The following is a 109,092-nucleotide window of genomic DNA, read 5'->3' as shown; positions in this document are numbered from 1 at the left end:
TCCACGGTCGAGTACCCACACCTTCTCGAACGGCCGAATCATCACACCGGTTACGGCCCACCAGGACGTTTCAGCAAGATCGTGTTATGAGCTCTTAGTGTCAGATGCTTAATCAAATGCTGAACAACAGGGAACTCGCGGCGCACTGGCCGAATGGGCAAGGCGGCTACACGTCGCGGACCTGTGGAAATGAAATAGTAGGGATGGGTGGAAAGTGACTCACAATAGGGTTCAGGTGTACTACTGTGCACAGCATGCGGATGAACCGTTGATAGTTCGAACCCCTGAGGATATCGATGCACTGATCGACGCCCTTACTGCGGGCTCTGAGTTCGAGAATTCGGCTGTTCTGCATAGTTCGGAGCGTGAGCTTCTACCGTCAGGATTTCCAGATCACGAGTTCAGGGTTGGCGTCGACGGGAAACGAAAGGTGGGGGTTCTGAGCTTCATGGACGAGAAGAACTTCGTCTCGCTCGACTCTTCGGGAAATACTGGAGGGGAGGTTGCCTACTTTGTCGCAGAGAATCCGACCGAGTTTCCCGCCACGGCAGAAATCCCCCTTGCTCTGGTGCGTCAGGCTGCAAAGGAATTCCTTTCTTCCGGAGGGCAGCGTCCGACGTGCACCCAGTGGCAGGAGCCGGAAATCTGGTAATCGCTCACTTGCCCTTCTATCGGGTGAAGCGGGAGTGCATCATGAGCTGATGCAACTTGCTGTACGTCGATCATGAGGTTGCGGTCGCCGCGGTCGGCCTGGTCGCCGGGAACGTGGTGACCGGGCGGCAGGTCGAACTCCTCCTCGTGTTCTGAGTCTGGAATTCTGTTCAGATAGCCGGCGAGGCGTTTAAGGATTTCGTCGGCGGTCTTCATCCAAACGTAGGGCTTCGGGTCGGTGTTCCAGGCGGCGATTGTCCGGCGGGCCGGTGGCGCGGCAGCCAGAGCGCCATCAGCAGCAGTCCGGCCAGCAGCACCGCGCCGGCCGTCCGGAACGCCAGCGCGTACCCGGCGGTGAGTTCCTGGAGCCCGGTGCCGCCCGCGGTGCGTGCGGCGGCGACGGTGGAGAGCACGGCGAGACCGAGTGCACCGCCCATCGTGCGGGAGGTGTTGACGAGACCGGAGACGAGACCGGCCTCGCCGGGGGCCGCGCCGGTGACGGCGAGGGAGGCCAGCGGTGTGGAGGCCAGCCCCGCACCCGCCATCATCAGGACGCCGGGCAGACAGACCGAGGTGAGGTACGAGCCGTCGACGCCCATCGTGGACTGCCAGCCGAAGCCCGCGGCAGCGACGGCCGTACCGATGAGTGCCAGGTTCTTCGCGCCGACCCGGGCCATGGCCCGGGGTGCGCACTTCGAGCCGAGGACGACAGCCAACGACGTGGGCAGCAGGGCGAGTCCGGCCTCCAGCGGGGTGTACCCCAGCACTGTCTGGGCGTACACGGTCATGAAGTACCACATGGAGAACGTCGCGGATCCGATCACGAACATGGCCGCGTTCGCCGATGTCACCGCCCGCGCCCCGAGCACCCTGAGCGGCATCAGCGGCTCCGCGGTCCGGGACTCCACCACCACGAAGGCGCTCAGCAGAGCCACCCCGCCGAGCAGCGGCACCAGGGTCGCGGCAGCGGTCCAGCCCGACGCCTCGGTCTGTACGACACCGTACGAGACCGAGGCGAGGCCCGACGTGACGAGAACCGCGCCCAGGAAGTCGATCCGCCGCCGCTCGCCCGCCCGGCCCTCGGCGAGCCAGACCGCGGCACCGGCCAGGACGACTACACCGACCGGCACATTGATCAGGAGGACCCAGCGCCAGGAGAGCAGATCGGTGAGCACCCCGCCGACCAGCCCACCGGCCGCGCCACCGCCCGCGCCGACGGCCATCCAGGTGCCGATCGCCTTCGTCCTGGCCGGGCCCTCGGGGACGGTGGTGGTGAGCAGGGTGAGGGTGGCGGGGGCGAGCACGGCGGCACCGATCCCCTGTGCGGCGCGGGCGGCCAGCAGTTGCCAGCCCTCCTGCGCGAGGCCGGCGGCCAGGGAGGCCGCGGTGAACACACCGAGACCGATGAGGAACATCCGCTTGCGTCCGTAGATGTCGGCGGCGCGCCCGCCGAGCAGCATGAATCCGGCGAAGGCGATCGCGTAGGCGTTGAGCACCCATTGCAGCCCGGCGGCGCTCATCCCGAGGTCGGAACGCATGGACGGCAGGGCGACGTTGACGACGGACACGTCGAGCACGACGAGGAACTGACCGACACAGGCGGCGAGCACCGCAGCCCAGGTGCGGATCCTGGGCTTCTGTCGCAGAGATGCGGGTGCCGTGACGTCAACCATGTCGGCCATACTCGCAGTCCCCCTGCGCCCGGTACATCGGTATTCGGGCCGATCCCTGCTCGGTCCAAGGCCGTAGGAACCGTCGCCGAGGTGTCACGCCCGCATCAGAAGTGAGGCAGGGGTGATGGCTGCGTCGCGGGGCAGCACCGTTCTGTCGCACCGGGTGGCGTTCCCGCTCCGCCGCTCGGGGTGGTTGAGGCACGTTCGGTCGGTCGCTCGATGCCGGATCGTCGACCCGCCCCCCGCTGAACGGGAAGCTGGTTAGGATCCTGCGGTGATGTCCGACGCGTCCGGCCCGTCCCAGGACTCCACGGTGATCCGGTACGGGCGACGGAAAATGTTCTCCATGCTCATGGTGATGACAGCCATGCTGGTCACCGCCGGAACCCTGTTCTCGGTTGTCGTCATCACACCCGAAGGACCCCGGTGGTTCCTGGTCCTCACCGGAGCGCTGTTGCTCGTCTGCGCGCCGATGGTGTTCGCCTCGTCGTGGCGCAAGCGCCGCTTCGGCGCCGCCTTCGACGCCACCGGCTTCTGGCTGCTGCGTGACGACGAGGTGGCGGTGGTGCCGTGGGGGTCGCTGGCGGGCGTCGGTGTCTACTGGTCGGAGAGCAGCGAGGGCGGACGCACCAGCACCATCGAACTCTGCCCGTCGGACGAGATCGTCCCGGGCAGCCCCGTCCTCGGGCGGCTGGTCCGGGACCACGATCCGCTCCGGCCCGGTGCGCCCCGGCTGCGCTACCGCTTCGAGATCGTCGGCAACGTCGCCCTGTACGAGCAGGCGGTGCTGCGCTGGGCACCGGGGCTGTGGTGCGGCCACGAGAAGCAACCGGACGGCTATGCGCACAAGCCACCGCCCGACCACGTGGCCGAGCTGGTCACGTTCCTGCCGGTGGACGCCCCGGACCGGGTCGTCGCGTTCCGGGGACGGCGGCACTTCGTGCCCGGTCTGGGCATTCTGTGCGGCTTGGGGCCGGCCGCAGCAGGGATCGCGTACGTGCTGCTGCCCGACGAGGTGAGCGGAGTGCAGGACGCGGTGCGGACGGCGACCGCGGCACTCGTCGCGACAGCCGCCGTCACAGCCATCGGGCGTCTGTTCCCGAGGGTGTGGCGCAAGCGCAGGCGCGTGGTGTCCGTCGAGCGGGCCGGGGTCCGGTTCGCCGATGGCCTGCGCTCGGACAGCGCCCTGGTGCCCTGGTCATCGCTCGCCGGCGTGGGGCTGTACCACTACCCGCCCGGCTGGACCCTCGAACTCACGCCCCGCGAACCCGTCGACCGGGACGCGTGGATGCTCTGGCCGTACGTCCGGGAGGTGGCACCGCCGGAGTCGGCGGAGTCGGCGGAGTCGGCGGAGTCGGCGGAACCCGGGCAGCCGGTGGATTCGGCGCTGTCCCGCCTGGTGTACCGCGTCGACCTGGCGCCGGGCTCCGGGCAGCATCTCGTGGCGGCGGCCTGCGGGAAGTGGGCGCCCGAACTGTGGCTGGGCGGCACGGAGCGGAAGGGCGACAGCGGCCGTCCCGACTACAAGGGGCACAGGCGGCGGGCGCGCTCGGACGAACATGAGCCCCGTGACTGATCCGCTTACGAACGGGGCCCTCACGGCTGCGTCGTAAGCCGACGGACTACTCGGTCCGGCCCCGTCGACCCGGCCCCGTGGACCAGGCAGAACGCCGAAGTGTCAACGCCGCAGCAGGGTCACCACCGCCGCCCCGCCGAGCCCGATGTTGTGCGCCAGGCCGACCCGGGCGCCCTCCACCTGCCTGCCCCGCGCCTCTCCCCGGAGCTGCCAGGTGAGTTCGGCGGCCTGGGCGATTCCGGTGGCACCGAGGGGGTGTCCCTTGGAGATCAGCCCGCCGGACGGGTTGACCACCCACCTGCCGCCGTACGTGGTCGCCCCGGACTCGACGAGCTTCCCGGACTCTCCCTCGCCGCACAGCCCGAGCGCCTCGTAGGTGAGGAGTTCGTTGATGGAGAAGCAGTCGTGCAGTTCGATGACGTCGAGGTCGGCGGCCGAGAGTCCCGAGGCCGCGTACACCTGGTGTGCGGCGGCCCGCGACATCGGCTGTCCCACGGCGTCGATACAGGTCCCGGAGGCGAAGGAGTCCTCGGTGTCGGTGGTCATGGCCTGGGCGACGATCTCGACCGCCCGGTCGCCCAGACCGTGACGCTCGACGAAGCGTTCCGACGCGACGACGGCGGCGGCCGAGCCGTCGGAGGTGGGTGAGCACTGGAGCTTGGTCAGCGGGCGGTGGATGGTCTTCGCGGCCAGGATCTCCTCGACCGTGTACGGGTCCTGGAACTGGGCGTACGGGTTGTTCACCGAGTGCCGGTGGTTCTTGGCGCCGACCGCGGCGAGTTGTGCCTCGGTCGTCCCGTACCGCTCCATGTGTTCACGGGCCGCGTTGCCGAAGATCTGGGCGGTGGGCGGGCTCATCTCGAAGCCGTGGGCGGCGGCCATGATTCCGTAGTGCCGGGCGACGGGCGAGGTCGCGAAGTCCGCCGCGCCGCCGTCCCCGCCCGTGCCACCGAGCGCGCCGCGCGTCATCTTCTCGAAGCCGAGCGCGAGGACGCAGTCGCTGCCGCCGCCCTCGACGAACTGCCGGGCCATCATCAGCGCGGTGGAGCCGGTGGCGCAGTTGTTGTTGACGTTGTAGACCGGTACGCCGGTCAGGCCGAGTCCGTAGACGGCGCGCTGACCCGCGGTGGACGCCTGGAAGCAGTAGCCGACGGCAGCCTGCTGGATCTGCTCGTACGTGACGGAGGCATCGGTGAGCGCCGCTGTCCCGGCCTCCTTCGCCATGTCCCAGTACTGCCAGTCGCGTGTCTCGGGTTTCTCGAACTTCGTCATTCCGACACCGACGATGTACGCCCTCATGAGCTTCAACGGCTTCATGGGCTTCATGGATGTCAGGGACGTCATCGGCCTCGTGGGCCTCATCGACTGCGGAGGCTGCGGGGGCTGCGTGGGTTTCGCGGGCTGCGTGGGTTTCGCGGGCTTCATGAAGAGTCCCTTCAGTCGCGCGGGAGGCCGAGGATGCGCTCGGCGACGACATTGAGCTGAACCTGGGTGGTGCCGCCCGCGATGGTCAGGCAGCGGGACATCAGGAATCCGTGCACGGCCCGCTCTCCCGCCCCTTCGGCGACCGCGCCGGCCGGGCCGAGGAGTTCGAGGGCCAGTTCGGCGACCTTCTGCTGGTGGGCGGTCTGGACGAGTTTGCGGACGGAGGCGCCCGCGCCCGGTTCGAGTCCGGACACCTGCCGCAGGGTGGTCCGCAGCCCGATGCAGGCGAGTGCGTGGGCCTCGGCGGCGAGTGCCCCGATGCGGGCCCGGTACGTGGCGTCGAGTGCGCCGGCGCGGGCGATCAGGGCCTCCAGACCGGTGTCGAAGGTCATCTGGTCGGCCATGTGGACGCGTTCGTTGCCCAGCGTGTGGCGGGCGACCCGCCAGCCGTCTTCGGCCTTCCCGACGAGGGCGTCGGCGGGCAGCAGGACGTCGTCGAAGTACACCTCGTTGAAGAGGGAGTCGCCGGTGATCTCCTTCAGCGGGCGGATGTCGATGCCCTCGGTGTGCTTCATGTCGACGAGGAAGTAGCCGATCCCCTGGTGCTTGGGGGCGTCGGGATCGGTCCTGGCCAGCAGGATCCCGTGGTCGGCCGTCCGGGCGGCGCTCGTCCACACCTTCTGCCCGTTGATCCGCCAGCCCTCGCCGGTCCGCTCCGCCCTCGTCCGCAGCGAGGCGAGGTCGGAGCCCGCTCCGGGTTCGGAGAACAGCTGGCACCAGAGGAGGTCACCGCGCAGCGTCGGCAGCAGGTAGCGGTCCTGCTGCTCGGCCGTCCCGTGGGCGAGGAGCGAGGGGATCACCCAGGTGGCGATCCCCAGGTCGCTCAGCTTCACCCCCTGGTCCTTCAACTCCTGCTGTACAGCCAGCTGTTGGACGGGCCCCGCGCCGAGTCCGTAGGGGGCGGGGAGGTGCGGAGCGGCGTAGCCGGTCGGTGCGAGGGCGCGGCGGGCGGCCTTCGGGCCGAGGTCTCGTGCGGCGGCCGCGGCCGTGCGCGCCTCGGCGCGGTGGGCGGCGGCCTCGGCGGGGAGTTCGAGGACGAGTTCGCGACGCGCGCCGCCGCCGGCCAGCCGGACGGCCCGCAGCCGGTGGGCGTCACCGGCCCCCATCAACTGCCGTGCCACCAGGGCCCGGCGCAGGTACAGGTGCGCGTCGTGCTCCCAGGTGAAGCCGATGCCGCCGAGGATCTGGACGCAGTCCTTGGCGCAGTCGTACGCGGCGTCGAGGGCGGTGGACGCGGCGAGTGCGGCGGCCAGGGACCGTACGTCCGGGTCCTGCTCCTCGTCGGCGGCACGGGCCGCGTCCCACACCAGCGCGCGGGCCCGCTCGACCCGTACGAGCATGTCGGCGCAGAGGTGCTTGATGGCCTGGAACTGTCCGATGGGGCGGCCGAACTGCTCGCGGACCTTGGCGTGCCGGGCGGCGATCTCCAGGGTCCGGGCCGCGGTTCCGCATGCCTCGGCGGAGAAGAGGACGGCGGCGAGGTCGCGGACGTGTGTGCTGTCGGTCCGCAGTACGCGTTCCGCCGGGACGTGTACGCCCTCGGCGCGGATCCCGGCCGTGGGGCGCGTCGGGTCGACGCTGCGGTGCGGGCGGACGGTCAGCCCCTCGGCGGCGGCGTCGACGGCGAACCAGAGGGTGCCGGCGGCCGATTCGGCGGGGAGCAGAAAGAGGTCGGCAACGGCGCCGGAGAGGACGGGCGGGGCCGTGCCGTCGAGCAGATGGCCGTCCCCGTGTTCCACGGCGGTGAGGGTGCCGGGGCCGAGGGCGACGGCGCCGATGCGCGTGCCGGCCGCGAGGTCGCGTACCGCTTCGCCGGCCCCGGACGCATGCAGGACGGCGGAGGCGAGAGCGCTCGCGAGATACGGGCCGGGGAACGCGGCCCGTCCCGCCTCCTCCAGGACCACGGCCAGATCGAGGAGCCGGCCGCCCCCGCCTCCGTACTCCTCGGGCAGATGGAGGGAGAGGAGACCTTGGTGCGCGAGCCCGTCCCAGTAGCCGGGGCGCACGCCGGGGGCACCAAGGGCTTCCCCGTCGAGCAGTTTGCGCACTTCCTCCGGCGGCACGGCGCGCGCCAGACTGCCCCGTACAGCCTGCGCCAACTCCCTCTGTTCTTCGGTGATTCCGATGCCCATGCGGATCCTCGCCGGTCGCAGCCACTGGAACGGCGCAAGAGTAGAACACGTTTCATTCTGATGGAAGGTCGGTTGACGGTCGGATGACGGCACATTCCCGGCACCGGCGTACGGCCGCGTCCTGTTCGCACCGCGTTCACCGGAATACCCCGGGCATGCGGAAGGTTCACCCTGCACACACTTGGCGGTCGGTGCTGCCCGCACCAGGAACCGCACGCCTCTTCAGACCCTCGATCACGCCGCCCGGAGGCCGCACGTATGCCACAGACGACGAACGAACAGCACGCCGGCGAACTCCCCGATCTCCCCGATCCGCACCCGCGCAAGGCGGCCGGCGGGGTCGTCCCCGTACTCGCCTTCGCGGGCATCACCGTCGCGGTGATGCAGACCCTGCTCGTCCCCGTCATCAAGGATCTGCCCGCCCTTCTCCACACCGATCCGTCCAACGCGACCTGGGTGATGACCTCGACCCTGCTCGCGGGTGCCGTGGCCACCCCGATCATGGGGCGCCTCGGCGATCTCTACGGCAAGCGGAAGATGCTGCTCGCCAGCCTCGCCGTGATGGTGGTCGGTTCCCTGATATGCGCCTTCACCGACGCTCTCGTCGTCATGATCGCGGGGCGTGCGCTCCAGGGCTTCGCCATGGGCGCCATTCCGCTGGGCATCGGCATCATGCGCGACGAGCTGCCGCGCGAGCGGCTCGGCTCGGCGATGGCGCTGATGAGTTCGTCGATCGGAGTGGGCGGCGGGCTCGCGCTGCCCGCCTCCGCGCTGATCGCCCAGCACTCCGACTGGCACACCCTGTTCTTCGGGGCGGCCGGTCTCGGTGTGCTGTCGATGGCACTCACCGTCCGCGTCGTACCGGAGACCACGCTGCGCGCCCCCGGACGGTTCGACCTCATCGGCGCGCTCGGACTCTCGCTCGGACTGGTCTGCCTGCTGCTGCCCATCACCAAGGGCAGTGACTGGGGCTGGACCTCGGGCACCACGCTCGGTCTGATCGCCGCGGCCCTGGCGATTCTCGTCCTCTGGGGCCTCTTCGAGCTGCGCAGTGCCGCACCGCTGGTCGATCTGCGGACCACGGCCCGGCGCGAGGTGCTGCTCACCAACCTCACCTCGATCATGGTCGGGGTCGCCTTCTACGCCGTCTCCCTGGTCCTGCCGCAGCTGCTCCAGCTGCCGGCGTCCACGGGATACGGCCTCGGGCAGTCGATGGTGGTCGCCGGACTGTGCGTGGCGCCGCTCGGCCTGACGATGATGTTCGTCGCCCCGCTGTACGCCCGGCTGTCCGCCCGCCGCGGCCCCAAGGTGTCGCTGATGCTCGGCATGCTGATCATCGCGGTCGGATACGGGGCCGGGCTCGGGCTGATGAGCGCCGCCTGGCAGACGATCGTGATCGCGGTGGTGCTCGGGGCCGGTATCGGGCTCGCGTACTCCTCGCTGCCCGCACTGATCATCGGGGCCGTCGACCCGTCCGAGACGGGCGCGGCCAACGGTCTGAACACCCTGATGCGGTCGATCGGCACCTCGGTGTCGAGTGCCGTGATCGGCATGGTGCTGGCGAACACCGCGGTGCGGACGGGCGGGGTGGCCGTGCCCTCGATGGAAGGGTTCCGCACCTCGTTCCTGATCGCGACGGGCGCGGTGGTGGTCGGGCTGGTGCTGGCCGCGTTCCTGCCGTCGCAGCGCGCCGCGATGCGTCCGACGCTGCTGGCGAGCAGCGACGGCGTGGCGCCCCCCGCGCTCTCCGCGTCCCGGCCCGTCACCGGCTCGGGCGGCTTCCGCGGCCGGGTGCTGGACGCGGACGGTACGCCGGTGGCCCGCGCCAACGTCACACTGATCGACCGCCGGGGCCGGCAGGCCGGTCTCACCGTCGCGGACGAGGACGGCCGCTACATGCTGGCCGCCCCGTCCGGCGGCACCTACGTGCTGGCCGGATCGGCCGCCGGGTACGCGCCGCGCGCCTACCCGGCGGCCTACCCGGGAGGCGGGCTGCCGGTCGAAACCGATCTGGTCCTGACGGTCAGCGCACCGGAGCGTCGAACCGCGGTGCCGTCGTGAGCAGATGAGAGACGTCCGACCCCGCCGGCAGTTCCTGCGGCAGCGCGCCGCGGGTGAACAGCCGTGCGGGGCGGGCGCCCCGCACCCGGGCCTGGCGCCCCTTGACCCGCAGCCACGAACCCTCGCGCAGGCCGAGCACCGGCACGTCGTTCTCCTCCAGGAATTCGGTGAGCCGCTCCTCGCGGGTCTCGCCCTTGTGCGTGCTCTGCGGGTCCGGGTCCAGATAGTGCGGGTTGATCTGGAACGGGACGAGGCCGAGCGTCTCGAAGGACGGCGGCTGCACGATGGGCATGTCGTTGGTGGTCCGGAGGGTGGGCGCCGCCATGTTCGTCCCGGCGCTGGCCCCCATGTACGGCAGCCCGCCGCGTACCGCCTCGGTCACGGCGTCCCGCAGACCGGTCCGGTACAGGGCGCTCAGCAGCCGGAAGGAGTTGCCGCCGCCGATGAACACGGCGTCGGAGGCGCCGAGTTCGGCGACCGGGTCGGCGTTCTCATGGACTCCGCGGACGTCGATGCCGCACGGCGCGAGGGCGTCGCGGACGCGTGCGGTGTACCCGGTGTAGTCGGCGAGCGCGTAGGGGACGAAGGCCAGCCGGGCGCCGGAGGGCAGGAAGCCGGTGACGGTGTCGAGCGCGTGTTCCAGATAACCGCGGCCGTACTGGGTGGAGTTGGAGAGCAGCAGCAGATTCACAGGTTCCTCTTGGTTCTCTTCCGGGTCATCGGTGTTCCCCTTCCGGGGCATCGGTGTTCTCTTCCGGAACGCTCTTGGCCGGACCGTTCTCTTCCGGATCACTCATTGCCGGTCGGTTCTCTTCACGATCACTGGTCGGTACGGGGCCGACGGGCGCGGGGTTTCGGGCGCTGCGGAGGCTGGGTGAGCCGCCGCTCCAGCAGTTGGGCCGCGTGGCGCAGGGCGTCGAGCCGGTCCTCGGGCGCCCCGCGGAACAGTTCCTCGGCGCCGCCGAGGCTGAGGCTCCCGTACGGTTCGCGCCCGAGGAAGACCGGTACGGCGACGGTCGCGACACCGGTGTCGTACTCGCCGACCGTCCAGGCGTACCCCTGGGCGCGGACCTTCAGGAACTCCTCCTCCAGACGGTCCGGGTCGGTGACGGTCCGGTCGGTGAACCGGGCCATCGGGCGGCCCCGGAAGAGCCGGTGGCGCTGCTCGTCGGGCAGATACGCGTAGTACGACTTGCTGGTCGCCCCGGCATGCGCCGGGTACAGCTCGCCGACCAGCGGGTAGTACCGCAGCGGCCCGGCCACCCCTTCCTCCGCGGCGACACACCGCATGTGGAAGCTGTCCGGCAGACAGAACAGGACGGTGTCGCCGGTGACCCGGCGCAACTCCTCCAGGACCGGCCCGGCCAGCAGCTCCAGCGATCCGGAACGCTCCCAGAGCCTGCCCAGGCGCAGCACGGCGGGGCCGATGCGGTAGCGGCGGGTGGCCGGGTCGGAGACCAGGAAGCCCCGGCCGGCGAGGGTGGCGAGCAGTCGTTGGGCCACCGAGGTGTCCCAGCCGAACTCCTCGGCGACTTCGGTGACACCCCAGTCGGGCCGGGTCCGCTCGAAGGCGAGCAGCACGAGGAGTGCCCGGTCGACGGTTTGCAGCGCCCCGGCGGGCGTGCGCCGGTCCAGATCGAAGTCCGCCATCGTCATCTCACCATTCAGACCTGAATTGCAAATAACGGGAAACAGTTGCGCTCAACGCTATCCGATCCCGAATGTTGCCTCACCACCCCGCCCCGCGCTTCCCCTGGTCGAGCGCCGGCCCGGGTGGCCGGATGAGCGAGAAAGGCCCCCCATGTTGAAGTACGTACTGGATGTCGTCGATCTTCTGGACGATCCCCAGGTCAATGGCAAGACGGTCGCCGAGTACCTCGACTCCGTGAGCGGGGCCGAGGGTGCGTCGGCGCAGGTCACCACGGTCGCCGGCGAGCGGGGCTCGACGGACTTCGTGATGGTCCGCATCCCGGGTGCGCAAGGGCGTACGTCCGGGGGCGCCGCGCGCACGCTGGGCGTGGTGGGCCGGCTCGGCGGCATCGGTGCCCGGCCGGAGGTCACCGGCATGGTCTCCGACGCCGACGGGGCGGTCGCCGCGATCGCCACCGCGGCCAAGCTGCTCGACATGCGCCGCCGCGGCGACGTGCTGCCCGGCGATGTGATCGTCGCCACCCACATCTGCCCGAACGCGCCGACCGAGCCGCACGACCCGGTGCCGTTCATGGGCTCCCCCGTGGACATCGCCACCATGAACCGCCACGAGGTGACGGGTGAGATGGAGGCCGTGCTCTCCATCGACACCACCAAGGGCAACCGGATCATCAACCACAAGGGCCTCGCCCTTTCGCCCACCGTCAAGGAGGGCTGGGTGCTCCGGGTCGCCGAGCAGCTCGGCGAGCTGCTGGCCGTGGTGACCGGTGAGCCGTTGGTCACGTACCCGGTGACCACGCAGGACATCACGCCGTACGGTAACGGTGCACATCACATCAATTCGATCCTGCAGCCCTCCACCGCCACGGCCGCCCCGGTCGTCGGCCTGGCCATCACCTCGGCCGCCGCGGTGCCGGGCTGCGGTACGGGCGCGAGTCACGAGAGCGACATCGCGTCCGCCGCCCGCTACGCCGTGGAGGTCGCCAAGGCCTACGGCAGCGGCCACCTGGACTTCCACGACGCGGTGGAGTTCGACAACCTCGTCAACCGCTACGGGTCGCTGGCTCACCTGCAGACCTTCGGCCGTACACCCCAGGAGTCCTGATGGCAGCCACCCCGCAGGCCGAAGCCGTGGCCCCCGAGGCGAAGAGCATCGGCAGCGACGACTACGCGCTCTCCCGTGTCCCGCGCGACAAGCGGTTCGGCTTCTGGTCGATGCTGCTCCAGTGGCTGGCCCAGTCCGGCTCGATCTCGCAGTTCACCCTCGGCGCCACCATCGGTGTCGGCATGACCTTCGGGAATGCCTTTCTCGCCTTCACGCTCGGCGCGGTGATCCTGGAGATCGTGATCTTCGCGATCGGCCTGGCCGGGATGCGCGAGGGTCTGGCGACGCCGATGCTGACCCGCTGGGTCGGCTTCGGCCGCAACGGATCGGCACTCGTCAGCTTCGTCATCGCGGTCAGCCTGGTCGGCTGGTTCGGTGTCCAGAACACGATCTTCGGCAACAGCGTCTCGGCGCTGGTCGGCGGCCCGTCCTGGATGTGGTGCGTGCTGGCGGGCATCGCCATCACCGCCCTGGTGATCTTCGGCTTCAGGTACATGGCCGTCTTCGCCAAGATCGTCACGCCGCTCTTCTTCGCGATGGTCGCCTGGTCGGTCGTCTCCACGCTGAAGGACCACTCGCTCAGCGAGCTGATCCACTCGCCGCCTCCCGGTCAGACGATCCCGCTCGCCGTCGCCGCCACCGCCATCGCGGGCGGCTACATGACCGGCGCGATCGTGTCCCCGGAGATGACCCGGTACAACCGGAAGGGCTCGCACGTCTTCCTGCAGAGCGCCTCGTCGATGATCCTCTCCGAGTACATCGTCGGCCTGACCGGTGTACTGCTCGGCCACCTGGTGAAGAGCAGCGAGGTGTCGCACATCGTGCTCTCCACCTCCGGCGCCTTCGGCGTGATCGTGGTCCTGATGTCCACCGCGAAGATCAACGACTGGAACCTGTACGGCTCCTCGCTCGGCGTCGTCAACTTCTTCCAGGTCGTCTTCGGCAAGCGGCTGCACCGCGGCGCGGTCACGATCGCCCTCGGCATCGCGGGCACGGTCCTGTCGGCGGTCGGGATCATGACCCACTTCACCGAGTTCCTCTCCATCCTGGGCGTCGCGATCCCGCCGATCGGCGGCATCATCGTGGCCGAGTACTGGGTCGTGAAGCGGATGCGCAAGCCGCTGGACGAGACCCGGGAGTCCGAGAGCCTGCCGACGTCCTCGCCCACCTGGGTGCCGATGTCCATAGCCATCTGGATCGCGGCGTTCTGTGTCGGCAAGTTCTTCGACGGGGGCATTCCGGCCCTGAACTCGCTGGGCACCGCCTTCGTCCTGTACTGCGTCCTCGGCCTGCTGGGCTGGGTGAAGCCGTACGGCACCTCCACCCTGGACGACGAGGACACCGCCGCCCCCGCCGCCCGCGCGACAACCCCTGTGGGAGCAGCATGACGACCCCCGACCCCACCGCCCCGCTCGCCCCGGCCTCCGACCTGGCCCAGGACGAGGTCATCGAGCTCTGCGCCGAACTCATCAGGTTCGACACCTCCAACCCCACCAGTGACGAGCGCGCGTGCGCCGACTGGGTGGTGGGCCGCCTCGCCGAGGTGGGCATCGGCTCCGAACTGGTCGAGTCCGCCCCGGGCCGCGCCAATGTCATCGCCCGCATCGCGGGCAGCGACCCCGGACGCGGGGCCCTCCTGGTCCACGGCCATCTGGACGTGGTGCCCGCCGACGCCTCCGAGTGGCAGGTCCCGCCGTTCTCCGGCGAGATCCGCGACGGCTATCTGTGGGGCCGCGGCGCGATCGACATGAAGGACACGGTGGCCGTCATGCTGGCCACCGCCCGCCACTACGCCCGCACCGGCACCAAGCCGTCGCGCGACCTGGTCCTCGCCTTCCTCGCCGACGAGGAGGCGGGCGGGAAGTTCGGCGCCCACTGGCTGGTCGAGCACCGGCCGGAGCTCTTCGCCGGGGTCACCGAGGCGATCGGCGAGGGGGGCGGCTTCTCCTTCGCGCTGGACGACACCCGCCGCCTGTACCCGATCGAGAACGCCCAGCGCGGCATGGCCTGGATGGAGCTCACCGCCACCGGCCGGGCCGGCCACGGCTCGTCCCCCAACGACGAGAACGCCGTCACCGACCTCGCCGAGTCGCTGACCCGGATCGGCCGCGAGACCTTCCCGATCCGTCTGATCGAACCGGTGCGCGCCCTGCTCGAAGAGGCCGCCCGCCTCTACGGTGTCGAGTTCGACGAGAACGACATCGAGGGCAGCCTCGCCCGGCTGGGCCCGGTCTCCGACTTCATGCAGGTGGTGCTCCGCAACTCGGCGAACCCCACCATGTTCAGCGCCGGCTACCAGACCAACGTCATCCCGGGGAAGGCGACCGCCCGGGTGGACGGCCGCTTCCTGCCCGGCCACGAGCAGGAGCTGATCGACACCATCGACCGGCTTCTCCTCCCCTCGGTCACCCGCGAGTGGGTCAACCACGACATCGCGCTGGAGACGACGTTCGACGGCCCGCTGGTCGACGCCATGTGCGCGGCCGTACGCGCCGAGGACCCGGACGGCCACCCCGTCCCGTACTGCAACCCCGGCGGCACCGACGCCAAGGCGTTCACCCACCTCGGCATCCGCTGCTTCGGCTTCAAGGGCCTCAAGCTCCCGCACGACCTGGACTACGGCCGCCTCTTCCACGGCGTGGACGAACGCGTCCCGCTGGAGGGCCTGCGCTTCGGCGTCCGCGTCATGACCCGCCTCTGGCAGAGCTGCTGACCTCCCCCTCACAGCCCCACCCGAAAGCCCGACCCGGGCACGCCCCTCGTACGCCCCCGCCGACGCCCTCGGCCGGGGCGTACGGCCTTTCGGTGCACCACCCGCGGCGCGTACGGACCGGGCCGCCGAAGTGACGAAGGTCCCCGCCCACTCCTGGCAGGGACCTTCGTTCAAGAGTCCTCAGGCAGCCGCGTCGCCGGCCTTGACCTCATCAACGAACGCGAGCCAGGCGGCGGCAGGGAAGACACAGACGCCCTGCTCCGGATCCTTGGAGTCCCGGACAGCCATCCGGCGCCCGCCGAGCCGGGCACCCTCGACACAGTTGCCGCCCTGGTCATTGCTGTAGCTCGACTTGAACCAGTCGGCTCCACGTGGGGTCTCAGCCGTGATGCTCATGGATGTTCATAGCTCCTTGATTGCCGTCTGGATCATACTCAAGGACTCCTGTGGTCCAGGAGCAAGTGCGGATAGGTCGGTGAACGCCTCGTCGTAGCGCTCAACGCTGTCCTCGCGCCTTGTGACCCACGCGTCTGCCAAGTTCTCCAAGTAGACGATCGGCTTGAGGACCGCTCGGTCCGGGAAGTGCAGGACGACGAATGGCCCGTTCATCCCGGAGTGCGCACCCAGCTTGAAGGGAATGACCTGCACTCGTACGTTCGGCATCGAGTCCGCCAACTCGGCGATATGGCGGAGCTGATCGCGCATGACGGTCCGTGAACCCACCTGCCTGCGCAGGACGGCCTCGTTGACGATGGCCGAGAATTTGAGCGGGGCCACGTCCCGGCGCAGCACCTCCTGCCGCGTCACGCGCACCGCGACGAGCTTGTCCACCTCATCCGCGCCAAGACCTTGATGAGCCCGCTGGTGGATGACTCGGACGTATGCCTCGGTCTGGAGCAGTCCGGGCACGAACTCCGACTCGTACGTCTGAAGCACGCTCGCTGTCGCTTCCAGACCGAGGAACGCCTTGAACTGGGGCCCGATGACTGGTCGATACTCCGGCGACTGCCACCAGTCCTGCTTGGTCTTGGTGACTGCCGCATACCCCACGAGCAATGCGCGCTTCTCCCGGTCGGCGCCGTAGATCTCGCACAGAGCCATCACGTCACTCGTCTCGACGGAGGCGTTCTCTCCTGACTCCAGCCGGGTGAGTTTGGACGGACTCCAGATGAGTTGCTTGACCACCTGAGTGGATTTCAAGCCGGTGGTGAGGCGTAACTGACGGAGTTCGCTGCCCAGTTGAAGGCGGCAGAGAGCTGGCGTTGCCGACTCTATGTCCAGCGTCATGCGACGTCCTTTCACTGCACGTAACCCAGTGTGACGGAGAAAGTCCCGACTCGGCAAGAAACGTTCTGCGCCACAGCAGAAGGGGCGGATTCCCGCGCAAACTCGCATGCCGGTCGTGGAAGTTCACGCGAAAACTTGTCAGCAGAATTCTGCTGTATCGGTTCCAACCGTAGCCGTTTCGATGCAACTCTTACTGTCAGTTGCCAGATGAGCGCACCAGGCGACCGATCGGCCTGAGAACGCCACGCGTGTGCGCCCCGAGCCCCACACCCCCACAGGGTCAGGAGTCCTCCATGACAGACCCCACGCCGATTCGGCCGTCGGAACCGACCAAAACGGCCGACGTCCCCCACGTCGCCGACCTCCCCTTGGACATCGAAACTGCGGGTCAAGCCGCTGATGACGCCCTCCGAATCCGACTCGGCACCGTCACACGTCGGGAGATCGATGCGTGGACGGCCGAACTACGAGGACGCGTCAGCCTCTTCGCCGAAGAGGTCATTAACCTCGTACAGACCCCAGCAACACGCGCCGCTCAATGGGAGGTTGACCAACTCCTCGCCTCCGCACCGGGGGACGACACCCTCGTTTTCAACGCCTACCAGCACCTGCGCGACCTCGCCCGGATGCTGCGCTGGCTGGTCACGGAGCACCACAAACGGACGGAGACAGCCGATAGCGACGAACAGGGCAGGGCCCGTCCGTCCCTCGTCGGCTCCGCAGCGGAACCCAAGGCGATGCCCACCGATGACGGGATGGGGACGTGACCGAACTCCCCCGACAGCTCGCGTACATCATCTGCCTCACCGTCCTCGACGGCTCGCTGGTCGCGGCGGTGTCGCGGTGACACATCAACCAGTGCCCGAAGTTCACGACCTGGTAGGCGCACTAACCACCGCCCCCGGACATGAGCCCGGCAAGGGCCGCCGGCCGGCACCGGCCGAGAGGAAGGGCCGCAGGCACATGGAAGAGCCCCGCACGGACGCGCGGCAGTGGGAATACACAACGTTCGCTCCCCCAGGAGAAACGTGCCCTGCGTGCCTGAAACCGATCGCGACGCTTGAGCGTTGCCACCGCGGTGAAATCGAGCGGGCGTCCAGAGGCCCAACCACGATTTACCGGCACATCGACTGTGAGAGCCCGTAGGGGTTCAAGAGGCGGACGAGGCGATGACTGCCATGAACTTTCCTCGCCTCAACGCTTGGTGGATCGAAACCGCCCGGGTCCGTACGCGCCTTGCTCACCTGGCAGCTCTCCGGCCCACCGAGCGGAACTCCTGCTCGTAAGCGTGTGCCCCAGCGATGGAGTTTCAGGCATAGCGGTCAAAAAGAGCCTGGATGTATCCCTCCAGCCTCTGGGTCAGCACACCGGCTGTCAGATCGACGCGGCCCAGATCGCGCCAGGGGACAGCGACCTTCTCCGCATCCGGGGCGAATCCCAACGCGTCCAGCAGTCGCCAATGGAGATGGGCGGCGCGAACGTCGGCCAAGGTCCCTCCCGCGGCGACGTAGCGGTCGGCGAACCGCATGCCTGCGGGAACACCGTGCAGGAGGGCGAGGGCCGTCGAGCAGTGGGCCACGTCCAGGTCGGCGGGCCCCCAGGAGGTCTCCACCCAGTCGACGACACCGCTGATCCGAAGAGCATCTCCGGTGCCTTCGTAGAGGACGTTTCCGGGATGGAAGTCCCGGTGCAGGAAGCAGCCTTGGTAGTCCGGAGGCTTGCGGCGAATCACATCAACAGCCCGATCCCAGAGTGCGCGCCGCTCGGTGTCTTCGGGCGGAGTCACGCGCTCGGGAGAAGCCCACGCCTGATACGTACGAGGCCGTTGTTCTGCGGTCACCGGCAGCTGATGGATGTACACCAGCTGCCGGGCCAGCAGTTCGGCACGGTCGTCAGCCCCCTGATCGCTCAGGCACACGGCCCCTGGCAGCAGGGACATCAGCAAGGACGGGTGGTCGCAGTACTGGGCCGTCGCGTCCACTGCCGCCAACGTGGGCGCGGGCACATCCGTGTCACCGAGCATGCGCAGGATGGTCGCCTCACGTTTCAGCAGGCCGTCCGCATGCCGAACGAAGAACGGCTTGACGAAGGACCGCAGGACGAGCGAGCGCCGGCCGCCCGGACCGCAGATGTCCAGCCGAAGCATCTCCGACGTCCAGCCGCCACGCAGCCGCACAACCTTGTCGACGTGCTCCGCCTCGGACAGCCGCTTCTCCACCCAGGAGCGCGTGGCTCCCCAGCCCTGACCTTCATGATCCGCGCCGATGCCGTCACCCACCCCGCTTGTAACCATGGAGGCAGGCTATTGCCGGCGAACGCATCCCGTGGACCGCATTCGCCAACGGTGTGTGGAGGCGCCGCTGTCACAGGGCCGGTGAATCACTCCTGCCCCGCCGACGCCCTCGGCCGGGGCGTACGGCACGATGGGGCGCCGTCGAACGCGTACCCCGTAAATACCGCCCCCACCAGGAGGAACCCGTGCCCGCCGAGCCCAAGCCCGAGATTCTCGCCGCCTTCCAGGCCGCCAAGGGCTTCATGCCGGTGGTCGAAGGGCTCGCGCTGTACCGGGCCGCGGTCGAGGCCGCCTCGCTGGGGCTGCCGCTCCTTGAGGTCGGGACGTACTGCGGGCGCTCCACCCTCCTGCTCGCCGAGGTCGCCCGGACGGCCGGGGTGACGGCTCTGACCGTCGACCACCACCGCGGCAGCGAGGAGCAGCAGCCCGGCTGGGAGTACCACGACCCGACCGTGGTGGATCCGGAGGTCGGCCGGATGGACACGCTGCCGACGTTCCGCAGGACCCTGCACGCGGCGGGTCTCGAAGACCACGTCGTGGCACTGGTCGGACGGTCTCCGCAGGTCGCGGCCGTGTGGGGCGGGAAGCTCGGCTTCGTCTTCATCGACGGCGGACACACCGACGAGCACGCGAACGGTGACTACGAGGGGTGGGCGCCGCATGTGGCCGAGGGCGGCCTGCTGGTGATCCACGATGTGTTCCCGGACCCCGCGCACGGCGGCCAGGCCCCGTACCGCGTCTACCTGCGGGCACTGGCCTCGGGCGCGTTCACCGAGGTCTCGGTGACGGATTCGCTCAGAGTGCTGCGGCGCACGGGGACGGGGATCTGAGCGGGCGCCGGGTGCGGAGGAAGCCGGTCCGCGGCGGGTACGGGCGTTCGGGCCGGGTGGTCCGAGCGCCCCGATAGCATCGCGGGGTGCCGTACGACGAGAGCGTTCCCCCCACCCCGCGCCGCCGGCTCCTGCTCGCCACCGCCGCGCTCGCAGCCGTGTGTCTGAGTGCCGCGGGCTGCGGCGCGGACGACGGCGGCGGGCCGCTGGCTGTGCCCCGGCAGGGCGGCGACGCCACCTCCGCCGCGCCGCCCCCGGCCTCGCCGTCGACGAGCGCCGCGGCACCGGAGAAGACGTCCGCGTCCCCCACCGCGCCCGCGAGGCCCACGGAGTCCGCGAGCGGCCGGGGCTCGGGGCCTCTGTCCGGGAAGACCGTCGTCATCGATCCCGGCCACAACCCGAACAACCGTCTGCACACCCGCGAGATCAACCGCCAGGTGGACATCGGCACCGCGCACAAGGAGTGCGACACCACCGGCACCTCGACCAACTCCGGTTACGCGGAAGCCCGGTTCACCCTGGACGTGTCGCACCGGCTGCGAGAACTCCTGAAGGCGCAGGGCGCGAAGGTCGTGCTGACGTACGACAACGACCGCGCGTACGGGCCGTGCGTGGACGAGCGGGCCCGGATCGGCAACGAGGCCAAGGCCGATGCGGTGGTCTCGGTGCACGCGGACGGTTCCGCCGTCGGCAACCGCGGCTTCCATGTGATCCTGCCCGCGCTGGTGAAGGGAGGAGCGGCGGACACCTCGAAGATCGTCGAACCGTCGCGCGATCTCGGCACCCGGATCGCCGGTCTCTTCGTCCGCAATACCGGAAGTGCTCCTTCCAATTATGTAGGCGGCAACTCCGGATTGGACATCCGCAAGGATCTGGGCGGACTGAATTTGTCGACCGTGCCCAAAGTGTTCATCGAATGCGGCAATATGCGTGATCCGAAGGACGCTGCCCTGCTCACCAGCGCCAACTGGCGCCAGAAGGCGGCACAGGGCATTGCCGACGGCATCAGCAGCTACCTCAAGGGGTAGCAAGAGGTGGTTCTGAGGCGAAATTGGGGGGAAGTACGTCCAGAACCCGGGCGGGGACACGCGTAGTCCGGGCAGACGATAGATTCATCCTTACGATGGGGAGCCGCCCCCGAGCTTCACGCCGTGCCCGCCCTACCGGTGGCAGCGACGACCGCCCCGACGAAACGATCGACGAAGGACTTTCACGTGAATATCCGCTCCCTCACTCGAGGCGACGGCGTGGTGATCGGAGCAGCGGTGGTGCTGTTCATCGCCTCTTTCCTCGACCTCTCCGGCTTCGACTGCCCTGCGGGTCTCAACTGCTCCAGCTACAACGCCCCGAACGCCTGGGACGCGCTCGGGATCCTCATGAGCGTGTTCCTGGCCGGCATCATCGGCGCGGCGCTGGTCGTTGTGGGCCGCGCCATGCCGAGCCGCAAGGTCCTGGGCCTCGACCTCGGCCAGTTCGGGGCCGCCTTCTGCGTCTTCGCCCTGTGGACGGCCTTCTGGACGACCATCGACGCCAGCGACGCGGGCGCCGGAATGATCCTCGGCATGCTCGCCACCATCGTGCTCGCGGGTGGCGCGGTCGCCACTCCGCTGGTTCCCGCGCTCAAGGCCCCGCTGGCGGGCGCCCCGCGTCCGCAGGCCGTGCAGTCGCCGTACGGCGGCCAGCAGCAGCCGGGCCAGGGTTACGGCTACCCCGGCGCCCAGCAGCAGCCGTACGGCGCACAGCCGGGTCAGCCGCAGCCGTACGGTGCGCAGCCCCAGCCCGGTCAGCCCCAGCCCGGTCAGCCGCAGCCCGGTCAGCCGGATCCGCAGACGGCCCAGGCGGCGGCCGGTGCGCCGTCCGGTGACTTCACACCGTTCTGGTTCGCGGTGCCGGTGGCCCGCCCGCTGTACGGGGAGGACGGTTCGCCGTCGCCGATCGCCGAGCTGGCGCCCGGCACCTGGTACCTCGCGGTGGAGCAGCGCGGTCAGGGCCTCATCGCCCAGACGCAGGACGGCCGTCGCGGTGTGCTCCAGGACACCACGGGCATCCAGCGCGGCTGAGCCCACGCTTCCGCAGCACGAACAGCGGCCCCCCGCCCCTTCCGGGCGGGGGGCCGCTGCCGTACTCTCCGTCCGTGCGCCAATGATCTGACGTTTCGTCAGAATGCTGGGGAGGCAACGGAATGCGGCTCGGACTCGCACTCGGTTACTGGGGCCGCGGCCCGAACCCCGCCCATCTGGAGCTGGCCCGGGAGGCGGAGCGTCTCGGGTACGCATCGGTGTGGACGGCGGAGGCCTGGGGCTCCGACGCGTTCACCCCGCTGACCTGGATCGCCGCGCACACCTCTCGTATCCGGCTGGGCACCGGCATCGCGCAGATGGCGGCGCGCACCCCGACGGCGACCGCCATGCACGCCCTGACCCTGGACCATCTCTCCGGCGGCCGGATGATGCTCGGCCTGGGGCTGTCGGGCCCGCAGGTGGTGGAGGGCTGGTACGGGCGGCCGTTCCCGGGCAGTCCGCTGACCGCGACCCGCGAGTACGTCGACGTCATCCGTCAGGTGCTCCGCCGCGAGTCCCCCGTCGAGCTGGACGGGCGCTTCCACTCCCACCCGTACCGCGGTCCGGACGCCACCGGCCTGGGCAAACCGCTGAAGCCGATCACCCATCCGCTGCGCTCCCGGCTGCCCGTGCTGCTCGGGGCGGAGGGGCCGAAGAACATCGCGCAGACGACGAGGATCGCCGACGGCTGGCTGCCGCTGTACTGGTCACCCCTGCGCACGGATGTGTACGAGGCGTCGCTCACGGACCTGCCGGACGGTTTCATGATCGCGCCGATGGCCCGTGCGCGGATCTGTGACGATGTCGCCGAGGGGCTGCTGCCGGTGAAGGCGATGCTCGGCTTCTACATCGGGGGAATGGGGCACGCGGCCCGTAACTTCCATGCCGATCTGATGGCGCGGATGGGGTTCGAGGAGGAGGCGCGGCGGATCCAGCGGCTGTTCCTCGAAGGGCGCAAGGAGGAGGCGGTGATGGCCGTTCCGGACGCGTTCGCCGATGAGATCTCGCTCGTCGGCCCGCGGCAACGGGTCGCGGAACGGCTGGAGTTGTGGCGCAAGGGACCGGTGACCGACCTGCTGGTGACAGCACCGGACCCGCACACCCTGCGGGTGCTCGCGGAGCTCAACCAGTGCCGGTAGGGGCGCTACTGGCCGTCCCGCATCCACGGCCCGGCGCGACCGCAGCAGGATCCGCCGGACAGCACACCTGGTGTCGCGGCCGGTCCGGGTCCGTCGGCCAGGCGCCGGTGCCGACCGGTGCGGGCCGTACGCGCCGTCGTGACGCGGTGCGTTCCCAGGGCTGGAGGTCGGGGTACGTCAGGAGTTCCAGGGTGCTGCCCCACGGGGTACGCAAGTACGCGAACCGGTTGCGCTCCCCCGCTTCGGGGCCCGGCAGCGGCTGTGCCTCGGCGAGCAGGGAGGCCCCGGCGGCCACACAGTCCCGCACCGCTGCGTCCAGGTCGTCGGCGTAGAGCGCCAGGTGCTGCCAGCCGAAGTCGCAGGGCAGCACCGGGGGTTCGCGGCGCGGGCCCTCGAACTCGAACAGCTCGATGCCCGGACCGTCGCAGGGAAGGGCCAGCATCCTGATCGCCAACTGCTGGGTGCCCGCCGGGACGCCGAGGCGTCGTTCGACGTCCGGTCCGCCGTGCGGGCCTTCCTGGCGTCGCAGGGCGTCGTACAGCACCTCCGCACCGAACGCCCGGACGAGGAAGAGAGTGGCGGTCTCCAGGTCGGGGACCGTGACCCCGATGTGGTCGATGCCTCGCACGCTTGTGGCCGTCATGGGTTCACCGCTCCTGTCCCGGGGCCGCACAGACCGCCCCGTCCGCCCCGGAGCGGGCCCGCTCCGGGGTCGTGCCCCCGCGCGACCAGGCCAGCAGGGCGTCGGCCGGCCACGTGGTGATGACGCGTTCCGCCGGGACGCGGCACTCCTCGGCGCGGGCGCAGCCCAGGATCTGCCAGTCCAGCTGCCCTGGCGCGTGCGCGTCGGTGTCGATGGAGAACAGGGCGCCCGCGTCGACGGCGCGCCGCAGCAGCCGGCGGGGCGGGTCGAGCCGTTCGGGCCGGCTGTTGATCTCCACCGCCGTGCCCGCCCGCGCGCACGCGGCGAAGACCTCGTCCGCGTCGAACCGGGACTCCGGACGGCCCCGGCCGCTGATCAGCCGCCCGGTGCAGTGCCCGAGGACGTTCGCCCGGGGATGCCGGACAGCCGCGAGCAGGCGCCTCGTCATCGGGGCCGCGTCCATGCGGAGGCTGGAGTGCACGGAGACCACGACGACGTCCAGCCGTTCCAGCAGCTCCTCCTCCTGGTCGAGGGAGCCGTCGGGCAGGATGTCGCACTCGATGCCGGTGAGCAGCCGGAACGGCGCCCACCGCGTGTTCAGCTCGGCGATCACGTCCAGTTGCCGGCGCAGCCGGTCCGGGGAGAGGCCGTTCGCGACGGTGAGCCGGGGCGAGTGGTCGGTGAGAACCGCCCACTCATGGCCCAGCTCCGCCGCTGTGCGGCCCATCTCCTCGATCGGGCTGCCGCCGTCCGACCAGTCGGAGTGCAGGTGGCAGTCGCCGCGCTGGAGGGCGCGCAACTGCGCGCCGCTCTCGGGGAGCGGCACCGCGGCGGCCTCCTCCTCCAGCCGCTCCAGGTAGCCGGGCACCTTCCCGGCCACCGCCTCGCGGATCACCTGTGCGGTCTTCGGCCCGATGCCCCCGACCGACTCCAGCGAGCCCTCCGCCACCCGCTGTGCGGCCTCGCCGTCCGGCATCGCCGCCAGCGCGTCGGCGGCCGTGCGGAAGGCTCGCACGCGGTAGGTGTCGGCCCTGCCGCGTTCCAGGAGAAAGGCGATCCGTTGCAGGGCGCGTACCGGCTCCATCGGCACCTCCACGGGGCACCCGGACCCATCGGCACCTCCATGGGGCCGCCGGGCCCGACGGGCTGTCCCCTCCAGCTTCGCGCAGCACCGCCGGGCCCGCACCGCGGACGGCGACCGCACAGGACGCACGGGGCCGTGCCCACGCGCGGACGGCGGCCGGGGCTCAGCCGAACGCCGCGCGCTCCAGCCAGAAGTCCAGCAGCTCCCGCTCGCCCAGCACCTCGACGCGGTCGCTGCCGGCCGCCAGACGCCGGTTGAAGACGAGCATGACGTCGGTGAGCGGGCCCCGCAGCGCCACGGTCGCCCTCTCGTGGACGCGCCGCCAGGTGAAGCCGTCCTCATCGAACGCGATCAGCCACTCGGCACCCGGCACGTCCGTGGCGTGCAGATGGATCGAGCGCCCGCCGCCGCGCAGTCCGGCGGCCTCCTTGTCGCCCGCGGCCTGGGCGAAGGCGACGATCTCCAGCCACTCCTCGATGGTGTCGGCGGCCAGCTCCGGAGCCACCCGGTAATCGGTCTTCGCGGTGAGCGCGGCGTCGGCCTGGTGGACGATCGTCTCGTGCGCCATGCGGCGCGCCCAGAAGCCCGTGTGCTGTCTCCCCTCCCCCATCCAGGACCAGACCCGCTGGTCCGGACCGGCCGCTCGCAGGGCCTCGGCGGTCTTCGCCGCGCCGTCCGCCAGCCAGGCGTCGAGCACGGCGGGATCGTCGCTCCCGGGCCTGAACTCGGGCACCTGGTCGTCCGCGACCTCCGCGACGGCCCGGGTACGGACGATCTCGCCCACCCAGCGGTGTGCGCCGCCGAGATGGACGGCGAGGTCGCGCAGGGTCCAGTCGGGACAGGTCGGGACGGTCGCGTCGAGGTCGGCACCCTTGATCGCCGCTCTCAACGCGTCGGTGCGGCTGATGATTTCGTCACAGTAGAGGTCGTGCGGGAGTGAGCTCACGCCCCGCACCGTAAGGCGCCGCGCCACCGTCACGCACGTCGTTATCCGCCGAGCTGAGAGGTGGTGGGCACCTTGTCCTTCACCTCGGCGCCCGCGCTCCTGCCGGCGTCCTTGACGCCGGTGATCACGCTCTCGAAGGCCCCGATGTCGCTCTCGCCCGCCTGGCCCTTGCGGAGCTTGGTGCCGAGCCCCTTGAGTGATTCGATACCCGCCGACAGGGGCGCGACCGCCTTCGACAGCAGGGGGTCGCCCTTGGCATTGGCCACCGCGGCCTTCAGCCGGTTGTAGGCGAAGCCGCCCGCGAGCCCGGCCTTGACCAGAGCGAACGTCCGCCCGTCCGCCCCCTTCTTGAACGTGCCCGCACGGTACGGCTTCACGATCCACTGATACGTCGCACCGGCCGCGAGCCCCGCGTTGGTGACGAACCTCGTCTTGGCGAACTTCTGCGCCTCGGCCGAGGACGTGCCGCTCGGGGACGCGGAGCTGCTGGCGCTGTTGCCGTCCTTGCTCCCGCCGCACCCGGTGGCCCCCACCAGCACGGTGCAGGACAGCAGCAGCGAAACGAGCAGCCGGCGCAGCGATACGGAACGGTTCACGGCAGAACTGGGCACGGCGGGCCTCCCTGGCCGGGCAACACCCCGGCAACCTCTACGGAGAGTGACACCTCCGGTCACCCTCCGTAAGGTTCGCCCGGCCCGGGGCGGTGTGCCACTCGGGACCGCCGTCCGGGTTTCACGCGCCGGAAAGCGGCAACCCGGAATCCATGTCTCCTCGCACAGGAACGAGAAGCACCACCGCCGCACGTGTCATAGCCGTCGTGGCCGACGTCATGGCCTTCGTCATCGGCTTGTGGATCCTGATGTACCTGCTGGACGCCAACCGGAACAACGACCTGGTGAACGTCGTCCAGCACACCGCGCGCTGGCTGGCGAGCTGGTCGTACGACCTGTTCACCTTCGACGAGGCGTGGGCGCGGGTGGTCTCCGGATACGGGCTGGCCGCCGTCGTCTACCTCTTCGTGGGCCACGCGGTGGCCGGCCGCCTCCGGAGCTAGCCGACTGCGCACCGGTATCAACGTCGGATGCCTTGCGACCCGCAACGCGAAAACCGGCTTGCCTCCACGAGTGACACCGGCGTCCACGACGCCGGGCTCGTCGTTGCCCGCCGCCTGGTCGGCACCGGGCAACTCGTCACCACCAGGCGTGTGGTGGGGCGACTCGCCGCGTACGCAGATTCCCCGGTGAGTGAGGCTGCGCCGCGCGCCTACTACGCGGCGCGGGAGCTGCCCGTCGGGGGCTGAGGACGCACGTCGGCAGCCCTCAGCGGCAGCAGTCGGGATCCAGCCCGCGCGGCAGGCGTTCGCCGCCGAAGACCGCCGTGGTCGCCTCGTCGCCGCCGAGCGCGGCCACCGCGAGCAGCAGGGAACCGGCGGTCCAGGTGGTGAGTTCCTCGGGCCAGAACGCGCGGTTGCCCTCGAAGACGTATCCCGTCCAGTACAGGCCGCCGTCGGCGCGCAGATGCTGGATGGACTGAAGGATCTCCAGCGCGCGGTCGGACTCGCCCATCACCCAGAGCGCCAGGGCGAGTTCGCAGCTCTCGCCGCCGGTCACCCATGGGTTGGGCAGCACGCAGCGCACCCCGAGGCCGGGGACGACGAAGCGGTCCCAGCCCTCTTCCACCCGGTCCTTGGCGGCCGTTCCGGTCACCGCGCCGCCGAGGATCGGGTAGTACCAGTCCATCGAGTAGCGGCTCTTGTCCAGGAAGCGTTCCGGGTGGTTGCTGATCGCGTGGGCCAGCGCACCGGTCGCCAGCTCCCATTCGGGCTGCGGCTCCTCGCGCCGTTCGGCGAGGGCGAGGGCGCAGCGCAGCGCCTGGTGGATGGAGGAGCAGCCGGTCAGCAGCGCGTCGTCGACGGGGATGCCGTCGGCCTGGCGCTTCCAGCCGATCTGGCCGCCGGGCTGTTGGAGCCGGAGCACGAACTCGACGGCGGCGTAGACGGTCGGCCACATCCGGTCGACGAACGCGTCGTCGCCGGTGGCGAGGTAGTGGTGCCAGACACCGACGGCCACGTACGCGCAGAAGTTGGTCTCCAGACCGCGGTCGGTCGGCTGCTCCGGATCGCCGTCGTGGTACGCGGCGTACCAGGAGCCGTCCGCGTTCTGGTGGCGGGCCAGCCAGTCGTACGCGCGTTCCGCGGCGGCGTGCTCGCCCGCCGCGTCGAGGGCCATCGCGGCCTCGGTGTGGTCCCACGGGTCGAGGTGGTGGCCGCGGAACCAGGGCAGCGCACCGTCCTCGCACTGCGCCGCCAGGAGGGCGGCAACGGTCTCCGCGGCCTGCTCGGCGGTGAGGACTCCGGGCAGTACGAGGTGTTCGGTCTGCTCGGGAGTGGTCACGCCTCGGCCTTGGAGAGGTCCGCGGCAGCGGCCACGGGCAGGTGCGGCTTGGTCGCGTACGCCACGAAGCTCTTGCCGACGACCGGGTTGAGCAGCTGCTCGGCGACCCGGGTGACGGCGGGCTTCTTCATGATGTCCCAGACCAGCAGCTTGTGGTACGCGCGCACCGGGAGCGCCTTGTCGTTGTCGACGCCGAAGGCGCACTTCAGCCACCAGTACGGCGCGTGCAGCGCGTGGGCGTGGTGGGTGCCGTACGGCTTGAGGCCGGCGGCACGGATCTTGCCGAGCAGTTCGTCGGCCTTGTAGATGCGGATGTGGCCGCCCTCGACCTCGTGGTACGCGTCGGACAGCGTCCAGCAGACCTTCTCGGGACCGTAGCGCGGCACGGTGATCGCTATCCGGCCGCCGGGCTTGAGGACCCGGACCATCTCGGCGAGCACGCCCTTGTCGTCGGGGATGTGCTCCATCACCTCGGAGATGATCACGACGTCGAAGGACTCGTCGGGGAACGGCAGATTGAGCGCGTCGCCCTCCATCGCGGTGGCGGTGGCGCCCTCGGGGGCCTCCTTGGCCTCCTTCATCGCCGCGAACCACTTCGCGACCTCGCGGATCTCCTCGCCGTTCTGGTCGAGGGCCACGACCTGGGCGCCACGCCGGTAGCACTCGAAGGCGTGGCGTCCGGCGCCGCAGCCCAGGTCGAGCACACGGTCGCCGGCGGCGAGCGGGAAGCGGGTGAAGTCCACGGTCAGCACGAATGCCTGCTTTCGCGGTCGAGGGGGTCAGGGGGCGGAGAGTGCGGGGCGGACGGCCACGTCACCGCCGGCCGCCGGTGCGGGTGGTGCCCGCGCGGGCGGCGATCGCCTCGCGGTACAGGGCGACGGTGCCGAGGGCGGCCTGCTTCCAGGTGAACCGGGACAGCACCCGGGCACGGCCCGCGGCGCCCAGGGCGGCCCGCAGTTCCGGGTCGCCGAGCAGCCGGGCGAGGGCGTCGGCCAGCGCCCCGGCGTCGGCGGGCGGCACGGCCAGGCAGGTCTCACCGTCCGGGCCCGCGACCTCGGGGATCGCGCCGCCGGTGGTGGCGACGAGGGGCGTGCCGGTGGCCATGGCCTCGGCGGCGGGCAGCGAGAAGCCTTCGTACAGGGAGGGGACGCAGGCGATCTGGGCGCTGCGCACCAGGTCGACGAGTTCGGCGTCGCTTATTCCCTTGACGAACTCGACGGCGTCCTGGAGCCCGTGCCGTTCGATGGCCTGCGCGACCGGTCCGTCCTCGGCCCGGTTGCCGACGACCACGAGGTGCGCCGCCGGGTTCCCGGTACGCAGCTTGGCGAGCGCCTCGACGAGGTGAACGAGGCCCTTCAGCGGGACGTCGGCGCTGGAGGTGGTGACGATCCGGCCGGGGATCTCGGCGACGGACGGGTCCGGCGACCACAGGTCGGTGTCCGCGCCGATGTGGACGACGTGGATACGGTCCTGCCGCACCCCGAGGTGCTCGACGATCTCCTGCTGGGAGGTGCCGGAGACGGTGAGTACCGAGGGCAGTCGGCGCGCGACCCGCTTCTGCATGCGGGTGAAGCCGTACCAGCGGCGCACGGAGAGGCGTCGGCGGCGGGTCTCGGCGGCGTCCAGGTCCAACTGCCGGTCGACCGTGATGGGGTGGTGGATCGTGGTGACGAGCGGGGCGCCGAGGTCCGCCAACAGACCGTATCCGAGGGTCTGGTTGTCGTGAATGACGTCGAACTCGCCACGTCGGGCGGCGAGATGGCGCCGCGCGCGCAGGCTGAACGTGAGCGGCTCGGGGAAGCCGCCGGTCCACATGGCCGCGACCTCGGCGGCGTCGATCCAGTCCCGGTACTCGGCCCGCTTCGGAGTGCGGAACGGGTCGGGCTGACGGTAGAGGTCCAGGCTGGGCAGCTCGGTGAGCGGGACGCCCTCGTCGAGCACCGGGTAGGGCTGGGCGCCGATCACTTCGACGGTGTGCCCGAGGCGGGCGAGTTCACGGCCGAGGTGGCGCACGTAGACGCCCTGGCCGCCGCAGAAGGGGTTGCCCTTGTAGGTGAGGAGTGCGATGCGCAACGGACGGTCGTCGACGGTGCCCGACTCGTCCCTGCCCGTGCGGGGGCCTGTCTCTGTGGCCTCAGCGGTCACACTCGGCCCCCTTCTCACTGCGTGTTCGCCGGAGCGTAACCGCTCACGCTAATCTAGAACAAGTTTCAGACTGGATCATTCAATGAGCTACGAATCTACCGGCAGGTAGCGTCGGCGCAACGGCCGGATCAGGTGATTCGCGCCACGACCGGCCGCCCTGGCATGCTATGCGCCGCCGGGAGACCGAACGCCTCCCTCCGGTTGCGGACAGAAGCCATGGATGGGGACACATGACAGCGGAAGCCAAGCCGGCATCGCCGCCCCTGACGGAGCGGCAGGAGGCCCGCCGTCGCCGCATCCTGCACGCCAGCGCCCAGCTCGCCAGCAGGGGTGGCTTCGAGGCGGTGCAGATGCGTGAGGTCGCGGAGGCGGCCGAGGTCGCCCTGGGCACGCTGTACCGCTATTTCCCGTCCAAGATCCATCTGCTGGTCGCCACCATGCAGGACCAGCTCCAGCACATGCACACGACGCTGCACAAGCGCCCGCCGACCGGGGACGACGCCGCACAGCGGGTCGCCGGCACCCTGATGCGCGCCTTCCGCGCCCTCCAGCGCGAACCCCATCTGGCGGATGCGATGGTGCGGGCGCTGACCTTCGCGGACCGCAGCGTCAGCCCGGAGGTGGACACCGTCTCGCGGATCACGACGGCGATCATCCTGGACGCGATGGGCCTGGAACATCCGACGCCGGAGCAGCTGTCCGCGGTCCGGGTCATTGAGCACACCTGGCACTCGGCGCTGATCACCTGGCTGTCGGGGCGGGCATCGATCGCCCAGGTGAAGATTGACATCGAGACGGTGTGCCGGCTGATCGACGTGACGGCACCGCCCCGGGACGAGTGACGGCACCACCCCGGGAAGCCGCCCCGCATATCTGCCCGGTCCGCCCGGTCCGCGCGGGACGACCGGTCCGCTGCCCCGCGCGCGTCCGTCCCGTGCGCGTCCGTCCCGCAGGTGGATCGATCCGGGTGGTCGGTGGTCCTTCGTCACACACCCCTCCGGCAGGAACGGCCACAGAGCTCTCCTTATCATGATCATGACCATCATCGACGGAGAGGAAGACATGGCTGACCAGTCAGGCAGTACAGGCGGCGCGACGGGGGCGCAGGCCCCGGGCGCGAGCCCGGAAGGCGCGCCGGTCCACGGCACCCCGCCGCCGGCCGGCCACGGCTACCCCGGTGGCGCCCCGATGCCGGGCGGCTACGGGTACCCGGGTGGCGCCCCGCTGCCCAGCGGCAAAGCGACGGCCTCGATGGTGATCGGCATCCTCGGGCTGGTACTCGTCCCGATCATCCTGCCGATCATCGCGCTGTGCCTGGGCGTCTCGGCCCGGCGCATGGCCGCCCGGGGCGAGGGAGGCGGTCACGGCCAGGCGACCGCCGGAATGGTGCTGGGCATCGTGGGCGTCGCGTTCGCCGCCCTCGGCATGATCGCGGCCACGGTCCAGGCGATCGGCGGCGCCTGACGGCCCCTCACGCGCGGCTCCGGTGCCCGGTGCCGCGCCGGACGCCCGGCGGCCGTACCACCGGCCCCCGGCGCGCCCCGGCCACCCCTCATGTGCGGCCCCCACATGCGCACCCCGCCAGGTGGGGTGTCCCGCGCCATGTCGACGGCGGCACGGTGTCCCTACGGTTCGGCGACATCACCTGCACACGCCGAGGAGCCGGTCATCATGCGTCGCAGAGCCACGGGCACCGTCCGTCATCACAGATCCCTCTCCGCCGTCGTCACACTGGCCTCGGCCGGTCTCCTCCTGGCCGGGTGCACCGCCGCCGGGAAGGCGGGCGAGGCCGATTCCGCGTCCGGGAAGGACGCCAAGGACCAGACCGTCAAGGTGGGCCTGGTCTACTCCCGTACGGGGCTGCTCGCGGACTACGGGAAGCAGTACCGCGACGGGTTCATGGCCGGCCTGGACTACGCGACGAAGGGCACCGGCAAGGCCGGCGGGCACCGCATCCAGGTCACCGAGCAGGACGACGCGGGCGACCCGGGCAAGGCGGTCTCCGCGGCCAAGAACCTGATCGGCAAGGGCTACCGGGTGCTGGCCGGCACCACCGATTCCGGCGTGGCCCTCCAGATGGCACCGCTCGCCGCCCAGAACAAGGTGCTGTACATCAGCGGCCCGGCCGCCACCGATGCCGTGACCGGCCTCAACGACTACACGTTCCGCTCGGGCCGGCAGTCCTACCAGGACATCCTCACCGCCGGGGCGATGCTCGGCGAGGCCAAGGGCAAGAAGGTCACGGTGCTGGCCCAGGACTCCACCTTCGGCCAGGCCAACGTCGCCGCCGTGAAGGCCGTCCTCGGCGCCGAGGGCGCGAAGGTGGGCTCCGTGCTGGCTCCGCCCAGTGCCACGGACCTGACGCCGTTCGCCCGGCAGGTGAAGGCGGGCGGGCCCGATCTGGTCTTCGTCGCCTGGGCCGGCTCCACCGCACCGGCGCTGTGGACCGCGCTGGACCAGCAGGGCGTGCTGGGCGCGAGCAAGGTCGTCACGGGCCTCGCCGGAACGGCCTCGTACCCGATCTTCGGGAACGCCGGGGCCAAGGTGTCGTTCCTGGCGCACTACTTCCCCGGCGCGGGCGGCGGCAACGCCGTGGAGAAGGCCATGCTCGACTCGGTCACCGGGGCCGGCGGCACCCCGGACCTGTTCACCCCCGACGGCTTCACCGCGGCGCAGATGGTCGTGCGCGCCGTCGAGGAGGGCGGAGCCACCGACTCCGCAGCCATGGTCAAGGCCCTGGAGGGCTGGAGCTTCGACGGGGTGAAGGGCAAGGAGCAGATCCGTGCGGAGGACCACGCGCTGGTGCAGCCGATGTTCGTCGCGAAGCTCGTGGGGAAGGGGGCCGCTGCCCGGCCGGAGCTGGTGGACACCGAACCGATGGACAAGGTGGCGCCGCCCGTGAAGCCCTCGGCGGGCTGACCGGTGACCGTATCGGACAGCGCCGCACGGCACCGGGACGGGGAGCGGACCACCGCGCCGGTGCTCCGGCTGGACGGGCTCGGCTGGGGCGTCGGCGGGGCGACGATCGTCGAGGACGTCACGCTGAGCGTCCACGAGGGCGAGTTCCTCGCCTTCATCGGCCCCAACGGGGCCGGCAAGACTTCGCTGTTCAACCTGATCAGCGGGCTGACCACGGCCACGTCGGGCACGATCGCGCTGGACGGGGCGGACATGACGGACCGCCCCGCGCACGCGCGGGCGCGGCGCGGTATCGGCCGCACGTTCCAGACATCCAGCCTCTGGCCGGGGATGAGCGTGGCCGATCATGTCCGGCTGGCCGCCCAGGCGGCCCGGGGCGGCTCGTACCGGCTGTGGCGGCGCGCCGCCCCGTACACCGCCGAGGTGGCCGGCGTCCTGGAGCGCACCGGCCTCGGCCACCGGGCGCGGGCCATGGCGTCCGAGCTGTCGCACGGCGAGAAGCGGAAGCTGGAGCTGGCGGTGCTGCTGGTGGGCGAGCCGCGACTGATGCTGCTGGACGAACCGATGGCCGGGGTGAGCGCGGAGGAGGTCCCCGCTCTGACCGAGCTGATCCGCACGCTGCACCGGGACGAGGGCCGCACCGTCCTGATGGTCGAGCACCACATGGACGTCCTGCTGGGACTGGCCGACCGGCTCGCCGTGATGCACCACGGCCGGCTGCTGGCACTGGACACCCCCGAGGCCGTGACCGCCGATCCGACCGTTCAGCAGGCCTACCTCGGGGAGGGGCTGTGACACACGAACCCCTGCTCGTCGTCCGGGACCTGCGGGTCCTGATCGGCGGCCGGCACATTCTGCACGGCGTCGACCTCGACGTCGCCCGGCACGGAGTGACCGCGCTCCTCGGCCGCAACGGTGCCGGGAAGACCACGACCGTACGCGGCGTCCTCGGGCTCGTCCCACGCACCGGCAGTGTGCGGCTGGACGGAGAGGAGACCGTGTCGATGGCCACCCACACCGTCGTGCGGCTGGGCATCGGTTACGCCCCCGAGGACCGGGGCGTCTTCGCCGGGCTGACCGTGGCGGAGAACCTGCGCCTGGCCGAACGGCGCGGTGCGGGCGAGCCCGCCTACTCGCTCGTCCATGAGCTTTTCCCCGAACTGAAGCACCGGGAAAGGCAGTTGGCCGGGACGCTGTCGGGCGGGCAGCAGCAGATGGTGGCCATCGGCCGCACTCTTCTCAACGGCAACCGGCTGATCATCGCCGACGAACCCACCAAGGGCCTGGCGCCGAAGGTGGTCACCGAGGTCGCCCAGGTGCTGGAACGGGCCGCCGAGGCGGTGCCGGTGCTGCTCGTGGAGCAGAACCTCGCCGTCGTGCGCCGCCTGGCCGAACACTGCGCGGTGCTCGCCGACGGCCGTACGGCTCACCAGGGACCGGCCGCCGAACTGCTGGGCGACGCGGAGGCGGCCCGGCGCCTGCTGGGTGTGGGACACGGCCCGGGGGCCACGGCGACGGCGACCGGCACTTCCCCGTCCGCCGGTTCCACGTCAACGCCCTCTTCGTCCGCCGATTCCCCATCGGCACCCTCCTCGTCCGCCGACTCCCCCTCAGCGCCTACCTCGACCGGACCTACCTCGGCCGTGTCTTCCTCGAACGGGCCCACTCCCACCGTGCCTTCCTCAACCGTGGAGGCGGATTCCTGATGTCCACCGTCGTGCTGCTCACCATGACCGGACTCGGTCTGGGGGCGCTCTACTTCCTGATCGCATCGGGGCTCTCACTGATCTTCGGCCTGATGGACGTGCTCAACTTCGCCCACGGCGCCCTGCTCTCCATCGGCGCGTACGGCACCTGGTGGGCGGCGTCCGGCCATCTGCCCGGCGCCGGTCCGGGCGGAGCGGGCTTCGTCCTCGCGGTCCTGTTCGGTACGGCGGTGGGCACCGCGGCCGCCGTGCTGCTGGAACTCGCCGTCGTCCGCCCGCTCTACACCCGGCCGCGCGAGCAGGTCCTCGCGACGGTCGGGGTGGGGCTCGCCGTCCCGGCCCTGCTGTCGGGGATCTGGGGTGCGGACGCCCGGACCTTCCCCGGGCCGAAGGCGCTGTCCGGAACCTTCGGGCTGCTCGGTGCCGAAGTTCCGGTCAACCGGCTGGTCCTGGTCGCGGCGGCGGTCGTCGTGCTCGTGGCGCTGCGGCTCTTCCTCGGCCGCACCCGGCACGGCCTGGTGGTGCGGGCCGGGGTCGAGGACCGGGCGATGGTCACCGCCCTGGGGATCGACGTCCGCAAGGCGTTCACGCTCGTCTTCGCGATCGGCGGCTGCGCCGCCGCGCTCGGCGGGGCACTCGGCGGCCTGTACTTCGGCTCGGTCGACCCCCGTCAGGGCACCTCGCTGCTGATCTTCGCGTTCGTCGTGGTGGTCACCGGCGGCATGGGTTCGGTGACCGGTGCCGCCGTGGCGTCCGTCGTCATCGGCCTGGTCCAGCAGTTCGCCAACTACTACACCGCAGCGGGCCTCGGCGACCTGGCCGTCGTCGTCCTGCTCGCCGCGCTGCTGCTCGTACGGCCGCGCGGGCTGACCGGGAGGCTCGCGTGAGCACCGCCACCGAGACACACGACCGCACCGGCGAGCAGCACACGGCCGAACCGGCCCGCGGGAACACGGCCCGGCTGCTGCGCCGCTGGTGGCCCGCCGCCGCACTGGTGGTCCTCTTCATCGCGCCGTACAGCGCGCTGCCGCTGCCCGGCCTCCTGGACGGCCCCCTCGGCAGCCCCGGAAGTCTTCAACTCCTCGCCACCTGCCTGCTGTTCGGAGCACTGGCGACCGGTTACGACCTGCTGCTCGGCCGCACGGGGCTGCTCTCCTTCGGGCATGCGCTCTACTTCGCCGCGGGCAGCTACGCCACCAACGTGTTCCTGCTGGAGGCCGGTCTCCCGTTCGCCGTGTCCGCGCTGCTCGGCCTCTGCTCCGGCATCGCGCTGGCGCTGGTCCTGGGCTCGGTGAGCCTGCGGGTCACCGGCATCGGCTTCTCCATGGTGACGCTGGCCTTCGCCCAGGCGGGCTCGATCCTGGTCTCCCGCAACCCCGGCGGACTCACCGGCGGCGAGGAGGGCAGGGCCGCACCAGCCGACCTGCTGCCGTCCGGGCTCGTGGGCATCGAGAACACCGCGAACCTCTACTGGGTGGCGCTCGGCTATCTGGTCCTCACCCTCGCCGTCGTCCACTGGGCGGTCCGGTCCCCCACCGGACGGGTCTGGGAGGGCATCAAGGAGAACGAACGCCGGGTGGAGGTACTGGGCTTGAAGCCGTACGGCTTCAAGCTGACAGCCTTCGTCCTGGCGGGCGCGCTGGCCGCGCTCGGCGGCCTCGTGCACCTGCTGCTCACCGGCGGTTCCACCCCGCAGACGACGACCTCCGACTTCACGCTCTCCCTGCTGGTGATGGTGGTCCTGGGCGGATCGGGCACCCGCTGGGGTCCGATGGCCGGCGGCATCCTCTACACCTGGGCCGATCACCGGCTCGGAGATCTGGCCGGGTCGGGCGCGGTCGCCGATCTGCCGGCGGTGCTGCGGGTGCCGCTCTCCCAGCCGCTGTTCCTGCTCGGTGTGCTGTTCGTGGCCGTGGTACACCTGCTGCCGGGCGGCCTGGCCCGGCTGCCGTCCCGGCTGGCCGCGGCGCGCCGCGGGCCGGCCGCCACCGCGACGCCCCCGACCGACAAGGCCCGGAAGGAGAACGGACGCCCGTGATTCCGTACGAAGAGGTGCAGGTCCCCGTGCCCGGCGGCGCGTTGGCGGTCCTGAGGTGGCCGGCCCGCGAGCCGGACGCACCGGTCGTCGTCGCGCTGCACGGCATCACGGCCAACGCGCTGTCCTGGGGCACGGTGGCGCGGCTGCTGGACGGCCGCATCACCCTGATCGCCCCGGATCTGCGGGGCAGGGCCGGGAGTTCGGCCCTGCCGGGGCCGTACGGCATCGCCGTCCACGCCGACGACGTCGCCGCCCTGACCGAGGCCCTGGGTCTGGGCCGGGTGGTGCTGGCCGGGCATTCGATGGGCGCGTTCGTGACGGCGCTGGCCGCCGTGCGGCACCCGAAGCGGTTCGGGCCGCTGCTGCTGGTCGACGGCGGCATCGGCTTCCCCGCCCCCACGCACCTCTCCCCGGACGAGCTGATGACCGCCGTGATCGGTCCGGCCATGGACCGGCTGTCGATGACCTTTCCCGACCGGGCCGCCTACCGCGACTTCTGGCGGGCGCACCCGGCGTTCGCCGGCGCGTGGTCGGACGAGGTGGACGCGTACATCCAGCGCGATCTGACCGGGGAGGAGCCCGCCCTGCGCTCCACCTGCCGGATCGAGGCGGTCCGCACCGACGGCACCGGCCTCTTCGACGAGGAGGTGCTGACCGCGGTACGGAAGCTGCCGGCCCCGGCGACGCTGCTGTGGGCGCAGCGGGGCCTGATGAACGAGGAGCAGGGCCTCTACGACGAGTCCCGCCTGACCGCCGCCGATCTCGCGGGCACGGAGGTGACGCCCGTGGCGGTACGGGACGTCAACCACTACACGCTGCTGACCGGTGACGCGGGCGGTGCGGAGGTCGCGCGCCGTCTGCTGGCCCTGTCCGGCGTCCACGGACCGTCCGACGCCCACAGCCCGTCCGGTGCCCCCGGACCGTCCGGCTCCTGAGGGCGCGCGCGACGGACGCGACACGCCCCACGGGCGGGCCGCGCGCGCACGACGGACGCGACGGCGCCCCACGGGCGGCCGGGGGTGCCCTTACCGCTCCCGTCCGCCCGTCAGCAGATGCAGGCGCAGGGCCAGTTGGAGTTCCAGCGCCCGGCCGGGATCGTTCCAGTCGCGGCCCAGCAGCGCCTGCACCCGGTCCAGCCGCTGCACCACCGTGTTGACGTGCACGTGGAGTTCGTCCTTGGCGCGGATGAGGCTGCCCCCGGCGCCGAAGTAGGCGCTGAGCGTACGCACGAGATGTGTGCCGCGCCGCGCGTCGTACTCCAGCAGCGGTCCCAGCGTCGCGTCGACGAAACCTTCGACATCCTGGCCGTTGCCCAGGACCACTCCGAGGAAGCCGAGTTCGTCGACGCACGCACCCTCGCCCGTGCGGCCGAGGACCCGCATGGCGCGCAGGCAGCGAGCGGCCTCCCCGTATGCGGAGGCCAGTTCGCGGGCGCCGCGGGCCGGTCCGGTGGCGGCGACGGTGACGGGGGCCTGGGTGAGCTGACCGAGCTGGGCCGCCGCCGCGCGCGCCGCGTCGCCGGCGTCTGCGGCGGGGCCGTCGGTACCGATCAACAGCACGACGTTTCCCGCGTGTTCGGCGCTCACTCCATGGATGTCCCCGCCGAACAGATAGCGCATCGCCGCGGGGGCCAGCCGCTCGCGCGCACCGCCCTCGGCGACCAGCAGCAGATGCGGGCGGTCGAGGTCGAAGCCGAGCCGGCGCCCGCGTTCGGCGAGTCCGGCCGGGTCGCGGTCCGCCTCGGTCAGCAGATCGGTGATCAGCTCCCCCCGGATCCGGTTCTCGGTCTCGGCGACCGTGCGCCGCAGCAGCAGAAGGAGTCCGGTGACCACCGAGGCGCGCTCGAACAGCCGCCGGTCGGAGTCGTCGAGCGGTGCGCGCCGGTGCAGGACCAGACCGGCCAGCAGTTCCTGTCCGGCGAGGACCGCGCAGATCCACCGGCCGTCGCGGTGCACGGCACGGGCACCCGAACGGGACTCCTCGGCGGTCTCGGCCAGCCAGCCGGCGTCCATGCTGTCGGCGGCGAAGTCCGCGCCGTCGGGCCGGACGGCCGCCAGGGGGCGTCCGCCGGGGTCGTGAATGGTGAGCGGGGAGTCCAGCAGCCCCGCGACCGCCGCGGCGACGTCTTTGACGTCCCGGCCGCGAAGCACCAGGTCGGTCAGCCGGTCGTGGGACTCCTCGGCCCGCCCCATGGCCGCCGAGTGGGCCCGTACGGCCGCGTTGGCCTCGGCCAACTCGGCGTTTGCCTCCGCCAGTTCGTCCAGCGCGGACCGGGTGTCGTCGAGCGCGCGGGCGGTGTCGATGGCGATCGCGGCGTGCGCGGCGAGCGAGCAGAGCAGCGCGACCTCGTCGGGGCTGAAGACGCGGGCCGCGCGGTCGGCCGCGAAGAGTACGCCGATGACCTTGCCCGTGCCGCCGCGGCTGGAGCCGAGGAGCAGGGGCACGCCCAGGATGGCGACGAGCCCCTCGTCCAGCACCCCCGCGTTGATGTTGCGTGTGTGGTGGAAGCGGTCGTCGGTGCGGTAGTCGGGGGTCGCGTACGGGCTCGCGGTCTGCGCCACCAGACCGCCGAGCCCGTGGCCGAGCTCCAGCCGCAGCCGCTGGAAGAGCAGGGACACCGACCCGTCGGTGACCCGCATGTAGGTGTCCCCCGCCTCCTCGTCGGGGAGCGTGAGATAGGCCGTGTCCGTGCCGAGCAGCATCCTGGCCCGGCGCACGATCGCCTTCAGGACCTCGTCCAGATCGCGGGAGGCGGCCAGGTCGCCCGCGGTGTCGAAGAGCGCGGTGAGCTGGAGTTCGCGGCGCCGGTGCTGCCGCAGGGCACCCCTGATCCGCAGGGCGGTGGCGGTGGCCCGTTCCACCTCCGCCAGGTCGCCCGCGGGCACACCGGCGGCCCGCGCCTGCGAGGAGACGGCGCCCAGCGCCTCGGCGGGGGCGTCGTCGGCCAGCAGGTCGAGGAGGCGCCGCAGATGCGGCGCGGCGGAGGCGGACGGTTCAGACATGAGCGGCCATCGTTCGTGGGGGTCGGGGGCGGTCGGCGGCCCAGCCGCCTTCCGTCGGGGGTCAGTTGGCGGTCCAGCCGCCGTCCATGGAGAGCGAGGTGCCGGTGATGTGCCCGGTGCGCGGCCCGCAGAGCCACAGCACGGCCTCGGCGACGTCGCGGGGTTCGATCAGGCTCTTGATCGCACTGCGTTCCAGCATGACGCGCCCCACCACCTCCTCCTCCGAGATTCCGTGCGCACGGGCCTGGTCCGCGATCTGGTTCTCGACCAGGGGCGTGCGGACGTAGCCGGGGCTGACGCAGTTGCTCGTCACCCCGTGCTCCGCCGCTTCGAGCGCGACCACCTTGCTGAGTCCCTCCAATGCGTGCTTCGCCGCCACATAGGCCGACTTGTAGGGGCTGGCCCGCAGGCCGTGCACGGACGAGATGTTGACCACGCGCCCCCAGCCGCGTTCGTACATGCCCGGCAGGGTCCGGCGCAAGATGCGGAACGGGGCCTCCACCATGACGCGCTGGATCAGCGCGAAGCGGTCCGGCGGAAACTCGTGCACGGGGGCGACGTGCTGGAGTCCGGCGTTGTTGACGACGATGTCCGCGTCGGCGGGCAGTGTGTCCACCGCGTCGGGGTCGGAGAGATCGACCACCCACGCCGTGCCGCCGATCGCCGCCGCCAGGGCCTGGGCGGCGTCGGCGGCCTTGTCGACCACATGGACGTGGGCACCCGCCGCGGCCAGGGCCTGTGCGCAGGCCCGCCCGATACCGCTCGCGGCACCGGTCACCAGGGCGGTGCGCCCGGCAAGGATCCGGTCCGCGGGCGACGGCGGGAGGGCGGTGCCGGGCGGCGGGACGGTGAGCGGGGCGGCATGCGACGTGGCATGCGGGGCGGTCCCGGGGGCCGGGCTCTGGGGAGTCTCCATGCTCGTCACCGTAAGGAGGCCGAAGGCCACGTCACACGGAGTCGGTGCACATACCGCGGCGTGTCGGCATGGTGGCGGCGTACATGGTGCGGGTCCGGGCAGGGTCCGTCACCGCGCCCTGCCCGCCACCGCGCGCAACGCCCCGTCCCGCTGCCTCGGCGCACCCTTCCCCCAGCCCCCGCGCCCCGCCCCCTCAGCGCACCCTTCCCCGCCCCCTGGCCGCGCCCAGCACCGCCCCCTCAGCGCACCCTTCCCCGTCCCCGCGCCCCGCACCGCCCCCTCGCCGCGCCCCGTCCCTCAGTACGCGCCGTCCAGCGTCGCCCGCTGCTCCGCGGTCAGCTCCAGGTCCACCGCGGCCAGGCTCTCGTCCAGTTGCGCGACCGAGGAGGCACCGACCAGCGGGACGAACGGGACGTCTCCGCCGAGGAGCCAGGCCAGGACCACCTGGATGACGCTCGCCCCGGTCTCCTCGGCCACCTTCCGGAGCGCCGCCTGGCGCGCGGGGGTGCCCGGGTGGTCGAACCCGGGGCCCAGCGGCTTGTCCGCACGGACGTAGGCACCGGCCAGCAGGGGCGAGTACGCGACCGGCACGAGACCGGGTTCGGCCCGCAGATAGCTGAGCAGGGCCCCGTCGGCCACGCCCTCCTGGCCGTCCGGGGAGCGCCGGCTCGGCGGGTCCGTGCGCTGCCGCAGGTAGCTGTGGTGGTACTGCAGGACCTCGTAGCCCGGCAGGCCGGCGGACGCGGCGAGCGTACGGGCCCGTTCCACCTGCCACGCCCAGTGGTTGCTCACCCCGAGCAGGCCGACCGTGCCTTCGGCGACCAGTTCCCCGAAGGTCTCGACGGTCTCCGCCATCGGTACGCGACGGTCCTGGACGTGCGCGTACAGCAGATCCAGCTTGTCCACACCGAGGTTCTCCCGGCTCCGCCGCGCGGACTCCCTGATGACCTCGGCCGAGAGCCCTTCGATGTCGTGGGAGAACGCGGTGGAGGCGACGTTGGGCCGGCCTCCGAGCTTGGTCGCGATGACGATCTCACCGCCGACGCCCCGGCTGCGGCGCCAGCGGCCGAGCAGCTTCTCGCTCTCCCCGCCCTGGGTGCCGTCGACCCAGAACGCGTAGTTGTTCGACGTGTCGATGAACGTTCCGCCGGCCTCGACGTAGCGGTCGAGGATCGCGAACGACGTCGCCTCGTCGGTGATCGTGCCCATCAGCATGGCGCCGAGGCTGAGCACACTCACCTCGCGGCGAGTGGCCGGGTCGGTGCCGATGGTCCGGTAGCGCATAGGGGTCCTTTCCCAGCAGCCCGTATCCGTACGGGCGTTGGCGTCCCGCGTGAGTCTGCGTGCTGGAGTGCGCTCCATGTCAAGGCGCGCAAGAGCGGCACCGCACACAGTCGGGGCCGGGGAGTGTCCGCCGGCCCCATGGGCGCGGCGGACCCCGCCTCATAGCGTCCGCCCCGCACTCGTCAGGAACGCACCCGTCCCGCACTGTCCGCACCGTTCCGTACAGGGAGGCCCCCGTGCGCCCACCGATCCTGCGACGCCTGCTCAGGCGCGTCGCCTCCACGGCCGCTCTCGCCCTCGTCGCCGCGATACTGAGCACCGCGACCGCCGCCCAGCCCGCCGCCGCGGCCGGTGGACTGCAACAGGTCACCGGCTTCGGCACGAACCCCGGCAACCTCCAGATGTACGCGTACACTCCCGCCGTTCTGCCGGCGAACGCCCCTCTGGTGGTCGCCCTGCACGGGTGCACGCAGACGGCCACCGACTACTACAGCCACTCGGGCTGGCCCGAGTACGCCGATCTGTGGGGCTTCGCCGTGGTCTTCCCGCAGACCACGTCCGCCAACAACGCGTTGTCCTGCTTCGGCTGGTTCGACCCGGCCGAGGACAGCAGGGGCAGGGGCGAGGCCGCCTCGGTCGTGCAGATGGTGGACTACGCGAAGCAGCAGTACGGTTCGGACTCCCGCAGGGTGTACGTCACCGGGCTCTCGGCGGGCGGCGGCATGACCGCCGACCTGCTGGCCGCGTATCCGGACGTGTTCGCGGGCGGCTCCGTGGCCTCGGGGCTGCCCGCCCAGTGCGCGACGAGCCAGGCGGCCGCGTCCGGCTGCCAGACGGGCCCGCAGAAGCTGACGCCCGCGCAGTGGGGCGACAAGGTCCGCGCCTCCTACCCCGGTTACACGGGCCCCTGGCCACGGGTGGCGATCTGGCAGGGCACGTCCGACTACACGGTGTACCCGGCCAACGCCACGGCCCTGCGCGACCAGTGGACGGATGTCTGGGGCATCGGCCAGACGCCGTCGGCCACGGACACCCTGCCCGGCAGCACGACGCGCAGCACGTACAACGACGCCTCCGGGAATCCGGCCGTCCAGACGTACTCGGTCTCCGGCATGGGGCACGGCCTGGCGGTGAGCCCCGGCTCGGGCACCGGGCAGTGCGGCTCGACGGCCGCCTACTTCCTGAACGCCCTCTGCTCGACGTACTACACCGGCGTCTTCTGGGGCCTGGACCAGGGCGCACCCGGTGGTGGGGGCGAGCAACTCCCGGCCCCCTCCGGCCTTCAGGTCACGGGCGTCACGGCGAGCAGCGCCGCACTGTCGTGGAACGCGGTCGCCGACGCCGCCTCGTACGCCGTCTACCGCGACGGTACGAAGGTCGCCTCCCCCGCCTCCACGACGTACACGGACACGGGCCTCACCGCCGGCAGTGCCTACCGGTACACGGTGGCGGCGGTCGACGGATCGGGCACGCCCGGCACCGCCTCGTCCCCGGTGACGGCGACCACGTCCGGCGGCACACCCGCGCGGTGCTTCACGGCGACGAACTACGCGCACGTGGCGGCGGGCCGGGCACACACCACGGGCGGCTACGTGTACGCCAACGGCTCGGACGAGAACATGGGCCTGTACAACGTCTTCGTCACGCACACGCTGAAGGAGTCGCCGACGGGGTACTTCGTGCTCGCCGACACGGGGTGCGCGGCCTGAGCACACTCGTCCCGGAAGGCGGCCGGGCACACCGCGCCCGGCCGCCTTCCGGAGCCCGTCCCGTCCCCGGATCCGGCAGAATCAGGGCGTGCCCGGATGGACGCGCCGCAGTCCGCGCGCCGGTCCCGCTCCTATTCCTCCGGTGGGAAGACGACCTCCCCGGAGCCGGTCAGTGTGATCGTGATCGCCTCGACGGGGCACCCTTCGGCCGCGGCGAGGACCTTCTCGTTGGCGTCGGTCTCGGGGGCTGCCGGGTGGGACTGCCGGGCGGAGTCCAGCGCGAATCCGCCCGGTGCGTGGTTCACGCACATCCCGGAGCCGATGCAGACGCGGCGGTCGACCTCCACTGCCCAGCGGTCCCCCATCACGCCCCCTCGTATCCGGCCGGCAGATGGATCATCTTGTGCTCGAAGTACTCGGCGTATCCCTCGGGGCCGAACTCCCGTCCCAGGCCCGAGTTCTTGTAGCCGCCGAACGGGCCGAGCATGTCGAGGCTGAAGGTGTTCACGCTGTACGTGCCCGTCCTGACCCGGCGGGCGATGTCGACGCCGTGCGCGGTGTCGGCGGTCCAGACGCTGCCGCTGAGGCCGTAGTCGGAGTCGTTGGCGATGCGTACCGCCTCGTCCTCGTCGCCGTACGGCAGGAGGCAGATGACGGGGCCGAAGATCTCCTCGCGGGCGATGCGCATGGAGTTGTCGACGTCACCGAAGAGGGTCGGCTCGACGTACCAGCCCCGTTCCTGGGAGGCCGGACGGCCGCCGCCGGTCAGGATCTTGGCGCCTTCGTCCTGGCCGATCCGGATGTAGTCGAGCGACCGCTGCTGCTGGCGCCGCGCGACGAGCGGGCCGAGTTCGGTGGCGGGGTCGAGCGGGTCGCCGACCTTCAGCGCACCCGCGGCGGCGGCGAACGCCTCGGCCATCTCGTCGTAGCGGGAGCGCGGCACGAGGATGCGGGTCTGGGCGACGCAGGCCTGGCCGTTGATCATCCAGGCGAAGGGGACGATGCCCGCGACGGCCGTGTCCAGATCGGCGTCCGGGAGGATCACGGCGGCGGACTTGCCGCCCAGCTCCAGCGTGACCCGGGTGAGGTTGCGGGAGGCGACCTCCATCACCCGTCGCCCCGCGGCGACGGACCCGGTGAACGACACCTTGTCGACGCCGGGATGCCCGACCAGGTACTCGCTGACCTCGCGGTCGGCCGGCAGGATCGACAACACCCCTTCCGGCAGCCCCGCCTCCGCGGCGATCTCCGCCAGGACGTAGGCGTCGAGCGGGGATTCGGGCGAGACCTTGAGGACGGCGGAGCAGCCGGCCAGCAGCGCGGGCGCGAGCTTGGCGGCGGCGGTGAACTGCGGAACGTTCCACGGCACCACGGCCGCGACCACCCCGACGGGCTCCCGGCGCACCAGCAGCGGCCCGAGCACCCCGTCGCGCCGCTCCTCGTACGGGAAACCGCGGGCGACGGTGATCGCCGCGTCCCACACCATCATCGCCGCGAGGGCCTGCACCATCACGCCGGACGTGTACGGGGTGCCGTTCTCCGAGCTGATGATCCGGGCGATCTCCTCGTACCGCACGGCGAACGCGTCCTTGATCCGGGTGATCACCTCGATCCGCTCGTCCACGGTCATCCGTGGCCAGGGCCCCTCGTCGAAGGCCCGCCGGGCGGCGGCGACGGCCCGGTCCACGTCCGCCGCGCAGGCGTGCGGCACCCGGCCGATCACCTGTTCGGTGTGGGGCGACACGACCTCGATGACGTCCCGGCCCAGCGGATCGACCAACTCCCCGCCGATGAACAGTTTTCCGTGTTCGACAAGCTCGGTCATGGCTGCTGCCTCCCGCGACCCGGCACGTTACCTGACTCCGTGTCAGAACTGATACCAGTTCCAGTTCCAGGAGTCCACGGCCGCGACGGGCCCGCCCGCGCCGACGACACACCGGTTCCACCCGCCGGACGGCCACGAGGGCATCGGGGCCGAACAGTTGGCCGACCGGGGGGTCAACTGGAACAAGTTCTCGTTACAGTGGGCGCGGTGCACCGCACAGCCGTACGTCCGGTACGCCGACCAGGTCGCGCGGAGCGATGTCGTGCGGAGCGATGCCGCGCGGAGAGAGGGGGAGCCCATGACGCAGGTGACCGATCACGGCGGGGGCGTGCACAGCATCAAGGTCCCCATCCCGGACAACCCGCTCGGGCACACCCTGGTGCACGTACTCGACACCGGTCGCGGCCCGGTCCTGATCGACACGGGCTGGGACGATCCGGAGGCGTGGGACACGCTCACCGCCGGGCTCACCGCCGTCGGTACGGGGGTCGGCGACATCCACGGTGTGGTCATCACCCACCACCACCCCGACCACCACGGCCTGTCCGGGCAGGTGCGCGAGGCGTCCGGGGCCTGGATCGCCATGCACGCCGCCGACACCGCGATCGTGCGCCGGACCCACGAGTCCCGGCCGGACACCTGGTCGGCGTACCTCGCGGCGAAGCTCACCGCGGTCGGTGCGCCCGAGGAGCATCTCGCGCCGTTGCGGGCGGCCATGGCCGGCGGCCGGATGCGCACCCTGCCCGGGCTGCGGGCCGCGGTTCCGGACCGGGAGATCGTCCCCGGTGAGCTGCTCGATCTGGCGGGGCGCGCGCTGCGGGCCGTCTGGACGCCGGGGCACACGCCCGGCCACGTCTGCCTCCACCTGGAGGAGGAGCATCCGGGAGATCTTCCCGGCCGGGGCCGGCTCTTCTCCGGCGATCACCTGCTGCCCGGAATCAGCCCGCACATCGGTCTCTACGAAGACCCCGACGACGCCACGGTCACCGATCCGCTCGGCGACTACCTCGATTCCCTGGAGCGCGTCGGGCGGCTCGGGGCCGCCGAGGTGCTGCCCGCCCACCAGTACGCGTTCACGGATGCCGCGGGGCGCGTGCGGGAACTGCTGCACCACCACGAGGAGCGGCTGACCGGGCTGCTCGGACTGCTGGTCACCCCCCTGACGCCGTGGGAGCTGGCCGAGCGGATGGAGTGGAACCGGCCCTGGGCGCAGATCCCGCACGGCTCGCGGAACATCGCCGTCTCGGAGGCCGAGGCGCATCTGCGGCGGCTGGTGAAGCTGGGCCGCGCGGAGGCGGTGGCGGGGAGCGACCCGGTGACGTACATCGCGGCGTGACGGACCACCGAACGACCCGGTGACGTACATCGCGGCGTGACGGACCACCGGCGGGGCACCGGGGTCGGGGGTGTGACCGCCTCCACCCGGGCGCTCCGGCCCCGACCGGTAGAGTGTGCGGGTCGTCATCATGCCCGTCCAGGGGGAAGCCGGTGCGAATCCGGCACTGACCACGCAGCCGTGAGCCGTCGTCGCAGACGGTGAGTCGGAATGCCCTGCCTGCGGTTGTGACCGGCTCGCACCACCGGAACCCCGGTGGTCGGCACCGTCGAGGTATACGGAGCCGGAGCCTGGTGCGTGAGCGTGCCTGTGCCCGGTTCCCCGCGCAGGAGAGGCCCCGCCCGCCATGACCGTACGCCGCAGCGCAGCAGCGCTCGCCGCCACCGCCACCGTGCTCTGTGCGGCCACTGCTCCGGCCGCGGTCGCGGCACCGTCCCCGTCGCCCTCGCCGTCCGCCGCGTCGCCCTCCGGGCTGTACGGCACGAAGGACCCCACGTACGACGGCGTCTGGCGGCAGTCACTGGCCCTCCTCGCCCAGCGGATCGAGGGCGTCACGCCCGCGACGAAGTCGGTGGACTGGCTGATCGCCCAGCAGTGCGCCGACGGCGCGTACGCCTCGTACCGGCCGGACGTCTCCCAGCCGTGCACCGGGAAGACGGTGCTGGACACCAATGCCACCGCGGTCGCCGTCCAGGCGCTCGTCGAGGTGGGCGGCCACCGGGAGACCGTGAACGACTCGGTGCGCCGGCTGAAGGCCGTACAGAACGAGGACGGCGGCTGGGGCTACACCGCGGGCGCGCCCAGTGACGCCAACTCCACCTCGCTGGTGATCGGCGCCCTCGCCCGGCAGGGGCAGCGGCTCGGGGACATCACGACGCACGGCGGCAAGACGCCCTACGCCCCGCTGCTCGCGCTCGCGATCCCGTGCGGCGGCAAGGACGGCGGCGCCTTCGCCTACCAGCCCGACAAGGCCGGCAAGCTCGCGGCCAACGCGGACGCCACCGCCGCCGCCGTGCTCGGCACCATGGGCAAGGCCCTGGCCGTCGGGGACAACGCCGCGACCAAGGCGCCCACCTGCCACCCGGGCACCGGCCTCACGCCCGAGCAGGCCGCCCAGAACGGCGCCCACTACCTCGCGAACGCCCTCGCCGCGAACGGCCATCTGGACCTGGCACCGATGCCCGGCGCCGACGACTCCACCCCGCAGCCCGACTTCGGCAACACCGCGGACGCGGTCGTCGCCCTGTCCGCGGCGGGCCACCAGGACAAGGCCGCCGGGGCCGTGGCCTGGCTGAAGAAGAACTCCGGGTCCTGGGCGGAGGAGAACGGTCCCGCCGCCTACGCGCAACTGGTCCTGGCCGCACACGCGGCCGGTGCCGACGCCCGCGACTTCGGTGGCGTGAACCTCGTCGACCGGCTGAACGCGACCGGTCCCGTCCCCGCGGCCGTCACCACACCCGACCCGTCCGCCGACACCGGCTACGTGCCCACCGAGAAGGACCAGGTCCACAGCGGGGACGATGTGATCGGCGGCGTGTGGTGGTACGTCGGTATCGGCCTCGTCGTCGGCGCGGGCGCCGGTTTCCTGATCAGCGGCCGCCGGAAGAGCCAGCAGCTGTGAGGCGGGCAGGAAGGGCCGCCGCTCTCCTGGTGGTCCTCGGCGCCGTCCTGGCCGTGCTCGGCACGGGGACGGCCCAGGCGGCCGGGTACCGGTACTGGTCGTTCTGGGAGGGCTCCGGCACGGACTGGACGTACGCCACGCAGGGCCCGTCCCTGGTCCGGCCGGACGACGGCGCGGTGCAGGGCTTCCGGTTCTCGGTGAGCGAGGACTCCCAGGATTCCGCGAATCCGCGCAGCTCCCCGGACTTCGCGGAGATCTGCGCGGACACCCCGGCCGAGGACGGCACCAAGCGGGTCGCGCTGGTCATCGACCCGGGCACCGCGGCGGACGCCCCGGCCGGCGAGACTCCGCCCGCGCTGCGCACCGCGTGCGCGCGGGTCGCCCCGGACGCGAGCACCGCGGAAGCGCTCGCGTCGGTGGCCAAGCCGCTGCGCTACAGCAGCGACGCCCTCCTCTGCGCCATATCCGGCTACCCGGCCTCGGGCTGCGGCGAGCAGGTCTCGGGGGACGGCGGGCAGGCGCCCGCCGCGTCCGCGCCCCCGGCAGCCTCGGACTCCTCGGACGCCTCCGCCGCCTCGGACAGCTCGGACAGCTCGGGCGGCGGACCGTCCGCCGGAGTGCTGGTCGGGGTCGGCGCCGTTCTCCTCCTCGGCATCGCCGCCGTCGCGCAGGCCCGCCGCCGCCGCGGATGACCGCCCCGGCCACGGGCGTCACCGGCACCGCGCGGTCGCGCCGCCCGCTGCGCGCCCCCGGGGCGACCCGGAGCAACGCCCTGCCCGCCGGGGCCTGGTGGCTGTGGGCCCTCGGCCTCGCCACCGCGGCGTCCCGGACCACCAACCCACTGCTGCTCGGGCTGCTGGTGGGGGTGGCGGGCTATGTGGTCGCGGCGCGCCGGACGGACGCGCCGTGGGCCCGTTCGTACGGGGCGTTCATCAGGATCGGGCTCTTCGTCATCGGTGTGCGGCTGCTCTTCTCCGTCTTCCTCGGTTCGCCGATCCCCGGGACGCACCCGGTGTTCACCCTCCCCGAAGTGCCGCTGCCCGACTGGGCGAAGGGTGTCAGGATCGGCGGCCGGGTCACCGCCGAGCAGCTGGTCTTCGCCCTGTACGACGGGGCGAAGCTGGCCGCGCTGCTGATCTGCGTCGGCGCGGCGAACTCGCTCGCCAACCCGGCCCGGCTGCTGAAGTCGCTGCCGGGTGCGCTGTACGAGGTGGGGGTCGCCGTCGTCGTCGCGATGACGTTCGCGCCGAACATGGTCGCCGATGTGGTGCGGCTGCGCACCGCGCGGCGGCTGCGGGGCCGTCCGACCGGCGGCGTCACGGCGGTCCTCCAGATCGGACTGCCGGTCCTGGAGGGCGCGTTGGAGCGATCGGTCGCGGTGGCGGCCTCGATGGACGCGCGGGGGTACGGGCGTACCGCCCAGGTTCCGCCCGCCGTCCGGCACACCACGAACGTCCTCACGCTGGGCGGACTGCTCGGGGTGTGCGCGGGCACGTACGGTCTGCTGGCCGCGCAGGGCGCCGTGTACGGAATGCCGCTGCTGATCGCCGGGCTGGTCGCCGCGACGGCCGGGCTGCGGCTCGGTGGTGCCCGCTCGGTCCGTACCCGCTACCGGCCCGACCGGTGGGGTGTGCGGGCCTGGCTGGTGGCCGTCTCGGGGGTCGTGGTGGCGGCGGCGATGATCTGGGCGGGCAGTGTCGACGGGGAGGCGCTGCGCCCCGGCGTCGTACCGCTCGTCGCACCGGTGCTCCCGCTGTGGCCCGCGGCGGCGGTGCTGGTCGGGCTGCTGCCCGCGGTGGTGGCGCCCGTGCCGCCCCCGGTGGGCACCCCGAATCCCGAGGAGAGCAAGTGATCCGCTTCGAGCACGTCTCCGTGCGGTACGAGGGCGCACCGCACCCCACCCTCTCCGGGGTCGATCTGACCGTCCCCGAGGGCGAGTTGGTGCTGCTCGTGGGCCCGTCCGGGGTCGGCAAGTCGACGCTGCTGGGGGCCGTTTCTGGTCTCGTTCCGCACTTCACCGGTGGCACGCTGAGCGGCCGGGTCACGGTCGACGGGCGCGACACCCGCACCCACAAGCCGCGTGAACTCGCCGATCTGGTCGGCACGGTGGGGCAGGACCCGCTCTCCCACTTCGTGACCGACACGGTCGAGGACGAGCTGGCGTACGGAATGGAGTCGCTGGGCCTCGCCCCCGACGTGATGCGGCGGCGGGTCGAGGAGACCCTGGACCTGCTGGGGCTCGCCGGGCTGCGCGACCGGCCGATCGCCACGCTCTCCGGTGGCCAGCAGCAGCGCGTCGCGATCGGCTCGGTCCTCACCCCGCACCCGAAGGTCCTGGTCCTCGACGAGCCGACGTCCGCGCTCGACCCGGCCGCGGCCGAGGAGGTCCTCGCCGTGCTCCAGCGGCTGGTGCACGACCTCGGCACGACGGTCCTGATGGCGGAGCACCGGCTGGAGCGGGTGGTGCAGTACGCGGACCAGGTCGTCCTGCTGCCGTCGCCGGGGGCCGCTCCGCTCATGGGCGCCCCCGCGGACATCATGGCCGTCTCGCCGGTCCACCCGCCGGTCGTGGCGCTGGGCCGGCTGGCGGGGTGGGATCCGCTGCCGCTCTCGGTCCGCGACGCCCGGCGCCGGGCGACCGGCCTGCGGGAGCGGCTGGCACAGGCACGGCCCGCCCCGTCGCCGGTGCCGGCCGGGGCGGCCGTGCCCCTGCCGCCCACCGCTCCCATACCCGCTCCCGTGCGGCGTGGTGCGCTCGCCCGGCTGCTGGGCCGCGGCGCGCGGACCGCGGCGGCTCCCGAGCCCGTCACCGATGCCACGGCCCGGGTCGAGCGTCTCGGGGTACGGCGCGGGCGCGTCGAGGCGCTGCGCCGGGTGACGCTCTCCGTCGCCCCGGGCGAGACGGTCGCGCTGATGGGACGCAACGGTGCGGGCAAGTCCACCCTGCTGGCCGCGCTCGTCGGCATGGTCGAGCCCACCGCGGGCACCGTCCTCGTCGGCGGCCGGGCCCCGCACCGTACGCCGCCGCGCGAGATGATGCGCCGGGTCGGCCTGGTACCGCAGGAACCGCGCGATCTGCTGTACGCGGACACGGTCGCCGCCGAGTGCGCCGCGGCCGACGCGGACGCGGGCGCCGCCGCGGGCGGCTGCCGGGCCCTGGTCGCCGAGCTGCTGCCCGGTGTGCCGGACGACACACATCCCCGTGATCTCTCCGAGGGGCAGCGCCTCGCGCTGGCCCTGGCCGTCGTGCTCACCGCGAGGCCCCCGCTGCTGCTCCTGGACGAGCCGACCCGCGGACTGGACTACGCGGCGAAGGCCCGGCTGGTCGGGGTGTTGCGCGGTCTCGCGGCGGAGGGCCACGCGATCGTCCTGGCCACGCACGACGTGGAACTGGCCGCGGAGCTGGCGCAGCGGGTGGTGATCCTCGCCGACGGGGAGACCGTCGCGGACGGGGAGACCCGGCAGGTGGTGGTCTCCTCCCCGGCGTTCGCCCCGCAGACCGCGAAGATCCTCGCGCCGCAGGAGTGGCTGACCGTGACGCAGGTGCGCGGCGCGCTGGAAGCGACGTCATGAGCGGAGGGAACCGGAAGGGGCGCGAGGCACGGCCGGTGCGCCTCGGGCCGCGCGCGATCGCCGCACTCGTCCTCATCAGCGCGATCGGTGTCCTCGCGTTCGGCTGGCCCCTGCTGGCCGGTGCGCAGTCGGGTTCGGCGCACTCCCAGGACGCGCCGTGGCTGTTCGCCGCCCTGCTGCCGCTGCTGGTCGGTGTGGTCGTCGCGATGATCGCGGACTCCGGTCTCGACGCGAAGGCGGTGGCGATGCTGGGGGTGCTGGCCGCGGTCGGCGCCGCGCTGCGCCCGCTGGGCGCGGGCACGGCGGGGCTGGAACCGATGTTCTTCCTGATGGTGCTGAGCGGCCGGGTGCTCGGCCCCGGCTTCGGCTTCGTGCTCGGCTCCGTGACGATGTTCGCGTCGGCGCTGCTCACCGGTGGAGTGGGTCCGTGGATGCCGTTCCAGATGCTGGCGATGAGCTGGTTCACGATGGGTGCGGGCCTGCTGCCGGGCCCGGACCGGCTGCGCGGGCGCGCGGAGCTGCTGATGCTCGCGGCGTACGGGTGCGTGGCGGCGTTCGCGTACGGCACGGTGATGAACCTGTTCGGCTGGACGATCGTGCCCCCGCTCGGCTCGGGGATCTCCTTCCAGCCGGGTGACCCGCTGTCGGAGAACCTGGTGCGCTTCTTCGCCTACTGCGCGGCCACGTCGCTCGGCTGGGACCTGGGCCGGGCCGCGCTCACCGTGGTGCTGACGCTCACCGTCGGCGCGACGCTGCTGAAGGCGCTGCGCCGGGCCACCCGCCGCGCCGCCTTCGAGGCCCAGGTCACATTCGAGGCCCCCGGCGAGTGAGGCCCCCCACAGGACCTCGGTCCTCCACGATCCGGGATCGTAGCCGCCCAGAACCCGACCGAAGCACCCCATATCTCTCTTGACCTGCTACGACGCCTTTGGGGCGATTCGACCGCTATGGGATCTTCGACGCCGGGTGCGAAGCGTGCTCGTATCGGGGGTCGTTGCCACGGCCGAACGGCGCCGCTAAGACTGGAGCACGTCGCCGAGCACCGCCCGGTCCACCACAACGGACCGCGGTCGCACGGGATCGGTCCACCCGCATCACCGCACGATCCGGACCGGTCCGCGACTCCCCCGTACCCGACGTCAGGACTTCCATGTCGTTCGCCCGCACCCTCCTCGCCCTGCCCCGCACCGCCCGCCGCAAGACCGCCGTCGCCGGAACCGCCGTACTCCTCGGCACCACCGGCCTGGCCCTCGGCGTCACCCCGGCGACGGCCGCTCCGGCCGCCGCGCCGACCGGCGTCACGGCGGGCGCGCAGGACACGGCGAGGTCGATGATCGGCGACGCCGCGCAGTTCCAGTGCTTCAGCAACATCGTCCAGCACGAGAGCGGCTGGAACCACAGCGCGACCAACGCCTCGTCCGGCGCCTACGGCCTCGTCCAGGCTCTGCCCGGCTCGAAGATGGCCTCCGCCGGCGCCGACTGGAGGACCAACCCCACGACCCAGATCAAGTGGGGCATGGACTACATGAACTCCCGCTACGGCAGCCCGTGCGCCGCCTGGTCGTTCTGGCAGTCCAACCACTGGTACTGAGCCGTCACCCCGTGAGCGCGCACGAAGGCCCCGACCACCGGTCGGGGCCTTCGCCACACCCGAAACAACCCGGAACCATACGGATACCACCCCTTCATATAACTTGGCCACCATAATTACTCGTTGGTCCATTTAGGCGCATTTTGCCGGTGCATCCGTTCCCGTCAGCCGCCGGAGCGTTGTCCCGTACGTGGAACCAAGAGAATTCTGGGATCGGAACGCCTTACTGGCAGAAGCATTCTGCGCCAGCGACGAACGTATGCGGCGGGCGCAGGCGGCGCTGGACGAGGCGCAGGCGGCACGGAGCAGAACACTTGCGGCCTTCGCCGTGACGATCGGCGACGACGGCACCATCGCGGACCTGTTGGGCCTGAACGAGCGCGAAGTGCGGCTGGCGCGACGCACGGTCGGCCGCAGTGACGCGCGGACCCTCGCCCAGGAACTCCTGAACCCGCCCGCGCAGCCGGTGCCGGAGGTGGTGGCGGAGGTGGTGGCCGCACCGCTTGCCGCGCCCGAGATCCCCCTGCCGCACCCGCGCGAGGAGGTGGCCGATCCGTCACTGGAGACGCCACCGCAGGCGCCGCCCCCTCCCCCGGTGGCGCCCGCCGAGGTGGACACCACCGTCGCCTGGTCGCCCAGCATGGACTCCGTACTGCTGTGGAGCTGGGAGTCCGGCCTCGACGTGCAGACGGTCGCCGCCGAACTCGGTCTGGACGTACGGGCACTCCTGCTGCGCGTGCAGGAACTCGCCAACGACGGGCTGCTCACGCTCGCGGCCCCGGTCGCGGATGTGGTCAGGTCCGGGCGCCACCGCCGCCAGCACGAAGAGGGATACGCCGCACTGTTCAGCCCGACCGCCACCTTCCCCACCCACGTGCCGTACTGAGCAAACGCGCCCCTCCGCCTTCGTGCGCGGTGAGGGAGGGGTGCGCCCCGGCACGCCGCCGCGCCGACCCGCGCCCCTCGCCGCGCCGACGAGGGGCGCGGCGCGCCCTCAACCGCCGTGCGGACGTGGGGTCACAGCCGCTGGATGATGGTTCCGGTCGCCAGCGCACCGCCCGCGCACATCGCGATCAGTGCGAACTCCTTGTCCCGGCGCTCCAGCTCGTGCAGGGCCGTGATGATCAGACGGGCGCCGGTGGCACCGACCGGGTGGCCGAGCGCGATGGCTCCGCCGTTGACGTTGACCTTCTCCAGGTCCTGCTCGAAGACCTGGGCCCAGCTCAGCACCACGGACGCGAACGCCTCGTTGATCTCGACGATGTCGATGTCCTTGAGCGACATCCCGGCCTTGCCGAGCACCGCACGGGTCGCGTCGATCGGACCGTCGAGGTGGAAGTGCGGGTCGGAGCCGACCAGCGCCTGTGCGACGATCCGGGCCCGCGGCCTGAGCTTGAGGGCGCGCGCCATCCGCTTGGACGCCCACATGATCGCGGCGGCGCCGTCGGATATCTGCGAGGAATTCCCCGCGGTGTGGACGGCGGTGGGCATGACGGGCTTGAGCCGGCCGAGTCCCTCCATCGTGGTGTCCCGCAGTCCTTCGTCCCGGTCGACCAGACGCCACATGCCCTGCCCGGCCGCCTGCTCCTCCTCGGTGGTCGGCACCTGGACCGCGTAGGTCTCCCGTTTGAACCGTTCCTCGGCCCAGGCGACGGCCGCTCGTTCCTGCGAGAGGAGCCCGAGCCGGTCGACGTTCTCCCTGGTCAGTCCGCGGTTGCGGGCGATGCGTTCGGCGGCCTCGAACTGGTTGGGCAGGTCGACGTTCCACTCGTCGGGCCAGGGTTTGCCCGGCCCGTTCCTGGAACCGCTGCCCAGCGGCACCCGCGACATGGCCTCGACGCCGCAGCTGATGCCGATGTCGATCACTCCGGCCGCGACCATGTTGGCGACCATGTGGGAGGCCTGCTGCGAGGAACCGCACTGGCAGTCCACGGTGGTGGCGGCGGTCTCGTAGGGAAGGCCCACGGCGAGCCAGGCGTTGCGGGCCGGATTCATGGATTGCTCGCCGGCGTGGGTGACCGTGCCGCCGACGATCTGTTCGACGCAGTCGGCGTGAATGCCGGTGCGGGCAAGAAGTTCCCGGTAGGTCTCACCCAGCAGATAGGCGGGGTGCAGATTGGCGAGTGCGCCCTTGCGCTTGCCGATGGGGGTGCGTACAGCTTCGACGATGACGGGTTCCGCGGCCATGAGCTCGTCCTCTCCTCGCGCTTCCGCAGGGGCGTCCCGGCGCCCGCGGAGTGGACCGGTGCCGTGACCGGCAAGGGTTCGCCCCGCGGGGAGCGTCGTCCGGTGCGTGCGATCGCAAGGCGGCCGGAAGCCCTCGTAGCGGAGCTACCAGGGTTGTGGCCGACGCGGCGAGCGTGCGTGCCGGGCGGTGCGACGGGGCGGGGCGAACACTGCCGGGAAGGGCACTAGTACGCGTTCTAGTTCTGCATGCAGTCTTATGAGGCTTACCCCCGGTACGCAAGAGTCCTGCACGCACCTTCCGTCCGCTTCATACCTGCCTCACCCACTCTTCACGCAACAAATCGGGCCACGACCCTTGCCAGTTGTAGAACTCGTTACTACCTTTCGGGCAACTTCTGATGGGTCGTCAGACATTGTTCGGACGGCTCCCGGCCCGACCCTGGAGTTGCCGATGTCCTGCCCCCATCTGCCCGGTGGGTTCGACTTCACCGATCCCGATCTGCTCCAAGCCCGCATTCCGCACCCGGAGTTCGCGCAGATGCGGCAGACCGCACCGGTCTGGTGGTGCACCCAGCCTGCGGGCATCTCCGGTTTCGACGACGAGGGCTACTGGGCCGTCACCCGGCACGCGGACGTCAAGTACGTCTCCACCCATCCCGAACTGTTCTCCTCCCACACCAACACCGCGGTGATCCGGTTCAACGAGTCGATCAGCCACGACCAGATCGAGGTCCAGAAGCTGATCATGCTGAACATGGACCCGCCGGAGCACACCCGGGTCCGCCAGATCGTCCAACGGGGCTTCACGCCACGGGCGATACGCTCACTGGAGCAGGCCCTCCGCGACCGCGCCCGCCGGATCGTCGAGACCGCTCTCGCCTCCGCCGACGAGGACGGTTCGTTCGACTTCGTCAACCGGATCGCCGTCGAACTGCCGCTCCAGGCCATCGCGGAACTCATCGGCGTGGCGCAGGAGGACCGGTCCAGGATCTTCGACTGGTCCAACAAGATGGCGGCCTACGACGATCCCGAGTACGCGATCACCGAGGAGGTCGGCACCGAGGCGGCCATGGAGCTCGTCTCGTACGCGATGAACCTCGCCGCCGCCCGCAAGGAGTGCCCGGCCAAGGACATCGTGTCCCAGCTGGTCGCCGCGGAGGGTGAAGGGAACCTCTCCTCCGACGAGTTCGGCTTCTTCGTGATCCTTCTCGCCGTCGCCGGGAACGAGACCACCCGCAACGCCATCAGCCACGGCATGCACGCCTTCCTCACCCACCCCGACCAGTGGGAGCTCTACAAGCGCGAGCGGCCGGCGACGACGGCCGAGGAGATCGTCCGCTGGGCCACCCCCGTGGTCTCCTTCCAGCGGACCGCCGTCCAGGACACGGAACTGGGCGGGCAGCAGATCAGGAAGGGGGACCGGGTCGGGCTGTTCTACTCCTCGGCCAACAACGACCCGGAGGTCTTCGAGAATCCGGAGTCCTTCGACATCTCCCGCGATCCCAACCCGCACCTCGGCTTCGGCGGCGGCGGTCCGCACTTCTGCCTCGGCAAGTCCCTCGCCGTGATGGAGATCGACCTGATCTTCCACGCGATCGCGGACACGCTGCCGGACCTTCGGCTGGTCGGCGACCCGCGGCGGCTGCGCTCGGCCTGGCTCAACGGGATCAAGCAGCTCCAGGTCAGCACGGCCCGCTCCTGACCTGTTCGAGTGGCGGAGTCACACCGATGGGCGGATGCTGGTCGGGCGGCGATCCACGCCGAAGGGGTGCCGGGACGAGGTGTTCGTCCCGGCACCCCTTCGGCACCTCGTGCTCCGGATGGCGGCCGGGCTACTGGGGTTGCTTGCTGCCCACCGCGTCGTCGGTCGATCTCGGGACCGGCACCACCGCCGTAACCCCTTCCTGCGGCTTCGCCGCCGCGACCCCTTCCTGTGGCACCACAGCCGCGACCTCGTCCTGCGGCCTCGCCGGCGCGGGCACGGTCGGCGTCCGCAGCCTCCGCGGCCCCGACAGTACGTACGTCAGCCCGAAGCCGAGCGTGACGACGACCGCACCGCCCACCGCGTCCAGCACCCAGTGATTGCCTGTGGCCACGATCGCGGAGACCGTGAACAGCGGGTGCAGCAGCCCGAGCGCCTTCATCCACAGCTTCGGGGCCAGCATGACGATGACCACGCCGCACCAGAGCGACCAGCCGAAGTGCAGCGAAGGCATCGCCGCGTACTGATTGGTCATCGAGGTCAGCGTTCCGTAGTCCGGCTTCGCGAAGTCCTGGACGCCGTGGACCGTGTCGATGAAGCCGAGCCCCGGCATCAGCCGCGGCGGGGCCAGCGGGTAGAGCCAGAAGCCGACCAGCGCGAGGATCGTGGCGAAGCCGATGGAGCTGCGGACCCAGCGGTAGTCCGCCGGGCGTCGTACGTACAGCACACCGAGGATCGTCAGCGGCACGATGAAGTGGAACGTCGAGTAGTAGTAGTCGAAGAAGTCCCGCAGCCAGGTGACCTCGACGACCGCGTGGTTGGCCCAGTGCTCGATGTCGATGTGCAGCCACTGTTCGAGGGAGTGGATCTGACGGCCGTGGTGTTCGGCCGTGGCTCGGCCGGCCGTCGCCGCGAGCCTGACATGGGCGTACGCGGAGTACACGACCCTGATCAGGAGCAGTTCCAGCAGCAGATTGGGCCGGCTGAGCACCCTCCGCCAGAACGGCAGCAGGGGGACACGGCTCCAGCGGCCCGCCACCGGGGCCGCGTAGTCCGTGGGGATCGGCTGCTGCCAGTACGGCGAGGTGCGCAGCAGGAACGGTGCGACGCAGGCCGCGCCGATCGCCGCGATCAGCAGCACGTTGTCACGTACGGGGTAGAGCGCCGCCATGTTCGGCAGCAGCATCTTCCCCGGCAGCGTGAGCACGAGCACCACGACCGCGGGCCACACCAGCCGGTCGGAGGCCCGCTTGCCGACCCGGCCGACCACGGCGAGCAGCACCCACAGCAACTGGTGCTGCCAGGCGGTCGGTGAGACGGCGACAGCGACGCAGCCGGTCACGGCGACCGCGAGCAGCAGCTGTCCGTCGCGGGCGTACCGTACGGCGCGGCGCAGTCCGAGGAAGCAGACGGCAGCCGCCAGCACCACGAACAGCGCGATTTCGAGCGGGCCCGCCAGACCGAACCGGAGCAGCGCTCCGTGCAGGGACTGGTTGGCCAGGCTGTCGGCGTTGTCACCGAGTCCGGCACCCGCGACGTGGTGCACCCAGTAGGTCCACGAGTCGTGCGGCATCGCGGCCCAGGCCAGCGCGGTGCAGACCGCGAACGCGACACCGCCGGTCACCGCCGCACGCCTGCGGCCGGTGAGCCGGAGCAGGACCGCGAAGAGCAGCACGGTCGGCTGGAGCGCGGCGGCGAGCCCGATCAGGAGGCCCGAGGCCCGTTCACCCCGGACGGCGAAACAGGCCAGCAGCACCAGGAGCACCGGCAGGATGCTGGTCTGCCCCAGGTGGAATGCGTTACGGACCGGCAGGGAGAGCATCAGCACGCTGATCGCGACCGGGGCCGCCAGCAGGGCGGTACGACGGCTGACGGGGCCGGGCAACGCCCGGGAGGCGACGATACCGAGGGCGACGACGAGCAGCAGCGAACCGGAGGTCCAGGCGACCCCCAGGCTCTGCTCGGCGGTCCGGGTCAGCGGCTTCAGCACCAGTCCGGCGAACGGGGTGCCGGTGAACCGGTCGCCGGCGTACAGCGAGCCCGTCACGTGCAGAACGCCGTTCTCACCGATCCACGTCTCCAGATCGGCGAGCCGTTCGCCTGGCGGCTGCCGCAGCACCACCGCCATCTGCCGTACGGCCAGTGCGGCCACCACCAGCCAGAGCAGAGCCCGGGCCGCCCCGGTCCTCGCCCCCGTCGCCGCATCTCCGCGCACACTGTGCTCCGCATTCGCCACGCTGCGCCGCCCCTCCCGCCGTTTCGTGCCCGTCCCTCGATCTGGGCGTGCTGTGAAACCTTCGCATTGCGCTATGAGGTAGACACAATCAACCCCCTCTTCGCCTGGCTGTCATCATCCTTTTTTCCGAAAGATTGACCGAAGGGCCGGTTGAGGCGGCGCGCAGCCCGCGCGCGGAGCCGGGACCAAAACGAAAACGAAAACGACGACGCCGAAGAAGACGAAGACCAGAACCGGAATCGGAACCAGAACCGGAAATGGAATCGGAACCGGAGCCGGGGCCGGAAGCGGGGCCGCAACCGGAACCGGACGGGTGGTCCCCACGTCCTCTCCCGTGTTCATCGGTCACGGGGGAGGAAACCGGGCATGGGGTGCGCAGGTGGGAAGCCGCGGGTGCGGGGGGCGGGGCGTGCGTGGACGGTGCCGTCGCGGGGTGCGGGGCGCACGTGGGGGACGCGCGCGCTGTCGCTGCTGCTGATCCTGGCGTCGTTGCAGCTCGGATCGCTGATCAGCCCGGCGTACGCCTGTGGCTGCGGAGCGATGGTTCCGAGCAGGGCGACCACGGTCTCGGTCGACCGGGAGACGTCGGTGGTGAACTGGGACGGCCGTACCGAGCAGATCGTGATGCGGCTCACGGTCCGCGGGGACGCTCCCGAGGCGGCCTGGATCATGCCGGTGCCGCACCGGGCGTCCGTGGAGCTCGGTGACCCGTCGCTCTTCTCCCAGCTGGCCGAGCTCACCGCGCCGGTCCACGAGACCAGGCACTACTTCTGGCCGCGCTCCCACGACTGGCCGTTCGGCGGTTCGGGCGACGGCGCGATCTCGGACGGGGCGCCCTTGCCCGGCGCTGCCCCGGTCCAGGTGGTCGGCCGGGAACGGCTCGGCCCGTTCGATGTGGCACGACTGGCCGCGACCGATCCCGAGGCACTGCAGAAGTGGCTGCGGGACAACGGCTTCGATCTGCCCGACCGGCTGGCGACGGCGCTGAAGCCCTACGTCGACCAGAAGTGGGAGTACGTCGCGATCCGCCTCGCCCCCGAGGACGGGAACAGTCCTCTGCGCGGCAGTCTCGATCCGCTGCGGCTGCGCTTCGCCAGCGACCGGCCGGTCTACCCGATGCGCCTGTCGAAGCTCGCCTCGACGCCGCAGCAGCTGGACCTGTACGTCCTGGCGGCGCACCGGATGGAGCCGCGCGACGCGATCGGCGGCAATGCCCCGCAGGTGACGTACGCGGGCAGGATCGACCCCCGGTCGGTGCTGGACGACACCGTGGCACTGGAGGAGGTGGCGGGCAGGAAGCCGGTGTTCCTCACCGCGATCAAGCAGTCGTTCCCGTACCCGGAGCGGATCGACGACGATCACGAGCTGCGCGCGACCGAGGCGGACACCCCGTACCGGACCACGGTGTACGCCGACCGGCTGCTGACCGTGGGCGGCGTCCCCGTCTGGGTGCTGTCGCTGCTCGGGGCCGTGCTGGTGGCCGCGGCGGCGGTGCTGCTGGTGTGGCGGACACGACGTCTCCGGCAGGCGGTGCCCCCGCCGCCGGTCACGGTTCCGCCGCCGCTGCGATGAGCGGCGGGGCCCGCCGCCGACCGCTGCGACCGACCCGGAAAATCCGTTCGCTCCGCTGATCACGGCCGCGTCAGAATGACGCGCATGACCTGGACCGTGGCCCCCGAACCCTTCGACTCCCCCGACTCCGCACTGCTGCGTCGCGACTACTACGACGAGGTCGCCGGCCGCTACTGGGGGCGGCCCGCGACCGCCGAGGAGATCGACGACGGGCTGACCGACGACGGCGCCGACCGGCTCGCCCCGCCCACCGGCCGGTTCGTCGTCGGCCGGTTCGGGGGGAAGCCGGCGGCCTGCGCGGGGTTGCTGGTGGTGGACGCGGACATCGCGGAGCTGACCCGGGTGTACGTACGCCCGGAGCACCGCGGCACGGGCGGCGGCGGGCTGCTCCTGGCGGCCGTCGAAGGCGCGGCGCGCTCCCTCGGTATACGCACGGTCAGGCTCGACACCCGCCATGACCTGGTCGAGGCGCGGGGTCTGTACGCCAAGCACGGCTATCGGGAGGTTCCGGCGTTCCACCGGGGGCCGTACGCGGAGCACTGGTTCGCCAAGGAGCTCTAGGTCGGGGTTCACGCCGGGCCAGGAGATCCCGCCTCATCCCGTTCCGGCGGTCCCGGCTCGCCCCCTTCCGGCGGCGTGGTCCCGTCTCGGCTCGGGGCTGTGGGGCCGCTCCCTGCTCGACCCGTTCGTCTCGGCGGTCAGCTCCACCACGAGTCCGACGAGGTCCGTCGGCCGCTGCGGTCCCCACCAGTCGCCCAGGAGTTCGGCCATCGACTCCTCGCGTGCCTCCGCGAGCTTCACCGCCACGTCCTCGCCGGCGTCGGTGAGCACCATCTGAACACCTTCGCGCCGGACCAGTCCGCGCTCCTCCAGTTGCCGCGCCGCCTCGCTGACGACCCGTAGCGGCACCGGGGCGACCTCGGCGAGCTTGGCCGGTTCGACCGTGCCGTGCCGTCTTATGCGCAGCAGCATCCAGCTCGCCGCGGGCAGCAGGTCGTACCCCGCCTTCTTGGTGATCTTCTCGTAGACCTGGCGGCGCCCGGCGCGGGTGGCGAGCACCGAGAGGGCTCGGGCGCATTCGTCGTACGAGGAACGTTCGACCGGATTCGTCGCCAGGGTCTGGGTGGGCTCCGGGGCGGTCACCGAGCCGCGCAGCCTGTCCTCCTTGAGGAACCACGCGAAGGCGAAGGCCAGCAGGACGACGGGCGCCGCGTACAGGAACACGTCGGTGATCGAGGTCGCGTACGCGTGGAGCACCGACGGGCGCAGCGCGGGTGGCAACTGGCCGATGGCGCGCGGGTCGGCAGCCAGCTTCCCCGCGCTGACTCCGGGCGGCAGAGTCCGGCCGGTGAGCGCCGCGCCCAGTTCGGTGATGAGCCGGTTCGTGAAGATCGTGCCGAAGACCGCGACGCCGAACGAGGCGCCGATGGAGCGGAAGAACGTGGCCCCGGACGTGGCGACGCCGAGATCCTCGTACGTGACGGCGTTCTGCACGACCAGCACCAGGACCTGCATCACCAGGCCGAGCCCGGCGCCGAAGACGAAGAAGTAGACGCTCATCTCCAGTGTGCTGCTGGTCTCGGTGAGCCGGTGCAGGAGCTGCAGTCCGATCGCGGTGATGGCGGTGCCCGCGATCGGGAAGACCTTCCAGCGGCCGGTACGGCTGACGATCTGCCCGGACACGGTCGAGGTGAGGAGCAGACCGAACACCATCGGGAGCATGTGCACACCGGACATCGTCGGCGTGGTGCCGTGCACCACCTGCAGGAAGGTCGGCAGATACGTCATCGCGCCGAACATCGCGAAGCCGACGACGAAGCTGATGACGGCGACGAGCGTGAAGGTCCTGAGCCGGAACAGCTTCAGCGGTAGGACGGGCTCCGCGGCGCGGCGCTCCACGTGCACGAAGGCGATCAGCAGGAGCACGCTCAGGACCGCGAGGCCGATGATCTGCGCCGAGCCCCAGGCCCAGGTGGTGCCGCCGAGCGAGGCGACGAGGACCAGACAGGTGGCGACGGACGCGATGAGGAAGGTGCCGAGGTAGTCGATGGTGTGCGGCGTACGGCGGACCGGGATGTGCAGCACGGAGGCGATCACGAGGAGGGCGACGACGCCGATCGGCAGGTTGATGTAGAAGACCCAGCGCCAGCTGAGGTGTTCGGTGAAGAAGCCGCCGAGGAGCGGTCCGAGGACGCTCGTCGTACCGAAGACCGCACCGAACAGACCTTGGTACTTGCCGCGTTCGCGCGGCGCGACGAGATCGCCGACGATCGCCATCGAGAGCACGATGAGACCGCCGCCACCGAGGCCCTGGAGGGCGCGGAAGCCGATGAGCTGCGGCATGTTCTGGGCGATGCCGCAGAGTGCCGAACCGATGAGGAAGATGACGATGGCGGCCTGGAAGAGCTTCTTGCGTCCGTACTGATCGCCGAGTTTGCCCCAGAGCGGGGTCGCGGCGGTCGAGGCGAGCAGGTAGGCCGTCACGACCCAGGAGAGGTGTTCCAGGCCGCCGAGGTCGCTGACGATGGTCGGCAGCGCGGTGGAGACGATGGTCTGGTCGAGCGCCGCCAGGAGCATGCCGAGCAGCAGCGCACCTATGGCCACCATGACCGACCGCGTGGAGCGGTACTCACCGGTGGCCGGGGCCGCGGCCGTGGGGCTCAGGTGCTGGGCCATAGAACATCTCCTTGGATCCACTACCTCCCCATCCTGGCCGTTCCACCCGGTTATGGCCTGCCGAGCGGCACGGGCCGGGACCTGGGGGACGTTCCCTGGGCAGGTGGTGCGCGGGAACGGCAACGGGATCTGCGGGGACGTTCTTTGCACAGGTATCCGCCCGCGCGGCTCCGGACCTGGTACCGCACTTCGGTACGGCATTGGGCATCCCGGCGGCGGCCTGCATAATCGCAGGCAATTCAAGGGGAGGGGTCCACCATGGCCGGACATATGTGCCCGGAGTGCGGTAAGGACAGCAGAGCGGACGAGCGAGGGAGACCGGACGGAGGACCGGACGGCAGACCCGGAGCCCGCCCGGGCTGCGCGTGCGGGGAGCAGGCGGCACGACACGCCGTCGAGCAGCGGCGCGCCGAGCGGGCGGCGACCGAATCGGCGGAGATCGCGGCGGCGGAGGACTTCGATCCGCTACGGATCCGGCCGTACGTGACGCTGGGGGGCGACGCGACATCGGGGGGCGATGCGGCAACCGGGAGCAGTGCGGCACGGGGAGGCGCCGACGTGGCATCGGGGGGCGATGCGACATCGGGGGGTGGCGGTGCGGCACCGGAAGGCGACGTCACATCGGGAGGCGGGGCCGCACCGGGAAGCGACGCGACACCGGCCGTCGGCCAGGTGCCGCCGGGGCAGGAGCAGGCAGTGCCCCTCCGGCCGGAGGAGGACGCCGCCACGACGATGCCGCTCCCCGTGGGCCCGGCAACGGCAGCTCCGCTGCCGGACGCCGTCGAACCGGCCGAGGCCGCTGCCACCACGCCCCTCGCCCCCGCCCTCGCCCTCACCCCCGCGTTCCCATCGGCCTTCACCGCCGCCGACGATCCCGTTCAGCCACGCGGCCGACGTCCTTTCGCGGCACTCGCCGTGGGAGCCGCCGTGGCGGCGGTGGTGGGCACGGCGGCGTTCGCGGGCGGACTGTTCGACGGGAGCGGCAACGCGGACGTCAACGAGGAGGAGGCCCTGCCGAGCACGGTGGCGAGCGCCCCGGCACAGGAGTCGGCATCGGCCTCCGCATCGCCGTCACGCTCCGTACCGGCTTCCGCGTCGCCATCCGCCTCGGCCTCCCCCTCCGTCTCCCCCTCGGCAAGCACCTTGCCGTCACCGTCCGCGCCCGCTGCCACGCAGTCGGCCGCCGCCTCTCCCTCCGCGTCCACCCCGGCAGCGAGCAACTCCGCATCTGCCGCACCGCCCGCTTCCCTGGCCGGACCCACGCTGCGCCGCGGCGATCAGGGGCCCGAGGTGGCCGAGTTGCAACGCCGGCTGGAGGAGATCTGGCTGTACCGCGGACGGGACAACGGCGACTTCACGAGCCAGGTCGAGCACGCCGTGAGCGTCTACCAGTCGTACAAGGCCATCGAGGGCGACCCGTCAGGCGTGTACGGACCCCATACCCGCCGCGCCCTGGAGGCGGAGACGACAGGACGGGGACGCTCCTGACGCCCGGCCCGACATCGTCTCCCGGGAGGCGATTGGCTTTCCCGGCACCGTTTTTGTATCGTGATGGAACAAAGTAGCCTCAGCCCGTCACCCCCTGACCGGCGGGCGAGGCTGCTTGTTCTCTTTGCCCCTCCCCTGCGGCACCGTCAGACGCTGCGGGTCGATCGACCCACGGGGCCGGATCCCCCACCGGGTGACATTCGATCCGGCCGGGTCTCGCGGCGGCTCCTGATGGGGTCGCGGGCGGCCCCGTAGACGCCGGGCGGACAGTCGTCTCACGCTCACACCCGGACCGGCGGCGGCCGGGGCGCCGGATTGGCCAGAGCAACACTCCTCTTTGTATCGTAATGAAACAAATACGCTACACGCAGAGGATGGCCCCCTTGCCCAGGTCAGAGACCATTGGTGTTTTTAAGGCGCTGCTCCTGGACATGGACGGCACTCTCGTGAACTCCGACGCCGTCGTGGAGCGCTGCTGGCGACGCTGGGCGCTGCGGGAGGGACTCGACCCGGAGGCCGCGCTCACGGTGGTTCACGGACGGCAGGGGTACGCCACCATGGCGGCGCTCCTCCCGGACCGCCCGATGGAGCAGAACCACGCGGACAACCGGGCGATGCTCGCCGAGGAGACCGCCGACACCGACGGCGTCGTCCCGGTCGTCGGCGCACCCGCCTTCATGGACGCGATCGCCGGGCTCCCGCACGCCCTGGTCACCTCGGCCGACGAGGCGCTGGCACGGGTCCGGATGACCGCGGCGGGCCTGCGGATGCCGGCCACCCGCGTCACCGCCGAATGCGTCGGTGCCAGCAAGCCGGACCCCGAGGGCTTCCTCAAGGGAGCGGCCGAACTGGGTTTCGCCCCGGCCGACTGCATCGTCTTCGAGGACTCGGAGGCGGGCATCGCGGCCGGGCGGGCGGCGGGCATGCGCGTGGTGGGCGTCGGCCCGCGGGCCGCGGCGCTCTCGCCCGACGCACACGTGGATGACCTGACGCAGCTTCGGGTGGAAGCGGACTCGGACGGCTCGATCCGGCTGCACATCGACGCGCGATAGCCGCCCCCGCGGGAGGGTCGGAACGGAGCCGTCGCCCCCGCGGAGGGTCCGAACGGAGCCGTCGCCCCCGCGGGGGGGCCGAACGAAGCCGTCGCCCGCACGGAGGGTCCGAACGAAGCCGTCACCCCCGACGGCCATCGACTGCGCGGGACACCGGCCCCACCCCGGACCCGACTCGCCGTCAGTCCCGGTGCAGTCGCCCCCGTGCCACCAGTTCCAGCACGGTCGCGACGGCCACCGCCTGAACGGCCATCAGCGCCACCAGCACGAACAGCTGCACCGCCCCCGCCTCGACCGGTGAGGCGCCGCCCAGCAGCATGCCCACGAAGGCGCCCGGCAACGTGACGAGGCCCACCGTCCGCGTCTGATCGAGCCCCGGCAGCAGCGCGTCCGCCGCCGCGGGCCGGGCGATCTCCAGCCTCGCGTCACGGTCGAGCAGTCCGAGCGCCATACCCGCCTCCACCTCCCCTCGCCTGGTCGTCAGCTCGTCGAGCGCCCGCCGCCCGCCGAGCACGGTCGCGGTCAGGGCACCCCCGATGAGGATGCCGGTCACCGGAATCAGCGCGATGCCCCGGACCGGGACGAGTCCGGTGAGCAGCAGCACCGCCACCACCGGCGCGACCCCGGCACCGATCGGCAGGGCCACCCACCACCAGGTGCGATTGGGGGTGATCCGGCGGCCCGCGGTCCGTACCGCCACGGCGTACATGAGTGCCACGAACGCGAGCAGCGGCGGCAGTGAACGGACCACCCAGCCGATGAGCAGGGAGACCGCGGCGAGTTGGACCGCGGCCCGCAGCCCGGCCAGCACGATCTCGCGCGACCGGCCGAGCGAGGCCAGAGCGGCGACCGTGGCCGCCGCCGCGAGCAGCACGGCGAGTACGACGCCGAGGGTGATGTTGACGGGAAGCAGCACGCCGCAACCCTACGACCGGCTCCGCACGGACCAGCGGCGCCCTTCGGCGGTCCCCGTCGTCGATGTGGCTGCGCGTCAGCACATACGCCCGCGCAGAAAGGGACGTACGCCCCCATGCTCCGAGCCCGTTCGTCAGAACCCTTGATGTGACGTGCGCATGTCGCCACTCTGTTACCTGGCGCCCACCCCACGGAAATCTGGCGCCGCCACGATGGCCGGGCCCCACGGGTCGCCCGTCCAAGGTCCCCCCACATCAAGGGAGTTCGCATGTCAGGTGTCTACGCGCGTCGCATCGCTGTCGTCGCCGCATCCGCCGCGCTCGCCGCAACCACCGGGCTGCTCACCGCCCCCACGGCCCAGGCGGCCATGCCCACACCGATCGCGGCATCGACCGCCCGTACCTATCTGAGCCAGCTGACCGTCGCCGCGGAAGGCTCGTCGAGCGGCTACAGCCGCGACAAGTTCCCGCACTGGATCACCCAGTCGGGCACCTGCAACACCCGTGAGGTCGTCCTGAAGCGCGACGGCACGAACGTGACGCAGGACTCCAGCTGCGCCGCCGTCAGCGGCACGTGGTACTCGGAGTACGACGGCGCCACCTGGACGGCCGCCTCCGACCTGGACATCGACCACATGGTCCCGCTCGCGGAGGCCTGGCGGTCGGGCGCCAGCAGCTGGACGACCGCCCAACGACAGGCGTACGCCAACGACTTGACGCGTCCCCAGCTCATCGCGGTAACGGACAACGTCAACCAGTCCAAGGGCGACAAGGACCCCGCGAAGTGGCTGCCCCCGCGCGCCGCGTACCAGTGCACGTACGCGCGCGCCTGGGTGCACGTGAAGCACTACTACGACCTGAGCGTCGACTCGGCAGAGAAGAGCGCCCTCCAGTCCATCCTGAACGGCTGCTGAACGGCCACTCAGCGGTTGCCGAACGGCTGCTGAGGCGGCTGCACGCCTGCCGAGCGGCTGTTGGACGACAGCCGGAAGGCTGCCGGTCACCGAGGGAGAAGGCGAGGGCGAGGGCGAAGGCCGCGACGTTCCGCACCCTGCCGAGAGTTACGGGCCGCCGGGCGCAACCGCCCCGCCCTTCCCGTCGTTCCGTACCGTACGGAGCCGTGCGCACCGCACGGCTCCGTACCCATACGCGGCGGCACAGGTTCGACAGCACCGTGCCGCTCCAGGTGCGGCGCCGCCCGGACGTCGGGGTCGGCGTCGGCCTCGGGGTGATCTGCGCACGCCGGGCCCGCAGAAACGTCCCCGGCTCACTGCCGCTACCACTGCCGTCGCGACCAGGCGTCGCATTTCCGGTGTCGCACCCCGGGGCGGTGAGCGTCCGCGCCGGTGGGGGGCCCTGGCATTACCCCGAACGCCAGTACCGGGAACAGCCCGGTCTCCCGCCGCGCGCCCTGCGGGGATGTGATGGACGCTGAAAACCTGCTCCGGTTCGAAAGGCAAGCATCGTCATGCGCGCAACCTTCATGTACGGCCCCGGCGACGTGCGGGTCGAGGACGTGCCCGACCCGCGGATCGTGGAGCCCACGGACGCGATCGTCCGGATCACCCTGGCCTGCGTCTGCGGATCCGACCTGCACCCGTACCACTCCATGCCCGTCGGCGACGAGGGCGTGCCGATGGGGCACGAGTTCCTCGGGGTCGTCGAGGAGACAGGTGCGGAGGTCACCGGTCTGAAGAGGGGCGACTTCGTGATCTCCCCGTTCGCGTTCTCCGACAACACGTGTCCGATCTGCCGGGACGGCTTCCAGACGGCCTGCCCGCACGGCGGCTGGTACGGGGCGGGCGGCGTGGGCGGCGCCCAGGCCGAGGCCGTCCGGGTGCCACAGGCCGACGGCACCCTGGTGAAGGTCCCCGGCGATGTGGACGCGACGCTGCTCCCTTCGCTGCTGACTCTGAGCGACGTCTATCTCACCGGCTATCACGCCGCCCACATGGGCCGGGTCTCCGCCGGCAAGACGGTCACGGTGATCGGTGACGGCGCCGTGGGCCTGTCCGCGGTGCTGGCCGCCAGGCGCCTGGGCGCCGAACGGATCATCCTCATGGGACGCCACACGTCGCGTACCGATCTGGGCCGGGAATGGGGCGCCACCGATGTCGTCGCCGAACGCGGCGAGGAAGGCATCGCGCGGGTGAAGGAGCTGACCGGCGGGGAGGGCTCCCACGTCGTCCTGGAGGCCGTCGGGCTGATGCCCGCCTACGAGCAGGCCTACGGCATCGTGCGTCCCGGCGGGATCATTTCCCGGGTCGGAGTACCGCAGTACGAGGAGGCCCCCGTCGGCTTCGGCTCGCTGTTCGGGAAGAACGCGGGCCTGACCGGCGGCCCGGCTCCCGTGCGCGCCTACATCGAGGCGGCGATCCCGGACGTGCTGGAGGGCCGCATCGAGCCGGGCAAGGTGTTCGATGCCGAGGTCTCCCTCGACCGGGTGGCCGACGCCTACCGGATGATGGACACCCGCACCAACCTCAAGGTGCTGGTGCGCCCGTGACCAACGCCGACACCAACGCCGACACCAGCACCGGCACCGGCACCGGCACCAACGCCGCCGCCGCGGCAGCGCACGAGCGGCTGTTTCCCGGCCATGTCTCCACCCTGGCGGTCAGTGACCCGGAGCTGATCGCGTACTTCGACAACTTCGCCTTCGACGAGGTGCTGCGCCACACCGGCGACCTGCCGGAACGCACGCGCCTGATGACGCAGCTCGCGGCGATGATCGCGGTCGGCGCGGTGGCCGAGTACCGGGTGATGCTCGGGGCCGCGCTCAGCGTCGAAGTCACGCCGGTGGAGATCAAGGAGATCGTCTACCAGGCGGTGCCGTACGTCGGCATGGCCCGTGTCTTCGACTTCCTGCACACCACCAACGATGTCCTCACCGAACGCGGCGTGGAACTGCCGCTGCCCGGTCAGTCCACCACCACCCCCGAGACCCGCGCCTCAGAAGGTCTGGCCGTACAGAAGCGGATCGTCGGCGGCGAGACGGTGGAGGCGCTGTACGCGAACGCTCCCGCCGACCAGCGGCACATCCAGGACATGTTGAGTGCCAACTGTTTCGGTGACCACTACACCCGCACCGGCATCGACGTCCCCACGCGAGAACTGCTGACCTTCGCCCTGCTCGCCGCGCTCGGCGGCGCGGACGCGCAGGTCCGCGGGCATGTGGCCGCCAACCTGCGCGTCGGCAACGACCGGGGCGCTCTGATCGCCGTACTCACCGGGCTGCTGCCGTTCATCGGCTACCCGCGCACGCTCAACGGCCTGCGTGCCGTCGACGACGTCGCCCCACCGCCTGACCGTTCGTTCCACCGCTCCTGACCACTCCCGCGCCGGGGAAGAAGCATGACCGCACGCACCTGGCTCATCACCGGCGTGAGCAGCGGCTTCGGCCGCGCGCCGACCGCCCGGTTGCTGGAGCGCGGGGACCGCGTCATCGGAACAGTGCGATCCGCCGCCAAGGTGGCCGACCTGCGGATCACCGCCTTCGAAGCACAGCGTGAGCTGGCACGTTCCACGGACTTTCCGGCCGGGGAGTGACCGTGCGCGTCGCCTCAGATGACACCCGTACCGAGGGCGGCACGAGGATGCGGGAAGCGCCGCCCCCCCGCGTACCGCCTGGCACCACCACGCCGTCGGCCAGACCCTGCACGTCACCGAGGGCATCGCTCTCATCGGCACCCGCGACGGCACGATCTTCGAGGCGCATCCCGGCGAGACCGCCACCTGCCCGCCCGTCGAGGAGCACTGGCACGGCGCCGCACCCGACCGGTTCATGCAGCACCTGGCGCTGTGGGAAGGCCCGGGTGACGACCGTCCCGAGACCACCTGGCTGGAGAAGGTCACCGACGAGCAGTACAACGGCCCCCGCACCCGCAGCCACTGACGAAGCACACCCCTCTCTCCCCCTCGGCATCATCGTCTCGGCGTCATCGCCTCGGCGTCATCGCCTCGGCGTCATCGCCTCGGCGTCATCGCCTCGGCGTCATCGCCTCGGTGTCATCGCGTCGGCGTCATCGCGTCGGCGTCATCGCGTCGGCCGCATGGACACCTCTGGTGCCACGGCCCGCTCCACGCGGACGCTCTGGTGCCACGACCCCGCTCGGCCGCGGAGCCGGACCACGGCCGCTTCGCCACGAAGGCCGGACGCCGAACCGCCCGTAGGCGCGGGAACCAGCGGCGTGTTTTCGGCCGAGTACAGATGCTGACGGCGGGCCCCCGCGAGGCCCGCGGGATCGGCGAGCAGCAGTGGTCGATGCGCGACTCCGACGCGGCGCGCTCGGTGCCTGAGGAGGCCCGGCCGCCCCCGGTTCGTACGACAATCCCGTGATCGTTGCCCCGCCGCCGCGGCTCCTGCCGCCACTCGTCCACGACGCGGAGCGGTGAAACGAGGCACCGTGCCGTGGCGGCCCGACGGGCCCGAGGGACGTCGGGCGCGCGCGTCGGCGAGAGGCCGCACCAACGCTCCGACCTGGAACATCGGGCCGCGTTCCCCGATTCCGTCCGTGAACCGACCGAACCGATCCGGCGGGCGGGCCGGGGGTCGGACACTCCTGCGGCGGTATGCATGCTCTCGGGCGAAGTGCACCCTGCGTACATCGCGGAGCCCGCTCGGCACGCCGGGGCGCCCGGCGGCGCACGCGAGGCGCGCGTCCTGCGGCTGACCTGCTCCCCTGCGCACCACCCCGTCCCGGATCCGCTCAGGGGCGGCATCCGGGTCGGCCGGCGCCGGGCAGGGCGGCGCCTCGACCGGCCGCCGACCCGGCACGGACAGCCGGAACACGGCTCCGGATCGAACGGCACGGAACCGCGGATGATGGTTCGGCAACCATCTGATGACACTCACCCCGCATGGCCGGAAAACTGCGCCGTCATTGGTTCAGGCCAAAGCGGCGAGGAAGGGGACGCAGTTGGAGACAGTGCCGAGCCGAACCCTGACCGGCGGCCACGGGGCAACATTCAGCCAGTCGACGAAATGTTGAAGTTGCAAGCATTGATGAGGTCTCCCTAACCTTGAGTGCTCAATCGGTTCATGTCCCCACCAGACCGAAGGAGCCCTCCCCCATGTACACACGTCTGAATCAGGCTCAGCCCTACGCCCTCGGGCTGTTCCGGATCGTCGTTGGCCTGCTCTTCGCCTGCCATGGCGCCGCCTCCCTCTTCGGCGTCCTCGGCGGTGCGGTGGGCGGCGGCTCCATACCCGCCGGCACCTGGCCCGGCTGGTACGCGGCAGTCATCCAGCTCGTCGGCGGAACCCTGGTGGTACTCGGCCTGGGCACCCGCGTCGCCGCCCTGATCTCGTCCGGCTCCATGGCGTACGCGTACTTCAAGGTCCACCAGCCAGGGGCGCTCTTCCCGTTGCAGAACGGCGGCGAGCCCTCGGCCGTCTTCTGCTGGACGTTCCTCCTTCTGGTCTTCACCGGTCCCGGGGCACTGGCCCTGGACCGCCTGTTCAGCCGGGACGGCACGGAGATCGACGAGAAGGAGCACGTGGCGGAGCGGGCCCCGACCGTCACGGTCTGAAGGCCGCACCGACAGCGGTGACGAGCTGATCGCGCAGGACCCGCCCTCTCCGCTCATGGGCCCACCCCTCGCGCACGCGGTCCCGTCCGTCACCGGCCGACCCGCACGCGGTCCAGCGTGCGGTCGAGCGCCCGCCGCACGTCGTTCCTCACGCGACCGGACGCCCGCCACGGCTCATTTCCTCACGTGCACCCGGAACGCCAGCTTCCCCCTTTCCGGGTGCACGTGACCTTTCCAACATCGGCCGTAATTATTCGATCATCGGATGAACGTCAGGCGTACGCTGTACAGCTGGCCCTGCCGCTCCTGCCGCTCCCCTGCGACGTCGCGGCGTTGTTCCGGATCGGGGAGTAGTAGGTGCTTGAGAGTGTGGGCGCGCTGATCGGCAGCCCATGGATCTACGCCGTGGTCGCCCTCTCGGTGCTCCTGGACGTCTTCCTGCCCGTGCTGCCCAGCGGAGTCCTGGTGATCGCCGCAGCCACGGCAGCCGCCGGTTCGACGACCGTCGCGGGGGCGGCCTCCGCGACACGCGCCGCCGAGCAGGTGCCCGAGGTGCCCTCGCTCCTCGCGCTGATCCTGTGCGCGGCCACCGCCTCCCTGCTCGGCGACCTCGTCGCGTACCGGCTGGCCTGGCGCGGCGGCGAGCGCCTGGACCGGGCCATCGCCCGCTCCCGCCGTCTCACCTCCGCCCAGGAGCGCCTCGGCACGGCCCTCGCCCGGGGCGGCGGTGTCCTCGTCGTCATTGCCCGCTTCGCCCCGGCCGGCCGTTCGGTCGTCTCCCTGGGTGCGGGCGCCGCGCACCGCACGGCGAAGGAGTTCGTGCCCTGGTCGGCCCTGGCGGGCGTGGCCTGGGCCGCCTACAGCGTCGGCCTCGGCTATTTCGGCGCCCAGTGGCTCGGCGCGACCTGGGTGGGCACGGCCCTGTCGGTCCTCGCCCTGTTCGTGGCGGGCGCCCTGGCCGCGTACGTCGTGCGCCGCCCGGCAGGGGGGCCCGCCGCCCAGGTGTCGCCGACCGCGACGGCCCCTACGGCGTCCTGACGCCGCCCCGTATCTCCAGACCGTCCAGCAACCTGGCGGTGGCCTCGGCGATCTCGTCGACGGCCCGGTCGAACACGTCCTGATTGTGCGCGGCCGGAGCACGGAAGCCGGACACCTTGCGTACGAACTGCAGGGCGGCGGCCCGGATCTCCTCCTCGGTGGCCTCTTCGGGGAGTGCGGGCGGGCGAAGGGTCTTGATACTGCGGCACATGTCTCCAGTGTGACCCGAGCCACTGACAACGACCGGCGCGAACCTCCGCCCCCGATCGCCTCGTCATTCACCGCTTCTCTCGACGGCCGGAATCTCATACGTACCGTCGAGGATCTCCGGCCCCGGCTCATAGAGCCTGAGGACCGGCCGGAAGTCGCCGTCGGGCGTGGGCAGCCAGTTCGCCGCCGCGGCCGGGTCGGCCGGCCGCTCCCTCCGAAGGTGGATCGTCAGCGCACCGTCCTCGCCGTACACGAGCCCCGGGGTGCGGTCGCCGACGGCGTACCGGCCGGCCGGATGCTCGATCAGGGGGCGGTCGGGGGTGTCGTACATCGTCACGGACCAGAACGCCCCGACCGGCGGCTGCCGCTCGAAGCGCAGCACATAGGAACGCGCGCCGTTCAGCCGCTCCCCTTCGGCGTCGTGGGACGTCCGGGCGTGAACCGCCTCGTAGCCGTGGCACCCCCACAGCCCGGTCCGTGCCGCCACCGCCCTGGCCCGGTAGGAGGCGTCCCGGTCCGTGATTCGCCACTGCGGGGAGTCGATGGTCCCGACGCCGTGCCAGTCGAGGTTGTAGTCGAAGCGGTGCGGATCCATCTGCCAGCCCCCGCTCGCCTCGCCGGACCGGCTCGCCTGCTCCACCCGTACCCTGCCCCGCGCCAGGCCCTCGGTCAGTGCGTGTACGAGTGCGGGGTCGGCCGACACGTACGGGACGGTCCCTCCTCCAGCAGCCCCAGCGGCTGGAACCGGTCCTGGTACGCCTGATCGGCCGCGGACGGCGGAAAATCGGCCATCCAGACCCTGAGCTGCTCGAAGAACCTCAGCGACTCCCCCGCGTCGGGGTCGGCGGCCGGGAGCCCCGTGCGGTGGGTACCCGGTTCGAGATGAGTGAGGGTGAGCTGTGCCTGAAGCTCGCGGACCCGCCGCAGGTCGTCCGGACCGCTCAGGGCGTTGCGTCCGACGACGGAGACGGCGGAGGTCGGTGCGTCGATCACCCCGCTCACCCCGTCGGGCTCGCTGCCGGACCAGCCGGGCGGCACGACGAGCCAGTCCCCGGCCCGGGTGCCGGTGGCGCGGCGGCCGACGTACGCGAAGTTGTTGGTCCAGGCGTCCACGAACTGCAGCACGTAGTACGCACCGTTGGTGTCGGGGACATGGAGCAGGACCGGCCCGCCGGATAGGTCGAGTTGAGCGATCGAGTAGGCGGTGTCGTTGCCGACGGAGGCGATGCCCGGGCCGGAGGAGAACGCCCCGGTGGAGTGCGTGAAGTGGTTGAAGGGGGCGGGCGGCAGCGGACCGTAGCCCGTGTGCATGAAGTCCTCGACCGTCGACAGGTTGTGGACCAGCGGACAGCCGTAGACATACGCCTCGGCGGCAAGGTCGACGAGCTCTTCGGCGTTCCCCTTCGGCATCGCGGTCCTCTCACGCACTCGCTTGCTCAGCCCCCTGCCACTCGTTCACGGCGGATCCGGCAGCGGACCGACAGCGGACGGCTTCCGTCCGGGACGGGGCCGGGCCCCGCACCCGCCCGGTTCAGACGACCGCCTTCGAGGGCTCCGTACACAGGGCCCAGATCACGAATGCGTCGATGGCGATGGAGATGATCGCCCAGACCGGCTGGTACGGCAGCCAGATGAAGTTGATGACCAGGCTGAGGGCGGCAATCGCCACACCCGTGACGCGGGCCCACGTGGCGCCCCTGAGAATGCCCCAGCCGACGATCCCGAGCACGATGCCGAGGACGAGGTGGATCCATCCCCATGTGCTCACGTCGAACTTGAACGTGTAGTTCCTGACGCGCGCGTACACGTCGTCGGTGGCGATACCGGTGATGCCCTTGACCACTCCGAGGACGCCGTCGACGAGAAGCAGCACACCGGCGAACATGATCCCCCCGGCCGCCCAGGGGTTGATGTCCCCGGACCCGGTGGAAGCGGCCCGACCGGGCGTGGGCCCTGAGCCTGCCCGACCGGGCGGGGGCCCTGAGCCTGCCGGACCGGGCGGGGGCCCTGAGTCTGCCGGACCGGGCGGGGGCGCTGAGTGTGCCATGGGAACTCCTCGGCAGGAACGGAACTGCACGACAGAACCGACCCTGCGCGGGACGCTTCCCGGCGACCACCCATACACACCCGGCCGGGTGACGCCCCCGCCGCCGGAGGCGGGGGCTGAACAGCCGGCCCACGAGGTCCGGGCCGCGACGTCCGGCCGCGACGTCCGGGCCGCGGCCTACAGGCACGGGCTACGGCTACGGCTACGGCTACGGCTACGGCTACGGCGCGGGATACCGCGACACCTTCGTCACCCTGCAGGTGACCTTGCCCGGGAACTCCCCCAGACCCTGGGCCTTGTGCGTGGACTTCTGCCCGGCTTCCAGGTTGGACACCGATGCCAGCCCCTCGGCGTGGCGCGTACCCTTCCCGTCCACGAACTCCACGTTCACGATGTAGGACGCCCGTTCCCCGGAGTGGTTCACGATCTCCACACGCGCGTCGGGCCACTGCGTCACCGAGTCCAGCTCACAGCCGGTGATCCGCACATCGTCCTCGGGCCGGGTCTCCTGCGCGTCCGACTCCTCCGCAGGTGCCTCGGACGCGCCACCTTCCACGGGAGCACCGCTCGGTGTGGCCCCCACCGGCGGTCGCGTCGACTCGCTCGACGACGAACTGCTCACCGCCGTGTTGTCGCCGAGTGCGACGGCGAGCAGCACGCCGAGGGCCAGCAGGGCGCCCACGCCGCCCAGCACGGACAGTGTGACGATCAGTCCGGTGCGGGATCTCTTCGGTGGCTGCGGAAGGCCACCTGTCTCCTGGCCCGTCTGAGGCCACTGCGGGTAGGGCGGAGGCTGCTGGCCGGGTTGGGACGGCGGCGGGTAGCCGTTCGACATGGATCCCCCCATGGGATGGTGCGACCGTGGATGTGGCGGAGCCACGTTACGACGTGCCAGGACTTGAATCTCCCGTAGGGGGAAGCGCGAGAGTGGGGGCATGGACGGCGACGCGCTCTACTCGATCGGCGATCTGGCCGGACGGACCGGACTGACGGTCAAGACGGTCCGGTTCTACTCCGACCTCGGGATCGTGCCCCCGACCGACCGCAGCCCGGCCGGCCACCGCCGCTACGGCGTCGACGCCGTCGCACGCCTCGACCTGGTACGTACGCTGCGCGACCTGGGGCTGGGCCTTCCCACGATCCGGAAGGTCCTGGACCGCGAGCTCTCGCTCCCCGAGGTCGCCGCAGCGCACGCCGAGGCCCTGACAGCGCAGATCCACACCCTGCGCATGCGGCGCGCGGTGCTGACAACGGTGGCCAGGCGCGGATCCACCCCTGAGGAAACGGATCTCATGCACAAGCTGGCCAAACTCTCGAAGGACGAGCGCCGACGACTGATCGACGACTTCCTCGACTCCGCGTTCGGCGGCCTGGACGCCGACCCCGCATTCACCGGAATCACGCGCTCGATGACCCCGGAACTGCCCGACTCCCCCGACACCGAACAGGTGGAGGCGTGGGTGGAGTTGGCCGAACTGTCCCAGGACCCGGAATTCCGCGCCGCCGTACGCCGCATGGCGGAGCAGCTCGCGGCCGGGCGTCCCGAAGGAGGCGCGGCCGGCCTGCGCCGCGACCCCGTGGCAACGGTCCGCGACCGTGTCACCCCGGCGCTGGAGGCCGGCATCACACCGGTCTCGCACCGCGCGGGTCCGATCGTCGACGGGGTCATGACCGCGTACGCACGCGACGCCGGCCGCCCGGACGGCCCCGCGCTGCGTCACCAGCTGCTGGCTCTCCTGGAGGCTGCGAACGCGCCGTGCCGACAGCGGTACGTCGAGCTGCTCGCAGTGATCAACGCCTGGCCGCCACCGGACGACCCGGCCCCGGCCTTCACCTGGTTCACCGAGGCGTTGCGCACGCGCCTGCACGATGCCCCTGACGCAACGTGACACAACGTGACGCGACCCGATGCGACCGCACCGGGTCGAACCTAGACTGACGAAGCCCGAAAAGTCCCAACCGAGGGAGAGGTGCAGCATGGCCAAGCGAGGAAACAAGCGACGCGGCCGCAAGAAGAAGAACGCCAATCACGGCAAGCGCCCCAACGCCTGAGCCGACCTTGCCGACCGAGCCGACCGCGCGGACAGCGCGGACAGCGCAGACAGCGCAGACAGCGCAGACAGCGCAGACAGCGCGGACAGCGCGGGGCGAGACACCGTAAGAGGCGATGTCGTCGGGTCGGGCAGAGGCGCCTCCTGCCCGACCCGGGCAACTCCCGCCTCGAAAAGGGGCCACTGCTCCCGTCTGCCCTGCTGTGAGTCGCCGATATCCATCAGAAACGGAAGCGAATCGCACGCTCCGTGAGTAGGTGACCGTCATGCCGGTCACAGCGAGCCCGCCGGGACGACGGTCACACACTGCGCCGAACAGGACTCCTGCCCAGCCCGGTTGGTCGGGCCCTGTGGCATCGGGAATCCCTGCGTCTGAACGGTGCGAGCCAGGAAGCCGTGGAGGAGGCACGCACCACCACCCGCGCAACCCGCTCAGCCATCACCGGTCCGCTGGTCTCGGTCTCCGTCCTCGAACCTTCCCTGACCGAATCGGCTCGTCAGGCCGCCCTGGCCGCCTTCGACCTGCGCGACGCCGCCGACCGGATCACCCTGGCCGCCCGCCGCGAGGCCGCCATCGCCGCAACGGACGAACTGGTCGCCGCCGCGGGCCGTGCCCTGGCGTGAACAACGGCCCCAGAACGGCGGTTCCGGCGAAACGCGACGCCGTCACAGTCGGCCTGACACTGGGCCCAGCGTGGCGATGAGAGGGGCCGAGCGGCCTGAGCAACAGCCTGAGCAACGGCCTGAGCAAGGCTTCCCCATACCGCTGCCACCGCCTCGCGGAAATCAAGCCAAATTTTCAGCATTTTCGAGCGGTGTGTTTTCTACCCGGAATCGCGAGTTCAAGGCTGCACCGAACCCCGGTGCATACGGTCGAATATTCACGTTCAGGTGATTCCCCTTCCGGGCTCTCCTGAATGGATGGATCGCTTCGTAAGATCCTTGTTCAGTACCGATGCACCCACCATGCCAATGTGGGTTCTTGGTTCCGCATTCAACTCAAGGGGAAAAATATGTTCCTAAGGACGAGGAACGTTGCGCGCACCACGGCCACAGCACTTGCCGTAGCCGCCATGTTCACCCTGGCCGGACCAGCCGGAACCGCTTCCGCCATCGACCACGTCACCTGTGACCCCGACGCGAATTTCCTGAAGATCTGGTCGCACAGCGGCGGGCGTGACAGCGTGGACTGCTATGCGAACCGCGGGAAGATCGACTTCGGTGGATGGTGGGTCGACCAGATCTCCACGGGGAACAACGACGTGAAGTACTACGACGCCAATGGCGATGTGGTGAAAATCGCCCGGTGGAACAATATTAAGTATACGAACACGCCGAAGGTCAATGCCATCGAAATCCTGTAAGGACTTTCTCCGGGGCATTTCAAAGTCCCGGTGAGCGTATGAGTCCGCAGGCCGTAGCAGGGTGAGGGAACCGTGCCGGCCCGTCATGGATGCACCGAAGCTCCGGCCGTATGGGGTGACCTTCCCACGTCGCCCTGAACCGCCGGAGCTTCGGTGTGTCCCCGGCCTGTCGGCCCCGGCCCGCCAGGTCACAGCGAGCGCGAGCACGTCAGGCCGCAGTGAGCACGAGCACGTCAGATCGCAGTACGTGCGAGTGCGTCAGGCCGGCAGGGCGGCCAGCCAGTCGGTCAGGATGCGGTTGACCTCGGCGGGGCGTTCTTGCTGGATCCAGTGGCCGCAGCCGTCGAGGAGATGGGAGGAGACCAGGCCCGGCAAGGTGACCGGGTACGCCGTGATCGCGTCGGCCATCCAGGTCGTGGAGGCATCCAGGCTGCCGCCGATGAACAGGGAGGGCTGGGTGAGGGGAGCACCGTCGAAGGCGGCAAGGTCATCCCAGTCGCGGTCCATGTTCCGGTAGCGGTTGAGTGCTCCGGTCACACCGGTGCGTTCGAACTCCCCGGCGTAGACGTCGAGGTCGCTCTCGCTGAGCCAGGCGGGCAGCGGACCGTCGGGGAACCGGTTGCGCAGCGTCCCGCCCGTGCTGACGAAGTGCGGATCGGGAGCGCCGGGTGCGGGCATGGTGTCGGCGGACAGGGCCGCGTAGAAGCCCGCGAGCCAGCCGCGTACGTCGGGCTCGATCTCGGCCTCGGCCCGGCCCGGCTCCTGGAAGTACGAGACGTAGAACTCCTCGTCCCCGCCCATCCGGGCGAAGACGTCGCTGGGGCGGGGCCCGCCGCGCGGGGTGTAGGGAACACTCAGCAGCCCCACCGCTCTGAAGACCTCCGGCCTGAGCAGGGCCGAGTTCGCGGCAATGGTCGCGCCCCAGTCGTGGCCGACGACCACCGCCGACTCCTCACCCAGGGCGTGAACCACCGAGACGTTGTCCTCCACGAGGTCGAGCATCCGGTACGCATCCGCCGCGGCCGGTGTGGAGGAGCGGCCGTAACCGCGGACATCGAGGGCGACCGCGCGGTACCCCGCCGCTGCGAGCACCGGCAGCTGGTGGCGCCAGGAGTACCAGGACTCCGGGAAGCCGTGAACGAGCAGGACCAGCGGCCCGGTTCCCTGCTCCGCGAGGTGAATCCGGCCTCCCGGCGAGGAGACCGACCGGTGTGTGATCTCCGGGACGTGCTGCACCATGCTTCTCCTCCAGGACCGTTGATCTGTTGCGCGCGCCAGGACGGCACCCTTCCACCGTTCCGCGGGCGTCACACGGATCATGCGAAGAACCCCACCGAGAAGACGAGTTTGTTTGCCGACTCGGCAAGTCCGGCGCTCGACTGCGGGTCTCCGCCGGTGCGGGACTGTGAGAGGACAGCTCAACGAGCGGTGAGCAGCCCGGCGTCGTGGGCGAGGACGGCGGCCTGTACACGGTTGGCGCAGCCGGTGCGGGTGAGGATCCGGCTGATGTGTGCCTTGACCGTGCCGGCACTCAGATACAGCTGATCGGCGATCTCCGCGTTGGACAGGCCCGTGCCCAGCAGCCGCAGGACATCCTGTTCGGCCGGGGTCAGTTCTTCGGTCCGTCGTAGCGCGGCCTCGGTGTCCCGGCCGGACGTCACGTGCCGTTCCAGCAGCTGCCGGGTGATCCGGGGTGCCAGTACCGGTTCGCCTCTGGCGGCGAGTTGCACGGCGCGGATCAGCTCGGCGGGACCGGTGTCCTTGAGGAGGAATCCGCTCGCGCCGGCCCGCAGGGCGCGCGTCACGCTCGCTTCCTCGCTGAACGCCGTCAGCATCACGACATAGGTGTGGGGCGAGAGGCGCGCGATGTCCTCGGCAGCGGTGATTCCGTCCCTGTCCGGCATCTTGATGTCGAGCAGGGCGACATCAATGTCCTGGGCGCGGCATGCTGCGGCCGCCTCACGACCGTTGCCCGCCTCGGCGACCACCTCGATGTCCTCGGCGTTCTCCAGAATCAGCCGGATTCCCACGCGCATCAGCGCCTCGTCGTCGGCGACCAGGACTCGGATCATCAGCTCATCTTAGGGCCTCGTAGGCCAGCAGCAGGATGAGGAAGGCGGCCGTGGGCAGGGTCACGAGCAGCGCCACGCAGCCCGATCCCAGGACGCGCGGCCAGGTCAGGATCTCGTCCCGCAGCGGGGCTCGTGCTCCTCTTTGTTCGATGCCGTCGGATGGAAAGCGGGCCGGGCCCGCAGGGGGTGCGGCAGAAACGCCCCTCAGCGCAGTGGATCCCAGGGGCTCGTTCCCGTGCGTGGGGAGCCATGCCGCTACGCGGAATCCACCGTTCGTCAAGGTGCCTGCCCGGAACGTGCCGCCGAGCAACGAGATCCGTTCCTGGCAGCCGGCCAGCCCACTGTGGGTTCCGCCGTGGGAGTGGCCGGACGCATGGGGCGCCTCGTTGGTGACGGACACTTCGACACCTCTGTCCGTGCTTCTCACCAGCACCCTGGTGGGCGCGCCGGACGCGTGTTTCAGCACGTTCGTCAGCCCTTCGCGGACCACCCGGTGGATCGCCTGACGCGTACGCAGCCCCATCTCGGCCGTGCCGGCAACGGACCAGTCCAACTCGACGGTGCTGCCTGTCTGCCGGGACTCCTTCACGAGAGCGGCGATGTCCTCGCGCGTGCCCCTCTCTTCTCCGGTCCTGTCCGTCGGGTCGGCCATGTCCTCGTGCCGCAGGACACCGAGGATCTCGCGTAGTTCCTCCATGGCCGTACCGGCTGTCGTGCGGAGCAACTCGGCCTGTCCGACGAAGGCAGGTGCCTGCCGCGCCGCGCCGAGTTCAAGCGCCCCGGCGTGCACCGAGATCAGGCTCAGCCGGTGTCCCAGGAGATCGTGCATCTCTCCCGCGATCCGGGCCCGTTCCTCCAACCGGGCCGCCGCGGCGGTCAGCACCCGGGCCTGCTCCAGATAGGTATTGCGTTCCCGCAGCAGGCTGACCAGGGGCCGCCGTTGCCCGAGCAGGGAGCCGGACAGAGCGGGAAGAACAAGCAGCAGCACCGCCGTGACCGCGTTCCCGGCCAGCTCCGGCAGCAGAGCCTCGGGCCGAAACATGGCACGAGCGAGGGTCAGGACACCGACAGCGGCGCAGGCCACCCCGACGAGCTGCCACACACGCCGCGGCGGTGCGATACGGCGGGTGGCGGACAGCACGACCAGCGGCGCCACCGCCAGGGTCCACACGTTGTCACCCACGACCAGCACAGAGGAACCCAGGACCGCGGCGACCGGCCGGCCGCGCCGGGCGGGGACGAGCATCGCCGCCCACAACGCCTCCACAACGGCCGACACCAGCCGATGCGGGGGCGCCAGCAGCAGCGGCATCAGACCGACGGCTGCCACCAGGACACAGAGGAGGGCCTCGGTGACGACCGTACGGCGCTCAGCGGCACGTACCGCGGACCAGCTCTCCACCGCCTCACCGTGCAACCACCGCGGCACACCGGCCAGCTTGTGCCTCAGTCGTACGGACGGGCGCGACAGCTGCGTGTATTCGGGCGCCTGACTCATGGTCTCCCTTGCCCCGCCTCTGAGTTTTTCGGGAGGAACGGTAACCGAGCCGGTCGCCGCCCGGCGGGCCCGGGTGTCATGTGCCCAGCCGGTGGCTCAACTCCGCCCGCAACGCGGCCACGTCCACTTGGTCGGCAGCCAGCAGCGCGACGACCACGCCACCGGCCCCGGCATCCGCATCCGTCGCCGACTCGTCGAGCAGCGCGGACAGCAGGTGGGCCGTACCCACCGTGGGCGACCCGTGCTCGGCGGCGGACAGCCGCGCCATCGCCATGGCCCGCTCGGCGGCGGCGGACGGTCGCACACCGTCGCTGTCGGGCGCGGCAACGGACAGGCCCGCCGGATCCGACGACGCCAGCGAGACCAGGGATGCCTGCCGTACGCCGTGTCGGCGCATCAGGGCAGGAGCGGAGTTGGCGTCCGCCAGGCTCTCGGGAAGCGAGCGCCCGGAGACGAACAGTGCCCGGTCCAGCGCCAGCGTCCCCAGCAGAAGATCCACCGGATCGACCGCAGCACGCCCGCACCGCACCGCTTGCCGCACGGCCTCGACGGACACCGCGAACAGAACCGGTGAGCCGTTCACGGTGCTCCCGGAGGTCCATGAAGTCAGCGCGCGGGTCAGGCGGTTACCGCTCTTGCCCAGCGTTCCGGCCCGGCGGAGAAGGGTGACACCACGGGATTCCGGTCCCTCGGTCTCCGCCGGGGCGCTCGCGTCCAGCCGATCGAGCGCGCGCAGTGCGGCAGTTACGTCCAGCCGCTCCAGCAGCAGGGCTTCCCGTGCCCGGGAGTCCGGCAGGTCCAGCAGCGCACGGGCCACATGCCGACAGCGCACGGAGATCGCGCCCTCGGCGCGGGCCGACCTGAGCGCGAGCAACAGGCACGCGCGCAACGCCCCACTCATAGCGGGCAGCACCGAGCCGCTGTCCACGGCCGATCCGCGCGAACCCAGGCCGACGCGCCACCATGCCTCACGCCAGGCGGCATCCACCTCTTTTCCCTCGGCACCCTGATCAGCTTCCTCACCGATGCCGGCCCCGACCGGCTCACCGGGCGCCTCATCGTCGCTCACCCAGCCGCGGCCCGCCCTGCCCATGATCGACCCGCTGAGCGAACCGGCCTTCCGCATGCCCGGGGCAATCGCCGCACCGGCGTCCGTGTCCCCCGACACAAGCTCCCCCAGCAGTGTGTCCGTCCCCACCGCCGACAACTCGCGCCTGACCGCACGGCGCAGTGTCACCACGAACAGGTCCATGACGTCCGGCTCGAACTCCGTGGTCGCCCCGGTCACGGCCATGCCGTCGGCTGCTCCGGTCATCCCTCGCTGCCCCATCAACGTTCCCCTCAAAGCGTGGTGGCCTGGTCTGAACGACGCTAGGCGCACCCACCGCGCCATCGCGTCGGCCGATCGGCCACACTCCCCGTCCGATCGGCGAACCGGCCACGGAACACGGCGCGCGGCGCGACTGGGCTGACAGGGCTGACAGGGCTGGCCGTCCCCAGACACGCCCTGTCCGCGCTCGTCGGCGATGAGCACACGTCAGAAGTACTCAGCGATGACAGCGCCCTGGATCGCTACGCCTGTATGACTGCATCTACTCCGCGAAGAACGCGGCGACCGTTGGCGTCCGCTGTCGTTGATGTCGTTGCTCGTTCGGGTGCATATCTCGTGCAGGTTCTGGCCCAGATGTCCAGGCTTGGCCTCACGATGTGTCTCCTCGTGAGGGTGAAAGAACATGCCGACGTACGTCACCTTGCTGAGCTGGACCGATCAAGGCGTCCGAAACTACAAGGACACCGCAAAGCGCTCCGAGGCCTTCGGGTCAGCGGTACAGAAGCTCGGGGCGAAGCTCCTGAGTATCTACTGGACCGTCGGTCCGTACGACCTCGTGGCCATCGTCGAGGCGCCCGACGACGAAACTGCCACGGCAGCACTCCTGCAGCTCAGTGGGGTGGGCAACGTCCGTTCCACGACTCTGCGGGCCTTCGGCCCAGAGGAGATGGAGCGCATCATCGCCAAGGCGGCCGGCTGACGACCCACGTCGTCCAGGACACGCAGCGCGAGGCTGTGAGTCACCTGGACCACATGCTCAAGCGGCGTCCCGGCCGTGAGTGACCACGCCCATGACTGACCGCACCCGTTGATGTCAGAAGTGGATGCCAAAGGCCCCCAACCATGATCGGCTGAGGGCCTTCGCACTGGTGGGCGCGGACGGTTTCGAACCGCCGACATCTGCTTTGTAAGAGCAGCGCTCTACCCCTGAGCTACGCACCCGTGGATGAGGCAACAGCGTACATGGCCTACGGCCCACGGTCACAAACGGTTGCCGCAACGGCAGGGAGGACGGGAGAGACCGGCAGGGGACGCGGCAACGGCGTCCGCCAGGGGACGGGGCAGCAGGTGCGCCCCTGGCGCGGCCGGGCGGGCAGGCGCTGTGGGCGGTGCCAGTGCCGCCGTCGGTGCCAGTGTCGGTGACGGTGCCGGGATCGGTGACGGTGCCGGGATCGGTGTCGTCGGGGGGATATCCCCACCCCGCATACGGTAGCCGTCCTGATTCTGCCGGATGGGCCGGCGTACGTACGGTGAGGCGCACACGGCCGGGACCGCCCGCCGTACGAGCCGGGGGAAAGATCATCGTGGCACTCCGTACCCGCACTCTCGTCGCATCCGGTGGAGCCGTGCTTCTCGGTCTTGCCCTCGCCGGCTGCGGCAGTACGGATCCGGGCGATGCGCCCGCCGAGCACAAGTCGTTCGCGCTCAGCGGGAAGACGCTGACGATCGATGCCGGTCACACGTCTCTGGAACTCGTACCGGCGGACGTGGTGAAGGTCGAAGTGACTCGCCGTGTCGACGGCTGGGTGGTTCTGGGGAACGGGCCCGACCCGAAGTGGAGGATGCGGGACGACACCCTCACACTCCAGGTGAAGTGCCGTGCACTGATCAGCGACTGCGATGCGCAGCACCGTGTGAAGGTGCCGCGCGGGGTGGCGGTCGTCGTCAAGGGTGACAACGGGAAGGTCGTCGCCTCCGGCTTCGACACTCCTCTTGCGGTCCGTGCCGACAACGGTGCGGTGACCGTCCGGGACTCCAGCGGGCCGCTGAACCTGGAGAGCGACAACGGCGGCATCGTCGCCGAAGGGGTCTCTTCCAAGTCCGTGAGGGCACGGTCCGACAACGGTTCGGTGCGGCTGGGCTTCGCCTCCGTGCCCGATCTCGTGGATACCGAGAGCGACAACGGCAGGATCACCATCGAGCTCCCGGGCGGCTCCGTGAAGTACGCGGTGAGTGCGACGGCGAGCAACGGACGCACCTCGGTGGACGCGCCGCGCAGCGACGAGAGCCCGCATGTGGTGAAGGCTCACAGCGACAACGGCCAAGTCACGGTCCGAAGCGCGAACTAACCGGCCCGTGTGTTCGTCCTTACCTGGTGGGAGAATGTACCGGGCAGGGCGGAACGGCACGGGAGAGGGATGTGACGGCGACAGACGCGCGGCCGCGGGCAGGAGCGGGTGGCGGTTCCGCCGTCAGAGATGTCCTCGCGTTGATGCTGCTGCCGGTACCGATACTCGCCGCCGTGGTGCCGGCCGCGTTCGCCGGTGGTGGTACGAGGCGCTGGTTCGGCGGGCGCGGGGAGAGTCAGCGCGCTGACGCGCAGGCCGCGAAGGATGCCGCCGCTGCCGCCTTCTACGAGTTGGACACGGCCCAGCGCGATCTGCGGATCTCGATCGAGACGATCACCGCGGTGGACAGTTCGCCCGGTGCGCGGAAGGCCGTGGATGACTTCGCCGCTCTCGGACGGCGGATCGACGAGGCCAGTCATACGTACATTTCCGCGGTCGATGCCCACGACCTGGACCGGGACGATCTGGAACCGGCCGTCGCGGCCCGCGCCCGCACCCAGCTGACCACGGCCAAGGACGAGCTGGTCCGGGTCAAGGGCGAGCTGGACCGGTTCGCGCAGGGGCTCGGGCCGCTGCTGAGCAGCGCGGAGACGCAGCTCGCCCGGCTCGCGCCGGCCGTGGAGCGGGCGCGGCAGGCGCTCCTCGGTGCGAGCAATGCTCTCGACGCGGTGCGGGCGTCCGGACTGCGGGCGGACGATCTCGCCGCGCGGTTGGCGGCCCTCGCTCCCGAGCTGACCAAGCTCAACCAGGGCGCCGGACGGCACGGCGTTCCGGAGACGCTGCAGCGCGCCGATCGGGTACTGCGTGATGCCGAGGCGGTACGTACGGAGGCGGCGCGGCTGCCCGAGCGGGCTGCCGAGATCGATCACCGGCTGGTGTCCCTGCGTACCCGTGCCCAGGCTCTGACGACGCGCGCGGGCTCCGTGGAGCCGGTGCTGAGCGAGCTGCGGCGGCGGTTCTCGGCCGCGTGCTGGCAGGATCTCCAGCCTGTTCCCGAGCAGGCGGCGATCAACGTGCGGCAGGCCGAGGAGAAGCTGAAGGAAGCCGTCCAGGCCCGGGACGAGCAGCGGTGGGCCGATGCGACCTCGCGGCTGAGCACCGTGCGCGCCCTGCTGAACGCCACGGACGAGGCGGTGTCCGCGGCCGGTGACCGGCTGCACCGGCTGAACGATGTGGCCAAGGACCCGCAGCAGGAGATCCAGCGGACCCGGTTCGCCATCCGGGACGCCCAGCGCCTCGCCATGGCCGGACGCAACACGCCCGACCCACGTCACGCCCGTCCGCTGGACGATGCCGTGGCCCGGCTGGACCGCGCCATCGCCGGTCTGGAGGGGCACCACCCCGACTACTGGCACTTCCTGACCGAGACCGAAGCAGTACGGCAGACGGCTGCGCGCGTGGTCTCCGAGATCCGCGAGGAGCGTGGGACGGGCGCGTAAACCGTGCTGATGTGCGGCAGTGAGGCCGCGGGCGGATCCTGGTACCACGCGGCAGTACGCGCGAAGGAGGCCGCCATGGCCACCCATGCAGTGCACGCCACCGGACGACGGACCCGCCGCCGCCCGATGACCCGCCTCGACAAGCACCTGCCGGTCGACCACCGGCTGAGTCGCGTCTACCGCGTCGGAGCGGGGCTGATGGGGCTGGTGCTGCTCGCCTTCGGAATCCTGGGGCTGATAAACAAGATCGGCTTCTTCACCACCGGCGGAGCCACCGTCGCGGGTCTGAACACCAACGGCGCCCTCAGCGTCCTGTCCATCTGCGTCGGCCTGCTCCTGTTCATCGGGATGGTGATCGGAGGCAACTTCGCCTCGACGCTCAACATGATCCTGGGCATCGCGTTCATCCTCAGCGGCTTCGCCAACCTCGCACTGTTGGAGACCGACTACAACTTTCTCGCCTTCCACCTCCAGAACGTGCTGTTCAGCTTCGTGGTCGGTCTGATGCTGATGGTCTTCGGGATGTACGGGCGGGTCAGTGGCGGCCTTCCGCACGACAACCCGTACTGGCGGGCCCGCCACCCCGAAGAGGCCGAGCGGGAGATGCGGATGAACCGGAGGGCTGCGATCGCACGCATGCCGGTCAACCGACGCGAGTAGCCGAGTAGCCGGTACGCGCCGTGCCCAGAACCGCGAACGACCGTCGTGCCCTGCCCGTGCTCCGAAGCGCGAACGGCCGCCACGCCCGCGTCCGTGGCCCGTACCGCGAACGACCGCCATGCCGTGTCCGTGCCCCGTGGGGCGGCGCCGGATAGCCTGGGGCCATGCCTCGTTACGACTACCGCTGCCGCTCCTGCGGAGACACGTTCGAACTCAGCCGCCCGATGGCGCAGTCCTCGGATCCCGCCCCCTGCCCCGCCGGGCACGACGACACCGTGAAGCTTCTGTCCACCGTGGCCGTGGGCGGTTCCTCGGCCAGGCCCGCGCCCGCCGCACCGCCGGCCGGAGGCGGGGGCGGAGGCTGCTGCGGCGGGGGCTGCTGCGGCTGAGAGCGGGCCACAGGAGCCGCGGCATGTGGGCTCGGACTGCCGCGGCGTGCGAGTGACATCGGAATCCTGCCGCTCACGGCCGACGGGGCTACGGCACACCGTGTTACCGCTTACCGCTCACGGCCGCCACTCCCGGTTACCGGATCCCACCTACCGTTACCGCCTGCCGCGCACGGCCGCCGCTCCCGGTCACCGGCTCCCGCTTCCGGTTACCGGCTCCCACCCACCGGTTACCGGCTCCGGTTACCGTCTACCGCCAACCGCCTACCGCCTACCGCCAACCGCCAACCGCCTACCGCCTACCGCCTACGGGACAGCGTGAGACCGTCCGACACGGTGAGCAGCACGCTGTCCATCCGCGGATCGGCGGCCACGTGGTCGTTGAATTCCTTGATCGCCGCTGCTCCGCCGGTCGCCTGCGGGTCGGTCACCCCGCCGTGGAAGAGCACGTTGTCCGTGACGACAAGGCCGCCCTGCCGCATGCGGGGCACCAACTCCTCCCAGTACGGGATGTAGTTGCCCTTGTCCGCGTCCAGGTAGGCGAGGTCGATGTGCGGCTCGGCCGGCATCGCCCGCAGGGTGTCGAGCGCGGGGGCGATACGGAGGTCGATCCGGTCCGCGACGCCCGCCTTCTCCCACGCCTCCCGGCCGTAGGCGGTCCACTCCTCCGAGATGTCGCAGGCGATCAGGCGCCCGTCGGCGGGCATTGCCTGGGCCATCGACAGGGCGGAGAAGCCGGTGAATGTGCCGACCTCCACGATGTGCCGGGCCCCGGTCAGCCGGACGAGGAAGGCGAGCAGGGGCCCCTGTTCCTCGGCGGACTGCATGCCGGCGTGCTCGGGCAGACGTGCGTACGTGGTCTCGACGAGCTCGCGCTGCACCGCGTCGAGCGGTGGATTGTGCGCCAGCATGTACGCGTACAGCTCGTCCGTGATCTTGGTTTCGTTGCCCTTGGTCATCACACACTCCTCTTCTGCCCCGCCGGGCTCACGCCGTCCCTGTCGCCACGTGCGCGCCAGGTGCTCCCACCAGGTCTCGCCAGGTGCTCGCCACGTGTTGGGGGACGGGACGGGACGGGCGGGAACGCGGTGACTGTAGTCGTCGACCGCCTCCGATTCATGCGGATTCCGGCACGCGTCGGTGAGCCGCCGTCAGAATGCCCCTCCGGGGCCGGGCTCCGGCCTCCGGTCAGCGTGCCTGTTCCGGGACGGGTTCCGGCTCCTGCCGGAACCCGTGGTCCGAAGCCCGGAGGAAGTGCCTCAGGATCTCCTCGCCCGCCGCCACTCCGCGCACGGCCGTCATGGCGACGTGCGGGGCGCTCCAGCCGGTGTCGGCGAGTTCGCCGTGGGCCGGGCGCCAGGCGCGGTCCGCGGCAAGGAGCAGGTCGGCGTCGAGGAGGCTGTCACCGGCGGCGAGGGTGAGCGTGGCGCCGGTGCGCCGGGCGACCTCCTTCATGGCGGCGCTCTTGGTGAGGGGGCCCGGCACGGCGTAGATCTTGCGGCCCTGGAGGGAGACCGTCCAGCCGCGGGTCCGCGCCCACTCCCCCAACTCCTCGACCCAGCCTTCGGGAAGCTGCCGGCGTTCGACGACGAGGTAGGCGAAGAGGTCCTCGGCCACCCGTTCCTTGAGCAGCCAGGCAGGGTCGGCCGCAGCCAGGAGGTGGGCGCGGACCTCGGCGAGCGGAGCGCATTCGTCGGCGAGCCTGCGGGACACCTGCGTCCGCCAGTCGGGGTCGGATTCGCCGTCCACGAGGAGGTGTCCCCCGTTGGCGCAGATCGCGAACCGCGGTGCGGGACCGGGAAGCCGGATGCGCCCGTACTGTTCGCGGGTACGAGTGGTCGTCGGGACGAACACCGTGCTCCGGGCGAGCTCGCCGAGGAGCGCCGCGGCGGCCTCGGTCATGTAGGAGAGCGGCTTGTGGTCGTACACCTCCACGCAGAGCAGCCGGGGAGCCTCGGCGTCCGGCAGCGAGAGCTGGAGCGCCGCCGTCGAATAGATCAGGGTGCGGTCGAGATCGCTGGCGACCAGCGCCGGCGGACCGGTCGGAACCGTCGCGCCCCCCTGAGCGACCCCGGTTCCGGGGTCGGTTCCGGGGTCGATGCCGGGGTCGATGCCGGGGTCGGTGCCGGGGTCGGTGCCGATCCCGACCGGAGCAGTCACAGCGTCCTGGGTGGTCACTTGGACTCCACCGCCCTGCCGTCCGCTCCCGTCGCACCCCTGGTGTACTTCGGATGGATCAACCCGACGCAGGTGTACGGGAGTTCATCGACCTCCTCGACCGGCACACCTCGCTGTCCGGCCAGCAGACGGATGTGTTCGAGGTCGGCGCCCGCGCCGCGCTTGGCGAGGATCTTCCACGGGACGCGGCGCAGCAGGACGCGGGTCGTCTCCCCGACGCCGGGCTTGACCAGGTTCACATCGTGGATGCCGTACTCCTCACTGATGCGTTCCACCGCGGCCCAGCCCTCCCAGGTGGGCGTGCGGTCGGCCGCGAGCAGTTCCTTGACCTCGGCGTCCACGGCATCGACGACCTCGTCGAAGCGGTCCGTGACCGTGTCGAGGAAGTGGCCGGACACGTCGGCGTCCGCAAGCTCCCGGTAGAACTTCGCGCCGTGGAAGTCGTGCGGTCCGACCAGGTCGGAGCGGAGGACGGTCCGCGAGATCAGCCCGGACACCGTCGAGTTGAGGCAGGCGGACGGAATGAGGAAGTCCTCGCGGGTGCCGTAGGTACGGACGCAGCCGCCCGGGTCGGCGAGGACCGCGACCTCGGGGTTGAATCCGTCGAACTCCGCCAGCGCCGCGGCCAGTTCGCGGGTGATCGCCCCCTTGCCCGTCCAGCCGTCGACGAAGACGACGTCCGCCGGATCGTGGTGGGCGGCCAGCCAGCGCAGGGCGTTGGCGTCGATGCCGCGGCCCCGCACGATGGAGACGGCGTAGTGCGGCAGATCGGTCCCGTACCGGTGTCCGGCCCAGCGGCGCATGAGTACGCCGACGGGGGTTCCGGCCCTGGCGAGCGAGACCAGCACGGGGCGGGTGGTGCGTTCGGCGAGGACCGTCTCCGTGACGATACCGACGGCGCGGGCGACGCGAGCGGCCGACAGGTCCAGCGCCTCCCTGAACAGGCTCTGGTACTGGGCGGACGGCTGGTACTCGACGGGCAGCGACTCGGCGTAGTGCGCGCCGCCGCTCTGTATCGCCTCCTCACGCTCCTCGGTGGGCGCCTCAAGCTCGGTGCCCGAGAGGTCCTGGAGCAGCCAGCCGACCTCGTCCGGTGCGTAGGAGGAGAAGGCGGGGCCGCGGAGGGGCTCGGGCAGCATGGGGGGTTCCTGCCGTTCGGAGGCGTACGGGGGGAGGCTCGACGGGACGTACGACGGGACGACCGCGAGCAGGACGTGGGCCGTGTGAGCGGACAACTGCGCCAGCAGACCGTCGGGGGCGTGGAGTTCGGGGGTGTCGGCGGTGGAGTCGACCGTCACGACAACGGCGTCGAAACCGGCGCCCGCGACGTTGTACGCGTACCGGTCACCCGGCCCGTCGGCCGGGTTGTCGTGGGCCGGGAAGACCAGCCGGCTGCGTATCGCGTAGCCGGGATCGTCCACGGCGAGGACGGGGGAACGCGTGGTCGTCGAGTAGCGCACCTCGGCGTCGATGTGGTCCTCCAGGGCCGTGCCCAGGCGGAGGGGTGCGTACATCAGCTCCTCGAAGCCGAGGACAAGTACGCGTCGGGCGTCGCCCAGCAACGCGGCGACGCGTGCGGCCATGGCCGGGAGGGCCGGTTCCAGGGCGGCCCGGTGGGCAGGGGTGAAGCCGTGCCGTCCGCCGTCGGGCACGCCTGCGGGCCACTGGAGGTCGACCCGGGTGACGGGCCGGCGCCCCGGTTCGACGACCGCTTCCGGTACGACGGAGGAACCAGCCGCTTCCGGTACGGCGGAACCGGCCGGTGCGCCGGAACCGGCCGGTGCGCCGGAACCGGCCTCCTCGTGCGCGGCCACCAGTGCCCGGCCCTTCTCCAGGACGCCTTCCGGAAGGGTGACCGTGCCCGAGCTTCTCGCCACGAGGTCGATGCGGGCGCCGATCTCCGCGGCGAACCCGGTGAGCCGTCCATGGTCGGCCGGCGACCGCATGTCCACCAGGGCGACGATGACGTACCGGCTCCGGGGGTACTGCTCGTGCAGCGCGCGGATGGTGTTGAGCACGGTGTTGCCCGTGGAGAATTCGTCGTCCACCAGCACCAGCGGCGCGTCGGCGGGTACGGCGGCCGACGCCGTGTGGCTGCCCCGCCCGACATCCGCCGGGCCGCGCCCGCCCGCCAGCAGGTTCGCGTCCTCCGGGAGCAGCAGGTGCGAGGTCGCGTGCGAGTGCGACTCCTCGAAGCCGCCTGCCCGCTCCACACCCTGGACGGGTCGGCGCGTCGAGTGGAGGTACGGTGCCGCGCCGAGCCCGTCGGCGACCGCGTGGCCGAGACCGGTGGCCGTCTCCGCGTAACCGAGCACGACCGCCCGGCGCGCCTCGGCGTCACCGAGGAGTGCGCGCACCCGGCGCCCCAGCTCGAATCCGGCGCCGTACACCACGGAAGGCCTCTGCGGCACATGCTTGCCGAGCACGTTCGACACGAGCAGATGGGCCCGCTTGGGGTTGCGGCGCAGTGCGAGTCCCAGCAGCTCTCTCAGCTCGCTGTCGCCGTCGGGCCTCCCGTCGCCGACGAGCTCGACGCCCAGTCGCTCCGCCACCCAGCTGCCCGACCACACCACGTTCGCCGTCTCTTTCCTTGCCGCGCGTTCGCTCATCGACACACGCTCGTACCGCGAGCCCCACCGACTCCGCGGGGCGCACCGGCGGAGCAGGGCCCGCCCACCCCATGCGGCCCGACCACCCCATGCGGCCCGACCACTCCGCGAAACCCGCTCACTGGCCCACTCCCGCGGCCAGCAGTTCCACGAAGCCGACGTCCTCCTTCGCCACGCCGAAAGCCTCGGCGCGTTGCAGGGTCCGCTCGGCCCAGGCGCGGTGCGGCTTCACTTCGTTCATCTTGTTCGTGTACACGGAGCGCATGACGCCGCCCCCGTTGCGTTCCGGGCGCAGGATGTCCTCTGCGTCGCTGAACTCCTCGTGGCTGACCACGGACAACGCATGCACGGGTGCGACGTGCGACGGGTGAATGCAGGTCTTGCCGAGCAGGCCATTGGTCCGGTCGAGCTCGATCTCGCGCAGCAGGCCGTCCAGGTCGTGCTCGATCAGGGTCGTCCGCAGATCCTCGGCCCGGCCCTCCAGGAAGGGACTGCGGCGCAACTGCGGTTTGAACATGCGCTCCTGGAGCCGGAAGTACTCCCACACCGGGCCGGTGATCGTGAAGCCCGTGCCGTCCGCCCGGCCCAGCACATTGACCACGTCGGCTATGACGGCGCCGACGATCTGTACGTCGTAGGCCGTCATGTCGGGCGCCCTGCGGAGCCCGTAAGCCGAGCAGAAGTCGGTGACGCCGAGCCGCAGCGCGAGCACCCGCTCGCGGTATCGGTCGACGGTGCGGGCGATTCCCTGGAGTGCTTCCCTGCGGCTTTCCAGGTGCAGCAGTTCGGGCGATTCGAGAACGGGCATCGCGAACAGGCGCCGTCCACACGCCTTTTCGGCCTGGGTGAGCGCTTCCAGGAAGGGCACACCACGCGCTTCGGTGAACTTCGGAAGTACAAATCCAGACAACAGTCGGACGGTGCTGCCGAACCGGCTCACCAGATCCACTATCTGGCCCGGTTCCCGGACCCTGATGAAGAGCAGGGGCACCTCGCCGCCACGCGCGTCAAGGTCCGCGAACTGCCTGACCAGGTTCTCCTCCGCCCCCACCACTTCGGAGTCGTCGATCGAGTCTTCCAGGCACAGCACCATCGAGACGACGCCCCGCGCGGACTGCTTGATGACGTCGTCAGCGAGTCTCGGCCTGGTGGCCGGGCTGTAAAGGGTCGCCCCCAGGGCGGCCGAAAGCACGCGGGCCGACGAGTCCGGACCGAATTCGCACGGCTCCCGGAAGAACAGACCCTCTCGCACAGCGGGCGCGATATGCCCGAAATGACGCATGTGATTCCCCCGAGCTACCTGAACGAGTGGACGATGGTGTGGCCGGTAATAGTACGTACGGACGAGTGTCATCAGTTCCCTACGTGCATGAATTCCGGGTAACTCGTCCATTTCCCGACGGCCCCAGACGCGACGGACGACGCGGTTTTGGCGCGACGCCGAGATATCCGGTGCGACCCCCGCGTTGTCCGCACAGGCGGCCAGCAGGCAGGATGACGGGCATGACGCACGCGATGGTGAAAGGCTCGAACGCCCCCCTGGACGCCACGGCTGTGCGGGCCGTGCTGTGCTGGACCCCGGGCGCCGGGGTTCCCGACGTGGACGCCTCGGCCCTGCTGCTCGGAGCCGGTGGCCGCGTGCGCTCGGACGAGGACTTCGTCTTCTACAACCAGCCCCGCCACCCCTCCGGCCTGGTACGACGACTGCCCAAGCGCAGCGTGCCCGAAGGGCTCACGGACAGCATCGAGGCCGACCTCAACGCGCTCGACCCCTCGGTCGACCAGGTGGTCATCGCCGCTTCCTCCGACGGAGCCCCCTTCGCTCAGGTGCACGATCTGCGCATCCTGCTGTACGACGCGGCATCGGTCGGTCAGTCCCCGCTCGCCGTGTTCGATGTGCGGCCCGAGACCGGGGAGGAGACGGCGATCATCTGCGGCGAGCTCTACCGGCGCGGCGATGGCTGGAAATTCCGGGCCGTGGGGCAGGGATATCCGACCGGTCTGGTGGGTCTGGCGACCGCCTTCGGTATTTCTGTCGACGAGGCGGAGGCCGCGGCGGAACCCGATCCGGCCCCCGCACCCGCGGCGGCAGCCTCGCCGGTGACGGCGCCCGCGTTCCCACCGCCCGCGCCCGCGTTCCCGCCCGCGCCGGCCCCTGGCCCGGACGCGCAGGCCACGGTCCAGCACCAGCGGCCCGCGTACGGCTACCCGCAGCCCGCGGCGGCCCAGCCGGCTCCCTCGCCCGTCGCCCAGCCCGCGTACGGGTATCCGCAGCCCGCCGCCGCCCAGCCCGCCTACGGCTACCCGCAGCCGGCCGCCGCCGCGGCGCCCGCCCCTGACCCGAATTTCGTCCTGCCGCCTCAGGGGCCGCAGTTCGTACGGCCCTGAGGGCGGTCCTGAGGGCGGTCCTGAGAACCGCGCTGAGGGCCGCCCTCAGACGGGCCCTGGGACAGGACAGCCCCAGGGCGACGCCGGACAGCCGGAGGGGCCGGGGAGGGCTCACGCCCGGCCCGCTCAGGCTCACGCCCGGCCCGCCCAGGCCCGCGACCGGCCCGTTCATTCAGGCCCGGGACTTGTAGCCCCGCCCCCACTGCAGGCCCCAGCCGTACATCCGGTCCAGCTCCGACTGGAATCCGTACACGAACTTCACCTCACGCCGCACGATCAGGTCGCCCTTGACGTTCTCCATCGTGAACACCGCGCAGGAGCGGGCTTCAGGAGCCCGCTCATCCAGTTCGATCTCGATCCGCGGGCCGTTGCCCGGGTAGAGCGTCACCATGGCGTGCGTACGGTCGAAGGCCGGAGTCGAGTCGTAGATGTACACGAAGAACAGCAACCGCTTGATCTCGTCGCGCTGGTCGATATTGACGTAGAGCGTCTCGCCCGACGGCGCCCCGAAGCGGTCGTCCCCGCTGAGCCGGATGTACGGGGGTTCGTTCAGGTCGCCCAAGAGGTTGCCCAGCGGCTGCACCACACCCTTGGTGCCGTCCTTCAACTCGTACATGCAGCCCAGGTCCAGGTCGACATTGACCATGCCCTGGGTGTGCGCCTGCACCACGTCGGGCTGGAAGAGCTTCATGGGCCGCAGCAGCCGGCCACTCTGCCGCGATCTGCCCTCGATGTCGGACGTACGCATCCGCCAGGAGAGGTTGACCCTCAGACTGCCGGACAGTGCACCCTGTTTGCTCAGTGAGACCGTGGCGTGCCGCTTGGAGAGCACGATGGAGTTCGTCGACGCGCCGCCCGAATCGAACTGCGTCGCTCGCCTCGGCCACAGACCGTCCCAGAACCCCATCCCAACCCCCACACGTATCGGTAGTGCACCGGCTTCGCACACATCACTGCGGGGCGGTCGCCGGGCCGGGTCCGGGTGTTCCCGGAGAACCGTCGCCGTACGGACCGCCCCGCAGAGAGCGTTCCTCATTCCCTACCGGGTCACACCCCGGACGGGATTTCTGCCTTGGAAGCTTCGTCATCGCCCCCGGCTTCGGCCTCCAGCGCCTTGTTGCGCCGGACCGAGGACCAGAAGGACCAGCCGATCAGCACGACACCGACAAGACCGGTGATGATCTCGTTGATCTGGAACTGGATGGTGACGAGGAGGATGGCGGCCAGCGCGCCGATGGCGTAGTGGGCGCCGTGCTCCAGGTAGACGTAGTCGTCGAGCGTGCCCTGACGGACCAGGTAGACCGTGAGCGAACGGACGTACATGGCGCCGATACCCAGGCCGAGGGCCATCAGCACGATCTCGTTGGTGATGGCGAAGGCGCCGATGACACCGTCGAACGAGAAGGAGGCGTCGAGGACTTCCAGGTAGAGGAACATGAAGAACGCGGCCTTGCCGGAGAGCGCGATCGCGGAGGCCTTCTTTCCGCCCTTCTTGGCCTCCTCCTCGGCCTCCTGTTCCCGCTCCTCCTCTTCCTCCAGCCTGTTCTCGAAGAAGCCGGAGAGACCGCCGACGATCAGGTACGTGATGAGACCCGCGACCCCGGCGAGCAGGACGGTCTCCGCCTTGTCCGCGTGGCCGCCGCCGTGCTGGTGCGCGCTGGTCGCGAAGGTCATCGCCGCGATCAGCAGCACGATCAGCGCGATGCAGACCGACAGCATGTCGACCTTGCCGAGCTTGGCGAGCGGGCGCTCGATCCAGCGCAGCCACTGGATGTCACGCTCCTCGAAGATGAAGTCGAGGAAGATCATCAGCAGGAACATGCCACCGAACGCGGCAATCGCCGGGTGGGCGTCCGTGACCAGTTCCTGATAGCGGTCGGGCTGGTTGAAGGAAAGATCGACCGCCTCGATCGGACCGATCTGGGCGGTGATGGCCACAATCACGACAGGGAACACCAGTCGCATACCGAAGACTGCGATGAGCACGCCGACCGTGAGGAAGATCTTCTGCCAGAAGGCACTCATCTTCTTCAGGATGCCCGCGTTGACCACCGCGTTGTCGAAGGACAGCGAGATCTCCAGGACGGAAAGGATCGCCACCACTCCGAAGGCTTCCCACCCCCCGTAGAACACCGCTGCGACCAGGCCGAGCGCGGTAACCGCGAACGACCAGCCGAAGGTTTTCAGAAGCACTGGCTACCCCATCGTGTTATGTAACGGGTCTCCCCCGGGTGTGTACGGGGCTCCCCCGCGCCGTGCGCGGTTTTACGAAACGTTGACCCCGAAGTCTAGAGCGATACCGCGCAATCCCGACGCGTACCCCTGTCCCACCGCACGGAACTTCCACTCGCCGCCGTACCGGTAGAGCTCACCGAAGATCATCGCGGTTTCCGTCGAGGCGTCCTCGGTCAGGTCGTACCGGGCGAGTTCCTGACCGTCCGCCTGATTCACCACACGGATGAAGGCGTTGCTGACCTGGCCGAAGGCCTGTCCGCGGTTGTCCGCGTCGTGGATCGAGACCGGGAAAATGATCTTGTCGCAGCCCGCCGGCACCTGGGTGAGATTCACGATGATCGACTCGTCGTCGCCCTCGCCCTCACCCGTGAGGTTGTCACCGGTGTGCTCCACGGAGCCGTCGGGGCTCGTGAGGTTGTTGTAAAACACGAACCATTCGTCGCCGAGCACCCGGCCCGACGCGCACAGCAGCGCGCTGGCGTCGAGGTCGAAGTCGGCGCCCGTGGTGGATCGTGCGTCCCAGCCGAGCCCGACCAGCACCTGGGTGAGGTTGGGTGCGGCCTTGGAGAGGGAGACATTGCCTCCCTTGGCGAGCGTGACGCCCATGGTGTGTCCTCCCCGAGTCGATGAACCGTTTGTTGAGACGGGTGGTTGAGCGCGTCCGGCGCCGCACGGGGTGCGGCGCCGGACGGGATGCGTACGGGCGTGACCCGGACCGTGCCCTGACGGCACGGTCCGGTCGCGCCTTCTCAGACGTTGACGCCGAAGTCCTGCGCGATGCCGCGCAGCCCGGAGGCGTAGCCCTGCCCGATGGCGCGGAACTTCCACTCCGCCCCGTTGCGGTACAGCTCGCCGAAGACCATGGCGGTCTCCGTCGAGGCGTCCTCACTCAGGTCGTAACGCGCCAGCTCGCTGTTGTCGGCCTGGTTGACCACGCGGATGTACGCGTTGCGCACCTGGCCGAAGCTCTGCTGACGGGTCTCGGCCTCGTAGATCGAAACCGGGAAGACGATCTTGTCGACACCGGCCGGCACACCGGCCAGGTTCACCTTGATGACCTCGTCGTCGCCCTCGCCCTCACCGGTGAGGTTGTCACCGGTGTGCTCGACGGAACCGTCGGGGCTCTTGAGATTGTTGAAGAAGACGAAGTTACCGTCGCTGTCGACCTTGCCCTGGGTGTTGGTCAGCAGGGCGCTGGCGTCGAGGTCGAAGTCACCACCTGTGGTGGTGCGTGCGTCCCAGCCGAGACCGACGATGACCGCCGTCAGGTTGGGCGCGGCCTTGGTCAGCGAGACGTTGCCGCCCTTGCTGAGGCTGACTCCCACGAGTCCTCCCATTGGTTTCCTTGGGGGCCGGCAGATGCCGGCGCCTCCACGTTGCGTTGGCATCCGATCAACGACTGGATCCTAGTGACCGGTTCCCGGCCAAAGCAGGCTTTTGACCGGGGCGCCCGCAGATCCCGTGGCGACCGGCTCAGATTGTGTCGAGCGCCTTGATGTAGTCGTTGAGGTCGCGCGCGTCGGGCAGCCCGTTGACGACGGTCCAGCGCACCACGCCCTCCTTGTCGATGATGAAGGTGCCGCGCACCGCGCAGCCCTTCTCCTCGTCGAAGACGCCGTACGCCCGCGAGGTCGCGCCGTGCGGCCAGAAGTCCGAGACCAGCGGGTACTCAAGACCTTCCTGCTCGGCGAAGACGCGCAGGGTGTGGATGGAGTCGTTGGAGACGGCGAGCAGCTGCGTGTCGTCGTTCTCGAACTTCGGCAGTTCGTCGCGGAGCGCGCAGAGCTCACCCGTGCAGACGCCGGTGAAGGCGAACGGGTAGAACAGCAGCACGACATTCTTCTCGCCGCGGAAGTCGGAGAGCTTCACGGTCCGGCCGTGGTTGTCCTTCAGCTCGAAATCCGGGGCCTGGGTGCCGACCTCGATCGCCATGAGACGCGTCCCTTCGCTACGTTCACCGGGCTGGGCTGTCCGGGTGGCCCCCAGCCTACGCAGAGCCCGCAGCAGGCCATGCGACGCCCGTGCGACGGCACCCCGCGCACCGGCCGCGCCCAGCGCCGCCACCCGCGCGCACCCCGCGCAGCCGACGCCACCGCACACCCACCCACGCACCCGCGTACCGAGCGCTCGCCACGCGCCCCGCCGTACGCGAAGGTGCCTCGCGGCCCCACGAAGAAGGCCCCCGGCGGTTCGTGCGCGCATGGTTCATGCGTGCATGCCGTCGGGGGCCTTCAGGTCTCGTGCGTGGCGAATGCGGTTCAGCGCTTGGCCCGGGCCGCCTTCGGTGTGACCAGACGGCTGCCCGTCCAGTCCTTGCCCGCACTGATGGTCTTGGTCTGGGAGAGACCGGCTGTCTGCGCAGCCTCGTTGATGTCGCTGGGTTCGACGTATCCATCACGGCCGGTCTTGGGCGTCATCAGCCAGACCGCGCCGCCCTCCTCGATCAGACCAATGGCATCCACCAGCGCGTCCGTAAGGTCGCCGTCCTCGTCGCGGAACCACAGCAGGACGACGTCTGCGACGTCGTCGTAGTCCTCGTCGACGAGATCCTGGCCGATTGTGGCCTCAATGCCCTCACGGAGCTCCAGCTCGACGTCGTCGTCGTAGCCGATCTCCTGGACCACTTGTCCGGGCTCGAACCCCAGGCGTGCCGCCGGGTTGGTCCGCTCCTCCGCGTGGTCCGCGGTCGCGCTCACGGGTTGCCTCCTGATCATGTTTCGGAAAATGCTTCAGCCACGCGCGTGCGCGGGGCGTTGGCCGTAGTCCACACGGGAGCGGCGGATCGCGCAAGTACCCAGCGTGCGAGACCGCCTAAACGGTGACGTTCCCTGCCACGTCGCCGCACTGTCGGCAGGTCCCCGCGGAGCCCGCTACCGTCACACCCTTTACGTCCTTCCACAGCTTATGCCGTTTCGGTCCGCCATTCGGAGTCGAACATCCTTTGGGAACGCTTGGACGGGTTGGGCGTATGGTGGCGGTTTGGACCGGCGCATCCCCGCACCATGGACGCGATGCGCCGCAACATGACGGTTACCGCTCGGTAGAGATGACGTTTACGCCCCCGCGGTACACGATGGTGATGGCGTACTCGCATGCATCCCGGGGGCATGTTCTCCCGTGACCAGGCCCCGTAGAGCAGCACCTAATAGCGAAGGAACAGCGTGGCTTCCGGATCCGATCGCAACCCGATCATCATTGGCGGCCTGCCGAGCCAGGTCCCGGACTTCGATCCCGAAGAGACCCAGGAATGGCTCGACTCACTCGACGCGGCTGTCGACGAGCGCGGCCGTGAGCGGGCCCGTTACCTGATGCTCCGGCTGATCGAGCGCGCGCGAGAGAAGCGCGTCGCCGTGCCGGAGATGCGCAGCACGGACTACGTGAACACGATCGCCACGAAGGACGAGCCGTTCTTCCCCGGCGACGAGGAGATCGAGCGCAAGGTCCTCAACGCGACCCGCTGGAACGCGGCCGTGATGGTGTCGCGCGCCCAGCGTCCGGGGATCGGCGTCGGCGGCCACATCGCCACCTTCGCTTCCTCGGCCTCGCTGTACGACGTGGGCTTCAACCACTTCTTCCGAGGCAAGGACGACGGTCTGGGCGGCGACCAGATCTTCTTCCAGGGGCACGCCTCCCCGGGCATCTACGCCCGCGCCTTCCTGCTCGACCGGCTGAGCGAGGCGCAGCTCGACGCCTTCCGCCAGGAGAAGTCGAAGGCGCCGAACGGACTGTCCAGCTACCCGCACCCGCGGCTGATGCCGGACTTCTGGGAGTTCCCGACCGTCTCGATGGGCCTCGGCCCGCTCGGCGCGATCTACCAGGCCCGGATGAACCGCTACATGGAGGCGCGCGGCATCGCCGACACCTCCCGGTCGCACGTCTGGGCGTATCTGGGCGACGGCGAGATGGACGAGCCCGAGTCGCTGGGCCAGCTCTCCATCGCCGCCCGTGAGGGCCTGGACAACCTGACCTTCGTGGTCAACTGCAACCTCCAGCGCCTCGACGGCCCGGTGCGCGGCAACGGCAAGATCATCCAGGAGCTGGAGTCGCAGTTCCGCGGCGCCGGGTGGAATGTCATCAAGCTGGTCTGGGACCGGTCCTGGGATCCGCTGCTCGCCCAGGACCGCACGGGCATCCTGGTCAACAAGCTGAACACCACGCCGGACGGCCAGTTCCAGACGTACGCCACCGAGTCCGGCGCGTACATCCGTGAGCACTTCTTCGGGGACGACGCGCGGCTGCGCGACATGGTCAAGGACATGACCGACGACCAGATCCTGCACCTGGGCCGTGGCGGTCACGACCACAGGAAGGTCTACGCGGCCTACGCGGCGGCCAAGGCCCACAAGGGCCAGCCGACGGTGATCCTCGCGCAGACGGTCAAGGGCTGGACGCTGGGGCCGAACTTCGAGGGCCGCAACGCCACCCACCAGATGAAGAAGCTCACGGTCGAGGACCTCAAGCGGTTCCGCGACCGGCTGCACATCCCGATCACGGACAAGCAGCTGGACGAGGGCTACCCGCCGTACTACCACCCGGGTCGCGACTCGGAGGAGATCCAGTACATGCACGACCGCCGCAAGGGTCTGGGTGGTTACGTCCCGACCCGTGTGGTGCGCGCGAAGCCGCTGGTCCTCCCCGAGGACAAGACGTACGCGACCGCGAAGAAGGGGTCGGGTCAGCAGTCGATCGCCACGACCATGGCGTTCGTCCGCATCCTGAAGGACCTCATGCGGGACAAGGAGATCGGCAAGCGTTTCGTGCTGATCGCACCCGATGAGTACCGCACCTTCGGCATGGACGCGTTCTTCCCGAGCGCGAAGATCTACAACCCGCTGGGGCAGCAGTACGAGGCGGTGGACCGCGATCTGCTGCTCGCGTACAAGGAGTCGCCGACGGGGCAGATGCTGCACGACGGCATCTCCGAGGCCGGCTGCACGGCCTCGCTGATCGCCGCCGGCTCGGCGTACGCCACGCACGGCGAGCCGCTGATCCCGGTGTACGTCTTCTACTCGATGTTCGGTTTCCAGCGCACCGGAGACCAGTTCTGGCAGATGGCCGACCAGCTCGCGCGCGGCTTCGTGCTGGGTGCCACCGCCGGTCGTACGACGCTGACCGGTGAGGGGCTCCAGCACGCGGACGGCCACTCGCAGCTGCTCGCCTCGACGAACCCGGGCTGCGTGGCGTACGACCCGGCCTTCAGCTACGAGATCGCGCACATCGTCAAGGACGGTCTGCGCCGGATGTACGGCGGAACCCCCGAGGAGAACGAGGACGTCTTCTACTACCTCACCGTCTACAACGAGCCGATCCAGCACCCGGCCGAGCCCGAGAACGTGGACGTCGAAGGCATCCTCAAGGGCGTGTACCGCTACCGGAGCGCCGAGCGGGGCGAGATCCCGGCCCAGATCCTGGCGTCCGGCGTGGCGGTCCCGTGGGCGGTGGAGGCCCAGCGCATCCTCGCCGACGAGTGGAACGTCCGGGCGGACGTCTGGTCGGCGACCTCCTGGAACGAGCTGCGCCGCGAGGCTGTGGACGTGGAGCGGTACAACCTGCTGCACCCGGAGGAGGAGCAGCGCGTCCCGTACGTCACGCGGAAGCTCTCCGGCTCCGAGGGTCCGTTCGTGGCGGTCTCGGACTGGATGCGGTCCGTACCGGACCAGATCGCGCGCTGGGTGCCCGGTGCGTACCAGTCACTGGGCGCGGACGGCTTCGGCTTCGCCGACACCCGGGGCGCGGCGCGCAGGTTCTTCCACATCGACGCGCAGTCGATCGTCCTCGCGGTGCTCACCGAGCTCGCGAAGGAGGGCCGGATCGACCGTTCGCTGCTGAAGACGGCGATCGACCGGTACGAACTGCTCGATGTGACCGCGGCCGACCCGGGCGCGGCCGGCGGCGAAGCGTAACGGCACGAACCGCACGACGGCGCGACGGCACAGCCGCACGTCGGCGCGACGGCACAGCCGGGCGGCAACACGCCTGCACGACCGCACGACCGCACAGCCAGACGGCAACACGCCTGCACGGCAGTCGAGGGGCGGCGGGATCTTCTGATCCCGCCGCCCCTCGGCGTATCCGGTCAGTTCTCCCAGACCTTGAAGGCCCGTACCTGGTACGGGGACCGGGGCACCCAGGTGCCGCCGCCCGGATAGGTCTCGAACTCGCCGGTCTCGGCGCACTCGGCGGACTGGTAGGTGGTGACGGGCCTGCCGGTGCGGTTGGCGAGCGCCTGGATCTTGCGGCCCGCGGGCAGCGGCACACAGCTCTCGATGTCGATCGTGGACAGCTCATGGATCTGCCGGGCGCCGGTGAAGTCCGGCTTGTCCCAGAGACAGAGCTGACCGCTTCCGCAGTTCCCGAGGCGCGCGGGTGCGGGGTGAGCGGCGGCCCGCGGGCCTGCGGAATGCGCCGCGGTCGGCGGGATCGCGGAGTGGGCGGCGGCCTGCGGAATCAGGGCGCAGGCGGCCAGGGCGGTGGCGAGAACGGTCATACGCATGGACATGGACATGGACCCCCGTGGTCGTGCGAATCAATCGGTTGCACGCACCCTGACCTGTGCGGCAAGGCCCGGGAAAGAGGTCACGGAGCACACCACCCTGATAGGCGACAGCCCCGCCGGAACCATCCGGCGGGGCTGTCGTCCGCACTGTGTTGACGCCGGGAAGGCGCCGCGGCGGACGGGTCAGATGTGGCCCATGCCCGCGCCTGCCTCGGCGTTCTCACCGCGCTTGGTGAGCATGGCGACCAGCGCCGCGACCACCGCGACGATGCCGGCGACCATGAACGCCGTGCTCATGCCCGACACGAACGTGTCATGGGCGACGCCCGCGATCTGTGCCGCGACCTCCGGCGGAGTGCCGCCGGCCACCGGCGCCACGCCGACCTCGACGGCCGAGGACGCGGCGTCCAGTTGCTCCGGCGCGAGCGGCGGAAGCTTCGCGTCCGCCCAGTTGTCGGCGAGCTTCGCGTCGACCTGGGAGGCCATGATGGCGCCCAGCACCGCCGTACCGAGGCTGCCGCCGACCTGCATGGCCGCCTGCTGCAGACCGCCCGCCACGCCGGAGAGCTCCATCGGGGCGTTGCCGACGATGACCTCGGTGGCGCCGACCATCACCGGGGCGAGGCCGAGGCCGAGCAGACCGAACCAGATGGACATGGTCAGGGTGCTGGTGCCGAGGTCCAGCTGGGACATGCCGAACATGGCGACCGCGGTGCACACCATGCCGCCGACCAGCGGAACCCGCGGCCCGAACCTGGTGATCATGAAGCCGGCGAGCGGCGAGGCGATGATCATCATCCCGGTCAGCGGCAGCAGGCGCAGACCGCTGTCGACGGGACTCAGACCGTGGACGTTCTGGAGGTAGAACGTGACGAAGAACAGCCCGCCGATGAAGGCGAAGGCCATCAGCGTCATCAGGACCGTGCCCGCGGACAGCGGTACGGAGCGGAACATCGCCAGCGGGATCAGCGGCTCCCTGACGTTCTTCTGGGAGACGGCGAACACCACGAACAGGGCCACGGCGGCGCCCAGGAAGCCGAGCGTCTTGTAGTCGCCCCAGCCCCATTCGGAGCCCTTGATGAGTGCCCAGACCAGGCAGAACATCGCCTGGGACAACAGCACGATGCCGCCGACGTCGAAGGAGCGCGGCGCGTTCTCGGCGCGGTGGTCCTTCAGGATCACCAGGCCCATCAGGAGCGCGAGCACACCGACCGGGACATTGATGAAGAAGACCGACTGCCAGCTGACGTGCTCGACGAGCAGACCGCCGAGGATCGGACCGCCCGCGGTCGACGCGCCGATCACCATGCCCCAGATGCCGATCGCCATGTTCAGCTTCTCGGCCGGGAAGGTGGCGCGCAGCAGGCCGAGCGCGGCGGGCATCAGCAGCGCGCCGAAGAGGCCCTGGAGCACCCGGAACACGATCACGAGCGCGACACTGTCGAAGAGGCCGATGGCCCCCGATGCCGCGGCGAAGCCCACGACACCGATGAGGAAGGTCTGGCGGTGGCCGAACCGGTCACCGAGCTTGCCCGCGGTGATCAGGGAGACCGCGAGGGCGAGCATGTAGCCGTTGGTGATCCACTGGACATCGGCGAGCGAGGCGCCCAGGTCCTTCTGGATGGCGGGGTTGGCGATCGCGACGATCGTGCCGTCGAGCGCGACCATCATCACGCCGATGGCCACGGAGAAGAGCGTCAGCCAAGGGTGGCCGCGCAGCCCCTTGGCAGGTGCGGGCAGGGCGGTGTCCTGCGGCTCCCGCGACGCCTTGTCGACGGTGGTCTGACTAGTCATACCGTTGACACTAGTGTCAGTCGCTGACAGTTGACCAACCATTTCATAAGACGGTAACTGTCATGTAGCTCACAGGTACGCTGAGCCGCACAAAGCAGAAGAAGAGGGCCATTTCAGTGACCGATGGGCAGCGGGTCGTGTATCCGACCGGACTGTGTGGACGTCCGTCGGGGCCGCGCACACGTCCCACCGGTCTGCGTGAACGGAAGAAGCGGCGCACCCGGGACGCCCTGCTGCGCGCCGCCCTCGAACTTTTCACCACCCAGGGCTACGAGGAGACGACCGTCGACGAGATCGTCGACGCCGTCGAGGTCTCCCAGCGCACCTTCTTCCGCTACTTCGCCAGCAAGGAGGAAGCCGCCTTCGCCATCCAGGAGATGGTGGAGTCGCACTTCCTCTCGGAGCTGCGGCGGCGGCCCGCCGACGAAGCCCCGTTCGAGGCCCTGCGCAGAGCGGTCCTCTGCGCGTGGAACGGCATCGGCGAGGCGATCGAGGCGGTCATCACGGTCGATCTCCACATGCGTACGTACCAGATGATCGAGTCGACGCCGTCGCTGCTCGCCACCCACCTGCGGCGCAGCATGGACCTGGAGAACCAGATCGCGCTGCTGATCGCCGAGCGCGAGGGGCTCGACGTGGCGACGGACCCCCGTCCGAGGGTCGCCGTGGCCGCGTTCTCCGGAGTGATGCGGGTGACCGGCCAGCTCTGGGGGCAGGGGCGGGACATCAGCGTGGACGCGTTGCGCGCGCTGACCGAGGCGTATCTCGACCAGCTCGGACCGGCCCTGGCCGGGAACTGGCGCACGGAGAACGGCCCTGGGCCCGGGTGACGCCCTGGAGAGTCCGTCCGATGTGCGGCACACCTCATCGCCGCGGCGTGACCGACCGCACAACAGCCTTGCTTCGATGGCCATATGCGACGCTCCGGGGCATCGTGCGCGCGTGAGCGCGCGCCTGAGTGTGCGTGGCGCACCAACACAGCGTGAAACGCGGGGCTTTGAATTCCCGTCTGCCGAGTGATGTGCGTCACCCTCCTCACGGCTCTCCGGGTACGTCTCCTAATGTGGGCGGAAGTGACTTCCTTCGACTCCTCCCCCACGCTGACCGTATGGCGCGCCCTGCTCGCCGTCGCGGTGGTGTTCGTGATGCTGGCGACCACCGGCTGGACCGCCGTACGTCATCAGCACTCCGACGAGCCGCGCGCCCTCGCACTCGCTTCCTGGGCACGGGGACACGTGGCGGGGCGTCCGCTGCCCGACGCCGACGCGCCGCCGCAGCGCCTGGCGCAGTTCTTCGTCACGCTCACGGCCGCGCAGCGCACCGCCCTGGCCGACAAGTACCCCTTGGTCGTGGGCAATATGAACGGCGCCCCGGTCACCCTGCGCTACCAGGCCAACCGACGGGCCCTGGCGCAGGCGAAGGCGGTCGAGCGGCGGCGCACGCACGACGCCAGGCTCTCCCCCGACGGGCGCGCCGAGGCGCTCCGCCGGTTGAACCGCTTCCGGTCGATGCTCGCCGAGGGACGCCACTTCCTCGCCTTCGACCCGTCCGGAAAGGGCCGCGCCGCAGAGGTGTTCGGCGATCTGGACCGGGCCGAGCGGGTCTCCGTGATCGTTCCCGGTGTCGACACCAGTCTGCTGACGCTGGAACGGGACGCGCCCAAGGTGAACACCGCCCCGGTCGGTATGGCGAAGTCGCTGTACGCGGCGGAGCGCGCCGCGCGCCCCGGCACCCGTACCGCCGTCATCGCCTGGGCCGACTACACGACGCCCGCCGGCATCGGCATGGACGCGGCGCTGGGGAACCTCGCGGAGCGCGGGGCGGTGCGACTGAACGCGCTGGTGGGCGCGTTGCCCGGGTACGCCCCGGTCTCGCTGTTCTGCCACAGCTACGGTTCGGTGCTGTGCGGTGTCGCCGCGGACGAACTGCCCTCCAGGGTCACCGACATCGCGGTCGCGGGCAGCCCCGGCATGCGGGTGGAGAACGCCGCGCAACTGCACACCGGGGCCAGGGTGTGGGCGATGCGGGACCACGGCGACTGGATCGAGGACGTACCGAACCTGGAGCTCGGCGGTCTCGGCCACGGGGCCGACCCGGTCGACCCGGGCTTCGGCGCACGCGTCGTCTCGGCGTCCGACGCGGTCGGGCACAGCGGCTATTTCGAGCCGGGCACCGAGAGCCTCAGCAACTTCGCCGCGATCGGCGTGGGGGCCTACGCGTCGGTGAGCTGTGCGCGCTCCGACCGTGCCTGCCACCACGGCGTCACCGACAGCCAGGGCATCTGACAAGGCGGCGAGCCGCGCATCGGGGCTCGGACCGAGGGGGGACGGAGCAGGCAAGTGCCGCATACGATGAGGCACATGGGTGATGTGCTGGCCGGAATTCATGCCACCTGGGAGTTCGACACCGACTCCGTGCTCATCCGCTTCGAACGGGGAATACGCACACCGAAGCTCTTCCAGAGCCTGCGTGAGCGCCGC

The 109,092-nt window shown here is 70.7% G+C and carries 100 protein-coding genes, 1 tRNA gene, 2 pseudogenes and 1 riboswitch (1 of these 104 running past the window's edge); of the genes and pseudogenes, 56 read left to right on the top strand and 47 right to left on the bottom strand.

The annotated features are described in order from the left end of the window. Positions 1-214 precede the first annotated feature (214 nt). Positions 215-652 carry an Imm1 family immunity protein gene (locus ACFVUT_RS26160; protein ID WP_389654406.1) on the top strand — a complete coding sequence of 146 codons (438 nt, stop codon included), beginning with the start codon at positions 215-217 and terminating at the stop codon, positions 650-652. On the opposite strand, the gene ACFVUT_RS26155 is transcribed toward ACFVUT_RS26160, so the two are convergent. After that, positions 574-867: a hypothetical protein gene (locus ACFVUT_RS26155; protein WP_389654432.1), complete on the bottom strand. Its 294-nt coding sequence runs from the start codon at positions 865-867 to the stop codon at positions 574-576. The genes ACFVUT_RS26160 and ACFVUT_RS26155 overlap by 79 nt on opposite strands. After that, on the bottom strand, positions 864-2,333 hold the full coding sequence (locus ACFVUT_RS26150; protein ID WP_389654404.1) for a DHA2 family efflux MFS transporter permease subunit: 1,470 nt from the start codon (positions 2,331-2,333) through the stop codon (positions 864-866). The genes ACFVUT_RS26155 and ACFVUT_RS26150 overlap by 4 nt, the downstream gene beginning before the upstream one ends. Positions 2,334-2,601: 268 nt before the next feature. Between ACFVUT_RS26150 and ACFVUT_RS26145 the strand changes: the two genes are divergently transcribed. Next, positions 2,602-3,900, top strand: a complete 1,299-nt coding sequence (locus ACFVUT_RS26145) for a hypothetical protein (RefSeq protein WP_389654402.1) — start codon at positions 2,602-2,604, stop codon at positions 3,898-3,900. A 102-nt stretch (positions 3,901-4,002) separates the two neighbouring features. On the opposite strand, the gene ACFVUT_RS26140 is transcribed toward ACFVUT_RS26145, so the two are convergent. Both ACFVUT_RS26140 and ACFVUT_RS26135 read right to left on the bottom strand, forming a co-directional pair. Beyond that, positions 4,003-5,199, bottom strand: coding sequence for a lipid-transfer protein (locus ACFVUT_RS26140; RefSeq protein WP_389654430.1), 1,197 nt, complete (start codon positions 5,197-5,199; stop codon positions 4,003-4,005). Positions 5,200-5,336: 137 nt separating this feature from the next. After that, a complete protein-coding gene (locus ACFVUT_RS26135) occupies positions 5,337-7,517 on the bottom strand; it encodes an acyl-CoA dehydrogenase (RefSeq protein WP_389654400.1) in 2,181 nt (726 codons plus the stop codon). A gap of 258 nt (positions 7,518-7,775) precedes the next feature. On the opposite strand from ACFVUT_RS26135, the gene ACFVUT_RS26130 reads away from it, so the two are divergent. Continuing rightward, positions 7,776-9,578, top strand: coding sequence for an MFS transporter (locus ACFVUT_RS26130; protein ID WP_389654398.1), 1,803 nt, complete (start codon positions 7,776-7,778; stop codon positions 9,576-9,578). Here ACFVUT_RS26130 and pepE read toward each other — a convergent pair. Together pepE and ACFVUT_RS26120 are read right to left on the bottom strand one after the other, a co-directional pair. Continuing rightward, positions 9,541-10,269, bottom strand: a complete 729-nt coding sequence (gene pepE / locus ACFVUT_RS26125; protein ID WP_389654428.1) for a dipeptidase PepE — start codon at positions 10,267-10,269, stop codon at positions 9,541-9,543. The genes ACFVUT_RS26130 and pepE overlap by 38 nt on opposite strands. Before the next feature lie 128 nt (positions 10,270-10,397). Further along, entirely contained in the window at positions 10,398-11,228 is an 831-nt protein-coding gene (locus ACFVUT_RS26120; protein ID WP_389654396.1) for an IclR family transcriptional regulator, read from the bottom strand. A 151-nt stretch (positions 11,229-11,379) separates the two neighbouring features. Between ACFVUT_RS26120 and ACFVUT_RS26115 the strand changes: the two genes are divergently transcribed. From ACFVUT_RS26115 to ACFVUT_RS26105, 3 genes are read left to right on the top strand one after another with little or no spacing between them, the layout of a single operon-like run. Then, on the top strand, positions 11,380-12,333 hold the full coding sequence (locus ACFVUT_RS26115; protein WP_389654394.1) for a DUF1177 domain-containing protein: 954 nt from the start codon (positions 11,380-11,382) through the stop codon (positions 12,331-12,333). Continuing rightward, positions 12,333-13,721: a cytosine permease gene (locus ACFVUT_RS26110; RefSeq protein WP_389654392.1), complete on the top strand. Its 1,389-nt coding sequence runs from the start codon at positions 12,333-12,335 to the stop codon at positions 13,719-13,721. Before ACFVUT_RS26115 ends, ACFVUT_RS26110 begins: the two co-directional genes overlap by 1 nt. Further along, positions 13,718-15,046, top strand: coding sequence for a M20/M25/M40 family metallo-hydrolase (locus ACFVUT_RS26105; protein WP_389654390.1), 1,329 nt, complete (start codon positions 13,718-13,720; stop codon positions 15,044-15,046). Before ACFVUT_RS26110 ends, ACFVUT_RS26105 begins: the two co-directional genes overlap by 4 nt. A 180-nt stretch (positions 15,047-15,226) precedes the next feature. Here the strand turns inward: ACFVUT_RS26105 and ACFVUT_RS26100 are convergent, their stop codons facing one another. Then, the gene (locus ACFVUT_RS26100) at positions 15,227-15,442 is read right to left on the bottom strand and encodes a DUF397 domain-containing protein (RefSeq protein ID WP_389654388.1); all 216 of its coding nucleotides are present in this window, start codon (positions 15,440-15,442) and stop codon (positions 15,227-15,229) included. Positions 15,443-15,448: 6 nt separating this feature from the next. Next, complete coding sequence (locus ACFVUT_RS26095) at positions 15,449-16,333, bottom strand: helix-turn-helix domain-containing protein (protein WP_389654386.1); 885 nt, start codon at positions 16,331-16,333, stop codon at positions 15,449-15,451. Between the two features lie 293 nt (positions 16,334-16,626). On the opposite strand from ACFVUT_RS26095, the gene ACFVUT_RS26090 reads away from it, so the two are divergent. Further along, entirely contained in the window at positions 16,627-17,100 is a 474-nt protein-coding gene (locus tag ACFVUT_RS26090; protein WP_389654384.1) for a DUF6415 family natural product biosynthesis protein, read from the top strand. Between the two features lie 542 nt (positions 17,101-17,642). On the opposite strand, the gene ACFVUT_RS26085 is transcribed toward ACFVUT_RS26090, so the two are convergent. After that, positions 17,643-18,626 (bottom strand): phosphotransferase family protein, encoded by a 984-nt coding sequence (locus tag ACFVUT_RS26085; RefSeq protein ID WP_389654382.1) that lies wholly within the window; start codon positions 18,624-18,626, stop codon positions 17,643-17,645. 242 nt (positions 18,627-18,868) lie between these two features. Here ACFVUT_RS26085 and ACFVUT_RS26080 point away from each other — a divergent pair, with 242 nt between their 5' ends. The 4 genes from ACFVUT_RS26080 to ACFVUT_RS26065 all read left to right on the top strand — a co-directional run bounded on the left by ACFVUT_RS26080 (position 18,869) and on the right by ACFVUT_RS26065 (position 22,655). Then, positions 18,869-19,456 (top strand): class I SAM-dependent methyltransferase, encoded by a 588-nt coding sequence (locus ACFVUT_RS26080; RefSeq protein ID WP_389654426.1) that lies wholly within the window; start codon positions 18,869-18,871, stop codon positions 19,454-19,456. An 86-nt stretch (positions 19,457-19,542) separates the two neighbouring features. Continuing rightward, positions 19,543-20,484, top strand: coding sequence for an N-acetylmuramoyl-L-alanine amidase (locus tag ACFVUT_RS26075; RefSeq protein ID WP_389654380.1), 942 nt, complete (start codon positions 19,543-19,545; stop codon positions 20,482-20,484). Positions 20,485-20,670: 186 nt separating this feature from the next. Next, on the top strand, positions 20,671-21,516 hold the full coding sequence (locus tag ACFVUT_RS26070) for a hypothetical protein (RefSeq protein WP_389654378.1): 846 nt from the start codon (positions 20,671-20,673) through the stop codon (positions 21,514-21,516). A 122-nt stretch (positions 21,517-21,638) separates the two neighbouring features. Next, on the top strand, positions 21,639-22,655 hold the full coding sequence (locus ACFVUT_RS26065; RefSeq protein WP_389654376.1) for an LLM class F420-dependent oxidoreductase: 1,017 nt from the start codon (positions 21,639-21,641) through the stop codon (positions 22,653-22,655). On the opposite strand, the gene ACFVUT_RS26060 is transcribed toward ACFVUT_RS26065, so the two are convergent. The 4 genes from ACFVUT_RS26060 to ACFVUT_RS26045 form a co-directional block, all read right to left on the bottom strand. Then, positions 22,639-23,298, bottom strand: coding sequence for a VOC family protein (locus ACFVUT_RS26060; RefSeq protein ID WP_389654374.1), 660 nt, complete (start codon positions 23,296-23,298; stop codon positions 22,639-22,641). The two genes, ACFVUT_RS26065 and ACFVUT_RS26060, sit on opposite strands and share 17 nt — an antisense overlap. Positions 23,299-23,302: 4 nt before the next feature. Continuing rightward, on the bottom strand, positions 23,303-24,382 hold the full coding sequence (locus ACFVUT_RS26055; RefSeq protein ID WP_389654372.1) for a PHP domain-containing protein: 1,080 nt from the start codon (positions 24,380-24,382) through the stop codon (positions 23,303-23,305). Between the two features lie 163 nt (positions 24,383-24,545). Then, positions 24,546-25,328 carry a maleylpyruvate isomerase N-terminal domain-containing protein gene (locus tag ACFVUT_RS26050; RefSeq protein ID WP_389654370.1) on the bottom strand — a complete coding sequence of 261 codons (783 nt, stop codon included), beginning with the start codon at positions 25,326-25,328 and terminating at the stop codon, positions 24,546-24,548. 41 nt (positions 25,329-25,369) lie between these two features. After that, complete coding sequence (locus ACFVUT_RS26045) at positions 25,370-25,924, bottom strand: hypothetical protein (protein ID WP_389654424.1); 555 nt, start codon at positions 25,922-25,924, stop codon at positions 25,370-25,372. Positions 25,925-26,091: 167 nt separating this feature from the next. Between ACFVUT_RS26045 and ACFVUT_RS26040 the strand changes: the two genes are divergently transcribed. Both ACFVUT_RS26040 and ACFVUT_RS26035 read left to right on the top strand, forming a co-directional pair. Further along, entirely contained in the window at positions 26,092-26,382 is a 291-nt protein-coding gene (locus ACFVUT_RS26040; RefSeq protein ID WP_389654368.1) for a hypothetical protein, read from the top strand. Positions 26,383-26,409: 27 nt separating this feature from the next. After that, positions 26,410-26,628: a hypothetical protein gene (locus ACFVUT_RS26035; protein ID WP_389654366.1), complete on the top strand. Its 219-nt coding sequence runs from the start codon at positions 26,410-26,412 to the stop codon at positions 26,626-26,628. Between the two features lie 19 nt (positions 26,629-26,647). Here the strand turns inward: ACFVUT_RS26035 and ACFVUT_RS26030 are convergent, their stop codons facing one another. From ACFVUT_RS26030 to ACFVUT_RS26020, 3 genes are all read right to left on the bottom strand, one after another. Then, a complete protein-coding gene (locus ACFVUT_RS26030) occupies positions 26,648-27,721 on the bottom strand; it encodes a prenyltransferase (RefSeq protein ID WP_389654364.1) in 1,074 nt (357 codons plus the stop codon). Further along, positions 27,718-28,473 carry a class I SAM-dependent methyltransferase gene (locus tag ACFVUT_RS26025; RefSeq protein ID WP_389654362.1) on the bottom strand — a complete coding sequence of 252 codons (756 nt, stop codon included), beginning with the start codon at positions 28,471-28,473 and terminating at the stop codon, positions 27,718-27,720. The genes ACFVUT_RS26030 and ACFVUT_RS26025 overlap by 4 nt, the downstream gene beginning before the upstream one ends. Before the next feature lie 61 nt (positions 28,474-28,534). Beyond that, complete coding sequence (locus tag ACFVUT_RS26020; RefSeq protein ID WP_389654360.1) at positions 28,535-29,866, bottom strand: glycosyltransferase family 4 protein; 1,332 nt, start codon at positions 29,864-29,866, stop codon at positions 28,535-28,537. A gap of 230 nt (positions 29,867-30,096) precedes the next feature. On the opposite strand from ACFVUT_RS26020, the gene ACFVUT_RS26015 reads away from it, so the two are divergent. The 8 genes and pseudogenes from ACFVUT_RS26015 to ACFVUT_RS25980 all read left to right on the top strand — a co-directional run bounded on the left by ACFVUT_RS26015 (position 30,097) and on the right by ACFVUT_RS25980 (position 37,464). Continuing rightward, positions 30,097-30,708: a TetR family transcriptional regulator gene (locus ACFVUT_RS26015; RefSeq protein WP_389654358.1), complete on the top strand. Its 612-nt coding sequence runs from the start codon at positions 30,097-30,099 to the stop codon at positions 30,706-30,708. Positions 30,709-30,928: 220 nt separating this feature from the next. Further along, positions 30,929-31,330, top strand: coding sequence for a DUF4190 domain-containing protein (locus ACFVUT_RS26010; RefSeq protein ID WP_389654356.1), 402 nt, complete (start codon positions 30,929-30,931; stop codon positions 31,328-31,330). 207 nt (positions 31,331-31,537) lie between these two features. Then, positions 31,538-32,785 (top strand): substrate-binding domain-containing protein, encoded by a 1,248-nt coding sequence (locus tag ACFVUT_RS26005; RefSeq protein ID WP_389654354.1) that lies wholly within the window; start codon positions 31,538-31,540, stop codon positions 32,783-32,785. Positions 32,786-32,788: 3 nt separating this feature from the next. After that, a complete protein-coding gene (locus ACFVUT_RS26000) occupies positions 32,789-33,580 on the top strand; it encodes an ABC transporter ATP-binding protein (protein WP_389654352.1) in 792 nt (263 codons plus the stop codon). Next, positions 33,577-34,287: pseudogene (locus tag ACFVUT_RS25995) on the top strand (ABC transporter ATP-binding protein); the annotation flags it as partial. The gene ACFVUT_RS26000 and the pseudogene ACFVUT_RS25995, both read left to right, overlap by 4 nt. A 203-nt stretch (positions 34,288-34,490) precedes the next feature. Beyond that, entirely contained in the window at positions 34,491-35,378 is an 888-nt protein-coding gene (locus ACFVUT_RS25990; RefSeq protein ID WP_389654350.1) for a branched-chain amino acid ABC transporter permease, read from the top strand. Next, on the top strand, positions 35,375-36,529 hold the full coding sequence (locus ACFVUT_RS25985) for a branched-chain amino acid ABC transporter permease (RefSeq protein WP_389654348.1): 1,155 nt from the start codon (positions 35,375-35,377) through the stop codon (positions 36,527-36,529). Before ACFVUT_RS25990 ends, ACFVUT_RS25985 begins: the two co-directional genes overlap by 4 nt. Further along, positions 36,526-37,464, top strand: a complete 939-nt coding sequence (locus ACFVUT_RS25980) for an alpha/beta hydrolase (protein ID WP_389654346.1) — start codon at positions 36,526-36,528, stop codon at positions 37,462-37,464. Before ACFVUT_RS25985 ends, ACFVUT_RS25980 begins: the two co-directional genes overlap by 4 nt. A 90-nt stretch (positions 37,465-37,554) precedes the next feature. Here the strand turns inward: ACFVUT_RS25980 and ACFVUT_RS25975 are convergent, their stop codons facing one another. From ACFVUT_RS25975 to ACFVUT_RS25965, 3 genes are all read right to left on the bottom strand, one after another. Further along, entirely contained in the window at positions 37,555-39,531 is a 1,977-nt protein-coding gene (locus ACFVUT_RS25975) for a helix-turn-helix domain-containing protein (RefSeq protein WP_389654344.1), read from the bottom strand. A gap of 61 nt (positions 39,532-39,592) precedes the next feature. Beyond that, positions 39,593-40,447, bottom strand: coding sequence for a 3-hydroxybutyrate dehydrogenase (locus ACFVUT_RS25970; protein ID WP_389654342.1), 855 nt, complete (start codon positions 40,445-40,447; stop codon positions 39,593-39,595). 297 nt (positions 40,448-40,744) lie between these two features. Next, positions 40,745-41,731 (bottom strand): aldo/keto reductase, encoded by a 987-nt coding sequence (locus ACFVUT_RS25965; RefSeq protein ID WP_389654340.1) that lies wholly within the window; start codon positions 41,729-41,731, stop codon positions 40,745-40,747. A gap of 236 nt (positions 41,732-41,967) precedes the next feature. Here ACFVUT_RS25965 and ACFVUT_RS25960 point away from each other — a divergent pair, with 236 nt between their 5' ends. Then, positions 41,968-43,440, top strand: a complete 1,473-nt coding sequence (locus ACFVUT_RS25960; RefSeq protein WP_389654338.1) for a PHB depolymerase family esterase — start codon at positions 41,968-41,970, stop codon at positions 43,438-43,440. Positions 43,441-43,571: 131 nt separating this feature from the next. On the opposite strand, the gene ACFVUT_RS25955 is transcribed toward ACFVUT_RS25960, so the two are convergent. Both ACFVUT_RS25955 and ACFVUT_RS25950 read right to left on the bottom strand, forming a co-directional pair. Continuing rightward, positions 43,572-43,805, bottom strand: coding sequence for a ferredoxin (locus ACFVUT_RS25955; RefSeq protein ID WP_389654336.1), 234 nt, complete (start codon positions 43,803-43,805; stop codon positions 43,572-43,574). After that, complete coding sequence (locus tag ACFVUT_RS25950; protein WP_389654334.1) at positions 43,805-45,265, bottom strand: aldehyde dehydrogenase; 1,461 nt, start codon at positions 45,263-45,265, stop codon at positions 43,805-43,807. The genes ACFVUT_RS25955 and ACFVUT_RS25950 overlap by 1 nt, the downstream gene beginning before the upstream one ends. A 298-nt stretch (positions 45,266-45,563) precedes the next feature. Here ACFVUT_RS25950 and ACFVUT_RS25945 point away from each other — a divergent pair, with 298 nt between their 5' ends. The 8 genes from ACFVUT_RS25945 to ACFVUT_RS25910 all read left to right on the top strand — a co-directional run bounded on the left by ACFVUT_RS25945 (position 45,564) and on the right by ACFVUT_RS25910 (position 54,272). Beyond that, complete coding sequence (locus ACFVUT_RS25945) at positions 45,564-46,601, top strand: MBL fold metallo-hydrolase (RefSeq protein ID WP_389654332.1); 1,038 nt, start codon at positions 45,564-45,566, stop codon at positions 46,599-46,601. A gap of 102 nt (positions 46,602-46,703) precedes the next feature. Then, positions 46,704-46,839: riboswitch (cobalamin riboswitch) on the top strand. A gap of 108 nt (positions 46,840-46,947) precedes the next feature. Next, positions 46,948-48,222: a prenyltransferase/squalene oxidase repeat-containing protein gene (locus tag ACFVUT_RS25940; RefSeq protein WP_389654330.1), complete on the top strand. Its 1,275-nt coding sequence runs from the start codon at positions 46,948-46,950 to the stop codon at positions 48,220-48,222. Beyond that, positions 48,219-48,914, top strand: coding sequence for an SCO2322 family protein (locus ACFVUT_RS25935; RefSeq protein ID WP_389654328.1), 696 nt, complete (start codon positions 48,219-48,221; stop codon positions 48,912-48,914). Before ACFVUT_RS25940 ends, ACFVUT_RS25935 begins: the two co-directional genes overlap by 4 nt. Then, positions 48,911-50,074: an energy-coupling factor transporter transmembrane component T gene (locus ACFVUT_RS25930; RefSeq protein ID WP_389654326.1), complete on the top strand. Its 1,164-nt coding sequence runs from the start codon at positions 48,911-48,913 to the stop codon at positions 50,072-50,074. The genes ACFVUT_RS25935 and ACFVUT_RS25930 overlap by 4 nt, the downstream gene beginning before the upstream one ends. Next, positions 50,071-51,795, top strand: a complete 1,725-nt coding sequence (locus ACFVUT_RS25925; protein ID WP_389654324.1) for an ABC transporter ATP-binding protein — start codon at positions 50,071-50,073, stop codon at positions 51,793-51,795. The genes ACFVUT_RS25930 and ACFVUT_RS25925 overlap by 4 nt, the downstream gene beginning before the upstream one ends. Further along, positions 51,792-52,625: an ECF transporter S component gene (locus ACFVUT_RS25920; protein ID WP_389654322.1), complete on the top strand. Its 834-nt coding sequence runs from the start codon at positions 51,792-51,794 to the stop codon at positions 52,623-52,625. Before ACFVUT_RS25925 ends, ACFVUT_RS25920 begins: the two co-directional genes overlap by 4 nt. Positions 52,626-52,945: 320 nt before the next feature. Beyond that, positions 52,946-53,386 carry a transglycosylase SLT domain-containing protein gene (locus ACFVUT_RS25915; RefSeq protein WP_389654320.1) on the top strand — a complete coding sequence of 147 codons (441 nt, stop codon included), beginning with the start codon at positions 52,946-52,948 and terminating at the stop codon, positions 53,384-53,386. A 259-nt stretch (positions 53,387-53,645) separates the two neighbouring features. Next, positions 53,646-54,272 carry a hypothetical protein gene (locus ACFVUT_RS25910; protein ID WP_389654318.1) on the top strand — a complete coding sequence of 209 codons (627 nt, stop codon included), beginning with the start codon at positions 53,646-53,648 and terminating at the stop codon, positions 54,270-54,272. A 131-nt stretch (positions 54,273-54,403) separates the two neighbouring features. Here ACFVUT_RS25910 and ACFVUT_RS25905 read toward each other — a convergent pair whose 3' ends face one another. Then, positions 54,404-55,573 carry a steroid 3-ketoacyl-CoA thiolase gene (locus ACFVUT_RS25905; RefSeq protein ID WP_389654316.1) on the bottom strand — a complete coding sequence of 390 codons (1,170 nt, stop codon included), beginning with the start codon at positions 55,571-55,573 and terminating at the stop codon, positions 54,404-54,406. 451 nt (positions 55,574-56,024) lie between these two features. Between ACFVUT_RS25905 and ACFVUT_RS25900 the strand changes: the two genes are divergently transcribed. Further along, on the top strand, positions 56,025-57,275 hold the full coding sequence (locus ACFVUT_RS25900; protein WP_389654314.1) for a cytochrome P450: 1,251 nt from the start codon (positions 56,025-56,027) through the stop codon (positions 57,273-57,275). Between the two features lie 130 nt (positions 57,276-57,405). Here ACFVUT_RS25900 and ACFVUT_RS25895 read toward each other — a convergent pair whose 3' ends face one another. Then, on the bottom strand, positions 57,406-59,442 hold the full coding sequence (locus tag ACFVUT_RS25895) for a bifunctional glycosyltransferase 87/phosphatase PAP2 family protein (RefSeq protein WP_389654422.1): 2,037 nt from the start codon (positions 59,440-59,442) through the stop codon (positions 57,406-57,408). A 546-nt stretch (positions 59,443-59,988) separates the two neighbouring features. On the opposite strand from ACFVUT_RS25895, the gene ACFVUT_RS25890 reads away from it, so the two are divergent. Together ACFVUT_RS25890 and ACFVUT_RS25885 are read left to right on the top strand one after the other, a co-directional pair. Beyond that, positions 59,989-61,083 carry a DUF2330 domain-containing protein gene (locus tag ACFVUT_RS25890; protein WP_389654420.1) on the top strand — a complete coding sequence of 365 codons (1,095 nt, stop codon included), beginning with the start codon at positions 59,989-59,991 and terminating at the stop codon, positions 61,081-61,083. 84 nt (positions 61,084-61,167) lie between these two features. After that, positions 61,168-61,644, top strand: coding sequence for a GNAT family N-acetyltransferase (locus ACFVUT_RS25885; protein ID WP_389654312.1), 477 nt, complete (start codon positions 61,168-61,170; stop codon positions 61,642-61,644). 33 nt (positions 61,645-61,677) lie between these two features. On the opposite strand, the gene ACFVUT_RS25880 is transcribed toward ACFVUT_RS25885, so the two are convergent. Next, positions 61,678-63,759 carry an MFS transporter gene (locus ACFVUT_RS25880; protein ID WP_389654310.1) on the bottom strand — a complete coding sequence of 694 codons (2,082 nt, stop codon included), beginning with the start codon at positions 63,757-63,759 and terminating at the stop codon, positions 61,678-61,680. Between the two features lie 696 nt (positions 63,760-64,455). Between ACFVUT_RS25880 and ACFVUT_RS25875 the strand changes: the two genes are divergently transcribed. Beyond that, positions 64,456-65,247: a peptidoglycan-binding protein gene (locus ACFVUT_RS25875; RefSeq protein ID WP_389654308.1), complete on the top strand. Its 792-nt coding sequence runs from the start codon at positions 64,456-64,458 to the stop codon at positions 65,245-65,247. 383 nt (positions 65,248-65,630) lie between these two features. Next, on the top strand, positions 65,631-66,299 hold the full coding sequence (locus ACFVUT_RS25870; RefSeq protein WP_389654306.1) for an HAD-IA family hydrolase: 669 nt from the start codon (positions 65,631-65,633) through the stop codon (positions 66,297-66,299). A gap of 181 nt (positions 66,300-66,480) precedes the next feature. Here the strand turns inward: ACFVUT_RS25870 and ACFVUT_RS25865 are convergent, their stop codons facing one another. After that, positions 66,481-67,215 (bottom strand): ABC transporter permease, encoded by a 735-nt coding sequence (locus ACFVUT_RS25865; protein WP_389654304.1) that lies wholly within the window; start codon positions 67,213-67,215, stop codon positions 66,481-66,483. A 267-nt stretch (positions 67,216-67,482) separates the two neighbouring features. On the opposite strand from ACFVUT_RS25865, the gene ACFVUT_RS25860 reads away from it, so the two are divergent. The 7 genes and pseudogenes from ACFVUT_RS25860 (at position 67,483) to ACFVUT_RS25830 (ending at position 73,783) form a co-directional block, all read left to right on the top strand. Then, positions 67,483-68,127, top strand: coding sequence for an HNH endonuclease family protein (locus ACFVUT_RS25860; protein ID WP_389654302.1), 645 nt, complete (start codon positions 67,483-67,485; stop codon positions 68,125-68,127). A 554-nt stretch (positions 68,128-68,681) separates the two neighbouring features. Then, positions 68,682-69,719, top strand: coding sequence for an alcohol dehydrogenase catalytic domain-containing protein (locus tag ACFVUT_RS25855; RefSeq protein WP_389654300.1), 1,038 nt, complete (start codon positions 68,682-68,684; stop codon positions 69,717-69,719). Further along, on the top strand, positions 69,716-70,543 hold the full coding sequence (locus ACFVUT_RS25850; protein ID WP_389654298.1) for a carboxymuconolactone decarboxylase family protein: 828 nt from the start codon (positions 69,716-69,718) through the stop codon (positions 70,541-70,543). The genes ACFVUT_RS25855 and ACFVUT_RS25850 overlap by 4 nt, the downstream gene beginning before the upstream one ends. A 24-nt stretch (positions 70,544-70,567) precedes the next feature. Continuing rightward, positions 70,568-70,762 (top strand): hypothetical protein, encoded by a 195-nt coding sequence (locus ACFVUT_RS25845; RefSeq protein WP_389654296.1) that lies wholly within the window; start codon positions 70,568-70,570, stop codon positions 70,760-70,762. A gap of 70 nt (positions 70,763-70,832) precedes the next feature. Further along, positions 70,833-71,108: pseudogene (locus tag ACFVUT_RS25840) on the top strand (cupin domain-containing protein); the annotation flags it as partial. A gap of 1,178 nt (positions 71,109-72,286) precedes the next feature. Continuing rightward, positions 72,287-72,745, top strand: a complete 459-nt coding sequence (locus ACFVUT_RS25835) for a DoxX family protein (protein ID WP_389654294.1) — start codon at positions 72,287-72,289, stop codon at positions 72,743-72,745. 357 nt (positions 72,746-73,102) lie between these two features. Continuing rightward, positions 73,103-73,783, top strand: a complete 681-nt coding sequence (locus tag ACFVUT_RS25830) for a DedA family protein (RefSeq protein ID WP_389654292.1) — start codon at positions 73,103-73,105, stop codon at positions 73,781-73,783. Here ACFVUT_RS25830 and ACFVUT_RS25825 read toward each other — a convergent pair. The 5 genes from ACFVUT_RS25825 to ACFVUT_RS25805 form a co-directional block, all read right to left on the bottom strand. Beyond that, positions 73,770-73,994, bottom strand: coding sequence for a DUF2277 domain-containing protein (locus ACFVUT_RS25825; protein ID WP_389654290.1), 225 nt, complete (start codon positions 73,992-73,994; stop codon positions 73,770-73,772). The two genes, ACFVUT_RS25830 and ACFVUT_RS25825, sit on opposite strands and share 14 nt — an antisense overlap. A 63-nt stretch (positions 73,995-74,057) precedes the next feature. Next, positions 74,058-74,696, bottom strand: coding sequence for a DUF1214 domain-containing protein (locus ACFVUT_RS25820; protein WP_389654288.1), 639 nt, complete (start codon positions 74,694-74,696; stop codon positions 74,058-74,060). After that, positions 74,663-75,403 (bottom strand): DUF1254 domain-containing protein, encoded by a 741-nt coding sequence (locus ACFVUT_RS25815; RefSeq protein WP_389654286.1) that lies wholly within the window; start codon positions 75,401-75,403, stop codon positions 74,663-74,665. The genes ACFVUT_RS25820 and ACFVUT_RS25815 overlap by 34 nt, the downstream gene beginning before the upstream one ends. A 121-nt stretch (positions 75,404-75,524) precedes the next feature. Continuing rightward, the gene (locus ACFVUT_RS25810) at positions 75,525-76,040 is read right to left on the bottom strand and encodes a hypothetical protein (RefSeq protein WP_389654284.1); all 516 of its coding nucleotides are present in this window, start codon (positions 76,038-76,040) and stop codon (positions 75,525-75,527) included. 220 nt (positions 76,041-76,260) lie between these two features. Continuing rightward, complete coding sequence (locus ACFVUT_RS25805; RefSeq protein WP_389654282.1) at positions 76,261-76,875, bottom strand: hypothetical protein; 615 nt, start codon at positions 76,873-76,875, stop codon at positions 76,261-76,263. A 100-nt stretch (positions 76,876-76,975) separates the two neighbouring features. Here ACFVUT_RS25805 and ACFVUT_RS25800 point away from each other — a divergent pair, with 100 nt between their 5' ends. The 4 genes from ACFVUT_RS25800 (at position 76,976) to ACFVUT_RS25785 (ending at position 79,455) form a co-directional block, all read left to right on the top strand. Then, complete coding sequence (locus ACFVUT_RS25800; protein WP_389654280.1) at positions 76,976-77,929, top strand: MerR family transcriptional regulator; 954 nt, start codon at positions 76,976-76,978, stop codon at positions 77,927-77,929. A gap of 88 nt (positions 77,930-78,017) precedes the next feature. Then, positions 78,018-78,092 carry a 50S ribosomal protein bL37 gene (locus ACFVUT_RS25795; protein ID WP_373302405.1) on the top strand — a complete coding sequence of 25 codons (75 nt, stop codon included), beginning with the start codon at positions 78,018-78,020 and terminating at the stop codon, positions 78,090-78,092. A gap of 395 nt (positions 78,093-78,487) precedes the next feature. Continuing rightward, the gene (locus tag ACFVUT_RS25790) at positions 78,488-78,715 is read left to right on the top strand and encodes a hypothetical protein (protein ID WP_389654278.1); all 228 of its coding nucleotides are present in this window, start codon (positions 78,488-78,490) and stop codon (positions 78,713-78,715) included. Positions 78,716-79,104: 389 nt separating this feature from the next. Then, positions 79,105-79,455: a beta/gamma crystallin domain-containing protein gene (locus ACFVUT_RS25785; RefSeq protein ID WP_389654418.1), complete on the top strand. Its 351-nt coding sequence runs from the start codon at positions 79,105-79,107 to the stop codon at positions 79,453-79,455. 258 nt (positions 79,456-79,713) lie between these two features. Here ACFVUT_RS25785 and ACFVUT_RS25780 read toward each other — a convergent pair whose 3' ends face one another. The 4 genes from ACFVUT_RS25780 to ACFVUT_RS25765 all read right to left on the bottom strand — a co-directional run bounded on the left by ACFVUT_RS25780 (position 79,714) and on the right by ACFVUT_RS25765 (position 84,340). Beyond that, a complete protein-coding gene (locus tag ACFVUT_RS25780) occupies positions 79,714-80,694 on the bottom strand; it encodes an alpha/beta fold hydrolase (RefSeq protein WP_389654276.1) in 981 nt (326 codons plus the stop codon). A 179-nt stretch (positions 80,695-80,873) separates the two neighbouring features. After that, positions 80,874-81,527: a response regulator gene (locus ACFVUT_RS25775; RefSeq protein ID WP_389654274.1), complete on the bottom strand. Its 654-nt coding sequence runs from the start codon at positions 81,525-81,527 to the stop codon at positions 80,874-80,876. A gap of 4 nt (positions 81,528-81,531) precedes the next feature. Next, complete coding sequence (locus ACFVUT_RS25770) at positions 81,532-83,025, bottom strand: sensor histidine kinase (protein WP_389654272.1); 1,494 nt, start codon at positions 83,023-83,025, stop codon at positions 81,532-81,534. Between the two features lie 76 nt (positions 83,026-83,101). Continuing rightward, positions 83,102-84,340, bottom strand: coding sequence for a hypothetical protein (locus ACFVUT_RS25765; RefSeq protein WP_389654270.1), 1,239 nt, complete (start codon positions 84,338-84,340; stop codon positions 83,102-83,104). 418 nt (positions 84,341-84,758) lie between these two features. On the opposite strand from ACFVUT_RS25765, the gene ACFVUT_RS25760 reads away from it, so the two are divergent. Then, positions 84,759-85,055 (top strand): GYD domain-containing protein, encoded by a 297-nt coding sequence (locus tag ACFVUT_RS25760; RefSeq protein WP_389654269.1) that lies wholly within the window; start codon positions 84,759-84,761, stop codon positions 85,053-85,055. A gap of 167 nt (positions 85,056-85,222) precedes the next feature. Here the strand turns inward: ACFVUT_RS25760 and ACFVUT_RS25755 are convergent. After that, positions 85,223-85,297 (bottom strand) — tRNA-Val (locus tag ACFVUT_RS25755). Between the two features lie 362 nt (positions 85,298-85,659). On the opposite strand from ACFVUT_RS25755, the gene ACFVUT_RS25750 reads away from it, so the two are divergent. The 4 genes from ACFVUT_RS25750 to ACFVUT_RS25735 all read left to right on the top strand — a co-directional run bounded on the left by ACFVUT_RS25750 (position 85,660) and on the right by ACFVUT_RS25735 (position 88,912). Next, on the top strand, positions 85,660-86,424 hold the full coding sequence (locus ACFVUT_RS25750; protein WP_389654267.1) for a DUF4097 family beta strand repeat-containing protein: 765 nt from the start codon (positions 85,660-85,662) through the stop codon (positions 86,422-86,424). A 71-nt stretch (positions 86,425-86,495) separates the two neighbouring features. Continuing rightward, the gene (locus ACFVUT_RS25745) at positions 86,496-87,863 is read left to right on the top strand and encodes a hypothetical protein (RefSeq protein ID WP_389654265.1); all 1,368 of its coding nucleotides are present in this window, start codon (positions 86,496-86,498) and stop codon (positions 87,861-87,863) included. A 75-nt stretch (positions 87,864-87,938) separates the two neighbouring features. After that, the gene (locus ACFVUT_RS25740; protein WP_389654263.1) at positions 87,939-88,523 is read left to right on the top strand and encodes a DUF4383 domain-containing protein; all 585 of its coding nucleotides are present in this window, start codon (positions 87,939-87,941) and stop codon (positions 88,521-88,523) included. Positions 88,524-88,687: 164 nt separating this feature from the next. Continuing rightward, positions 88,688-88,912, top strand: a complete 225-nt coding sequence (locus ACFVUT_RS25735; protein ID WP_389654261.1) for a zinc ribbon domain-containing protein — start codon at positions 88,688-88,690, stop codon at positions 88,910-88,912. A gap of 299 nt (positions 88,913-89,211) precedes the next feature. Here ACFVUT_RS25735 and ACFVUT_RS25730 read toward each other — a convergent pair whose 3' ends face one another. The 4 genes from ACFVUT_RS25730 to ACFVUT_RS25715 form a co-directional block, all read right to left on the bottom strand. After that, positions 89,212-89,871: an O-methyltransferase gene (locus ACFVUT_RS25730; RefSeq protein WP_389654259.1), complete on the bottom strand. Its 660-nt coding sequence runs from the start codon at positions 89,869-89,871 to the stop codon at positions 89,212-89,214. A 229-nt stretch (positions 89,872-90,100) separates the two neighbouring features. Then, on the bottom strand, positions 90,101-90,940 hold the full coding sequence (locus ACFVUT_RS25725) for an HAD family hydrolase (RefSeq protein ID WP_389654416.1): 840 nt from the start codon (positions 90,938-90,940) through the stop codon (positions 90,101-90,103). A 146-nt stretch (positions 90,941-91,086) separates the two neighbouring features. Beyond that, positions 91,087-93,699 carry a phosphoribosyltransferase gene (locus ACFVUT_RS25720; protein WP_389654257.1) on the bottom strand — a complete coding sequence of 871 codons (2,613 nt, stop codon included), beginning with the start codon at positions 93,697-93,699 and terminating at the stop codon, positions 91,087-91,089. 118 nt (positions 93,700-93,817) lie between these two features. Beyond that, the gene (locus ACFVUT_RS25715) at positions 93,818-94,981 is read right to left on the bottom strand and encodes an HpcH/HpaI aldolase/citrate lyase family protein (protein WP_389654255.1); all 1,164 of its coding nucleotides are present in this window, start codon (positions 94,979-94,981) and stop codon (positions 93,818-93,820) included. Between the two features lie 221 nt (positions 94,982-95,202). Here ACFVUT_RS25715 and ACFVUT_RS25710 point away from each other — a divergent pair, with 221 nt between their 5' ends. After that, entirely contained in the window at positions 95,203-96,087 is an 885-nt protein-coding gene (locus ACFVUT_RS25710; protein ID WP_389654253.1) for a TerD family protein, read from the top strand. A gap of 172 nt (positions 96,088-96,259) precedes the next feature. Here ACFVUT_RS25710 and ACFVUT_RS25705 read toward each other — a convergent pair whose 3' ends face one another. The 6 genes from ACFVUT_RS25705 to ACFVUT_RS25680 form a co-directional block, all read right to left on the bottom strand. Next, entirely contained in the window at positions 96,260-96,994 is a 735-nt protein-coding gene (locus tag ACFVUT_RS25705; protein ID WP_389654251.1) for a Tellurium resistance, read from the bottom strand. Between the two features lie 140 nt (positions 96,995-97,134). Then, complete coding sequence (locus tag ACFVUT_RS25700; protein ID WP_389654249.1) at positions 97,135-98,280, bottom strand: DUF475 domain-containing protein; 1,146 nt, start codon at positions 98,278-98,280, stop codon at positions 97,135-97,137. A gap of 72 nt (positions 98,281-98,352) precedes the next feature. Beyond that, positions 98,353-98,928: a TerD family protein gene (locus tag ACFVUT_RS25695; RefSeq protein ID WP_389654247.1), complete on the bottom strand. Its 576-nt coding sequence runs from the start codon at positions 98,926-98,928 to the stop codon at positions 98,353-98,355. 143 nt (positions 98,929-99,071) lie between these two features. After that, positions 99,072-99,647, bottom strand: coding sequence for a TerD family protein (locus ACFVUT_RS25690; protein WP_389654414.1), 576 nt, complete (start codon positions 99,645-99,647; stop codon positions 99,072-99,074). Positions 99,648-99,795: 148 nt separating this feature from the next. Next, positions 99,796-100,254, bottom strand: a complete 459-nt coding sequence (locus ACFVUT_RS25685) for a peroxiredoxin (RefSeq protein WP_389654245.1) — start codon at positions 100,252-100,254, stop codon at positions 99,796-99,798. 326 nt (positions 100,255-100,580) lie between these two features. After that, positions 100,581-101,018: a DUF3052 domain-containing protein gene (locus ACFVUT_RS25680; RefSeq protein ID WP_389654243.1), complete on the bottom strand. Its 438-nt coding sequence runs from the start codon at positions 101,016-101,018 to the stop codon at positions 100,581-100,583. A gap of 465 nt (positions 101,019-101,483) precedes the next feature. Here ACFVUT_RS25680 and aceE point away from each other — a divergent pair, with 465 nt between their 5' ends. Then, positions 101,484-104,225: a pyruvate dehydrogenase (acetyl-transferring), homodimeric type gene (gene aceE / locus ACFVUT_RS25675; protein WP_389654241.1), complete on the top strand. Its 2,742-nt coding sequence runs from the start codon at positions 101,484-101,486 to the stop codon at positions 104,223-104,225. A gap of 173 nt (positions 104,226-104,398) precedes the next feature. On the opposite strand, the gene ACFVUT_RS25670 is transcribed toward aceE, so the two are convergent. Together ACFVUT_RS25670 and ACFVUT_RS25665 are read right to left on the bottom strand one after the other, a co-directional pair. After that, positions 104,399-104,815 (bottom strand): peptidase inhibitor family I36 protein, encoded by a 417-nt coding sequence (locus tag ACFVUT_RS25670; protein ID WP_389654412.1) that lies wholly within the window; start codon positions 104,813-104,815, stop codon positions 104,399-104,401. A gap of 186 nt (positions 104,816-105,001) precedes the next feature. Beyond that, the gene (locus tag ACFVUT_RS25665) at positions 105,002-106,612 is read right to left on the bottom strand and encodes an MFS transporter (protein ID WP_389654239.1); all 1,611 of its coding nucleotides are present in this window, start codon (positions 106,610-106,612) and stop codon (positions 105,002-105,004) included. Between the two features lie 152 nt (positions 106,613-106,764). Between ACFVUT_RS25665 and ACFVUT_RS25660 the strand changes: the two genes are divergently transcribed. The 3 genes from ACFVUT_RS25660 to ACFVUT_RS25650 all read left to right on the top strand — a co-directional run. Further along, positions 106,765-107,442 carry a TetR family transcriptional regulator gene (locus ACFVUT_RS25660; RefSeq protein WP_389654410.1) on the top strand — a complete coding sequence of 226 codons (678 nt, stop codon included), beginning with the start codon at positions 106,765-106,767 and terminating at the stop codon, positions 107,440-107,442. Between the two features lie 243 nt (positions 107,443-107,685). Further along, the gene (locus ACFVUT_RS25655; RefSeq protein WP_389654237.1) at positions 107,686-108,897 is read left to right on the top strand and encodes an alpha/beta hydrolase; all 1,212 of its coding nucleotides are present in this window, start codon (positions 107,686-107,688) and stop codon (positions 108,895-108,897) included. A 75-nt stretch (positions 108,898-108,972) separates the two neighbouring features. Continuing rightward, on the top strand, positions 108,973-109,092 hold the beginning of the coding sequence (locus tag ACFVUT_RS25650) for a DUF4429 domain-containing protein (protein WP_389654236.1). Its footprint extends 849 nt past the window's final position; 120 of the gene's 969 nt are visible here — the first part of the coding sequence; its start codon is at positions 108,973-108,975; its stop codon lies beyond the right edge, outside the window.

Source organism: Streptomyces sp. NPDC058051 (assembly GCF_042885475.1).
In the GTDB taxonomy this organism is placed as follows: Bacteria; Actinomycetota; Actinomycetes; order Streptomycetales; family Streptomycetaceae; genus Streptomyces.
The sequence above is the reverse complement of the archived record's forward strand: the minus strand, read 5'-3'. Positions and strand labels throughout refer to the sequence as shown.

Bases quoted from the DNA above. Each gene is read 5' to 3' on its own strand.
- ACFVUT_RS26155 (WP_389654432.1), bottom strand. From the start codon at position 867: ATGAAGACCGCCGACGAAATCCTTAAACGCCTCGCCGGCTATCTGAAC.
- ACFVUT_RS26150 (WP_389654404.1), bottom strand. From the start codon at position 2,333: ATGGCCGACATGGTTGACGTCACGGCACCCGCATCTCTGCGACAGAAG.
- ACFVUT_RS26145 (WP_389654402.1), top strand. From the start codon at position 2,602: ATGTCCGACGCGTCCGGCCCGTCCCAGGACTCCACGGTGATCCGGTAC.
- ACFVUT_RS26140 (WP_389654430.1), bottom strand. From the start codon at position 5,199: ATGAGGGCGTACATCGTCGGTGTCGGAATGACGAAGTTCGAGAAACCC.
- ACFVUT_RS26135 (WP_389654400.1), bottom strand. From the start codon at position 7,517: ATGGGCATCGGAATCACCGAAGAACAGAGGGAGTTGGCGCAGGCTGTA.
- ACFVUT_RS26130 (WP_389654398.1), top strand. From the start codon at position 7,776: ATGCCACAGACGACGAACGAACAGCACGCCGGCGAACTCCCCGATCTC.
- ACFVUT_RS26120 (WP_389654396.1), bottom strand. From the start codon at position 11,228: ATGGCGGACTTCGATCTGGACCGGCGCACGCCCGCCGGGGCGCTGCAA.
- ACFVUT_RS26115 (WP_389654394.1), top strand. From the start codon at position 11,380: ATGTTGAAGTACGTACTGGATGTCGTCGATCTTCTGGACGATCCCCAG.
- ACFVUT_RS26110 (WP_389654392.1), top strand. From the start codon at position 12,333: ATGGCAGCCACCCCGCAGGCCGAAGCCGTGGCCCCCGAGGCGAAGAGC.
- ACFVUT_RS26105 (WP_389654390.1), top strand. From the start codon at position 13,718: ATGACGACCCCCGACCCCACCGCCCCGCTCGCCCCGGCCTCCGACCTG.
- ACFVUT_RS26100 (WP_389654388.1), bottom strand. From the start codon at position 15,442: ATGAGCATCACGGCTGAGACCCCACGTGGAGCCGACTGGTTCAAGTCG.
- ACFVUT_RS26095 (WP_389654386.1), bottom strand. From the start codon at position 16,333: ATGACGCTGGACATAGAGTCGGCAACGCCAGCTCTCTGCCGCCTTCAA.
- ACFVUT_RS26090 (WP_389654384.1), top strand. From the start codon at position 16,627: ATGACAGACCCCACGCCGATTCGGCCGTCGGAACCGACCAAAACGGCC.
- ACFVUT_RS26085 (WP_389654382.1), bottom strand. From the start codon at position 18,626: ATGGTTACAAGCGGGGTGGGTGACGGCATCGGCGCGGATCATGAAGGT.
- ACFVUT_RS26080 (WP_389654426.1), top strand. From the start codon at position 18,869: ATGCCGGTGGTCGAAGGGCTCGCGCTGTACCGGGCCGCGGTCGAGGCC.
- ACFVUT_RS26065 (WP_389654376.1), top strand. From the start codon at position 21,639: ATGCGGCTCGGACTCGCACTCGGTTACTGGGGCCGCGGCCCGAACCCC.
- ACFVUT_RS26060 (WP_389654374.1), bottom strand. From the start codon at position 23,298: ATGACGGCCACAAGCGTGCGAGGCATCGACCACATCGGGGTCACGGTC.
- ACFVUT_RS26055 (WP_389654372.1), bottom strand. From the start codon at position 24,382: ATGGAGCCGGTACGCGCCCTGCAACGGATCGCCTTTCTCCTGGAACGC.
- ACFVUT_RS26040 (WP_389654368.1), top strand. From the start codon at position 26,092: ATGTCTCCTCGCACAGGAACGAGAAGCACCACCGCCGCACGTGTCATA.
- ACFVUT_RS26035 (WP_389654366.1), top strand. From the start codon at position 26,410: ATGCCTTGCGACCCGCAACGCGAAAACCGGCTTGCCTCCACGAGTGAC.
- ACFVUT_RS26015 (WP_389654358.1), top strand. From the start codon at position 30,097: ATGACAGCGGAAGCCAAGCCGGCATCGCCGCCCCTGACGGAGCGGCAG.
- ACFVUT_RS26010 (WP_389654356.1), top strand. From the start codon at position 30,929: ATGGCTGACCAGTCAGGCAGTACAGGCGGCGCGACGGGGGCGCAGGCC.
- ACFVUT_RS26005 (WP_389654354.1), top strand. From the start codon at position 31,538: ATGCGTCGCAGAGCCACGGGCACCGTCCGTCATCACAGATCCCTCTCC.
- ACFVUT_RS25990 (WP_389654350.1), top strand. From the start codon at position 34,491: ATGTCCACCGTCGTGCTGCTCACCATGACCGGACTCGGTCTGGGGGCG.
- ACFVUT_RS25975 (WP_389654344.1), bottom strand. From the start codon at position 39,531: ATGTCTGAACCGTCCGCCTCCGCCGCGCCGCATCTGCGGCGCCTCCTC.
- ACFVUT_RS25970 (WP_389654342.1), bottom strand. From the start codon at position 40,447: ATGGAGACTCCCCAGAGCCCGGCCCCCGGGACCGCCCCGCATGCCACG.
- ACFVUT_RS25965 (WP_389654340.1), bottom strand. From the start codon at position 41,731: ATGCGCTACCGGACCATCGGCACCGACCCGGCCACTCGCCGCGAGGTG.
- ACFVUT_RS25955 (WP_389654336.1), bottom strand. From the start codon at position 43,805: ATGGGGGACCGCTGGGCAGTGGAGGTCGACCGCCGCGTCTGCATCGGC.
- ACFVUT_RS25950 (WP_389654334.1), bottom strand. From the start codon at position 45,265: ATGACCGAGCTTGTCGAACACGGAAAACTGTTCATCGGCGGGGAGTTG.
- ACFVUT_RS25945 (WP_389654332.1), top strand. From the start codon at position 45,564: ATGACGCAGGTGACCGATCACGGCGGGGGCGTGCACAGCATCAAGGTC.
- ACFVUT_RS25940 (WP_389654330.1), top strand. From the start codon at position 46,948: ATGACCGTACGCCGCAGCGCAGCAGCGCTCGCCGCCACCGCCACCGTG.
- ACFVUT_RS25930 (WP_389654326.1), top strand. From the start codon at position 48,911: ATGACCGCCCCGGCCACGGGCGTCACCGGCACCGCGCGGTCGCGCCGC.
- ACFVUT_RS25920 (WP_389654322.1), top strand. From the start codon at position 51,792: ATGAGCGGAGGGAACCGGAAGGGGCGCGAGGCACGGCCGGTGCGCCTC.
- ACFVUT_RS25915 (WP_389654320.1), top strand. From the start codon at position 52,946: ATGTCGTTCGCCCGCACCCTCCTCGCCCTGCCCCGCACCGCCCGCCGC.
- ACFVUT_RS25910 (WP_389654318.1), top strand. From the start codon at position 53,646: ATGCGGCGGGCGCAGGCGGCGCTGGACGAGGCGCAGGCGGCACGGAGC.
- ACFVUT_RS25905 (WP_389654316.1), bottom strand. From the start codon at position 55,573: ATGGCCGCGGAACCCGTCATCGTCGAAGCTGTACGCACCCCCATCGGC.
- ACFVUT_RS25900 (WP_389654314.1), top strand. From the start codon at position 56,025: ATGTCCTGCCCCCATCTGCCCGGTGGGTTCGACTTCACCGATCCCGAT.
- ACFVUT_RS25885 (WP_389654312.1), top strand. From the start codon at position 61,168: ATGACCTGGACCGTGGCCCCCGAACCCTTCGACTCCCCCGACTCCGCA.
- ACFVUT_RS25880 (WP_389654310.1), bottom strand. From the start codon at position 63,759: ATGGCCCAGCACCTGAGCCCCACGGCCGCGGCCCCGGCCACCGGTGAG.
- ACFVUT_RS25860 (WP_389654302.1), top strand. From the start codon at position 67,483: ATGTCAGGTGTCTACGCGCGTCGCATCGCTGTCGTCGCCGCATCCGCC.
- ACFVUT_RS25855 (WP_389654300.1), top strand. From the start codon at position 68,682: ATGCGCGCAACCTTCATGTACGGCCCCGGCGACGTGCGGGTCGAGGAC.
- ACFVUT_RS25845 (WP_389654296.1), top strand. From the start codon at position 70,568: ATGACCGCACGCACCTGGCTCATCACCGGCGTGAGCAGCGGCTTCGGC.
- ACFVUT_RS25835 (WP_389654294.1), top strand. From the start codon at position 72,287: ATGTACACACGTCTGAATCAGGCTCAGCCCTACGCCCTCGGGCTGTTC.
- ACFVUT_RS25825 (WP_389654290.1), bottom strand. From the start codon at position 73,994: ATGTGCCGCAGTATCAAGACCCTTCGCCCGCCCGCACTCCCCGAAGAG.
- ACFVUT_RS25815 (WP_389654286.1), bottom strand. From the start codon at position 75,403: ATGCCGAAGGGGAACGCCGAAGAGCTCGTCGACCTTGCCGCCGAGGCG.
- ACFVUT_RS25810 (WP_389654284.1), bottom strand. From the start codon at position 76,040: ATGGCACACTCAGCGCCCCCGCCCGGTCCGGCAGACTCAGGGCCCCCG.
- ACFVUT_RS25805 (WP_389654282.1), bottom strand. From the start codon at position 76,875: ATGTCGAACGGCTACCCGCCGCCGTCCCAACCCGGCCAGCAGCCTCCG.
- ACFVUT_RS25800 (WP_389654280.1), top strand. From the start codon at position 76,976: ATGGACGGCGACGCGCTCTACTCGATCGGCGATCTGGCCGGACGGACC.
- ACFVUT_RS25785 (WP_389654418.1), top strand. From the start codon at position 79,105: ATGTTCCTAAGGACGAGGAACGTTGCGCGCACCACGGCCACAGCACTT.
- ACFVUT_RS25780 (WP_389654276.1), bottom strand. From the start codon at position 80,694: ATGGTGCAGCACGTCCCGGAGATCACACACCGGTCGGTCTCCTCGCCG.
- ACFVUT_RS25775 (WP_389654274.1), bottom strand. From the start codon at position 81,527: ATGATCCGAGTCCTGGTCGCCGACGACGAGGCGCTGATGCGCGTGGGA.
- ACFVUT_RS25770 (WP_389654272.1), bottom strand. From the start codon at position 83,025: ATGAGTCAGGCGCCCGAATACACGCAGCTGTCGCGCCCGTCCGTACGA.
- ACFVUT_RS25765 (WP_389654270.1), bottom strand. From the start codon at position 84,340: ATGACCGGAGCAGCCGACGGCATGGCCGTGACCGGGGCGACCACGGAG.
- ACFVUT_RS25760 (WP_389654269.1), top strand. From the start codon at position 84,759: ATGCCGACGTACGTCACCTTGCTGAGCTGGACCGATCAAGGCGTCCGA.
- ACFVUT_RS25740 (WP_389654263.1), top strand. From the start codon at position 87,939: ATGGCCACCCATGCAGTGCACGCCACCGGACGACGGACCCGCCGCCGC.
- ACFVUT_RS25735 (WP_389654261.1), top strand. From the start codon at position 88,688: ATGCCTCGTTACGACTACCGCTGCCGCTCCTGCGGAGACACGTTCGAA.
- ACFVUT_RS25730 (WP_389654259.1), bottom strand. From the start codon at position 89,871: ATGACCAAGGGCAACGAAACCAAGATCACGGACGAGCTGTACGCGTAC.
- ACFVUT_RS25720 (WP_389654257.1), bottom strand. From the start codon at position 93,699: ATGAGCGAACGCGCGGCAAGGAAAGAGACGGCGAACGTGGTGTGGTCG.
- ACFVUT_RS25715 (WP_389654255.1), bottom strand. From the start codon at position 94,981: ATGCGTCATTTCGGGCATATCGCGCCCGCTGTGCGAGAGGGTCTGTTC.
- ACFVUT_RS25710 (WP_389654253.1), top strand. From the start codon at position 95,203: ATGACGCACGCGATGGTGAAAGGCTCGAACGCCCCCCTGGACGCCACG.
- ACFVUT_RS25705 (WP_389654251.1), bottom strand. From the start codon at position 96,994: ATGGGGTTCTGGGACGGTCTGTGGCCGAGGCGAGCGACGCAGTTCGAT.
- ACFVUT_RS25695 (WP_389654247.1), bottom strand. From the start codon at position 98,928: ATGGGCGTCACGCTCGCCAAGGGAGGCAATGTCTCCCTCTCCAAGGCC.
- ACFVUT_RS25685 (WP_389654245.1), bottom strand. From the start codon at position 100,254: ATGGCGATCGAGGTCGGCACCCAGGCCCCGGATTTCGAGCTGAAGGAC.
- ACFVUT_RS25670 (WP_389654412.1), bottom strand. From the start codon at position 104,815: ATGCGTATGACCGTTCTCGCCACCGCCCTGGCCGCCTGCGCCCTGATT.
- ACFVUT_RS25665 (WP_389654239.1), bottom strand. From the start codon at position 106,612: ATGACTAGTCAGACCACCGTCGACAAGGCGTCGCGGGAGCCGCAGGAC.